We start from the raw sequence: 81,505 nt of genomic DNA on the forward strand, positions 1-81,505 counted from the left end.
TGAATGACGCGCTGCTGGAACTGGCCTACGACGACCCGCTGGACGCCTGGGAGGACACCCCGGTGCTGGAGCTGAGCGGACCGCTCGACGGCCGGCTGGCCACGGTCCTCGCCGCCCTGGAGCAGACCCGGCACGGCTAGGCCCCGCGGCGAAGTCGGGGCAAGCCCTCGCGGGGCCGGCCGCCGTAACGGTGCACCGGACGGCCGACCCCTTTGGCGGGCGGGGGCCTGCGCGGCCCCGGATGTTCCCTTGCTTCCGGCGCCGGTCAGCGCAGGGTGTCGATGTCGATGACGAACCGGTACCGCACGTCCGAGGCGAGCACCCGCTCGTACGCCTCGTTCACCGCGTCGGCGCTGATGATCTCGACGTCGGGCGCGATGCCGCGCTCGGCGCAGAAGTCGAGCATCTCCTGGGTCTCGGCGATGCTGCCGATGCTGGAGCCGGCGAACGAGCGGCGGTTGGCGAACAGCGTGAACACGGGCACCGGCAGCGGCTGCGGCGGGGCGCCCACGCTGACCAGGGTGCCGTCCAGGCGGAGCAGGCTCAGGTAGGCGGCCATGTCGATCGGCGCGCTGACGGTGTTGATGATCAGGTCGAAGCTGTTCCCCAGCGCCTCGAAGGTCGCCGGGTCGTTTGTGGCGTGGTAGTGCTCGGCGCCGAAGGCGAGGCCGTCGTCCTTCTTGCCCAGCGTCTGCGACAGCACGGTGACCTCGGCGCCCATCGCGGCGGCGATCTTGACGGCCAGGTGTCCCAGGCCGCCGAGGCCGACCACGGCGACCTTCTTGCCCGGACCGGCGTTCCAGTGCGCCAGCGGCGAGTACGTGGTGATGCCCGCGCACAGCAGCGGGGCGGCGGTCTCGTACGGGATGTTCTCCGGCACCCGCAGCACGAAGTCCTCGTCGACGACGACGTGCGTGGAGTACCCGCCCTGGGTGACGGTGCCGTCGCGGTCGACGCCGGCGTACGTCTGGGTGTTGCCCTTCAGGCAGTACTGCTCCTGCCCGGCGCGGCAGTTGTCGCACTCCCGGCAGGAGTTGACCATGCAGCCGACGCCGACCCGGTCGCCGACGGCGTGCCGGGTGACCTCGGCGCCGACCTGCACGACCCGCCCGACGATCTCGTGGCCGACGGTGAGCGGGTACGGCACGGCGCCCCACTCTCCGCGGACGGTGTGGATGTCGGAGTGGCAGATGCCGGCGTAGCGGATCTCGATGAGGACATCGCGCGGCCCGACGTCGCGCCGCTCGATCGTGGTGCGCACGAGCGGTTCGGTGGCCGAGGTCGCGGCGATGGCGTTGACGGGGCGGGTGTTGACGGTGGAAATGGTGTTCCTCCAGTTACATGGTGACGACCGGTCGGTCTTAGCTGATCACAGGTGCGGTGGTGCGGCGAGTTTCGGTCGGGACGTGCCCTGCCGGTGCCGTCACGGGCGCAGCAGCGTCTTGATGGCGCGGCGTTCGTCCATCGCCCGGTAGCCCTCGGCCGCCCGGTCCAGCGGCAGTTCCAGGTCGAAGACCTTCCCGGGGTCGATCGTGCGGTCGCCGATCAGTTCCATCAGGTGCGGCAGGAACCGACGTACGGGAGCCGGACCGCCGTGCAGGTGCACCAGCGAGAAGAACATCTCCATGCCGGGCAGGCTCACGTCGTGGGTGACACCGACGAACCCGACATGCCCGCCGGCGCGGGTGGCGCGGACAGCCTGCATCATCGACTCCTGGGTGCCGACCGCCTCGATCATCGAGTGGGCGCCGAGCCCGTCGGTGAGGTCCTTGATCCGGGCGACGCCCTCGTCGCCCCGCTCGGCGACGATGTCGGTCGCCCCGAACTCGACGGCGAGCTTCTGCCGGGGCTCGTGCCGGCTCATCGCGATGATCCGCTCCGCGCCGAGCTGCCGGGCCGCCATGATCGCGAGCAGGCCGACCGCGCCGTCACCGACGACCGCGACGGTCCTGCCGGGACCGGCCTCGGCGGCCACCGCGGCGAACCAGCCGGTGCCGAGGACGTCCGACGCGGCCAGGTAGCCGGGGATCAGATCTGCCGGGGGCACCTCGGGCGTGGGCACCAGCGTGCCGTCGGCCAGCGGCACCCGCAGGTATTCGGCCTGTGAGCCGAGCATGCCCATCGGTACCCGGTGCACGCAGGCACTCTGGTAGCCGGAGCGGCAGATCTCGCAGGTGTTGTCGGAGGCCCAGAACGAGCCGACGACGAACTGGCCCGGCGTGACGCCGGTGACGTCACTGCCCACCTCCTCGACGATGCCCACGTACTCGTGGCCCATCGCCGTCGGGCCCTCCACCTTCTGGACTCCGCGGTACGGCCACAGGTCGGACCCGCAGACGCACGTCGCCGACAGGCGGATGATCGCGTCCGTCGGCTGTTCGATGCGGGGGTCGTCGCGGTTCTCGACCCGGACGTCACCGGGAGCGTGCAAGACAGCACCGCGCATGGTGTTCTCCTTGATCCGTTCGCTGACCCACCGGGGCGCCGGTACGGCGTCGGGGCGGTGTCCTCGGGTTTCTTTCGCACCTACCCGGATCCCAGGAAACCGCGCCCGGCGTTCGGGCGGGAGTCCCTGTTGAGAGGTGTACCGGCAGTACATCCCAGTTCAGCGAGGCGCGTCGTACGGTCGGGGATGTGAACAACCGAGTCGAAGTGCACGAGTTCCTCACCTCGCGCCGGGCCAAGATCACCCCGGAGCGGGCCGGAATCCCGGACACCGGGCGGCGCCGCGTACCCGGGCTGCGCCGCGGCGAGGTCGCCGCGCTGGCCGGGGTGAGCGTGGAGTACTACGCCAAGCTCGAGCGCGGCTCGCTGGCCGGGGTCTCGGCCGGTGTGCTCGAGGCGATCGCCCGCGCCCTGCAACTCGACGACGCCGAACGCGCCCACCTGTCGCGCCTCGCGCAGGAGGCCAACGGCAGCAACGCGCTGCTACGGACGAGCCGACGCCCGAAGCGGCGGAGCGTGCGGCCCAGCCTGCAGTGGTCGCTGGACGCCATCACCACTCCGGCGATCGTGGTGAACAACCGGTCGGATCTGCTCGCCGCGAACCTGCTCGGCCGGGCCATGCACAGCGACTTCTACACCGACCCCACCGCGGCGCCGAACTTCGCCCGGTTCACGTTCCTCGACAGCACCGCCCGGCGCTTCTACCCCGACTGGGACCTGTTCGCCGACATGACGGTGGCCAACCTGCGCACGGCGGCCGGGATAGACCCCCATGACAAGGGTCTGCACGACCTGGTCGGCGAGCTGTCCACCCGCAGCGACGACTTCCGCCGCCGCTGGGGCGCGCACAACGTGCGCATCCACGGCACCGGCGTCAAACATTTCCACCATCACATCGTCGGCGACCTCGCGCTGGCGTACGAGAGCATGGAACTGCGTGCCGAACCGGACCTCACCATGACCATCTACGCCGCCGAACCCGACTCGTCGACCGCGCACGCGCTCACGCTTCTCGCCTCCTGGGCCGCCAGCGCCAGCGACGCCAGCCTCTCGGCGGCGGATCGCTAGGGGGTGGTTGGGCCGCCCGCCAGGTACGGCCCGACCGGACCCGCCGGAGGGTGTTGTTGATCCCGGGTTCCGGTTCCGTACACGTGGGGGTGCTAGCGTCCGGCCGGCGCGGGCAGGGCGCGGCATCCTGGCCGCCGGGGTCCACCCGGCGCCTGCGGTGTTCCCGGCCCGCGCTGTCGGCGTCGGTTCGGTCGACCGTGGGTTCACCGACCGGCTTTCCCTCGTAGCTCGGGTCTGGTGTCCAGTGAGTCGTACTCCCCGCGTGCCGCGTAACGACTGGTCGTCGGTGACCCCGCCCGGGTTGGACGGATGGCGGCCGGAGCTGACGGTGAGTGTGGTCATCCCCGCCTTCCAGTGCCAGCCCACGCTCGACCTGACACTGGCGTCGCTCAGCCGGCAGACCTACCCCGCCGACCTGCTCGAGGTCGTCGTCGTGGACGACGGGTCCGATTCACCGCTGGCCCTGCCCCCGATCCGGCCCGAGCGGACAATGCTGCTGCGGGCCGAGTCCGGCTGGGGGCGGGCGAACGCGCTGCGTCTCGGCGCGGCGCACAGCAGCGGGCAGATCCTCCACTGGCTCGACGCGGACATGGTGGTGTATCCGGAGCACGTCGCGGCCCAGGCCCGGTGGCAGCACGTGCTGCCGTACGCGGTGACACTCGGCTACAAGCGGTTCGTCGACCCGGACGTGGACGGGCCGTGGCCGTCGCCACAGGTGGTCGACGAGGCGGCGGGCCGGGGGGCGCTCGGGGACCTGTTCGGTGGCCGCACCGGCGAGCCCCACGTCTACGTCGAGCGTTACGTCGCGCAGACGGACCAGCTCCGGACCGCCGACCACCACGCGTTCAAGATCCATGTCGGGGCCACCGCCGCACTGCGCCGCGAGTTGTACGACGCCGCGGGCGGCCTCGACCCGCGGCTGCGTCTGGGCGAGGACACCGAACTCGGCTACCGGCTGGCCCAGGCCGGCGCGGTGTTCGTACCGGAACCACAGGCCCGCAGCTGGCATCTCGGGCGCACGCACGTCATGAAGGCCCGCGAGCAGGTCGCCCGCTACAACCGTCCGTTCCTGGCCGACCGCATCCCGTTCCCCCGCAACTGGCGCAAGGTCGGCGGACCGACCTGGACCGTTCCGCTGGTCGAGGTGGTGGTCGCGGTCGAGGACGAGCCGCTGGAGCGGGTACGGGCGGCCGTCGACTCCGTTCTGCGCGGCGCGGAGCACGACGTCCGGGTCAACCTCGTCGGCCCGTGGGACCGGCTCGACGACTCGCGGGTACGGGTGCTGGCCGACCCGTTGCTCGACCTGCGGCTGATCGCCGCCACCTACCACGGCGAACCCCGCGTCCGGCTGGTCACCGAACGGCCCACGTCGGCGTTCCCGGCGCCGTACCTCCTCGAACTGCCGGCGGCGTACGGCCTGACGCCGGACGCCCTACGGCACCTGGTCGATCTCGCCGACCGCCACCAGGTCGGTCTGGTCCGCGTCGGCCCGCCCGGGGGCGACGGGCCGGGGACGCCCGTCATGCTGTGGCGGACCGCCGCGCTCGGGCGGGCGCGGTGGGTACGGGCCGACGGTGAGTCGCTGTTCGACGCGGTCGACTCGGTGTACGGCCACCGGGACGTCACCGCCACGGAGGTCGGCGTCACCGACCTGTCCGGTCCCGAGCCCGGACAGCCCGGTGCCGGCGCGACCGCCGGCAGGCGGCCCGTTCTGGTGCCGTCGACCGTCGAGGTGGAGGGCGTGCGGTCGCTGGCCAGGGCAACCGTCGTGGTCGCCTGGCTGGCGGGGCGGCGGCTCAAGACCGTGCTGCGCGCCCCGGTCCGGGCCACCCGCCGACGCTCCGACGGCTGACCGGCTGACTTCCCAACGGCTAGGCCGCGGGGACGCCCTCGGCCATCTCGGGCCGGCCGGCGGGCGACCGGCCGCGCCGCTTGAGGATCAGGTCCCGCACGCTGCGCCGGAGCTGCGGCGGGATCAGCCAGACCTGAAGGAAGGTCACGTAGTCGAGCGGTCCGGGCCGCCCGTGCCGGCGGGCCTCCCGCAGCAGCGTCCGGAACACCCGCGGGCTGCGGGTGTGCGCCGCCATCGAGCTGACCACGCTCATCGTGATCGCCGCGTACGCCCGTGGCGTGAGCAGCGGCCGGCTGCGCCGCAGCCACTCCAGTTGCTCGTTCCACGGTGAACTCAGGCTGATCCGCGGCCGGTTCTCGTCCTGATGCCAGATGACCAGCGGCTCGTCGGCGAACACGAGGTCGACGTCGTCGTGGCCGAGCGCCCGCAGGGTCCAGTCGAGTTCCTGCATCCGGGGCACCGCGGGATCGAACGGCACCCGGCGCAGCAGTTCGGTCGGAGCCATGATCGTGGACGTCTGGATGAACCCGTCGCCGTGGAACAACCCGCGCCGCACCGTCAGGTACTCGCTCAACGGCTCACCGTCCGCCGGCAGCCGGCGGGGTATGACGAACTCCCCACGAGGTGTGCGGTTCACCAGCCGGCTCGCGACGATCGGCAGCGGAACCCGCGTCCGCCCGGCGAGGTCGAACTGCACGGCGAGCTTGTGCGCGAGCCACTCGTCGTCGTCGTCGAGCAGGGCGGTCCAGGGCGCCCGGGCCACCCGTACGCCCTCGTTGCGGGCGTTCGGCGCACCCCCCTGTGCGGCCAGTTCGACCACCCGGAGCCGGGCATCGGTGATCGCCGCGAGCGCGGCAGCGGTCTCCCCGTCGGGGCCGTCGACCACGACGATGACCTCGATGTTGACGAGGGTCTGCGCGAGTACACTGTGGACCGCGCGGGTCACCAGTGCCGGCCGGCCCCGGGTCGGGATGACCACGCTGACGTCAGGTGCAGAAGACATTTCGGACCCGCTATCAGTTCGAAAGACGAGGCGTGCAAGGTCGAGCCCGTCCGGCACTGTCGGGCGAGGCGCCGTCGCGGTCGGGCAGGGCGGACGCTATGCGCCCTGGGCGGCCACCGGGTGAAGCCGAGATGGGGAACGGTCGTACAACTGGTCAGCAACAATCAATGCCGCGCGGCGCCCGGCGGGCGCGGGCCGTCCGGCGCGGCCGCGATGGCGGGTGTCCACGGGCGGGACCGTCAGAGGACGGCGAGGGCCTTGCCGATGTTCCGCTCGGCCAGGTCCAGCATCCATCGCCGATCGGGAAAGTCGGTGTCCGCGATCCGCAGCGGCCCCTCGATCAGAGACAGCACCTGGGCATACCGGTAGAGCTCCAGCCGGTGCGGGTCGAGGTCGACCGGGCGCAGCAGTGGATAGGCGTCGCCGAAGCGCATCCGTAGCCAGGCATGCTCCCACTCGACGTCGAAGTACGTCAGGCCCTCGATATCGATCACGACAGGTTCGCCGGCGGGCGTGACGAGTACGTGGTCCGGCCCGAGTTCGCCATGGACCAGCCCGTACGTCGCACGTTCCGCGACCGCGCCACGGAGGTGACGCACGTGCCCGGCGATCCGGTCGTGCGCGTCGGCCAGCCGGGCGTCGCGGACGGCGGCGGCGTGCAGATGACTCAGCGCCCGGTCCACGACGATGTCCTCGGGGCGTCGGCGCTGGGACGCCACGCCGCTGGCGATGGCGGCGAGCTTCCCGTATCTCGGACCGAGGGTGCGGTGCATGCGGCGTAGGGCGTCACCGAGCGTGGCCAGCGGCGCGGCGGCGGCGGCCGGATCGCGGTCCAGCAACGATTCGAGCTTCACCGCGCCCACGTCCTCCAGTAGTGCGACATCCGCGTCGAGGTAGCGGCCGTCACGGTCGAGCATCAGCAGTTGGGGGATCCGCACGTCGACGGCGGCGAGGGCCGCGTGGTTGGTGGCGAACAGTTCCGCGCCGGACGCGTCGGTGAACGGGTCGTCGGGGACGGTCGGTGACGGCGGCCAGTAGTTCTCACCGGCCGCCCACACGTAGAGGATCACGGTCGTCCGGTCGTCCAGACGCAGCCGGTATACGCCCTTCTTGCTGCCACCCACCAGCCGGTCCAGCGCGACGACCCGGCGGCCGGCGCCGAACTGGTCCGCCACCAGGTCTCGCACGTCGTCCAACCGCGGGAACCACCGACGGGCGACCATCACCGGCGGCCCGCCACCGCGCGGTCCGTCATCGTCGCTCCGCTCCGCGCGCGTCGACTCCTGAGGTGGTCACCGAGTCCCGGGATGGCCATGGCGACCAGGCAGATTCCGCCATACACCGGGAGCCTGGTCCCGCCCAGGACGAACCGCGCGTGCCGCTCGGAGACCCGTGGCGGGACCGCCAGGTTTGCCGGCTTACGGCCGGGGAAGCCGCCGCCATGCGGATCGGATACAAGCTCGCGGCCGAGGGATTCGGTCCGAAGGAACTCGTCCGGCAGGCGATCCGTGCCGAACAGGCCGGTTTCGACTTCGTCGAGATCAGCGACCATTACCACCCCTGGCTGGACGTGCAGGGGCATTCGCCGTTCGCCTGGAACGTCCTCAGCGCGATCGCGCCCCAGACCACGACACTGGGGCTGGCGACCGGGGTCACCTGCCCCAGCATCCGGTATCACCCGGCCATCGTGGCCCAGGCGGCGGCCACCCTCCAGATCATCTCCGACAACCGGTTCACCCTCGGCATCGGCGCCGGTGAGCGGCTCAACGAGCACGTGGTCGGCACCGGCGTCCCCAGCGTGCACGGCCGGCACGAACGGCTCGGCGAGGCGCTGGACATCATCAACCTGCTCTGGAAGGGCGGCTACCGGTCGTACGAGGGCAAGCACCTGCGGCTGGAGGACGCTCGCATCTTCGACCTGCCCGAACAGCTGCCCGTCGTCGCGGTCGCCGCCGGCGGGAAGAACGCCGCGACGCTGGCCGCCACCCACGGCAGCGGGATGTTCGCCACCGAGCCGCGCGGCGACCTGGTGGGGACGTACACGGCCGCGGGTGGCGCCGGGCCGCGCTACGCCGAGGTGCCGATGGCGTGGGCGGCCACCGAGGACGAGGCCGTGCGGGAGGCGCTGCGGACCTCGCGGTGGGCGGTGCTCGGCTGGAAGGTGATGAGCGAGTTGCCCAATCCGGTCAACTTCGACGCGGCCTCGCGGCCGGTCACCGCCGACGACATCCGCGCGCAGTTCGCCGTCGGGCCGGCCCCGGAGCCGTACGTCGAGGCGGTGAAGAAGTTCACCGACGCGGGCTTCGACCACATCGTGTTGCAGAACGCCGGCCCGGATCCGGACGGCTTCCTCGACTTCTTCGCGCGTGAACTCCGGGGCCGCCTCACCTAGGCGGCCCGGCCCGGGTGCCGGCGAGGTTCGGGAACGTGATTCCGGGTAGCAGATCTCCGACGACAGCGACTCGGAGGTGCACCGGCATGAAGGCTCTGACCTGGCAGGGTAAGCGGGATGTCCGGGTGGAAGACGTCCCGGATCCGCGTATCGAGGAGCCCACCGACGCCGTCGTACGCGTGACGTCCACCGCGATCTGCGGCTCCGACCTGCACCTGTACGAGGTGCTCGGGGCGTATCTGAAGCCCGGCGACATCCTCGGGCACGAGGCGATGGGCATCGTGGAGGAGGTGGGGCCGGGGGTGGACCGGCTCCGGCCGGGCGACCGGGTCGTCGTACCGTTCAACATCGCGTGCGGATCGTGCTGGATGTGCGAGCGCCAACTGTTCGCCCAGTGCGAGACGACCCAGGTCCGGTCCGCGGGCAAGGGTGCCGCGCTGTTCGGCTACACCTCGTTGTACGGGTCGGTGCCCGGCGGGCAGGCCGAATACCTCCGGGTTCCGCAGGCACAGTTCGGTCCGGTGAAGGTGCCGCCCGGTGGCGCGGACGAGCGCTACCTGTACCTGTCCGACATCCTGCCGACGGCGTGGCAGGCGGTGCGGTACGCCGACGTTCCGCCCGGCGGCAGCCTCGCCGTCTTCGGTCTCGGGCCGGTCGGGCAGTTCTGCGCCCGGGTGGGTCGGCACCTCGGCGCCGGGCGGGTCATCGGGCTGGATCTGGTGCCGGAGCGGTTGGCGATGGCCCGCCGCCATGGTGTCGAGGTCGTCGACGTGACCGACCTCGACGACGTTCCCGGGGCGCTGATCGACATGGTCGACGGAAGGGGCCCGGACGCGGTGATCGACGCGGTCGGCATGGAGGCGCACGGTTCGCCGTGGGGCAAGGCCGCCCAGGCCGCGGTCGGGCTGCTGCCGGACCGGGTGGCGCAGTCGGTGACCGACCGGTTCGGGGTCGACCGGCTCAGCGTCCTGCACGCCGCGGTGAAGGCGGTCCGGCGGGGCGGCACGGTCTCGCTCTCCGGCGTCTACGGCGGTGAGGTCGACCCGATGCCGCTGATGGAGATGTTCGACCGGGGCGTCCAGGTGCGGATGGGGCAGGCCCACGTCCGCCGGTGGACCGATGAGATCCTGCCGGTCCTCGAGCGGGACGACGACCCGCTCGGGGTGGCGGACCTGCGGACCCACCGGCTGCCGCTGGAGCGCGCCGCCGAGGGCTACGAGATGTTCCAGAAGAAGGCGGACGGCTGTGTGAAGGTCGTGCTCGCGCCGTAGCTAGAGGATGGGCTTGCCGCCGGTCACCGGGATCATCGCCCCGGAGATGTAGCTGGCCTCGTCGGAGGCGAGCAGCACGTAGGCCGGGGCGACCTCCTTCGGCTGTCCGGGGCGGCCGAGCGGGCCGTTGCGGCCGAACTGTTCGACCTGCTCGGGCGGCATCGTGGACGGGATGAGCGGGGTCCAGATCGGGCCCGGGGCGACGCTGTTGACCCGGATGCCCCGCTCGCCGAGCATCTGGGCCAGCCCGGCGGTGAAGTTGGCAATCGCGCCCTTGGTCGTGGCGTACGGCAGCAGGGTGGGGCGGGGCATGTCCGAGTTGATCGAACTCGTGTTGATGATCGACGCGCCGGGGCCCAGGTGCGGAAGCGCGGCGTGGACCAGCCGGAACATCGCGGTGATGTTGACGTCGAAGGTGTGCTGCCACTCGTGGTCGGTGATTTCCTCGACGGTCTCGTGGGTCATCTGGTAGGCCGCGTTGTTGACCAGTACGTCGATGCCGCCCAGTTCCTCGACGGCCCGGGCGATGACGTTCCGGCAGTGTGCCGGGTCGGCGAGGTCGCCGGGTACCGGCACCGCCCGCCGGCCGGCCCGCTCGACGAGCTTCGCGGTGCTCTCGGCGTCGTCGTGTTCGTCGAGGTAGGAGATCAGCACGTCGGCGCCCTCGCGGGCGAAGGCGATCGCGACCGCGCGGCCGATGCCGCTGTCGCCGCCGGTCACGATCGCCCTCTTGTCCCGCAGGCGTCCCGAGCCCTGGTAGGAGTCCTCGCCGTGGTCGGGCTTGTGCCGCATGGCGGCCAGGGTGCCCGGTGGCTGTTGCCGGTCCTCGAACTGCTGTTGCCCGCTCATGTCACGGTTCCTTCCCGCCGTCCGGTGGGGCCGTGACGCACGCCGGGTGCCGGGCGGTCAGGCCTTCGCCGAGCTGAGTGCCAGAGGGTCGGCCGGCGCCTTCGACCTGGCGGCGGTCATCTGCTCGCCGAGTTCGACGAGGCGGTTACGACCGAGGTTCTTGCGGACCTCCGGAAACCACTCCTTCTCCTCTTCCTCCACGTGGTGCCGCACGTTCTCGATCAGCACGGTGACCTTGGCGTCGAAGGTCTCGTCACCCGGATCGAGGTCACGCAGTTCCGACAGCAGCCAGGCGACCACGTGGTGTTCCTCCACCGATTCCAGCACGTGCTCGGTCGTGTCGGGTGCCTCTTCGCGGACCGCCGGGTAGAAGATGGTCTCCTCGATGAACGCGTGTGTCGTCAACTCCTTGATCATGTTGTCGACCAGGGCACGCTTCGCCTTCGGCGTGGCATCCTTGTGCGTCTTCTCGAACTTCTTGAACAGGTCCTCGACCGTCTTGTGGTCCTCACGCAGCATCACGATGCCGTCCATGTCGATCCCCTTCTCCGGCGTCCATCCGGGCAGCGTCCGCTCACCCGGCTCTCACCTGGGCAGATGCCCGAGGCGGATCGACCGCAAACCGTTCCGCGCCGTCCTCGCCCCAGTTCGGACGCGGTGACGCGGCGCGGCGGCCGGTGCCGCTCCGGGTGGCCCGGGTTTGCCGGCCGGTGGTCGGGGAACGGCAGTCGGTATGGCTCTCGACGACACCCTCGCCCTGGCGTACGAGGGCTACGGCTGGCTGTCCAACCGGCGGCGCCGCGCCGGCGGCGGCCCGGTCCGGGGCAGGTTCCTGGGACAGCGGGTCGTCGGCCTGGTGGGGCACGGCGGCGGTGGAACTGCTCAACCTGCTGCGTCCCACCGTCGCGGTGAGCTGGTTCCTGACCTTCGCCGCGCACGCGCTGCACCGGTGGCCGCGACACTCGGCCCGGCTGCGGGACGATCCGGCCTACGCCGGGCCGTTGGTCCAGGAGGTCCGGCGCTTCTATCCGTTCGCGCCCTTCGTCGGCGGCCGGGCCGTACGCGACTTGAGCTGGGCCGGCCATGACATTCCCGCCGGAACGCTGGTGCTGCTCGACATCTACGGGCAGAACCACGACCCGGCGTTGTGGCCCGCCCCCTACCGGTTCGACCCGGAACGCTTCGTCGGACGCGAAGTCGACATGTTCGGACTGATCCCGCAGGGCGGCGGCGACGTCCGCACCGGGCACCGGTGCCCGGGCGAGGACCTGACCGTGACCCTGCTGCGCCGGCTCGTGTCGTGCCTGGTCGAGCTCGACTACCGGGTGCCGGACCAGGACCTCACGATCCCGCTGCACCGCATCCCGACCCGGCCCAGGAGCGGCTTCGTCCTCACCGCGACCTGACCGGCTCAGTCGTGCTCTATGCGGGAGACCGGGGCGACCACCAGGTCGTGCATACGCCAGTCGAAGTCGCGTACGAACGCCGACAGTTCCTCGAGGCGGTGCACCAGCCGGTCGGTGTCGGTCTGGGGGACCACGAGAAGTTCACCGACGAAGACGTGCCCCTCCTCACGGACCCGCAGCCAGGCGTCGTTGATCCAGTCGTGGTCGCGGACCGCGGCCAGCAACCGGTCCGGCAGCGGATGGGGGCAGCTACCGTCGACGACCGTGGGACGTTCGTCCATCAGGTCCCCCACCGCGCTGCGGGTCGTACGTATCCCGTCGCGGACGATGTCCCCGCCGATGACCAGGGCTGCGACGGCGTCGGCCCACCAGAGTCCGGCGCCGATGCCGAGCACGCCCAGGATCGCGGCACCGGCGGTGAGCCAGTCCGCCCGGTTCATCTCGGCATCGGCGTAGAGGACCTTGTCGTGCAGTTCGCGAGCGATCCGCTGCTTGATCCGACCGAGCACGATCGCCGGAACCATCGTGACGAGCAGGACCGCCACCATCAGCCAGCCCAGCCAGAACTGGAACCCGAACACCTCGACCAGACCGATCGGTGCCCGCTCGCGGGCGATCAGGCGGGTCAGCGAGTCGTAGACGACGTACCCGCCGAGCCCGAGCAGGGCGACGGAGCCGGCCAGGAAGGCGGCGCTGACCGACCGGTGGTAGCCGTACGGGAACCGCCGGTTGGGTCTGCGGTTGCGGTACCGGGCGGCGATCAGGAACACGATCGGCGGCACCAGCCCCAGCATGTCCTCGATCCACGCCGCCTTCATCGCCTGCGACTGCCCGAGCGTCACCGCGAGCAGCGACACCGCGACGACGAAGAACCCGATCGTCACCCACTCCAGCCGCACCGCGCGACGGTGCAGCTCGGCCCGGTCCGGGGGCATCTCGAACCGGTCGTAGACCCTCATGACCCGGCCCCCGGCCGCTCCGCCTCGACCAGCAGCCTGGTCACCTCGGCGTGCGACAGACCGAGCAGGAACCGCTCCACCTCGACCTGCCAGCCGTTCTCCCCCGGCGGGACCGCCCACACGTGGTCCTGCCCGCCCAGGTCGTGCCCGGATTCGTCCAGTCCGAGCGCGGCGACCCGCCACTCGCCGACGACGACCGGGATCGTCTCGGCGCCGGTCACCTCCGGAACCGGTACGACCACCGCCCCCTCGCCGGCCAGCGCCGCGACCTCGGCGGTGCCGGCCGGAACGGCCACCCGTACGTCGTCGAGATCGTCGGGTACTTCCACCCCGGGCCGGGCCGCCACGACCGTCCGCGTCGTCACGTAGGGGCGGGTGAACGAGGCGGATTCGGTCCACGGCGCCTTCGCGTCCAGCCCGCCGATGACCAGGTCGAGCACCCGGTCCTTGACGGCGGCCATCAGCGTCGACTCCGAACCCGGATACCACTCGACCCGCGCGCCGAGGCGCCCCGCCAACCGGCGTACCAGTCGGGCTTCGGCGCCGGCCACGACGCCGTCGTCGGCGACGGTCGTCCATGGCGGGTTCTCGGTCACGCCGACCCGCAACACGCCGTCCCGCACGTGTGCCAACGTGTCGCCGGCGTCGGCCGGCCAGCCCCGACATCCGGTGGCCAGCAGCAGGAGGGCCACCAGGACCGCAACGAGCCGTCGCATGCCGCCTCCCAACTCCGGCACCCCCGATGACCAGCTCCTACCCAATCCGGGGACCAACCACGCCGGCATCGCCCGACGGATGACCCGGTCGTTCGACCCGGTCCGCGGTCCCACCTCGCACGGCGTGGCGGCCGCCGGCGCCCGGCGCCGGCCGGTAGATGTCCGTCCACTCCGGACAGAGCGGCGGGTCGGTCCGGCGGGATGACGCCGGAAGGGAGCGGTGGGCCGATGCTGACTATCATCCGGTTCGAAGGTGATCGCATCCTTGCCGCGGATGGTTCAGATCTCTACCCTAACCTCCTAAAACCATAGGAGAAGTTGGTCATGCGGTGGCCGAATCCGCACATCGCCGCACCGGGCGCATCCTCCACCGGGACCCGGCTCCCCCGCCCTCCCGCCCGCTGACGAACGCACACGATCAAAGGAGCGAACCGTATGCCCGACAACCCGCCCGATCTCGCCGCCCGGGCCAGCGAACTGCGCCGGCAGGGCGTCGTCGGTGTCACGATCGTCTGGGCCGACAACAACGGCATCCCACGCTCGCGGACCGTACCCGTCGCCGCGCTGGAACAGGTCGCCGAGCGCGGTGTCGGCGTCACCACCCTCCTCTCGGTGTTCGACTCCCACGACACCATCACCTTCGGCCACGAAGGACTGTCCACACCGTCCGGCGACGTCCGGCTGATGCCGGTCATGGAACGGCTCGTCGCCCTGCGCGGCCAGCCGGCCTTCGCCTGGACGATCGGGCAGCACGTGGCCGCCGACGGCACGCCGTGGCCCTACGACCAGCGTTCGATCCTGGCGAGGCAGGTGGAGGCCGCGGCCCAGCGCGGACTCCGGTTCCAGGCCGGCTGGGAACTGGAGTTCGTCCTCTCCCCGGCGGACGGCCGGCCCCTGCCGACCGGTCCGGCCTACGGCCCGGTGGCGCTGCTGTCGGTCGACGAGTTCGCCGCCGACCTGCTGCAGGATCTGGAGGCGAACGGTCTGCGCATCGGACAACTGCACGCGGAGTACGGCCCGGCCCAGTTCGAGCTGAGCCTCGCGCCGGCCGACCCGCTGCGGGCCGCCGACGAACAGCTGCTGGCCCGCCAGACCGTCCATGCCGCCGCCCGCGCGCACGGACTACGCGCCAGCTTCGCGCCGCTGGTCACCACGACCGGCGTGGGTAACGGCTGGCACCTGCACACCTCGGTGTGGCGGGACGGCCGCAACCTTCTGCCCGGCACGGGCGACCACGGCCTCTCGCCCGAAGGTGAGGGATACCTGGCCGGCCTGCTCCGGGAACTGCCCGCGCTGACGGCGCTGACCGCACCCAGCGTGCCGTCGTCCGCCCGGCTGCGGCCCGGTTACTGGTCCAGCGCGTACGCGATCTGGGGTCTGCAGAACAGGGAGGCCGCGCTGCGCTACATCCCCGGCACCCCGCTGCTCGGCGCCGACCAGGCCAACGTCGAGCTCAAACCGTCGGATGCCTCCGCCAACCCCTACCTGGCGCTGGTCGCCGTGATCGCGGCGGGTCTCGCCGGAATCGAGGAGAAGCTCTCGGTGCCGGCACCGGTCCAGGACAACCCGGGCACCTGGTCGGAGGAGCAGCGGGCGGCCGCCGATGTCCACCGGCTTCCCGCCACCCCTGCCGAACAGGCGGCCGCGCTGGAGCGGAGCACCCTGCTCCAGGCGGCGCTGGGCCCGGCCGCCTACGGGGCGTTCCGCGCGGTGCGGGAAGCCGACCGGGCCTGGGCCGCGGAACGCTCGGCGGAAGAGGTCGTCGAGGCACATCTGTGGAAGTACTGATCGAACAGGTGGAGTGGTTCCCGGGCGTGGCCGGTGTTCTCGAACACCACGCCCGGGCGCTGCCCCAGCCCGACCAACTCTGCGGCCCGTTCTGGGCGGCACTCGCCACCGGCACCGACGTACGAACCTGCGCACTCGCCGCCGGCACCAGGATCTGGCCCCACGACCTGCCGGAGAGCCGGCCGGCCGGGGAGCCACCGGCGACGTCGGCCTGGCCCGGCCTGCCCCACGCGGGCTCGTTCGGCGACGCCGGCACCTCGGCACGTGGGGTCGGCGCCGCCGTCGTCGCGGCGTCCCGGGGCGCCCTGGCCGCGGTCCCGGTCACCGGGCAGTGGACGGTCCCCCGGCTCGTCGCCGTGCTGGCGATGTTGGCGAGCGGGCTGCCCGCGACACCCGTCGCCAACCTCGACACCGCCGAACTGACCGGGAGCACCGATGCGGCCGACCTTCAGCGGTACCTCGACACGGGAGACGACAGCGCACTGACCCCACACCCGTGGCGCACCGGGCACTTCGCGATGCCCGCGGGTCTGCTCCGTGGCCGGCACGGGACGCTGGTCGCCATCGCCGACACCTATCCCAGCCTCGGTCACCGGGGAATCCACCTGCAACCGGTGGAGCACCTGACCGGCGCCCTCGCCCGCCGGCAACCGGGAACCGGCGGAATCCTCCTGGCGGTCGGAGCCGGCCTGGCCGACGACACCGCCGCACGGATCCAGGACCTCGGACTTGAGGCGAGGTGGTGGGACAACGGCACGCCGTACCCGGCCGACCGCCCTTGAAGTACGACGGTGCGGCCGGGTCAGCCGGTGGTGACCGGCAGCGCGGCGAAGCCGCGTAGCACCAACCGGTCACGGCGCTCCACCGGGCCGGCCAGGCTCAGCCGGGGCAGCATCGCCAGCAGCAGCGGAAACGCGACCTGGGCCTCCAGCCGGGCGAGTGGCGCACCGAGGCAGTAGTGGGCGCCGCCACCGAACGAGACCGGTTGGATGTTCGGCCGGTCCGGGTCGAAGCGGTGCGGGTCGGGGTAGCGTGCCGGGTCCCGGTTGGCGGAACCGAGCAGCATGGTCAACTCCGCGCCGCTGTCGACCCGCAGCCCGTCGCCGAGATCCAGCGGGCTGGTCGTGAACCGGGAGGTCAGCTGCACCGGGGAGTCGTACCGGAGGATCTCCTCGACGAACGCGGGCGCGAGGTCCGGGTCGGCGCGCAACCGGTCGGCCTGCTCGGGATGCTCCAGCAGGATCCGGATGCCGGTGCCGAGCAGGTTGGTGGTGGTCTCGAAACCGGCGACCAGCAACAGCACCAGATTGGCGAGCAACTCCTCGCCGGTCAGCGCGGCACCGGCGGTGTCGTCGTCGCGCGCGGCGACGAGCGCACTGGTCAGATCCTCCCGTGGGACCCGGCGGCGCTCCCCGATCAGGCCGGTGAAGTATGCCTCGAGTTCGCGGCCGGCCACGTCGGCGAGCCGCATCTCCTCGTCGGTGCTGATCGGCTCCAGCACCACGGTCAGGTCGGCGGCCCGCTGCCGGAACCACGCCCGGTCCGCCTCCGGGACGCCGAGCAGCGCGCAGATCACGCCGACCGGCAGCGGGTACGCGAACGCGCTCATGAAGTCCGTGCTGCTCGGCATCGCCTTGATCAGATCCTCGGCCTGGCCGGCGATGACGTCGCGCATCGCGGCGACCCGGCGGGCGGTGAAGGTGGCCGCGGCCGCCCGGCGCATCCGGGTGTGGTCCGGTGGATTCGTCTGCAGCATGGACAGCACGATCGAGGCGACGCCGCGGTTCTGTCGCCAGTCCGGCCAGAAGGCGTCGTAGTCGGTGGCGTCCGCGACCCGCAGACTCGGTTCGCGCAGCAGGCGGCTGGTGAGCGCGTGGGTGGTGACGAACCAGCGGCCGTCGAACGCCTGGAAGACCGGCGCGTGCGCCCGGACGACGTCATAGGCCGGGTACGGGTCGAGGCGTCCCTCCGGCAGGAACAGCGACGCGAGCGCGGCCTGATGGTCCATCCTCTGCTCCCCCGGTAGACGAACGCGGTGCCCCCATCATGCCCCGGAGTTCCTGGGCTACGCCCGTTGGCAGGTGACGCAGTACCGGGCGTGCGGCAGGATCTCCAGGCGTCCCATCGGGATCTCCCCACCGCACCGGTCGCAACGGCCGTAGGTGCCTTCCGACATCCGGCGCAACGCTTCGGCGGTCCCGGCGAGCCCGTCCCGGGCGGTGGTCAGCAGCCCGTTGAGGGTGTCCGGGTCGTGTCCGCCACGGCCCGGCTGTCGACTGTGCACGGTCAGTTCGGTGAGCTGTTCGGTGTATTGCTGGAACTGTTCCTCGAGCCGGACCCGTAGGCGCTCGACGGGGTCCTGGACGGTGTCGGTCACGGCGTACTCCTTGGCTGGGACTGGTGGTCTCCGGCCTCGGTGGCCGGAGTCTCGGGTTGCCGGGTGGCCAGGTGGGTCAGCCGGCGGTCGGGTGGCGCATCGCGGCCATCGCCGCGAGGCTGGCGCCGGTGAGCGCCACGGTGTGCGGTGCCGCGGCAGGGTGCACCGAGGTACGTAGCCGGCTCACCAGTTGGGTGGTGAGGTCCGGCCGGGTCGCTCCGTCGCCGACGAGAACGAGGCCGCGGGTCAGCGCCCGTGGGGCGAAGCGGTGCGTGCCGGCCTGCTGGCATACGTCGCGTAGTGCGCGCACGGCGGTGTCGGCGAGCATGTCCACTCCGGCGCCCCGGGCCAGGTCGCGGGTGCCGAGGTCGGCCCGGCGGGCGGCGACGACGTGGCCGTCGTCCAGCATCGCGACCTCGGTCAGTTCCGCCCCGATGTCGGCGATGAGCAACCGGCCGGTCGCCGCGCCGGCGCCGATCGCCGCCGCACGCAGGGTGTCGATGAACAGCAGCCGCGACGGGGCGAACACCTGGGTGAGCACCTGGCGGGTCAACTGCTGGTCGGCCGGGGGCGCCAGCACCGGGCGGCAGGCCACGACGACCGCGCCGGCCGGTACCGGGTCGTGGTAGTCGAGCAGCAGGCGGGACAGCAGCGCGACGCTTCCGGGTCCGTCGATGATCCGGGCCCGGCGGATCAGGGGCGTCCGGCCCTCGTTCGTCGGCGCCGCGGTGACCCCCCGTTCTCCGGCCCAGAGCGTCAGGTACGCGCTACCGAGGTCGACCGCGACCGGGGTCGGCGACGTCATGACGGCCGATGCCGGGTCGTGCGGCGCGGATCGCCGGGCGGCGGCCGGGCGGCGGGCGCCGAGGTGTGTGGTCATGCCGATCCCCTCTCAACTTCGGGTACGACGGCGGTGGTGGAACGCGGGGCCACGGGCGGATACGCCCGCCGGGCCGTCGGCGCGAACCGGAACGGCTGGAATCAGTTGCCGGACACGACGGCGGGACGGACGCGCCGACGGTGACGCGGTCCCGGACCGGGCGGGCCGCCTGCCGCGCGCCCTATCGGGCGTCGGGCGCGGGACGGCCCCGGTCCGGGACCGCCGGCGGGGCGACCGGGGGCAGCGGGCCACGGCTTCGCCACACGGGTCGTCATCACCGCCTCCTGGCAGGGTCGCAACAGCACCTGGAGCCACCAGCGTGGCCGGCGGTCACCCCGGTCGACAGGGGTGGCCGCCGGCCAACAACCCGGTCCGCTCGTTGCCGGGGTCCGGCAACCATCGGTCGGGCCGACGCCCACCGCGCCGAGATCGGTAGGCAGGGTCCGGCAACCGGGCTATGGTGGCGCCATGCCTGGCCGGAAGCATCGGACAACCATCGACGAGCAGCGGATGCTGTCGATGTTGTGGGTGCTGTCCGTGCTCGTGTCGGCCGCCCCGGCCGGCCGCGCGCCGCGGTGTCGGGTCGGATCACCACGCCACCGGTGGACAGCCGGCCGCCGGCCGGTCTGGTCCGCCGACCGGGCTCCACCGGGGCACGCCCGCACCGGCTGACCGCGGTCGCCGGACCGGACCACGTCTTCCTCGGCCGGTTACCGGCCGCCTTCCCCACCCACCGATACGTGCCGCCCCGGCCGGATCGCGCCTGCGCGCGGTCTGGCCGGCCCACTCCCTGCCGGCGGTGACTCTCGTATTCGGTGCTGTCGTCGAACAACGGAGGCCGAAAAGTGCTCGCTCCCGGGGCGTACGCCCGCGCGCGGGGCCGCTGCCCGATCGCCATCGACCTGGGCACCCTCAACGTACGGATCTGGCTGGCCGGTCACGACCCGCTGGTCGCGCCGACCGTGGTCGCCCGGGCCTCCGCCGGCCGGTACCTGGCGGCCGGGCGGGACGCCCTGGACCTCGCCGAACGGACCGGTGCCCCGCTGGTGTGGCCGGTCCGCGACGGCGTCATCGCCGATCTGCCGGCCTGCGCGTATCTGCTGCGCACCATGCTCGGTGCCGGGCCGGATCGCAAGCCGTCCCCGGTTCTGGTCGGGGTGCCGGCCACCGCCACCCTGATGCAGCGCAACATGCTGATCGCGACGGCCGGGCGGGCCACCGGTGGGCGGGTGTCCTGGGTGGAGGAACCCCTGGCGGCCAGCCTCGCCTGCGGCCCGAGTCTCGACGCGGACGACGAACTGGTCACTGTCGACATCGGACACGGGCGGACCGAGGTGGTCCAGGTCCACGGTGGCGAGGTGCTGGCCGCCCTGCGGGTCGACACGGTCAACCACGTCGACCAGGTCCCGGCGATCGCCCGGGCCGTACGGGGTTTGGCCAGTCCGCCCGGGCGACGGGGACGCCGCCGGCTACTGATCACCGGGGGCGGCGCCGCGACCGTCGGGGTCGCCGGCCGGTTGGCGGCGTTGACCGGCCGGTCGGTGACCGTACCCGAGAATCCCTGGCTGGCCACGATCCGTGGGCTCGGCCTGCTGCTCACCGCCTGATCCGCGGCACCTTCCCTACCGATTGGAGTTCCCATGCACGTCGAACGGACCGAACTGCCCGGGATCGGGCTGCGTCAGGTCATCACGACCGCCGACGGCCGGCAGGTCGGTGTGGTCACCCACCTCGCCGGTGGCCGACGGGACCTGCTCTACGACGATCCGGGCGACCCGGACCGGATGTGGAGTCTCGCGTTGACCCGGGCCGAGGCGCTCACCCTCGCCGGGCTCCTGGGTCTGCTGGATGTCGTCGATCTGCCCGGCGAGGTCGCGTCGTGAGCAGGTGTCTCGACGGGGCGCCGCGAACTCAGGCACCGGCCGGCAGCGGCTGGTTCGGCCAGTCCAGCGCCCGGGCGCCGAGCACCGCCGCCTGGAGGGTGAACCGGTCGGTCGGGTCGGCGGCGTCGTAACCGCTCAGCGCCCTGATCCGGGCCAGCCGGTAGGTGACCGCGCGGACCGACACGTGCAGGCGGCGGGCCGCCACCGTGGCGGTGCCGCCACTGGCGAAGTACGCCTCCAGCGTCTCGAGCAGCGGGCCGGCGCCGCCGCGGGCCCGATTCAGCGGGACGAGTACGGCCTGGATGAGGTCGATGATCGCCGGTTGGTCGCGCAACAGCACGCGGTAGATCAACAGGTCGCGGGCGTCGACCACCGGTGTTTCCACCCGCAGCCGCCGGGCCATCGTGAGCGCGTCCCGGGCCTCCTCATAGGAGCGGGCGATGCCGTACACCCCGGGGTAGGACCGGCCGACCGCGATCTGCCACGGCCTTCCCCGGGGCAGCCGGTCGAGTTCGGCGAGCATCAGCCGCCCCAACCCGGTCCCCGGACCGGCGCCGGCGCTCTCGGCGGCCCCGCCCGGCGCCGGTGCCAGCACCACGAGCAGCCCTTCCTTGGTGGCCACCAGTACGTCCCGGTCCCCCAACCGGTCGAAGATGACCCCTTCGAGCGCGCTGATGGCCGTCTCGGTGTCCGGAAGCCGGCGGCTCGGCGCGGCCAGCGCCACCTGGTGCACCCGCGCCAGGTCCAGGCCGAACGGCTCGGCCCGCTGGACCAACCCGCCCAGGTCCGAGTCGCCGCGCAGCAGGTCGTCGACGAGTTCACGGCGTAGCGCCTCTTCCCGCCGGACCAGTTCCCGGCGGGCGACCGCATACCCCTCGGCCAGCGTCGCCACCGCGTCGTCGAGCACGTGCAGCACCGCCTCGGCGGCGGCGCGGACCGCGTCACTGTCACCGGAACGCGTCAGCCGGGGCAGGTCCTGCCACATCCGGCGGGCGGCCGACAGGTAGAGCTGCACCACCCGGCCGGCGGAGACGCCCTGTTCGGCGGCGCGCCTGCCGAGCAGGCCGACGGCCTCCAGTTCGGCTCGCCTGGGGCGTCGGCCGGTCACCGCCGCATCCACCAGCAGCCCGAGGTAGTCGCCGAGCAGTTCCACCGGCACGTCTCCGGCGTCCCGGGCGGCCGCCTGCGCGACCCGGTCGAGCCAGGCGACGTCCGCGTCGCCGGCTCGTCGCCCGCCACCCATGCCCGCTCCGTCCTCCCGGTGCCCACTCCGACGTGACGCGGTCGGATGGTCACCCGCGGGCGGGCGCCCGACCGGGTCAGGATACCGCCGCGGCCCCCGGACGGGTGTCGAGAGCGGCCATTGGCGGGTGGCGTGGCGGATCGCCGACGAAATTGGTCAGACCACTCCCCGAGGAGCGTGGTCGAGGCTTGGACCCTCGCGAGCCTGTCTTAACTTCATCCGGCATGACAAAGCTCCGTAAATAGGTCTAAGTTACCCTCCACACCTGCCCTCTATAACAGTCAGGTCACAGCTATTACGGGGACGGCCACCCCTGGACTAGGTTCCCAGCAGGCATGAGGTCAGACCTCATTCCTCATGCCTCTACCCTGACGAGGTGAGTTGACGAGTGCAGGAATCTGCCCCCCGCTATGCCGGATACCGGTCCTTCGATTACTTGACGCCGCACGCCGACTACAAGGTGTTCGAACTCGCGCCGCAACTCGGCCGGGTGCCCGAACACGACCTCGGCCTGAGCGACGACCAACGAACCCGGGTGGCCCGGCTGCTCCGTGAGCACATGGCCATCTCGCTGCACGAGCACCCGAAGATCCTGCCGGACGACGTGTCGCAACTGCGCGACTACAACCGCACCGGCCGCAACTCCTTCGGCTTCGAGGGCCTGGCCCGCTCCGGCATGACCGCGGTCTTCGACAACTTCATGAACGGCACCGGCTGCGTGACCAGCGAGCACGCCTGGAAGTGGGACGACGTCATCTACGACATCGGCCTGCGTTTCGCCGACGTCGCCAAGCAGGACCACGTGGTCGTGGCGACGACACTGGAGCAGATCTTCGAGGCCAAGCGCAACGGCCAGATCGCCCTGGTGGCCGGCCTGGAGGCGGCCACGATGATCGAGAACGAGCTGGACCGCATCGACATCCTCTACGGCTTCGGTGTCCGCCAGATGGGCATCGCGTACAGCCAGGCGAACATGCTCGGTTCCGGTCTCTCCGAAGACCGCGACGGTGGGCTGACCCACTTCGGCCGGCGCGCGGTGGACCGGATGAACAAGCTCGGCATCGCCATCGACATCTCGCACTCCGGCGACCAGACCTCGCTGGACGTGATCGAGGCCAGCCGGGTACCGGTGTTCATCACCCACGCCGGCGCCCGCTCGGTCTGGAACACCCCTCGGATGAAGCCGGACGAGGTGATCCGGGCCTGCGCCGACCGGGGTGGGGTGATCGGCATCGAGGCCGCTCCGCACACCACCCTCTCGGCGGACCACCCGCACCACTCGATCGAGTCGGTGATGGACCACTTCACCTACTGCGTGGAGCTGGTCGGCATCGACCACGTGGCGTTCGGTCCGGACACCAACTTCGGTGACCACGTCGGGCTGCACGACAGCTTTACCCAGCACCTGGCGATCGGGAAGGCCCACGGCGTGGTGGACCACCCACGGGTGCCCTACGTGAGCGGCATGGAGAACCCGGCGGAGTGCTTCAGCAACATCGTCGGGTGGCTTGTCACGCACGGTTACTCCGACGACGAGATCGCCAAGGTCATCGGCGGCAACATCATTCGGGTTCTTCAGGAGGTTTGGTGAAAAAGACAGTCAAGGGTCGGTGGCGGCTCGCTGTCGCACTCGGCGTGGCGGCCACGCTGGGTATCTCCGGCTGCGGCCTGAACGAGGACAACGGGTCCTCCAGCGGCTCGTCGTCGGACGCGGTGCTGCGGATCGGCACCACCACCGACGTGAGCAACTTCAACCCGCTCCAGTCGCTCAGCAAGACCGACTCGTGGATTCTCAACGCGATGTACCCGCACCTGCTGCGGATCGACGAGAACGCGAAGAAGGCGCCGGAACTGGCCAAGGAGTACCGCTACGAGGACGACGGCAGGACCGCCGTCTTCGACCTGCGGGACGACTTCAAGTGGACCGACGGCAAGCCGGTGGTCGCCGAGGACGTCAAGTTCAGCGCCGAGATGATCATGAAGTACAAGCTCGGCAACGTCGCGGCGAAGCTGACCTGGGTCGAGTCGATCGAGGCGCCGGACGCGACCACGGTCAAGTTCAAGCTCTCCCAGCCGTACGCGCCGTTCGCCGAGGGCGTCGGGTTCTGGATGTCGATCGTGCCGAAGCACATCTTCGAGAACGCCGGGGACCTGTCCAAGTTCCCGAACGACTCGAACTGGGTCGGTGCCGGTCCGTTCGTGCTGGACAGCATGACCAAGGGCCAGCGCTACGTGATGAAGCGCAACGACAACTACCCGCTGGCGCCGGAGGGCAAGGCGGCGGTCAGCCAGGTCGAGTACCGCGTCTACCCGGACGTGAACACGATGATGCTGGCGCTGCGCAACGGTGACATCGACATGATGGGCACCCCGGTGCCGGTCTCGGCGGCGAAGACCTTCGAGAACGACGAGAAGATCAAGCTCGAGAAGGTCGGCGCGCTCGGCTTCGCGCACCTTACCTACAACATGAAGAACGAGCGCCTCGCCGACCAGCAGGTCCGGCAGGCGCTGTCGATGGCGGTCGACACCAAGGCGATCATCTCGGCGGTGCTGCAGGGTGACGGCCAGCAGATGGCCGGTCCGATCTCGCCGATCTTCTCGGAGTACGACAACACCGAGATCCAGCCGTACGCGTTCGACCCGGCGGGCGCGAAGGCCAAGCTGACCGCGGCCGGCTACAAGGACGCCAACAACGACGGCTTCTTCGACGAGCTGAACTTCGGCGTGGCGTGCGACCAGTCCAACGCGAACATGACCCGCGTGGTGCAGCTCTTCCGCGAGAGCGCGGCCCAGGCCGGCATCAAGCTGGAGAACGAGTGCGTGGAGCGGAACACGTTCCTCACCCGCACCAAGAACGGCGAGTACGACATCGACGCCTCGCAGTGGGGCGTGTTCGACAACCCGATGGACCAGCTGCGCAGCACCTACCTGTCCAGCAACCCGGGTGGCATCAACTACAACCTGCTCGAGTCGGCGGAGATGGACGCGCTGATCAACGACGCGGCCGGCACCACCGACCCGGAGGCGTTCAAGACCAAGATCAAGAACATTGACAAGGTCGTGCACGAGCAGGCGTACCTGACCCCGCTGTACGTGGAGAACTTCCAGTTCGCCTACAACGCCAGCAAGTTCACCGGCTTCGTTCCGTCGCCGTCGGACCTGCTCGGCATGGTCACCGCGTACTCGCTGGCCCAGGTCACCCCGGTCAAGTAACCCGAACCAGAGGGAAAGGAGGGGTCCCCCATGGCGCGTTTCGTGCTCAGCCGGGCACTGAAGGCCGTCCTGACCATATGGATTGCAATCACTTCGACGTTCTTCCTGCTCCGGCTCCTGCCGGGGGACCCCACGACCCTCATGGTCGAGGGCGACATGACGCCGGAGATGCAGGCGGCACTGCTCAAGACGTACGGTCTCGACCGCCCGTTGTGGGAGCAGTACGTGTCGTACCTGCGCGAGTTGGTCCAGGGCAACCTGGGCATCTCGTTCCGGCAGATCCAGCCGGTCACCGACATCATCCTCGACCGGCTGCCCTGGACGTTGCTGCTGGCCGGCAGCGCGTTCGTCCTCACCGTCGCCGTCGGTATCCCGATCGGCGTCGCCGCCGCGGTCAACCGCGGCAAGTGGCTCGACCGCGCGTTGCAGGGCTTCGGGATCAGCGCGAACGCCCTGTTCGTGCCGAGCGTCGCCATCCTGCTGCTGGTCTTCCTCGGAGCCCAGCTCGGCTGGTTCCCGATCGGCGGGGCGATCGACCCCGACACCCGGGGCGCGGCCGCCTACCTGAGTCTGTTCCACCACCTGGCGCTACCGGTGCTGTCCCTGGTCCTGGTCCAGCTCGGCCCGTACGCGCTGACCCTGCGTACCAACATGATCGAGGTCCTCGGTGAGGACTACATCCGCGCGGCGCAGGCCCGTGGTCTCTCGGCCCGGCGTCGGGTCTGGAAGCACGGCCTGCGCAACGCGATCCTGCCGGCGCTGACCCTGATGGGTCTGCAACTGGGCACCCTGGTCGGCGGCGCGGTGCTGACCGAGACGGTCTTCGCCTATCCCGGGGTCGGCCGGCTGATCTACGAGGCGGTCGGGCAACAGGACTACCCGGTGATCCAGGGCGCGTTCATCATGCTCGCCGTCACCGTGGTGATCGCCAACGCGCTGACCGACATGCTCTACGCGGTCCTCAATCCCAGGATCCGCCTGTGAGCGCGAGGAGTGCGGCGGAGCGAAGCCCCGCAGTCGCGAACTCAGGAATCACCGCGAGCGCGAGGAGTGCGGCGGAGCGAAACCCCGCCTTCGTGAAGACAGAAGGGAGGGCGCCGTGAGTGCCCCCGTGCTGGCCGAGCAGGCACTGCCGCCGGTCCCGGCCGCGCCCAAGCGGTCCTCCTGGTCCAACTACCTGCGGCAGCCCACCGTGGCGTTGTCGCTGCTGGTGCTACTCGTGATGGCGCTGATGGCGATCTTCGCGCCGCTGATCGCCGACGAGCCCGCCGGTGCCGGCCCGGACGTGCTGCAACCGCCGTCCGGAGCGCACTGGTTCGGCACCGACGACCTCGGGCAGGACATCTTCGCCCAGGTGGTCTGGGGCACCCGGACCAGCATGGTGATCGGCCTGGCCGCCTCGCTGATCGCGATCGTGCTGGGCACCGCGATCGGACTTGCCGCGGCGTACTTCCGCCCGATCGACGCGGTCGCCACGGTGATCACCGACGTGATGCTGGCGCTGCCCACCCTGCCTTTGATGATCATGCTGGCCGCGGTGGTGAACCCGAGCGTATGGACGCTGACCCTGATCATCGGGTTCTTCGCCTGGCCCGAGGTGGCCCGGCTGATCCGGTCGCAGGGCCTGGTGATCAGCGCGATGCCCTACATCGACGGGGCCCGGGTGCTCGGCGCCACCGGCTGGCGGATCGTCACCCGCGAGATCCTTCCCGCGGTCGTCGCGCTGATGGTCGTCAGCGTGCTGCTCACCGCCTCCCGGGCGGTGATCTCCGAGGCCGGCCTGAGCTTCCTCGGCCTCGGCGACCCGGACGCCTGGTCCTGGGGACGCATCCTGCTCAACGCCCAGCGCAGCGGCACGATCGCGATCGCCTGGTGGCAGACGCTCTTCCCGTCGCTGGCGATTTTGTTCCTGGTGCTGGCGGCGACGCTGGCCGGCACGCGGTTCAACGACTCCCGTGACCCCCGCCGCAACGGAGGCTGACCCATGCGACTGCCCGAAAGTTTCTACACCAGCGTCCGGAGCCGACTCGGCGAGGCGCTCGACGAGCGCGGCCTGGACGGTTTCCTGGCCACGTCCCCGGCGGACGTCGCCTTCCTCAGCGGCTTCTTCTACATCGCCACCGAGCGACCGGTCTACCTCTGGATGCCGCGCGAGGGAGATCCGCTGCTGGTCATCCCCCGCCTCGACGAGGAATACGCCGCCCAGCAGGGCGTGACCATCCCGACGGTCAGCTACTTCGAGTTCCCGGGCGTGGTCACCGCCGAGCAGACCCTCGCCTCGGCACTGTCCCGTCCCGGCGGCCCGGTCCGCCGGATCGGGGTGGGTGCCGGGGTGTCGGTCGGCGCGTTCAAGGCGCTGTCGCGGGCCATCGCCGGGGCGACTCTGGAGACCACCGACGCGGTGGCGAAGTTGCGGCTGCGCAAGTTCCCCGAGGAGATCCCGTTCCACGAGGCCGCCGCCCGGATCTGCGACGAGATGCTCGGTGCCGGCCGGGCGCTGATCGAGGAGGCACTGGCCAGCGGCGGGCCACTCCCCCGCGAGGACGAGATCGCCCGACACGTGATCGGCTACGGCACCGACCGGATGTACGCCGAGTACGACATGGTCGTCTACACCACCAAGCTGGCCGGCGGGCTGGTCTACGCCGGCCCGAACTCGGCGCTGCCGCACGGCCTGCCGACGCGTCGGCGGATCCAGCCTGGCGACACGCTGATCCTCTCCCTCGGCGCCGCGGTGGCCAGCCGGTTCGTGGAGAGCGAACGCACCTTCATCATCGGTGAGCCCACCGCCGAGCAGGTGCGCTACTACGAGGCCGACCGGCAGGCGCAGGAGATCGGTACCCGGGCGATGACCGCCGGCCGTACCTGCGCCGAGGTGAACAAGATCTGCCTGGACGTGCTGCGGGAGCAGGGACTGGGCGACTACATCCGGCACCGGCAGGGGCACGGCATCGGGCTGCAGAACCACGAGGCGCCGTGGGTCGAGGACGGCGACGACACCGTGCTCGCCCCCGGGATGCTGCTCTCCAGCGAGCCCGGTGTCTACGTTCCCGGCCACGCCGGCTACCGCATTTCCGACACGGTCCTGGTGGAGGAGACCGGCCCGCGCCGGCTCACCGGCTACCCACGCGACCTGGCATCCAACGTCATCGAGGGGGTCCGATGAAAATCAACGGAGCGGAACTGGTCGTCGAGGCCTTCGGCCCGACCGACGCGCCGGCGATGATCGTGCACCACGGCGCGCCCGGCCTGGGCTCGCGCAGCGAGCCGAAGCGCTCCTTCGGTCCGTTCTCCGACCGGATGCGGGTCATCGTCTTCGACGCCCGCGGATCCGGCGAGTCCAGCGACGACGAGCCGTTCACCCACGAGCAGTGGGTGGCCGACGTGGACGCGATCCGGGAGCACTTCGGCTACGAGAAGATCGTCATGGCCGGCGGGTCGTACGGCGGGTTCATCGCCCTGGAGTACGCGATCGCCCACCCGGACCGGGTCTCCGCGCTGGTGCTGCGGGACACCGCGGCGGACACCGCACACGACCACCTCGCGGTCGAGCGGGCCCGCAACACCGACCGTTCGGTGATTCCGGAGTGGGTCATCGACCGGATCGGCACCGGCCGGTTCGAGAGCAACGAGCAGTTGCGGGACTACTGGCGGGCCATCCTGCCGCTGTACGACCACCAGCACGACCCGGCCAAGGACGAGGCGCGGCTGGCCGCCACCCGCTTCCACTACCGGACCCACAACGCGGCCTTCGGGCAGAACATGCCCAGGTACGACCTCAAGCCGAAGTTGCCGTCGATCACCTGCCCGACCCTGGTCACCGTGGGTCGGCACGACTGGCGTACCCCGGTCGAGGCCTCACAGGTGATCGCGGACCTGGTCCCCAACGGTGAGCTGGTGGTCTTCGAGAAGTCCGGCCACTCGCCGCAGTTGGAGGAGCCGGAGAAGTTCCAGCGGGTCGTGCGGGACTTCCTCGGCAGAGCCGGGGTGCTGCGATGACACTGCTGGAGATCGCCGACCTGCAGGTCGCGTTCCCCGGCCCGTCCGGGCCGGTGAACGCGGTCAACGGGGTGTCGCTCCAGGTCGACTCCGGGCAGACCCTGGCCATCCTCGGCGAGTCCGGCTCCGGCAAGAGCGTCACCGCGCAGGCGGTGATGGGCATCCTCGACGTCCCACCGGCGAAGATCACGGGTTCGGTTCAGCTACGCGGCCGGGAGCTGCTGACCCTGCCGCGTAAGCAGCGCGACCGGGTCAGCGGCGAAGAGATCGGCATGGTGTTCCAGGACGCGATGGCCGCGCTCAATCCGGTCTTCACCGTCGGGGACCAGATCACGGAGGTGCTCCGGGTCCGTCGGGGCATGTCCAAGGCCGACGCCCGCCGCCGCGCGATCGAACTCGTCGACCGGGTCCGGATCCCGGCCGCCAAGGACCGGATCCGCGACTACCCGCACCAGTTCTCCGGCGGTATGCGCCAGCGCATCATGATCGCGCTGGCGATCTCGCTGGAACCGGACCTGCTGATCGCCGACGAGCCCACCACCGCCCTGGACGTGACCGTGCAGGCCCAGGTGATGGAACTGCTCGCGGAGATCCAGCGGGACAGCGGGATGGGTCTGCTGCTGATCACCCACGACCTCGGGGTGGTGGCCGAGGTCGCCGACGACGTGGCGGTGATGTACGCCGGCCGGATCGTCGAGCGGGGCACGGTCGAGCAGATCTTCGCCGGTCCGGCGCACCCGTACACCGAAGGGCTGCTCGCCTCGATGCCCCGGGTGGACCGGCGCGACGAGCAGCTCTACGCGATCCCGGGCGCCCCGCCCAACCCGGCCCGGCTCCCCGCCGGCTGCCCGTTCCACCTGCGTTGTCCCCGGGCCACCGACGAATGCCTGGTGACCCTGCCGCCGCTGCGGGCCGTTCCGGCCAACCGGAGCAGCGCCTGCCACCATTACGAGGAGGTGCTCGGTGCCACCCAACGATGACGTGGTGCTACGGGTCGAGAACCTGGTCAAGCACTTCCCGCTCAAGGGACGGATCCCGTTCACCTCCGGTGGCGTGGTCAAGGCCGTCGACGGGGTCTCGTTCGACCTGCGCCGGGGCGAGACGCTCGGCGTGGTGGGCGAGTCGGGCTGCGGCAAGACCACCCTGGCCCGCATGCTGGTCGGCCTCGAACAACCGACCTCCGGCGCGGTGCGTTTCGGCGAGTCGGTGGTGCACCGGGCCAAGGGACGGGAACTGCGGGCGCTGCGCCGACGGATCCAGATCGTGTTGCAGGACCCGTACACCTCGCTGAACCCGCGCCGCACCATCCGGGAGATCCTGCTCCAGCCCTTCGAGATCCACCCGGACGTGCTGGACCGCAAGCGCCGAATCGAGCGGATCAAGGAACTGCTCGAACTGGTCGGCCTCGACCCCGGCCTGCACCTGGACCGCTACCCGCACCAGTTCTCCGGCGGGCAGCGTCAGCGCATCGGCATCGCCCGGGCGCTCGCGCTGAACCCCGACGTGATCGTCTGCGACGAGCCGGTCTCCGCGCTGGACGTTTCGGTCCAGGCGCAGGTGGTCAACCTGCTGGAGCGGCTCCAGGACGAGCTCGGCGTGGCGTACGTCTTCATCGCCCACGACCTGTCCGTGGTGCGGCACATCTCCGACCGCGTCGCCGTGATGTACCTCGGCAAGCTGGTGGAGACCGGCCCTGAGCAGAGCCTCTACGAGTCGCCGCGGCACCCGTACACGAGCGCGCTGCTGTCCGCCGTACCGGTGCCCGATCCGGCCGGCCGCCGGGAGCGCAAGCGGATCCTGCTCGCCGGTGACCCGCCCAGCCCGGTCAACCCGCCGTCGGGCTGCCGGTTCCGGACCCGCTGCTGGCAGGCGACCGATACCTGCGCCACGTCCGAACCGCCGCTGGCCGCCGGTGAACACCCGGTCGCCTGCCACTACCCGCTGGCCGCATAGCGCCCGGCGATCCGTCCCAAAAGGAGAAGGTGCCTTGCTGCAAGAACCCGCTGCCCGCTACAAGGGCCACCGGTCGTACTCGTACCTGGAGCCGCACTCGGACTACCGGGTGTTCGACCTGGCCAAGGAGGTCGGCCGGGTACCGGAGCACGACCTCGGCCTGACCGGCGACCAGCGTGCGCGGGTCACCCGGCTGCTCACCGAGCACACCGCGATCTCCCTGCACGAGCACCCGGTGATCCTGCCCGAGGACGTCCGCGAGCTGCGGACCTACAACCGCACCGCGCGCCAGCGCACCGGCTACGAAGGGCTCGCCCGCTCCGGCCTGACCGCGGTCTTCGACAACTTCATGGCCGGCGCCTCCTGTGTGACCAGTGAGAACGGCTGGAAGTGGAACGACCTCATCTACGCCCTCGGGATGCGGATGAGTGACCTCTACAAGCAGGACCACGTCTTCCTGGCCACGTCACTGGCCGACATCCGCGCCGCCAAGCAGGACGGCCGGCTGGCCCTGGTCGCCGGGCTGGAGTGCTGCAGCCCGATCGAGAACGAGCTGGACCGCATCGACATCCTCTACGGCTTCGGTGTCCGCCAGCTCGGGATCGCGTACAGCCAGGCGAACATGCTCGGCGGTGGTCTCTCCGAGCGGCACGACGGTGGGCTGACCCACTTCGGCCGGCGCGCGGTGGACCGGATGAACAAGCTCGGCATCGCCATCGACATCTCGCACTCCGGCGACCAGACCTCGCTGGACGTGATCGAGGCCAGCCGGGTACCGGTGTTCATCACCCACGCCGGCGCCCGCTCGGTCTGGAACACCTCCCGGATGAAGCCGGACGAGGTGATCCGCGCCTGCGCCGAACGCGGTGGCGTCATCGGCATCGAGGCCGCTCCGCACACCACCCTCTCCGAGACGCACAAGCACCACTCGATCGAGTCGGTGATGGACCACTTCCAGTACTGCGTCGACCTGGTCGGCATCGACCACGTCACGTTCGGTCCGGACACGATGTTCGGTGACCACGTCGGGGTGCACAACACGTACGCCGGCAACTACGCCCACGACGCCGGCAACCGGCCCGAGCACCCCCGGGTGGAGTACGTGTCCGGGCTGGAGAACCCGGGCGAGGCGTTCGGGAACATCGTCGGCTGGCTGGTCAAGCACGGCTACTCGGACGACGAGATCGCCAAGGTCATCGGCGGGAACACGATCCGGGTGCTCGAGCAGGTCTGGTAATGCCCTTCCGGCCGATCGGCCGATCGGGCACCGACGAACTACACTCCGTACGCCGCTGACGGCGGCGGAAGCGATGAGGTGAGGGCGGATGGCTCGGCGCGAAACCGCGCTACAGACCGCACACGGTCGGCTACGGCAACTGATCAGCAGCGAGTTCCGGTCGGGCGACAAGCTGCCCAACGAACGGGACCTGGCCGACCGGCTGGAGGTCAGCCGGGCCACCGTACGTGAGGCGCTGGGCCGGCTCGCCGTCGAGGGCGTGGTGACCCGCACCTGGGGCATCGGCACCTTCGTGCACGGCGGCGGCGAGCGGGTGCCGGTGTCGATCGGTGACGTCACCGCCCTGCGCGACCGGATCACCGCCTCCGGCCACCGGCCGACCCTCCAGGACGCGGCGGTCAGCCGGGCGAAATGCCCGGCTGACTGCGCCAAGGTGCTCGGGGTGGAACCCGACTCGCTGGTGTGGCGGGTCGACCGGCTCTTCGCCGTGGACGGCGTCGCGGCGGCCTGGATCCGCGACCACCTGCCGCTGCGCTTCGACGGCCGCGACCTCGACCCGTCCGGACTGGTCAGCATCGACCTGGACATGTTCGAGTTCCTGGCCAGCGCCACCGGCATGCCGGTGCGGCGGGCGGAGATCGAACTCGCCGCCGTGCTCGCCGACGAGGAGGCCACCACCCGGCTCGACGTGGCGGTCGGGCATCCGCTGGTCACCGCGACCCAGATCGGCTACGGCGCGAGCGGCGCGGCTCTCTTCCACGGGCACATCACGGTCCGCACCGACGTGCTGACCCTGAAGATCAGCCGGGGTGGGGAGCCCGAGCCGGTGCCGAACTGAGGCGGCGGCGCCGGTCTCGGCGCCGTCCGCTGTCGCCTCGCACGGCCGCGACGTTCCCGGACGAGCGGTGACACCCGCATGACCGCTACCGGAGCGGGCCGTACCCGTAGCCCTGGGCGGCCGCCCGCTCCCGCAGGAGACGCTTGCGGTGCGAGTTGCGGTAGGGAGCGACCGCCATGGCCAGGACAGCTCCGGCGACCACACCGAGGCAGGGCAACAGGTTCAGGGCACCGAGCCCGCGTTCCGCGGGTCGTCGGCCGGCCCGGGGCCGAAGCGGCGCCGGTACGCCGATGGGGCGAGCCCCGTCTCGCGGCGCAGCAGGGCACGTAGGTTGGCGGCGGTGCCCAGGCCGCTATGCCGCGCGACGATCTCGAAGCGTGACTCACCTCGCTCGATCAGTCGGGCTGCCAGCGAGAGGCGTTCGCGGGTCAGCCACGCCAGCGGCGTCGTGCCCAGTTGTGCCCGGAAGCGCCGGTGCAGGGTGGCCGGGCTCACCGAGGCGTAGGCCGCGAGGTCGGACACCGAAAGCGGCGCGTCGAGCCGCTCCTGCGCCCAGGCCAGAACGGGGGCGAGGGACTCGTTCGGGATGTCCGGCATGGGACGCTTGATGAACTGTCGTTGCCCACCGTCTCGATGTGCCGCGAAGACCAGCCGTCGGCTCACCGAGTTGGCGATCTCGGCACCGTGATCGCGGCGGACGATGTGCAGCCCGAGGTCGAGTGCGGCGGCGCTGCCGGCGGCGGTGAGGACGTCACCGTCGTCAACGAACAGCACATCCTCTTCGAGGTGGACGCCGGGAAAGCGGGCCCGGAACGAGTCCGCCCACTGCCAGTGGGCGGTGGCCCGGCGACCGTCGAGGATCCCGGCTTCGGCGAGAGTGAAAGCCCCGCTGCAGAAGCCGACAAGTCGCGCGCCGCGTGCGTGTGCCCGCCTCAGGGCGTCCAGCACGGCCGGGCGACGGGGCACGTCGACGTCCGGCCGGTTGGGAACGATCAAAGTGTCCGCGCGGTCGGCCGCTTCCAGACCGGTGACTCCCGTAAGGGTGAAGAAGGCGTCGCGCATCAGGGTGTTCGGCTCGGGCGAGCAGAGGCGGAAGTCGTACAGTTGGCGGCCGATCTCAGGCCGACGCAGGCCGAAGACCTCGGTCGCGCAGCCGAGTTCGAAGGGGTTCGAGTTCTCGTCCACGATCACGACGACGCGGTGCGGGTCCGCTGTAGGGACGACGTGCGAGGAATGTTGCGGCATCTGCAATTCCTAGCACTTACGTGGATGGCACCCAACCGGCGAGGATTCCTCCGTGAGCAACGAACCCATCGACCTGCGCAAGGCTCTGGCCTCCTTCGACGCGCTGTGGAGTCCCCGCATTGTCACCCGTGTCAATGACTACGACGTACGCATCGCCAAGGTCGAGGGCGAGCATCTCTGGCATGTTCACGACGACACCGACGAGTTCTTCCTGGTGCTCGAGGGCGAACTGCACATCTCCCTGCGCGAGCCGACCGGAGAGCGCACCGTCCGGCTCCCCCAGGGCTCGGTCTTCACCGTTGCGCGCGGCACGGAGCACAAGCCGTACGCTCCCGTCAGCACCGCGATCCTCCTGTTCGAGCCCGCCGGGACGCCGAGTGTCGGAGACCGCCACGACCGGATTCCCGATCACGTCGATGCGACGACCGGCCACGCACTCGAACCCTGACAAACTCGCGCCGTCGCCCTCGAGCGGTTCCTCGCCGTACGTTCGGTCGCGGTCGGTGCTTGCTGCCGGGCTCGCGGGCCGCGGTGGCCGGTGGCGAATGCGTCGTCCGATTACCGCCAGATCCTCCGGCGCTTGTCGAGCAGGCTTTCCGTCATGAACGACGTACTTGACGGCAAGGTGGCGCTGGTCACCGGTGGTGGTCGTGGCATTGGCGCCGCGGTGGCGATGCGTCTGGCTCAGGAGGGCGCCGATGTGGCGTTCACGTTCCAGCGGAACCAGCAGCGCGCCGACGACGTGGTGGAACAGATCAAGGCGACGGGGCGGCGGGCGGTCGCCGTACGGGCGGACAGTGCCGACCCGGTGGCGGTGGTTGCCGCGGTCGATCGGGCCGCCGGTGAGCTGGGCCGGCTGGACATCCTGGTCAACAACGCCGGGGCGTTCCTGCTCGGGCCACTCGAACAACTGAGCCTGGAAGAGTTCGAGCGGACTGTCGCGGTCAATGTCCGGGCCCCGTTCGTCGCCGCACAGGCAGCGGTGCGCCACATGAGGGCCGGTGGGCGGATCATCAATATCGGCAGCAACATGGCCGAGCGGGTGGTCTTCCCCGGCTTCTCGCTGTACGCGATGAGCAAGGCCGCGCTGATCGGCCTGACCAAGGCGCTCGGACGCGAACTCGGAGGCAGGGCGATCACCGTGAATCTGGTGAATCCCGGTGCCACCGACACCGAACTGAACCCGGCCGACGGCCCCAACGCCGATGCGATCAACGGCTTCACCGCCCTCGGCCACTACGCGAGGCCGGCCGACGTGGCCGCCACGGTGGCGTTCCTCGCCAGCCCGGACGGCCGTTACATCACCGGGGCGACCGTCAACGTCGATGGCGGCTTCAACATCTGACCGTCCTTCCGGTCCACCCTTTCGCCGGGCGGCCCGTCCCTGCCCGTCCTATGGGGACGGGCCGCAACTTATCGGAACAACCGGGTGTACCAGCGTGCCGCGAGGTGTGGTCAAGGTCGAGCCGGGTCGATGTTCCGGTCTCGCAGCAACGCGTCGAGTTTGGCCTCGATTCGTTCGTCGGACTCCCGCGACTGCGACGAGCCCCAGTAGTAGAAGATGGCGAGGCCGGCAGCCTGCCAGACCAGTTGCAGGAACTCGGACTGCCAGTTCTCGAAGGTGGATGCCAGGAACTGCGCCAGGAAGTCACCCCAGGCGAACGACTGGCCGTGCTGCTCCGCCTGGCTGGTCTCGGCCATCAACTGGAAGACGAACTGGCCGGCCCATGCGAACAGGAACATCGCCCCGGTGACGATTCCGAAGGCGTAGGCCTTCGACCAGCGGGGCTTGCGGAACGGCGGGCCGCCGTCCACCGGACCGCGACGGTGACCGCCGGAGCGTGGTCCACCTGGTAACACCGGCTCCTTCGCCGGCACCGAACGTGTCATGCTGCTCACCTTCTTCGTCCCGCCGTGACGTCACGGGCCGGACAGCAAGTCTCCTGGCGGCGGATATGCCCTGGTCAGAGCGCTGCGAAACACCGGTGAGGCCCGCGGAAGCGCTACGCAAGTCCGAGGGAGTGCCGGCCCTCGTACCGCTTTACGGGCATCTCCTGTCCCGTCCTGTCGGTCGTGCCCGATTCCGGCTCCTCACCGGGTGAATGCCTCCGGTGCGTTCGGGTAGACGCTGCCGTCGCCGCGGCGACGCCTGAACGTACTCGACATGGAGGAGTTTGGATGACGACGCGAAGTGGCTCGGGATCGCCGCCCGGTCCGGCGACCCAGAAATACCACCAGGCCCAGGACGAGGCCACCCAGGTCGGCCATGAGGCGGCACACACCGGGCGGGAGGTCGCCCAGCAGGCGGCGGGCCAGGGCGGGCAGGTTGTCGCCGAGACCCGACGGCAGACCCGCAACCTCGCCCGGGAAGCCACCGAACAGATGCGGGAGCAGGCGGAACAGCAGCAGAAGCGGGCCGCGGGAGGGCTCCGGGCGCTCGGGACGCAGCTCGAGTCGATGGCGAACAGCAGCGGGCAGGACGGCGTGGCCAGCGAGGTGGTGCGCCGGGGAGCCGACGCCGTCAACCAGGCTGCGGGTTGGCTGGAGGACCGTGAGCCCGGTGCCCTGGTCCAGGAGGTACGCGACTACGCGCGACGGCATCCCGGCGTCTTTCTCGCCGGCGCCACGGTAGCGGGGTTGATCGTCGGCCGGTTCGGTCGGGCACTCACCTCCGGTGACGACGGCGCCGGGCAGCAACCTTCCCCGGACCACCAACCGCCCGTCGGGCAGCGAACCGAGGGCCCGCACGCGCGACCGCGGGTGACCGGCGGCGCGGCGACGACCACCGGCGTCACCGGCGGGGAGGCGGGTTGATGAGCGACTCGGCTCGCCAGGGTTCCAGCCACACCGCCGAACGCTCCGAAGCATCGGTCGGCGAGCTGATCGGTGAGGTCAGCCGGGACTTCTCGATGTTGCTGCGGCAGGAGGCCGACCTGGCCAAGGCCGAGCTCCGCGAAGAGGTACGTTCCGCCGGCACGGTCGGTGCGATGTTCGGCGGCGCGGCATTGGCGGGACTGCTGACCCTGTTCTTCCTGTCCTGCGCGCTGTGGTGGGGCCTTTCCAACGTCATGGACCAGGGGTGGGCGGCGCTGATCGTCGCGGTGATCTGGGCGCTGATCGGAAGCGTCCTGTACAGCAGAGCCCGCGGCCGGATGAGGAAGATGCACACCCTGCCGCGCACGAAGCAGACCGCCCGGGAGATACCGGACGCGGTCAGGGGCCGCTGACCAGCAGAGAGGGATCGACATGTCCAATGATCCGGACCGTATTCGCCGGGACATCGAAACCACCAGGAACGAACTGAGCAGCGATGTCGACGCGCTCACCTACAAGGTGAACCCGAAACGGGTGGCGGCGGAACCGGTGCACCGCGCACGCGGCCGGCTCGCCATGATCAGGGAGAAGGTGATGGGCACCGCCGACCACGCCCAGGACTCTGCCGGTCACCGGGCCTCCGCGGCGACACAGCGCGCCTCGGGCGTGGCACAGGACGCCGCCCACCGGGTCTCCGGTGCGGCGCACCAGGCGTCGGGCATGGCGGGCGAGGCGGCGCACGACACGTCCGACTTCGCCTCCAACCTGGCCCACCAGGCGTCCCATGCCGCGTCCTCGGCCGCCGGCCAGGCTCGACGGGCCCCGGCGGAGGCTTTGCATCGCACGGAGGGCAGCCCGCTGGCCGCCGGCCTTATCGCCTTCGGCGTCGGGCTGCTCGTCTCGGCGCTCATCCCACCCAGCCACCAGGAACAGCATGTGGCCGGCCAGGCGAAGCGGAAGGCTTCGGAGCACGCGGACGAGGTCAAACAGCAGGTCGGCGGGATGGCGCACCAGATGCAGGAGAACCTGCGTCAGCCCGCGCAGCAGGCAGCCGACGCGGTCAAGGGCGCGGCGACACGCGGCGCCTCGACGGTACGCGACCAGAGCACGACGGCGGCCCACCATCTCCAGGACGAGGTGCGACAGAGCCGGACCGATCTCCAACACTAGGATCGGCCGGCACACCGCGCGGCCGGGCGCCTTTCCACGTCGCCAACACCGAATGCGCCTGGCGGCGGCCGTCGGCCATGGTTCACTCATCCTCGAGCAACGTGACGGGCAGTCGACACTTGTCATGTGCTCGGCGATCGCCCTGGCGCTTCGCCGTCGGGGAAGCGCCAGGGCGTCACGTGTCCGCTGGGTCAACAGGTGGAGTTGGTCTGGGTGAGCAGGCCCATGCGCCATGGCAGGGCGATGTAGTCGCCCCGGGCGTTGGGATCGATGCCCTGGTAGAGGAACTGGAGCCGGCAGGGGTTGATGGGCACGGTCTGGTCGTTTCCGGATCGCAGGAGTTCACCGTGGCTGAAGTCGCGTGACCAGGCGGTGCCGGCGAACGTCACGTTGTTGGAACGGGCGAACGGGGCCGACTCGGTGGCCAGGTGTGGTGTCCACTGGCCGGCGAGGTTGTTCGAGGTGAAGGACCGGTACCAGCGGCGCCCGTCCGAGCCGATGGCTTCCTGCAACAGCAGGTACTGGCTGCTGCCGCCGACCTTGTAGACGGCGGTGCCCTCGAACAGGTTGTTCCGGTTGGCGTCGCGGAGCGCGAACTGGGTGTTACCGAAGCCGTTCGGGAAGTTCGCCAGCGTCGTCTGCGACCGGTAGATGTTGCCGTTGTCGTCGCTGGAGAACAGATAGCAGTTGGCGGTGTCGCAGATCATCCAGAAGTCGAGCCACGCCCCGTTGCCCTTGTTCTGGGTCACGATCGCCGGCTCGCTGTTCATGAAGTTGCGCGGCGTCGTCCACGACCGCGGGTTGCTCGGATCGGTGCTGGTCGAGTAGGTGGGCACGCCGGTCTGGTAGACCATGTACCACAGGTTCTGCGGGGCGAAGTAGAAGATGTGCGGCGCCGCCCGGTAGCCGCGCCCGATCGGGGTCGCGGTGTCGAGGTAGGTGTGGACGGCAGCGGCCGCCTGCGGCCAGTCGGAGAAGGCGAAGTGCACGAGGTTCCAGCCCTGTGAGGGGCTCGCCGTTGTCGCGTACACCTGCCAGGCGTTGTTGTGCCGGACCACCGTGTAGTCCTTGATCGCCACCACGTCCGGATGGCTCGAGTCGGGTTTGGGTCCGGCGAGGATTCCGCTGGAACTCCATCTCAGCGACGACGGCAGGGCGCCGCCCGGTGGTGGGCTGGTCGGTGGAGCGCCCCCGTCGACGCGAACCAGTTGCCACTGCTGGTTGTTGCCACCCCAGTCGGCGTACTGGACGACGTTTCCGCCGTCCGCGGTCGAGGCGCCCTGCACCTCGATGACCTTGTTGCTGTGCCGGTTGACCAACCGGACATAGCCGCCGGCGGAGTCTGCCAGCCGGAACTGCTGGTTGGCACCGTTGCCGTCGCTCCACTGCACGATCGCCGCACCGTCGGCGGTCGACCAGTTGTAGACGTCCAGGACCTTGCCCGAGTGACGGGACCTCAACCGGTAGTACCCGCCACCGGCATCAACGAACTGCCACTGCTGCCACGCGCCGTCGTTACGCGCCCACTGGGTGATCCGGGCACCGTCGTTGGTCGCCAGGTTGTAGACGTCCAACGCCTTGCCGCTGTTACGGTTCACCAGCACGTACCACGCACCGGTGTCCACCGTGGCAGCGGACGCGACCGGCGCACCGGCCACCACCGCGACACCGCCGGTAGCCAACGCCGCCACAGCCGTCACGGCCAACCACCTCCGGCGACGAGGCGAAGACACGACCACACCGTCCTCGTTCATGTTTCTCCTTGGGTAAGGGGTGCGATACCGCCGGCGTCCGCTCCCGGTCGACTGGAGCGGCTTTGCATGCGCGGCGGACGGACGATGCCCGGATCGAGTCGCCAGCCGGCCCAGGGCAGGCAACCCCCGTGTGTCGATACCGATTCGGCCGATGATGTTAGCGATCACAGGTTTGTCGCAGACGGCGCCATCCACCCGCGGCGACCTTGACACCCGCCGACATCAGACATCGAAGCAAAGCGATATTACGTTAGCGCTCCCACCACATCAAGGGCTCCAGCAGCAGGAACGGGATCATCAACCATCGACCCCACGCGAACACGGGGGCACAATCTCACCCCTGAACAACTCGCCCGGACGCGCACCGCGCCGCCGACCCGATGTGAGCGCTCACTGGCCTCAGCGGCGGCACCGTACCCGGCCGATGACGGGTGGGCCAGGCGGTCGGGCGGCCAACCGTGGCCTGGCATCCTGCCCTCATGGGACTACGGTTCGGCACCCGCGCATCCGATTCCCCGTGGGTGGACACCGTGTGGACCTGTACGAGCGAGCGGGTCGCGGAGATGACCTCCGTTGCGACGGTGTGCTGGGGCCTGGTGTTCTGGGAGCACGAGGGCAGGGCGTACGCCGGCATTTCCGGCCCGCAGACCGGTGCCGGCGCCGCACCGGTGCCGGAGGGCGCGACGTTCGTCGGCATCGAGTTCGCGGTGGGCACGTCGCTGCGGGCCGTGCCCACGGCGGCCCTGGTCGACGGCGGCGTCGAACTTCCGGAGGTCACGCGCAGGACCTTTCGGCTCGACGGCGTCCGCTGGGAGACGCCCCACGCCGACGACGCCGAGACCTTGGTGGATCGTCTGGTCCGCTCCGGGGCGGTGGTTCGTGACCCACTCGTCGCCGAGGTCCGCCGGGCCCACCGCCCAGCGGTCTCGGGGCGCACGGTCGAACGCCGGTTCCGGGCGGCGACCGGGCTCACCCGGGGCGCCGTGCGACAGATCGAACGCGCACGCCGGGCGGCGGCGATCCTGGCCGCCGGCGTCCCGGTCGCCGATGTCGTCGTCAGGCTCGGATACTTCGACGAGCCCCACCTGGCCCGTGCGCTACGCCGGTACGTCGGGCGTACGGCCCGGCATCTGCGTACGGGCACCGGTGGTGCGATCGCCCTAAATCTGGATCATCCGACGACGTCGTAGATGAGCTTCGTGACGCCGTTGGGATAGGCGGCGGACGACCGAAGGGTCAGCAGCTGCTTGTCCCGGTCCGACCTGCTGAACAGGCTTTTGCCGGATCCGAGCAGCACGGGGAAGACGAGGAGGTGGTACCGGTCGATGAGGTTCGCCTCCGACAGTCGGCGGGCGAGTTCCGCGCTTCCGTGAATGAAGATCGCGCCGCCGTCGCTCCGCTTGAGTTCGGCGACGTCATCGAGCGAGCGCAGAATCGTCGTCCGGCCCCATCCCTCGACGAGGGCGTCCTCGGGCAGCGTGGTCGAAACCACGAACTTGGGCAGTTCCTTGTAGGCGAGGTGGTCGTCCGAGTCACGCCAGATCGGTGCGAACGCCTCGTAGCTTCGGCGGCCGAACATCAGTGCCGTGGTCTCCTCCAACTCCTCGCCCTTGAGCGAGAACGCCTCGGGCAGGAATTCGATGTCCTTCATCACCCAGCCTCCGCTGCGGTGTTCCTCGCCCGGCCCACCGCCCGGGGAGTCCACGACACCGTCGAGCGAGACGAACGCGGTATAGACCAGATCACGCATGGCTGTACTCCTCGCAACCGGCGACCGGGTCGCCGGGTAGATGGCGATCAACCACTGCCCCACACCGACCTGACGTGGTGCAGCACTGACGGTAGGTTAGGCGGCGCCCACCGTGGCGGTCTTGTACGGAAACGACGAAAGCCGGCGCGGTGGCGAGCGAACGCGGGTGCCGTGCCCGTCAATCCGCCGGGAACACGACGGGCAGTGCGGTGAGCCCCCGGAGGAACGTACGTCGCCATTTGAGTTCTTCCGGTCGGACGGCCAGGCGGATGGTGGTGTAGCGGCGCAGCAGTGAGCTGAGCACGATCTCGCCCTCCAGTCTGGCCAGCGGTGCGCCGAGGCAGAAGTGCCGGCCGTGACCGAACGCCAGATGTGCCTGGTCGGACCGGTCGGGGTGGAAGGCGTCCGCGTCGGCGAAGCGGGTCCGGTCCCGGTTGGCCGAGGCCAGACCGATACTGACGATGCTCCCCTCGGGTACGGCCACCCCGCCGATGGTCAGATCCTGGACGGCTGTCCGCAGCGTGCTGCGCTGGACCGGTCCGTCCAGTCGCAGCGACTCCTCGACTGCGGCGTGCAGCAGTGCCGGATCGTCACGGAGACGGTCCAGGCTGACCCGCTCCAGGAGCAGGCGCAGAATCGTGTTGCCGAGGAAGTTGGTGGTGCTTTCGAAGCCGGCGACCAGCAGCAGGTAGAGCATCGCGACGACCTCGCGCTCGGCGAGCAGGCCGTGCTCGTCCCGGGCGGTGATCAACGTCCGGAGAACGTCGGGACGGTCGTCGAAGGAGGCGTCGTCCACGGTCGCGTCGCGGCGGGTTCGCTCGACCAGTTCGGTGAGGTATTCGCGCAGTGCCGCGTCGCCCGCGGCCCTGGTCATCGGCCGGTTCTCGATGTACGACGGGGTCAGTGCCGCCTCCGCCCAGACCCGGAACCTGTCCCGGTCGGCCACCGGCACCCCGAGCAGTTCGCAGATGACCAGGACCGGCAGCGGGTGGGCCAGCGCTTCCACGAGATCGGCGCCGGCCCGGCCGGCGATGCCGTCGAGGAGATCGTCCGTGATCTGCTGGACGCGGGGGCGCAGCCGCTCGATGGCCGCGGGGGTGAAGGCGCGTTTCACCACGCCGCGCAGTCGCGTGTGGTCCGGCGGATCGCTGTGCAGCAGGTGTGCGGCGCCGAACTCGATCCGCTCCTCGGTCAGTTCGATACCGGCGGACTCGAGGGCCGGACGGGCGTGGCTCAGGTGATGGGCCAACCGGGGGTCGGTCAGCGCCGCCCGTGCCTCCTCGTACCGGCACACGAACCAGGTCTCCACCCCGTCGGGCTGGACGAGCCGGTGCACCGGTGCCCGCTGCCGCAGGTCGGCGTAATCGGGGAACGGGTCGGCGACGCCGTCGAGGCGGAAGATCTCGCTGTGCCGGGCGGGGGTACGGGGCTCGTTCACGGTAACTCCTCGACGGGCTGCCGTCAGCGCAGCGCCATCCTCGTCTGTGTCTGCATGACCCCGCCGTCGCGCTTGAGCGCCCGTAGCAGCCGGTCCAGCGCGGGCATGTCCCGCACCCGGACGCGCAGCAGGTAGTCGTAGGGACCGGTCACGTGGACGGCGTCCACCACGCTCGAGACACGTCTCACCCAGGTCAGGAACTCCTCGGAGTCCCGGTCCTGATGGAGCCGTACGTCGATGAACGCCTCCATCCCCGCTGCCGGATCCGGCTGCGCGTCGGCGAGCACGACCGTGAATCCAGCGATCACCCCCACCGTTCGCAGGCGGCGGACCCGGGCCGCGACGGCATTCGTGCTCAGCCCCACCTCGTGACCGATCGCGGTGAACGATGCGCGGCCGTCTGCCCGCAAGATACCGAGAATCTGCTCGTCCAGCGCATCCACACCACGAATCTAGCCGTCGCACCGCGAAAATCTCCGCCGATTTCGGCGGGATGGCCGATCGTTGCCGGGTATGGAGATCAGTAAGGCGTTCCTCAGCGGCGTCCTCGCCGGCCTCGCCGTCGCCGTCCCCCTGGGTGCCATCGGCGTCCTGCTGCTCAAGGAGGGCGTCCAGCACGGCGTCCGCCGGGCCTGGACCGCGGCCGCGGGGGTCGCCGCCGCCGACGTCGTCTACTGCACCGTCGCGGTCCTCTTCGGAGCGGTCACCGCCCCTGTCGTCACCAGGCTCGCGCCCTGGCCCGCTGTCGTGGGCGGCCTCGCCCTCGTCGGCATCGCCGCCCGTGGACTCGTTCGTGGCCTCTCCAGCACGGCAGCGCCCGCGGCGCCCGACCGTTCCCCGGGTCCGCGGCGGAGGTTCACGGCGTTCCTCGCCCTGACGATGATCAACCCGGCGACCCTCGTCTACTTCGCGGCGATCACCACCGGGCTCGGCACCGTGTCGCAGACGCGCGCGACGTCCACGGCGTTCATCGTCGGTGTCGGCCTCGCGTCCGTCGCCTGGCAGATCCTGCTCGTCGCCGTCGGAAGCACTCTCAAAACGCACGCCGGACAGGGCGCGCAGCGGGTCACCGTGCTGGCCGGGAATGCCGTCGTGGGTGTCCTCGGTCTGCTGATCGTCACCGGCGCGGTCCTCTGAGCATCCCCGCGCACCAGTGTGGGTTCTGGGACGAGGTGGCCGAGGCGAGCTGAGCCCGGCCGGTGACAGCCCCGCCACCCCGGCAAGGGTGGCGGGGCGTCCCGCCGACACGGAAGGCGTGGCGGCCTGCCGGCGTCAGCCGTTGTCGATCAGGCTGGCGATCTCGTTGTAGATCAGGTGCGCCTTCGCGCCCTGGTTCGACGGGCAACCGCCGAGGTGGTGCAGGGCGATGACCTGGTGGTTGGCGTTCAGCACCGGCGAGCCGGAGTTTCCGCCGGAGGTGTCACAGCTGTAGCTGATGTTCCAGGTGTTGTAGTTCGCGTTCCGCACGGTGCACGTCGGGCCGCCCTGGCTGTCCTCGTAGATCGACAGCCGCTTCGGGCTGCCGTCGCCGTGTCCAGGGATGTAGATCCGCGTGCCGGTGGTGGTGGCGGTCGTCGCCAGGTAGAGCGTGCCGAAGCTCTGGATGTTGGCGAAGTTGTTCACCGAGTACAGGGTGTAGTCCAGCTGGTTCGATCCGCCGCTGCTCACCTTGTAGAGGGTGGCGCCGCTCACCTTGGTGCCGGCGCCCGGGTTGGCGCCGCCGCAGGTGGCGCACTGGTAGTTGAACTGCATTTCGCTGCCGCTGACCTGGGCCTGCGTCGAGAAGCAGTGCTTGTTGGTCAGCATGCGGTTGGTGTTGCCGATCCGCCAGGTGGTGCACAGCCCGCCGCCGCTGATCAGCAGTCGCGCCACCGCCCTGCCGCGCGCGTATTCGGTGGGGTGGCTGCTCTGGTAGCAGACCGCGTCGCGGCGGGCGTCGGTGCTGCACACGGACTGCGTGGAGGGGTTGTGCCGGGCGATCTCCGCGCGGTCGTAGCCGCGCCAGAACCGGTCGACGGTCGCCACGTTGCCGCGGGAGGGGCGGCTGCTGTGCAGCGTCACCACCGCGGTGTCACCCTCTACCGACATCGCCCAGAAGCCCGGCTGCCCGTCGGTGGTGTAGTCGGAGCCGGTCGCCCGGTTCAGGTGGCGGTCGTACCGGTGGCTCTCCTTGCCGTCGGGGCTCGACACGGTGACGTAGTCGCCGTCAGCGAGTTGCAGAGAGCTGAAGTGCACCTTGATGTACGTCGCGCCGGGGTGCTGGATGACCTGTGTCCGGCTGTCCCCGGCGGCGGACAGCGAGCCGTCGACGATGCGTAGTTCACCGATCGTGGTGACACCCTCGGCCGAGAACTGGTCCGATTCGGGTGCCCGCTGTGACTGCGGCGCAAGAGGTGCGGCCGGGTACTCCTCGGCGGCGGCGGATACCGGCAGCAGACTCAGCCCGAGCGTGCAGGCGGCGAGCGCCACCGACGCCGTTCGCAGGCGGCGTAAGGCAAGGTTCATCGTCGCTCCTCTCCAGGAAACCAGCACCGAGACGTGCTTTCCGTCTTACTACACGAGGACCGGCAATATATGCAAGTCTATCAATATAGTCGTGCCTCCTGCGCCACTTCGTCGACGCCACCGCGCCAGGATCGGCACCGTCGACATCGGACCGCCGGCCGACACCCCGCTCCGGCGGCGGAAAATGTGTGGATCACGGTCCGTCCGAGCGCCACGATGTCTCCCGGACATCCCCGGGCCACGGCCCGACGATCGGAAAACGGGCGGTGACGGTCGATGACCTGGCGACGCATCATGATCGACCTGGCGCCGCTGCGGGAGGCACCGGCCTTCCGTCGGCTGTGGATCGGGTCGACGCTGTCGGCTTTCGGCGGCCAGATGACCAGCTTCACGGTCGCGTTCCAGGTCTGGACGCTCACCGAATCCTCGCTCGCGGTCGGTGCCGTCGGCCTCGCCGTCGCCGGGCCCGCGATCCTGTTCGGTCTTCTCGGCGGGGCGATCGCCGACAGCATGGACCGCCGGCGGCTGGCGCTCGTCGCCTGCGTGGCCCAGGCGGTCATCGCCGCCGGGCTCGTCGTGCAGGCGATCGCCGGTCTGGAGCAGCTCTGGTTGTTGTACCTGCTGGTGGCGGCCGGAGCGACGGTCAACGCGGTCGGCGGGCCGGTCCGGCGTACGTTCCTGGCCCGGCTGCTCGACTCCCGCCTGGTCCCCGCCGGTGCGGCCCTCAACATGCTCGCCATGCACGCCAGCCTCACCGCCGGCCCGATGGTCGCGGGCGCGCTGGTCGCCGGGTGGGGCATCACGGTCGCCTACCTCGTCCACCTGCTGACGTTCGTGGCCGCGTTCGACGGCCTGTTCCGGCTGCCGCCGATGCCGCCGGAGGGCAAGACCGGGCGACCGAACCTGCGCGCCATCGGGGAAGGGCTGACCTTCATCCGCCGCAGCCGGGTGATTGCCGGCGCGTTCCTCACCGACATCAACGCCACCCTGCTCGGCATGCCGTTCGCCCTGTTCCCGGCGATCAACGCCGCCCACTTCGGGGGCAGCCCGCAGACGCTCGGACTGCTCACCGCGGCGCCGGCGGTCGGTGGCGTCATCGGGGCGCTGCTGTCCGGGCCGGTCGGCCGGATCAGACGGCCGGGTCGGGGCATCCTCGTCGCCGCCGCGGTGTGGGGGGCGAGCCTGGCCTGCTTCGGGCTGACGACGTACCTGTGGCTGGCGCTCGCCCTGCTCGTCGTCGCCGGGGTGGCCGACGTACTCAGCGTGATCATGCAGACCGCGCTGGTCCAACTCGCCACCCCGGACAACTACCGCGGCCGGGTCGGCGCGGCCGAGTTCGTCGTCGGCGCCGGCGTGCCGCACCTGGGCAACTTCCGGGCCGGCGCGGTCGCCTCGCTCGTCTCCCCCGCCGCCAGTGCCTTCATCGGCGGATCGGCGGTCGTCGCCGGAACCGCCCTGATCGCGCTCGCGCTGCCCGAGTTCCGGCGCTGCACCACACCGCCGACGACCTCCCCCGACGCGGCGAAGCAGCCCCAGCCGGCCGGCTCGTCGTAACCCACGGGATCCCGCCCACGGTCCCGCCCTCTGGCGGTCCGGGGCGGGGTCGCCCCGTGGGGTGGAAGCCGTCGAACAGAGCGTTTCCGTCGGTGGTGGGTGATAGCTTCGCGGCGAATCGCTCGACCGCGTCCTGCGGTTCCCGTCGCGGGCCGAGCCGACCGTCCCACCGGATCGGCCGCACCTCCACGCACAGGGAAGGCATCATGACCGAGGCAAGCACCCACACCCTGGACGTGCCGGGGGCGACTCTGCACTACGACGTCCGCGCGGGCGGCGCGGGCACGGCACCGACGCTGCTGATGATCGGGTCCCCGATGGACGCCACCGGGTTCACCAGCCTCGCCGCCCACTTCCGGGACCGTACGGTGGTGACCGTCGACCCGCGCGGGGCCGGACGCAGCACCCGCGTCGAAGCCGGCGGCGAGTCCACACCCGAGCAGCACGCCGACGACCTGCACCGGGTGATCGAGGCCCTCGGCGGCGGCCCGGTCGACATCTTCGCCAGCAGCGGCGGCGCCGTCAACGCGCTCGTGCTGGTGGCCCGGCACCCGGAGCAGGTGCGCCTCCTGGTGGCACACGAGCCTCCCGCCGCCCAGGTGCTGCCGGATCGGGAGCCGGCGCTGGCCGCGATCGCCGACGTCCGTCGGGCCTACGAACAGGACGGCTTCGGTGCGGGAATGGCGAGGTTCATGGCACTCAGCGGCTTCCGGGGCGAGATCCCGGCCGACTACACCGGCCGGCCGGCGCCCGATCCGGCCGCGTTCGGCCTGCCCACCGACGACGACGGCTCCCGTGACGACGTGATGTTCCGGCAGAACCTTGTCACCTGCACGCACCACGAACACGACTTCGAGGCGCTGCGGGCGGCGTCGACCCGGATCGTGGTCGGCGTCGGGGCCGAGTCGGAGGGCGAGATGGCCCACCGCAGCGGGCTCGCCGTCGCCGACCGGCTCGGCACGAAGGCGGTGGTCTTCCCCAGCCACCACGGCGGTTTCCTCGGCGGGGAGTTCGGCTGGGCGGGCGACCCGGACGCGTTCGCCGTGACCCTGCGGCAGACGCTCGACGAAGACCGGTGAGGCTGGTGACCGGTCCGCGTCTGGGATGAGCCCGTAGGAAGCGGACCGGTCAGCCGGCGGCGGCTTTCGGGGTGGTGCTGATCGCGTCGCGCACCTCTTCGACCAGCTCGCGCATCGCGGTCTCGGCGCCCCAGGCGTCGCCGGCCGCAACGCAGTCCGCGACCCGGTCGTGCAGGTCGAGCGCCACCGGCCGGGGACATTTCGGCATCAGGCCGTGCTCGGTCCGTCCGGCGAGCACCTCGGCGATCACGCCGGTCAGCGCGGTGAACATCTCGTTGAGGCACGCCTGCAGCAGCAGCGCGTGGAACTCGACATCGGCGGCCAGGAACGCGTCGAGTTCGCCCGCCTCGCCGAGTTGCCGCATCCGTGTGGCCAACGTGCACAGCCGCTCGCGCACGTCGGCGGTGGCGTGCCGGGCGGCGCCCGCGGCGGCGAGCGGCTCGACGGCCACCCGCAGGTCGGTGAGGGTACGTAGCTGGTCGGCGCGGCCGGGGCCGTCGAGACGCCAGCGGATGACCCGTGGGTCGAGCACCCGCCACCGGTGCATCGGCTGCACCACCAGGCCGACGCGGCGGCGGGATGCGACCAGGTTCAGCGATTCGAGGATGCGCATCACCTCCCGCATCACGGTGCGCGAGACGCCGAAGCGCTGTTGCAGATGTTCCAGGGTGAGTGCCGTACCGGGGGCGTGCTGCCCGCCGGTGATTTCCAGCCCGAGGGCATCGAGCACAGCGCCGTGCATCACCGGCGCGGCGGCCCGCGCCGCGTCGTGACTCGCCTCGGCCATCAAGGGATCCCCGATCACTCCGTCCTGCGAAGAGGTTAGCGGGCGCCCGCCGCGGCCCGATCCGGCGACCGGCCCCAGCCTTCTCAAAGGTGTTACCTTTCTATTTACAAAGGTAACACCTTTGTGTGACGATCATGCCAACCACCAGGTGGACGACGCCCGACGACCCGACGCGACCGCGCACCGCGACGGGTCCGACGGCCATGGCCGCCCACGCCCACACCGAACGATGTGGACGGGCTCACCCGCGGCCGGGGCGAACCGTCACCTCGCCACGTCCACCACCGGTCCCCGGAGCGGCATCCCCCGAACGCTTCGGTCGACCAGCCGATGAAGGGAAGGCACATGCCCGTTACACACCCACAATCAGCGCCGGCACGCCGGCTCCGGCGAGGACTGACCGTGTCGCTCGCCGCCGGCCTGACGGCCGCCGCCGGCGCCCTCGCCGCCCCCGCCGCGACCGCGGCACCGGCCTCGAACCTCGGGCCGAAGGTCGTCAACACCAACCAGGCGCCGACCGGCAACTCGGTCACCTTCAGGTACCAGGCCCCGGCCGGCGTCGAGTCGGTCCAGATCTACGGCGAGTGGTGGTTCTCCAAGGCGGAGAGCGTCACGTGCCAGGGTTGCGGTGACGCCCGGCCCGGCGCCCAGTGGCAGCCGGGTGACATCGTGGCCGACCCGTGGCGCACCCTGCCGATGGAGAAGGGCGCGGACGGGGTGTGGACGTTCACCACGCCGCTGCCCTCCGGCACCTTCCGGTACGCGTTCACCCACGACTGCAGCAGCCCCACCGCCAGCGGCTGCACCCTGCACCCCGACCCGGCCAACCCGCTCGAGGTGCTGCCCCACGACGAGGCCACCGGCGCACTGCTCAGCCGCGTCTACGTCCCGAGCAGCAAGCGTTTCCCCAGCTACGACAACGACTACCAGGCTCCGGTCGCCGCCAACAAGGCGGGCAAGCTGGAGCAGCGCTGGTACGACTCCCCGCTGTCGACCAGCCCGGCGGGCAAGCACGACGTCGTCGTCTACCTGCCGCACGGCTACGACGCGAAGCGCTCGACCCCGTACCCGACGCTGTACCTCAGCCACGGCGGCGGCGGTAACGCCACCGACTGGACCGTCGAGGGCGTGGCCCACCAGATCCTGGAGAACGCCGTACGGGACGGCGCGGCCCAGCAGATGGTCATCGTCTCCACCGACTTCAACGGCCTGCCGAACGGCAACCAGGGCTACGTCGACGAGCTGCGTGACAACGTCATCCCCTTCATCGAGCAGAACTACAACGTCTCCACCCGCGCCGTCGACCGCGCCTTCGGTGGACTCTCGGCGGGCGGCGCCCGCGCCCTCACGCTCCTCTACGACAACACCGACCTGGTCGGCTACCACGCCGCCTGGGGTGCGGCCGGCGGCGCGGTGACGCCGACGCGGGAGCAGGTCGACCGGCTGAAGGCGGTGCCCGGCGGCATCCACGTCGGCACCGGCCTGCAGGACTGGCTGGCGAACATCGCCCCGAACTCGGTCGCCCGCACCGAGGCCTGGCGGGCGGCCGGCATCGAGGTCACCGAGCACAACGTCGACGGTGTGCACGTCTGGGACATCTGGCGGCAGATGCTCAACGACTACCTGCGTACCGTGGCGTTCCGTACCACCACCACGAGCCTGGACGTCGACAGCAACCCGGCCGGCAACTCGCACCGTACCAAGGTCACCGCGACCGCCGAGGTCGCCTCGGTGACGATCAGTGACCGCGCGCCGTCCGGCAAGGTCGACTTCTACGCCGGCGACACGTACCTCGGCTCCGCGCCGGTCCGTAACGGGGTCGCCCAGTTCAAGGGCACGGTCAGCGGCGGCCTCGACCAGCCGGTGACCGCCCGCTACCAGGGCGACAGCCTGTACAACGCGTCGGCAAGCACGGCGAACGCCGGCTGATCCGACGCCCGCACGCGGCCCGTGGCGGCACCCGACGAGGGGGCTGCCACGGGCCGTCGCCACATCTGCCCGCCGTGAAGACGCGGGGTGACACCCTGGGGTCACCTTGACATCGATCGATGTTAGCGACAACATCGGTCTATCGCGACCGGGGTGGGCGAAGTCTGGGCAGCTCACCGCACCTGTTTCGACAGCCGGAAACACGGCGACGACACGTCGCCCGAAGCGCCGACCCTGCCTGCCCGCGCCGCCACGGCGCGCGGAGCCGGGCCGGTCCGCGCTGCCCAGGATGAACGGAGACAGACTTGTGAGCCTCTCAGGCATGGTGTCGCGGTCGCGCGATCAGCGGGCGGCGTTGGCCGCGACGGTGGCGGTAGTGGTAGCCGCGGGTGTGCTGCTGGCGCCTCCGGCGCGGGCGGCGGTGGTGGACACCGGCGCCACCTACATGCTGGTGAACCGGCACAGCGGCAAGGCCATGGACGTCTTCGAGTGGTCCACCGCCGACGGGGCCCCGGTCAACCAGTGGACCCGCAACGACCTGACCGTCCAACAGTGGCAGTTCGTCGACGCCGGAAGCGGCTATCACAAGATCCGATCACGACACAGCGGCAAGGTCCTGGACCTGCCGGGGACGGCCGACGGCACCCGACTGGTCCAGAACACCGACACCGGGGCGACGACCCAACAGTTCCGGCTGCAGGACTCCGCGGGCGGATACGTACGCTTCGTCAACCGACACAGCGGCAAGGTCATCGACGTATGGCAGTGGTCCACGGCTGACGGCGGCATGCTGGCCGGATACCAGAACCTCGACGGGACGAACCAGCAATGGCAGCTGGTCCGCCTCGGAGGCGGCTCCCCCACCACCCCGCCCGGGTCCTATCCGCAGCCGGCAAGGGTGACCGGCGACATCGGGGTGCACGACCCGACCGTGGTCAAGCGCCCCGAGGGTGGCTACCTGCTCGCGCACACCGGGAACAACATCGCCCTGAAGACCTCCACCGACCGGGTCACATACCGCAACGCCGGCGCGGTCTTCCCCGGCGGCGCACCGTGGACCACCGCCTACACCGGCGGTTCCCGGAACCTGTGGGCGCCGGACCTGTCGTTCCACAATGGCCGCTACCACCTGTACTACTCGGCATCCACCTTCGGCTCGAACCGGTCGGCCATCTTCCTCGCCACCAGCACCACCGGAGCCTCGGGAAGCTGGACCAACGAGGGCCTGGTCATCGAGACCCGCACCTCGGACAACTTCAACGCGATCGATCCCAACCTCACCGTCGACGACCAGGGCCGGTGGTGGTTGAGTTTCGGGTCGTACTGGTCGGGGATCAAGCTGATCCCGCTCGACCCCGCCACCGGGCGGCGGCTCGGCACGACGATGTACAGCCTGGCGAACCACGGGCCCGGCATCGAGGCACCGGTCCTGGTCCGGCGGGGCGCCTGGTACTACCTGTATGTGTCGTTCGACCGTTGCTGCCAGGGCGCGAGCAGCACCTACCGGGTGATGGTCGGCCGCTCCGCCAACCTGACCGGACCGTTCCTCGACCGCACCGGACGCGACATGCTCGCCGGTGGCGGCACCCAGATCCTGGCCTCCCACGGCAGCGTCCACGGCCCCGGCCACCAGGCGGTGCTCGCCGACACCGACGGCGACCACCTCTTCTACCACTACTACGCCGACAACGGCGTGTCCCTGCTCGGTATCAACCGGATCGGCTACGACGCGGCCGGGTGGCCATACCTCCACTGATCGGCGCCGCCCGGTTGAACACGCTGGTCTCAGTCGGACGCCTTGCAGGTGATCGTGGGCAGGGCCACGCTACTGCCCGTACCGGTGTAGCCGAACTTGGAGATGGCATTGGATCCGAGTACGGGGGCGTGGGCGGGTGGGTCGATGGTGTGCTGGCCGCCGACCCCGTTGAACGTGGCGCCCCACCCGGTGATGGTCCCGGTCGGCGGCGCAACCTTGCCCCGCCACGTGATCCGGCCGGAGCTGATGTTCTTGATGGTGACGTCCACCTGGTAGCCGCCGTCCCACGCGACCGTCGAGGTCGTGACGAGGCACAACAATGGCGGCTCGTCCGCCGGCACGGCGCTCGCGGGCGTGGCACCGAGCACCAGCGCCATAACACCAAGTACGGCAAGGACCACGAGGCGCACCCGAAGAGCCATGGCGGAAATATACAACCCCATCCATGTCTTGCGATGACCGCGACGAGTGCCATCTGTCGGTGGCGTTAGAATTCTCCGGGTACGGCAAGTTCGTGAATGACGGCGTGTACTCACCGCCGTCGGAACTTGGGCCGCTGCCTCACGCTGGCGATCGACCTTCATCGCCGCGCAGATCGGCCGGTCAGCTCTCTGTGGACTCGTCCCCCGCTGGCGCCCGTCCGCCCCTCCCTGCCGCGAACGTCGCCCCTCCCGCAGGCATGCCGCCGCGCGGATCCCACCCACGAGATTGGAACCATCATGACCTCTCCCCAGAGCGGCCTGGTCGTCATCACCGGCGGTCCCGGAGCCGGCAAGACCACCCTGATCAGCCTGCTGCACGAGGCTGGTTTCGCCACCGCACCGGAGGCCGGGCGGGCGATCATCCAAGATCAGACCGTAATCGGCGGGCCGGCCCTGGCCGACCCGACGCTACGCGCCGAACTGAACCTGTGTTGGGATCTGCGCTCCTACCGCTGGGCGCTCAACCAGCCGGAGCCGGTGTTCTTCGACCACGCGCTGCCGAGCCTGGCGGCCCACTACCGGCTGACCGCAAGCCCGGTGCCCCCACACGTCGAGGCCGCGATCGCGGCCTTCCGGTACCGGCCGCAGGTCTTCCTCGCGCCATGGTGGCCCGAGATCTACCGCAACGATGCCGAGCGACGCCAGACCCTGGTGGAGGCGCGGCAGACCTCCGAGGCGATCGTCGAGGCCTACCGCCGGCGCGGCTACCAGCTGATCGAACTGCCTCGCGTCGACCCACGAGAACGACTGCGGTTCGTACTCGAATGCCTGAACCTTTCCGCTCCGGCAACGTCCGCGACGACCAGCGGGCGGTAACCGCCCACGCCCCCTTCCAGTCATCGCCGGATCCGTCCGCGAACCACCGTGCCCATTGTCGACGGCCGGCAGTTCGAACAGGTGGCCTCGACGGGACAGGCCTCACCGGAGCGGGGTGAAAGGCCGGGTCTCGGCGGGTTGCCCGCCGGTGGCGATCTGCTCGGCCAGCAGCTTGCCGGTGATCGGGCCGAGGGTGATGCCCCACATGCCGTGGCCGCCCGCCAGGTAGACCCGCGGTGACCTGGTCGGACCGATCAGGGGCATTCCGTCAGGGGTGCAGGGACGGGCGCCGACCCATTCGTCGGTGCGGGCGTTGAGGTCGGCGTTCCTCAGCAACGGGCGTGCCGCGTCGGCGATGGCCGCGATGCGCCGCGGATCGAGGGGCGCATCAGCCGAACGGAATTCCATCATCCCGGCTACCCGGAGGCGGTCTCCCAGCGGAGTGCACGCTACCCGTTGCGCGGGAAAGTAGACCGGGCCGGCCGGGAGATGTTCGATCCCGACGCTGAAGCTGTATCCACGACCGGCCTGCACGGTCGTCCGGACCCCGAAACGGCGTGCCAGCCTGCCGATCCACGCACCACCGGCCAGCACCACCGCGTCATATCTGCCAGCCGGGCCGGCCCCGGTCACGACCCGCACCCCCGGCCCCTCATCGCGAATCTCCACGACGTCCGTCTTCGGCATCAGCCAACCGCCCCGCGCGCGGACCGAGGCCGCGAGCGCGTGAACGTAGTGCCCCGGGTCGACGAATCGCTGACCGTGCAGACGGATGGCGGCGCCGATGTCATCGGACAGTGCCGGCTCCAACTCGCGCGCCCCGGCGCCGGTCAGGACGTCGAATTCGATTTCCTGACCGGCGGAGCGGATGTGTTCCAACTCGTCCAACAGGTTCGACCGTTCGGTCTCGGTCCGGTATGCGGCGATGAAGGACTTCGCCTCGTTGACCGTGGACGCGACCCCGCCGGCCTCCAGGGCGTCGAAGCCCTCGAACGCGCGTCGGTTGATCGGGATGTAGGCGCGCATCGCGGCTTTCCACCGGCCGGCGGTGCTGTGCCGCGCGAACCCGGCCAGGAAACGCAGCAGGTGCGGATCCGCACGGGGCGGAACGTAAACCGGCGATGCCGGGCTCAGCAGGGCGCGCAGACCGTAACGGAGCACCGCCGGTTCCGGTAGCGGAGTGGTGATGCCCGGTGTCAGCCAGCCGGCATTGCCCCACGAGGCGCCGGCGGCCACGTCGTCCCGATCGAGAACGGTGACCTCGATCCCCCGCTCCTGCAGGAACCATGCGGTGGCCAGGCCGACCATTCCCGCGCCGATGACGGCAACGTGTTGCGGTGCGGGAATGCCGGACGTGGTGGCGGGCATCTCATCTCCTTGTGCGAACGCTGGACCACCGGACGGCGGGTGTCCACCGCCTCCTGCCGGAGTCGGGAACAGCGCATGGAACCACCAGCGTGCGCCGGGAGCCACCCCGGTCGACAGGGGCGACTCCCGGTCAACAACCAGGTCCGCTCGTTGCCGGGCGTCGGCAACCATCGGCAGGCCGACGCCCGCAGATGGGAGATTGCGCACGGTGGCTGCCCCGCACCGGCACGGGACAACGTCACCGTGCGATCTTGGTTACAGTGCGTATTCATGCGTGACACCCGTCCCCTGTTCCACCGCGCCGGAGCCGCGATGCTGCTCCTCGCCGGCCTGGTCGCCGGAGCCGCGAGCGCCGCCTCGGCGGCCCCCGGCTCCCCGCCGGGCGCACCGGCCGACCCCACGCCGGGCGGGACCGCCGACACCGCGACGACGGACACCGCGCCCCCGGCTGGAACGGCCGGCACCGCGACCGCCGTGGCAAGCGGTTCGGCCGACCTGTCGGTCACCGCCCGCGGCCTTACGGTCACCACCCCCGTGAAACGCAAGATCGCCACTCTGAAGGTCACCAACCACGGCCCGGCCACCGCCACCGGCATCCGGCTGCGGCTGGTCGGCTGGGTCGACGGCGAATCCACCGACGCGGGCGAGATCACCTGGTGTGACCGGCCCGGGCCGGTGACGTCGCCGATGCCGACGATCCCGCCCGGCCACCGTCTGGTGCCCGTCGGCACGGAGTGCGACCTGCCGGACCTGGGGCCGGGCCGGTCGTTGACCCTCGACATGGCGTTCCCGATCTTCGGCGGGGGTGTGATCGGCACGTTCGGTGAGTTCACCACGTACGTCTGGCACGCGGGGACCGATCCGGTGCCGGCCAACAACAGCGTGTTGAGCCGGCTCACCGGCAGCGACGCGGTCGTCGGCGCGGATCTGTACGCGTTGGCCCGGGACGTACCAGCCGACGCTTCCGGGCGGGTCGGCACGGTCGTCCCGGGTGGGCGGGGTGACCTGCGGTTCGAGATCGGCAACCAGGGCAGGACAGTGGTCCGCGAGATCGAGTTGACAGTCCGGCTGCCCGAGCACGTCAGTTTCGAGGGCGACGTGTCCGGGTGCGACTACGGCGCCGGGCGCCGCGAGGCCACCTGCGTCTACCGTGGCCTGTCACTCATCCCGGCCAAGGACGACACCGACCCGAACGACGACCGGTATTCGGGGCTGCGGTTCCGGTTCCCGGTACGGGTGGCGAAGTCCGCGCCCGCCCCGGCGCACCTGGCAGGTGGACGGCTGGAGGTGCGGGCGCTGGTCGACGAGGAGATTCCCCGGAACGTCCCCGCCGAACTGCCTCAGCAGGCAAGCCCGGTGCGTGCTGACCCGGAGGCTGCGCCGGACCGGGATCCGAGCGACAACACCGACACGTTCACCGTGTTCACCGCGGTGGATTCCGGTGGCGGTGGCGGCCTACCGGTGACCGGCGGGAACACCGCCCTGCTGACCGGTGCCGGCGCCGGTGTGGTCCTGGTCGGCGCCACCCTGCTGGCGCTCACCCGCCGCCGTCGCCACGGCACCCGCACCACCCCGCTGGCGTAGGTTCCGACGGGGCCACGCAAAGCCTGCGTGGCCCCGCCCAGGCTGTTCGAGTCGTGGCCTTGGGCGCCATACGGCGAGGTCGCCGCCCGGCAGGCTGGCAGCGTGCCGGACTTGAACGCGACCGCCGACCCACCTCCGTGTCGAAGAGGACGAGACCGCCGGCGACGTCCTGCCGTTCGGGATCCAGTTCGACCTTGTCGGGCCGGTCCGCGGTCACCGGGTCAGTCTGCGACCCTCCCCCGGGCTGCGTCACGGACCAGTTCCGCGGGTCTGGCCACTGTGTCGTGTCAGGAACGTGGTCACCGCCCGACGGAAGTCGTGCGGCCCTTCGACCCACGGCAGGTGGCCGGCTCCGGCCAGACTCACCCGTTGGCTGTCGGTCAACGCCCGGTGCAGCGAGTCGACGGCCCAGCGGGGACGGATGTCCTCGGCGCCGTCGATGATCAGCACGGGCAGGTCGAGCGCTCGGCACCGTACGGCTGTCTCGGTGTTGTCGAGCTCTTGCTTGACCTCGGCGTTGAGGGCCTGGTTGCAGTCGTGGTTGATGCCCAGCCACGGGTCGGCCATGCGTTCGGCGTGGTGCAGTGCGGTGCCGTGGTCGGTGAAGTCGGCCGACCATTGCAGTACCGCCTGTTCCCGGTCCTCGGCGGGCGTACGGGCGCGGCCGCCGAGTTCCGCCCACCGGTCCAGATGATGCCCGAGCCGCAGCCTCAGGTTCCGCTCGTAGTGCGGGTGCCAGCCGCGGTCGGGGTCGATGCCGGTCCCGGACACGTAGATCAGATGGCTGACCCGTTCGGGGTGCTCGATGGTGTACCGCAACGCCAGGTACGCACCCCACGAGTGACCCAACAGGGCCATTCGTGGTCCGGCCAGTTGGTCGCGTACCGCGTCGAGGTCGGCGACGAACCGGGCGACGCTGTACGGTCCACACCGCTGTGAGCGTCCACAGCCGCGCTGGTCCCATCGGATGGTGCGGACACGATCTTCGAGCAGCCGGGCGACCGGGTCGAGATAGTCCCACAGGCCCGGACCGCCGTGGCAGAGCACCAGCGGCGGCCCGGTGCCGGCCTGTTCGACCCACAGCCGGCAGTTGTCGTCGGTGCGCACGGCCAGGCTCATGGACGACAGTATGGCGGCCTGTGCGGGACCGCTCTTCTGACGCCGACTCAGAAACGATCCCCGGCAGGGTGGGTGCGACGTCGTGGTCCGGCCGGCGACGCACCCACCCTGGGTTCAGGACGGAAGTCAGGGGAATGGATGCGGATAGGGGTTGATCTCTTCGGGGGGTAGTGGTGTGGATCGGTACCCCAGCCGTACCGGAAGCTCCCGCAGCCGGGGCAGGTCGACCCGCCGGTTCCGGTGCCCGAAGACCATCGGCAGCGTGCCCGGAATGATGACCTTGACGCAGGTGAGGTCGACGGCGGCCTGTTCCCGGGCCGTCTGGTCGACGACGACCACGTCCAGACCGCTGTCGAGATACCGGTCCACGATCCAACGCAGGTCCGCGAGCAGATCGGTGGCCGGCCGGTAACGCTTCGAGTACGGGAACGCGGTCTCCATCGAGACGATCTCGTCGCGTCGGTAGAGGAAGCCGAACCGGTCCCAACTGTCCGGGGAGGCGGCGACCAGCGCGTGGTCCTCCATCGACCGGACCAGGTCGGAGTCGGCGACCAATCCCGGTGCCGTGGTGTCGCCGGCCACCATCTCCTTCGTGGCGTCGGCGACACTGGCCAGTTCGACCAGCCCGGACCACAGCGCCCGCTCGGGGTCGAGGTGCGCACCCGCGCCACAGAACGCCTTGGGTTGACCCGGACGGCCTGTCTCGTCCACCAGCATCAACCAGAGCGCGGGAACCCCTTCCGGCATCGTGATGTCGAAGACGTGCAGCCGACTTCCGGTGGACCGTTCCAGCCAGCGCACCAGCAGCCGGGTCATCGGGTCCGCGGAGGTCAGCGGGTCGACCCGTGGGACCGGCAGCCGGGCGAACCAGGTGGCCAGGAAGGCGTCGCGTTCGGCCACCTCGAAGATGCCGTGCAGGATGGCCTCTTCCAGGTTTCCGCCGAGCGCGCAGCCGTTGGAGCTCTCCAGCCCGAAGGCCGTCGCGTGGGAGCCGTAGTAGGCCGAACTCTCCGGGACCAGGACCGGGCCGCCCCGGCGGAAGGAGTAGCCGTACACCCACTCCACCGGCAGGTTTGGGTGGTAGCGCACGGCGTGTTCGTGCGGCGGGGCGTCGGGTAGTCCCAGGGTCGGCGGTTCGACCGCACGTTCGGGGCCGAGTTCGGCGAACGAGGCGGTTACCCGGGTCCGGCGGGACCGGGGCAGGGTGCCGCCCAGCCGCTCCAGCGCCTCGGCGATGGCGACCGACACACTGGCGGGATAGCTGAACGTGCGCCCGTAGCCGGACAGGTCGGTGCAGCACGCCGGTCCGCCGATGGCCGCGGCCAGGATCATGGGGTGGTTGTGGTGGATGGTCATCGACGAGATCAGTCCGGTCTCGACGTCGACCATGGTTTCCAGCAGCCGCTCGTGCTCGGCGGCGAGACTGCGGGCGCGGTAGTCGTCGGGAGCCTGTTTCGGCCGGGACACCAGGGTGAAGCTGCCGGCCTCGGGACCGTCGTCGGGCAGGGTCGAACACATCGGACATTCGGGGTCGGCGATGAACCGGTGCCGGCTGACCGCGAGGGTGGCGGTGGTGACCTCAAGTAGCGCGTCGGCGCAGCGGGGTGTGGCACCGCGCGCCACGCGCGCCAGCTCATCGGTCACCAACGCGGCCACGGTGGTGAGCACCGGCGGGCCGAGAACGGGAGCCGGCGCGGTGACGGATCCCTCGTACAGGCCCTGCCAGAGAGCCGACCGCTGGGGTGTTCCGGTGACCCGCGCCCGGCCTTCGCGGACCCGTACGCAGTGGTGACATCCGGGTTGCCCGGCGACGGTGAACGGACCGATCCGGACGCCACGCGGGGTCGGGTAGACCGGCAGGAAGTCCCGCCCGCCCTGATAGGCCGCGCGGGCCGCGTCCAACACCTGGTCGGCCTGGTCGACGCCGTCGACGACGAACAGGTCGACGGCGCGGCCGTGGTCGGTCCGGAACCGGTCCGTCGCCGCCACCACGGCCTGGAACAGGACGCCGTCCCCGTGGACCTGAACGGCCGGTGTCGGCGCGGTCATCGTCTCGGTCATCCGATACTCCCGGGTCCGGGTGCCAGCATGGCTTCGACAAGGAACGGGAGCACGTGGATGTCGGGGAGATGGTCGACCGGCCGCAGGAGCAGCCGCTGCCCGGAGTCGGTCAACTCCTTCAGCAGTGGGGCGAGCCAGCTGTCCCAGTCTCCCGCGCCGAGATCCGGACCGACGTCCGCGCCGGCCGGGCTGCGACCGGTGAGGCCGGCGACCGCCGTCTGCATCGCCTGTTCGAGGGCGGTGTCGGTGTCCGAGGCGGTGGTGTGGGCGAGCCAGCCGGAGGCGGTTCCGACGAAGACCGTCGGGGTGCTGGACGCGTCGCGCCAGGCGTGCAGGTCGTGTCCGAGGACGCTCATGTCCGCCGCCATGGTCCGGACCGGTTCGGGCCAGTGGGCCGGGTCGAGTGTGGAGCCGACCGGAACCGCCGGGTCGGGTGTGGAGCCGGCCGGGTCGGGAGGGCCGGGCAGGTGGCCGGCGTCCGGTGCCGTCGCCGCCGAACGGCGTAGCCTGAGCAGCGCCCGGCCCTGGGCCTCCGCCCAGGTGAACCCGGCGGCCACCAGCGGTGCCGTGGGCTCCGCCGGGACGACCTCGCCGGTGGCCGGGTCCCACCAGTGGGGCAGGTCGGTGGTTCCGGCCGGCGCGGTGTCGGTCACCGTGGCCGCCCGCTCGGCGAGCGACTCCACCGCGGCCACCGCCGCACGGCTCAGAGCCTGCCGGCGACTGTTACCGATGGCGGTGACGGTCGTCGGTCCGGTCCCGGTGCCGGCCACGTCGGCGACGGTCGCCTCGATGCAGCTCACCGACATCTGTGACTGCCGGCCGGTGCCGATGTCGAGGATCGGCCCCAGCCGAGGATCGATCAGCGTGGCCACCCGGGTCGCGAACGTCTCGGCGTCGACCGGGGTCCGGCGGGCCATCACCGCGATCCGCTCGGCAAGCGGTTCCGCCGGTACGGAACCGCGGCAGGCGCGGCAGCGGGGATGGACGCCGAGCAGGTGTTCGCTGGTGACCGCCGATTCCAGGTCGATGTGGGTCATGCGGTTGGTGGCGGCGGTCTCGGCGCCGACGGCGTGCCGGAAGTAGCCGAATCCGAGCGCCGTTCCGATGAGTGCGCCCACCGGAGCGGTGAGGTATTCCGCGACGGCGTCCGGGTGGTCCGTTTCCAACGGTGCCTCGCCGGACGGGCTGGTGCCGTGCAGGCTCCGGACCGCGCATTCCCAGCAGCCGCCGACAGCTCCACCGCCGGTGGGGCCGACCCAGGCGCTGCCGGCGGTGGCGAGGGCGTGCAGCACCGGTACCCCGTGTGCGCGGGCCACCCGGTTCAGGGTCAGCGCCCGGCCGGCCATCAGCCGGTCGGTGCAGTGCAGTACGGCGTCGTATTCACCGACCACGGCGGCGAGCGCGGCGCCGTCGGCGAGTTCCGGGCGCAGACTCAGCTCGACGGTCGGGTCATCGGCCCGGCAGCGGTCGAGGATCCGCTGGCAGGCCGCCTGTTCGGTCGGCGACTCGGCGGTTTCGACCAGGGTGGCCGTCCGCAGTCCGAGGTCGAAGAGGGTCTGGACCAGTGCGGCCAGGCCCGGTCCGGCGCCGATGAGCAGGACCCGGCTGTTGCGGAAGGATTCGAAGCGGTGCAGCGGGGCGTCGGCGGTGTGTTCGGCGAAGGAGATCGCCTGCCGGTATCGGCTCAGTTCCCAGTCCTGTAGCCGGTGTGGCGGCTCCCGGTCCAGGTCACGGGCGATGCCACGGTGGACGAGCATGGCGACCAGGTCGGTGACCAGCCGCTGTTGGTTGGCGGGCAGGCTTTCGGTCAGTTCCGCGACGGTCCGGCTGCCGTCCAGGTGCGGGGCGATCCGTCGGATCAGTCCGTACGCGGCCCCGCCGCTGATCTCGGTGCTGGTGGTACCCGTCTCGAGGTAGACGCCGGCGTCGGTCGCCACGTACATCAGGTCGTCGCGCAGCTTGGCTCTCATGCCGTCACCGCCGCCCGGTCGAGCATGCCCATCCGGACGAGGACGGCGCGTCCGGTGTCCTGGAACGCCTGACGGCCGTGCAGGTACCGGGAGTTGTCGACGAGCAGGATGTCGCCCGCCTGCCAGGGCACGGTGACGGTGAGGTCCGCGGCCGCCGCGGCGGCGGTGGCGACGAGGTCGTCGTCGACCGGTGTCCCGGCCGGGGTCCGCACCCGCAGCCGCTGGTCCCGGTACTCGTCGTCGCGCGGCCGGCTGATGAACAGGGAGTTGCAGAAGGCGGGGACGGCGCCGAACCTGGTCGGCGGGGTGCAGCGGGTGCCGAAGCCGGTCGTCATCACCTCGTCGGTGAAGTCGACGTGGATCGACTCCCACGGCCGCAGGTACGGCTCCCACTGCCGCAGCGAGCGCCGCGCTACGGCCCGGTCGGTGGTGCCGAACATCTGCTGCCAGGCTGCGGTCGGCATCCGGCTCTCCCAAATGATTTCCATCTTTTCGAACTGCTCACGTACCGGCTCGGGCAGGGCGGCGAGCAGCGCGACCCCGTCGCAGAGCGTCGTGCCGCCGCCGTCGGCCGCCGGTCGTTCGCAGAGGAAGGTCAGCAGGTCGGGTGAGCCCGGGGCGTACGACGCCTCGCGGTGCAGCGGCATTCCCTGGGTGCCCCGGGTGACCGTGGTCGTGGTCGGGTCGTCACCGACGACGTCGCGCTCGTCGTGGAATGCGCCGTCGTACGGCAGTGGCGTCATCAACGCGTCGCCGAGCCGTACGAACGTCTCGCGCCGCCAGCCGCCGTCGCGCAGCAGTGCCGCCCCGTGTCGGGCCAGGGTCGCCAGGACCGTGTCCGGTGCCGGTTGGCCGGTCAGCACCGGTATCTGGTCGTCATCCATCCGAGGTTCCTTCCGTGAGTGCCACGGCCAGCAGTCCGGCACGCGGTTTCGGCGCACCGAGCAGGAGCTGCACCACGGGGGTGTGTCCGTGCGGCAGTCCGAGTTGTTCGGCGGCGTCGCGGGCCGAGAACCCGCCGATCGGGCGGGCCGCCGCGCCGACCGCCTGGCAGGCCAGGGCGGTCAGTTGTACGACGGCGCCGGTGAGCAGGTGGAGCTGGCGGAACGCCGTGGGTGTCAGGTCGGCCATCGGTGGGTTTCCCCCGGCGACGACGAAGACGGTGACGCCGGCGGTCGCCATCCGGCGGTCGACCACGTTGGTGGTCGGGGCCTGCGGCCCGGCGCCGGCCGATGGCCACAGCAGGTGCTGTCGCGGGTCGTACCGGTAGGCGCCGGGCGGCAGCCCGTCCACCTGGTTGACCAGGCACCACAGCGACGGGTGGAGCGGGTGCCGGGACAGGGTGTCCAGTGCGGTGGTGGTGGCCCGGTGGCCGCCGGCGTACGCGAGGACGTCGGCGAGTTGCCCGAGGCGCAGGCCGGGGGCGAGGTCGCTGGCCGAGACCCGGCCGGCGGCGGCGTCGACCAGGTTCAGGGGCGTGACCTCGGGCAGGCGGACCGGTGCCGTGGTGGGCGGCGGTGGTGGTGCCGCCGCCCCGGTGTCCGGCGGGTGGGGATCCGCGCGGACCGCCACGTCACCCCCGGCCGAGATGGCCCGGTGCAGGGCGACCGCGCTGGGATCGGCGTCGGCCAGGGCGAGCCGGTCGTTGGTCAGGCCGACCGGGTCCGGCGGCGGGGTCCGGGCCGGCGGGGTGCCGGTCTCGACCGTCGCGGTGGTGGGGAGTTCGATCACCGCGTAGACGCTCTCCACCAGGCCGTCGAGGCCCAGCAGGTCGTCGGCGGCCCGCGGATCGGGAGCCAGGTGGACGGTGCCGGCCGGTGTCGACGTGAGCAACTGTCCGAGAAGGACACCGATGTCGATGGTGCCCAGCTGGTAGCCGAACGCGCGGTATTTGCCGCTGTTCTTCCACGGCCGGCAGGCCAGCAGCAGGGCGCTGCGCCGTGATCGGTCCGCCGGGTTTGTCGTCGGGCCCAGCAGCCGGTCCAGTTCGGCGACCGGATTTCCCGCGCGGAGCAGTTCCAGGCAGTGATGTACGTGGTCGTAGTGGTAGACGCCGGCGGGCAGTTCACCGGACCCGGTCCAGGCGAGGTAGATCTCGCCGGGATAGTAGGCACCCCCGGACGGTACGGACCAGCGCAGGGTGAACCAGGCGGGCAGGACGCGGGCGAAGACCGGCCCGCTCGACGGGGTGCCGGTCAACGCCGACAGCCCGGCGGAGGTCAGCGTCTCCACCCGGCGGGGTCCGTAGCCCAGCAGCAGTGCGCTGATCCGGTCGAGGCCGGCACCGGTCAGCGGTGGTGCCCCCGGTCCCGGCCAGGGCAGCGGTGTACGCGGGCTGCCCGGATAGCGTTTGCTCCGCGGCGGTGGGTAGGAGGCGGGTGCGGCGGCGCTCTGGGCGCGCACCGCGTTCAGATAGCGACCGACGACGCCCTCGACACCCTCCGGCCCGGGCCGGCTCTGCGGTTGGGGTCCCATCTCAGTTTCCCGCGCTTTCGTAGCGACGCAGCCCGGCTTCGAAGACCCGCCAGGCGCCGAAGGCGCAGGCCAGCGCGACGACCGGGGTCAACGTTCCGACCGTGGCCGAGACACCTTTGCCCAGCAGTGCCGCGGCGGGGAAATAGCCGACGAAGGCGACCGGGACGACGGTCAGCAGCGACCGCACGCCGGTGCCGTAGACGGTCAGTGGGTACCGGGCCAGGTCGCCGAGCATGTGCACGCTGACCGCGATCGAGTTCGACGGGCTGAGCAGCCAGAACGCCACCGCGTTGGTGGCCAGGTTGACGGCGATCTTCACCAGCAGTCCGCTGGCCAGCAGGAGCCCGGCCCACAGCACGGTGGCCGGTGACCAGGCCACGTCGATCCGGCCGACCGCCGCGGCCAGCAGCAACGTGCCGAACACGACGTTGCCCAGGCCGTTGACGCCGACCGCCGCGCCGGTCACCTGGAGCACCACCGGGTACGGGCGGACCAACTGGTAGTCCAGGGCGCCGAGGTTCACCATGCCGCTGAGATGCCAGGCACCTTCGAAGAACAGCGAGCCGATCCCCTCGGCGAGCATCACCATCGCGCAGACGCAGAGGACCTCCCACTGCGTCCAGCCCTGTAGTACGGGCACCTGCCGGAAGATCGTGGCCACGAAGACCAGCCCGGCCAGTTGGCCCAGCACGGCGGCGCCGATGGTGAGCAACGCGTCGGCCCGGTACTCCAGGACGGCACGCAGGTGCGCCCCGAGCAGTCTGCGGTAGATCCGTACCGCCTCGATCGGCCCGCTCATGTCAGCCCCCGTGCACCACGAGCCGACGTACCGCGACGCGCCAGAGCAGTCGGGCGCCGATCCAGAGCACCGCGACCCACAGCAACTGGGTGCCGATCAGGCACATCGATTCGGCGCCCCGAACCTGGCCGAGGAAGATCAGCGCCGGCGTGGAGACGATGCCGGGAAACGGCGACCAGGCGCAGATCGTCTGCAGCCATCCGGGATACAGGGCGATCGGCACCAGCGCGCCGGACAGGATGTTGGTGATCGCGACCCGGGACAGGCTCAGGCCGTGGAAGTTGCCCGTCCAGAAACAGGCCAGCCCGACCAGATACACCAGCGCGAACTTCAGCGGCACCATCGCGGCCAGACTGAGCAGGAACACCCCGGCCTGGGCGGGGTCGGGAAGCGGCATCCCCCCGAACGCGACCAGGAGGACCGAGCCCATCACCGCGACCACGAACAGCTCACCGACGAGATAGCCGACCGACTCGGCGAACCGCGCCAACTGGTAGTCGATCGGCCGGACCAGGTCGAGGGCCACCGAACCGTCCAGCACCCGGACGGCGATCTGCCCGTCGGTGAAGCTGGACAGCAGGGTGCCGGTCAGAAAGGCGATGAACAGATACGCCTTCATCTGCTCCCAGGACAGTCCGGCCATCTCGCCCCCGGGTTCGGCGGCGAACAACGCCCGCCACACCGCGAACAGCGCCACGGTCTGCACCGCGACCCCGGCGAGCTGGAGCAGGAACTCACCCCGGTAGACCAGGACGGTCGACCAGGCCATCCGGGCCAGACTCCGGTACGGTCTCATGCCGGCGTCGCCGAGGTCGGCCGACCGAGTTCGCCCGCGTACGCCCGGCGTACCACGTCTTCGATCGACGGCTCGTCGATCCGCAGGTCGACGACCGGGACCCGGGCGGCCACCGCCGCCACGACCTCGCCCGCGCCGTAGGTCGCGTGGTCGAAGGCGATCGAGATGTGCCGGGGTGACGTCCCCGGGGACAGGTGGGTGCCCGGCAGGTCGGCGTCGAGGTTCCCGGTCCAGTCGGCGTCCAGCGTCAGGTGCAGCGTGCGCTGCCGGGCGACCTGCTCGCGTACGACGTCGATCGGCCCGTCGAAGATGATCCGGCCACCGTCGATGATGACCAGGCGCTGGCAGACCTGCTCGATGTCACCGATGTCGTGCGTGGTCAGCAGCACGGTCGTGCCGGCGCGGCACTGGGCCCGCAGGAAGTCCCGGACGGCCTGGCGGGCGATGATGTCCAATCCGATGGTGGGTTCGTCGAGGAACACCACGGACGGCGAGTGCAGCAGCGCGGCGGCCAGGTCGGCCCGCATCCGCTGGCCGAGGGAGAGCCGGCGGGCCACCACCGGCAGCAACTCCCCCAGGCCGAGCAACGCGTCGAACTCGGCGAGCCGTTCCTCGTACCGGCGGCGTGGAATGCGGTGGATGTCGCGCAGCAGCGACAGTGAGTCACGGACCTGGAGGTCCCACCAGAGCTGGCTGCGCTGGCCGAACAGGACCCCGATGTTGCGCGCGTTGGCGAACCGGTTGCGGTGCGGGACGATGCCGCAGACCTCGACCTGCCCTGCCGTCGGTTGGAGGATGCCGGTGAGCAGCTTGACGGTGGTCGACTTGCCGGCGCCGTTGGGTCCCACGTAGGCGACGGCTTCCCCGGCCGCGATGGTCAGGTCGATGCCGTCCACGGCGGTGTGCGAGCGGTGCCGGGGCCGGACGAGGTGGCTCAGCGATCCGGTCAGGCCCGGCCGTTTGTCGGGCATCCGGAAGGTCTTGGTCAGGCCGCGGGCCTCGATCACAGGGGTGTGCGTCATCAGCGTGGTCGGCCCGGGGTCACTCGGTCGCGGCGGCCGGCGGGAGGTGCGGGCGCAGACGCAGCACCGTACCCAGGCCGTCGACGTCGCTGACGGCGGTCTCGAACGCGGTCCGCAGGACACGGGTGAGGTAGCCGAAGGTCGACGCGTCCGGGTCGACCGCGCCGGAGAGTTCGGCTCCGGTGCTGACCAGGTGGACCTCCCCGGCGAGGGCGCCGGCGACGTTGATGAACTGGCAGAGGTCGTCCCACCGCAGGTAGCGCCAGAAGTCGACGCTGACCACGGCGTCGAGGCTGCCCGGGGCGATCGGCGGGCTCATGCCGATCAGGTGGTGGTTGGTGGGGCCGGCCGGGGCGGCGTAGTCGAAGGTCAGGGCCCCCTCGGGCAGGGTCGTCCGGTCACTGCCGGTGCCGATCCACAGCACCCGGTGGCCGGGCAGGTGCGGCTGAAGGAGGTCGACGGCGGGTCCGATCCGGCAGGCCGACCGGGCCAGGCAGTCGGCGATCGACGCGCGGTAGTGCACCACCCGCTCCGCCGAGTCGTAGACCTCCAGCATGCCGACGAACTCCCACTCGACGACGAGGTACTTCTCGGCGACCAGACCGCGGTTGTTCGCGAAGTCCTGCCAGTTCCGGTCGATGTTGCGGTGGTGCGGCAGGTGGTAGGCGGCCGCCGCGTCGTCGTAGGCGAAGTTGCGTTCGAGTAGCCCGAGATGCCTGTGCACCCGGTAGAACAGCTCGATGTCCTCCAGCCCCCAGCGCAGCCCGAACCGCTCGTCGAACCCGCCGACCTCGTCGAACAGCTTCCGGGAGACCGAGACGTTGTGGGTGAACGCGAACAGCCAGCCCGCCTGCAACCATTCCTCGCCGGCCGGGTGCCCGGCCGGAAACCGCAGGTCACCGCCGCCGTCGGCGCGCCGGTTCGGTACCGGGATGGTCGGCTCGCCGGCCAGCGCGGCGTTGACGTGTGACAGCCCCAGTTCGTCTCGCCGCCCGATCAGGACCGCGGGCCGGTCGGTGTCCAGGTGGTGGGCCAGGTGTCGTTCCAACAGTTCGGGTGTCGCGTACGAGTCGGAGTCGAGGAACAGGAGCAGGCCGGCCGAGGCGTGCCGTACCCCCGCGTTTCGTGCCGCCGCCCGGCCCTGGCGCTCGGCCAGTTCGACCAGCCGCAGGTTCAGTCCCTTGCCGGCGTCGGCGACGTCGGTGTAGTCGCCGCCGTCACCGCCGTCGCGTACGACGATCACCTCGAACCGCTCCGGTGCCAGGCTCTGCCGACGCAACGACCGCAGTGTCAGTTCCAGGCACTGGGCGTCCTCGTGCGTGGGAATCACCACGCTGAGTTCGACACCGCCGTTCACGTCGGAAGCCATACCTGAATCCCTCCCGGATCCTCGTGTGTGGTCAGGGGTTGGGGCGCCGGCGCCGACGCCCCAACCAGCCGCCGGCACACCGCGTCGCGGCATGCCGGCGGGGCGCTACCCGATCAGTGGCAGTTGATGCAGCACCACTGGATGGGCCGGCCGCCACAGCCGCCGCCGCAGCAGCTCTTGCCGTCGCTCGCGCCCTCGGTCACGGCAACGCTGCCAACCGGGGCCACCGTGTACAGGCCGGTCGACTGCTCGTCGCCGTCTGCCCACGAGATGTCGGCCGCGTCCAGATCGGACAGATCGAGTGCTCCACCCATCACGAACCTCCTTCAGGTGAGGTGATCATCGCGACGAGTGTAGGGAGCGCTCCCATCGAGCCTCCACAGAAGAATGGTCACGGGGAGGTAACTGGCGAAGAGTCGCATCGGCAGCCGGATCGACGCTCCAACCGGCGGCAACCGCTGCGATACGCCCTCCGGTCAACCGTCCGTGGCGGTGTCCCGGCCGGTGGGGCTGGCGTGTGCCGCGATCAGGCGCCATCCCTCGTCCTCGTCGAGGATCCAGGTGCGGGTGTAGCGGACCCGGGCGGCGAACGGTTCGCCGTCGAGGGCGCCTTCCAGCGTGCCGAGGAACCAGGTCACGCCGGTGTCGCCGGCCACGAGAACAGCCAGGTCCTCCTCGTCCACCCGGGTCATCGACTGCCGGCCGGATCGATGAACCCGCAGGTCGTCCTGCTTTGAATACAGATCGCCATCGGGTCCGGTGAACACGAGCCGATCATCGATCAACCGATCCAGCTCCGCGACATCGGAGGCCAGTTGGGCCCGCTGCAGACGCCGTTCGGCAACGCGCAGCGCCTCGACCAGGGCAGCATCCGCGCCACCCGTTCCCGCGCCGAGAACATCGTCCGCCGGCTGCCCCACTTCAGACATCGATTACCTCCTGATGAGCTGACCGGAACACGTTCGGCCATCGCGTCATTCGGAAAGCCGCTGGTTGAAACGCGCCGCAGCAAGGTGGGCCGCCTGGGCGAAGTCGGACCCGGACGAGGCGTAGAGGATCGCGCGGGAGGAGTTCGCGATGAGCCCGAACGATCCCTGCGCCTTGCCCACCCGCAGGCACTCATCGACATCCCCGCCCTGAGCGCCCAGGCCGAGCAGCAGAATAGGCATGTCACCGACGGCTTCCCTGATCCGGGCGAGCTTGGCCGGCTCGGTGGCGCCGGCGGTCACCGCGCAGTTGCCGAGATGGTTCCAGTTGCCTGCCACCCTGCGACACACGTACTCGTACAGCGGGATGCCCTCGGGGCCGACGGGCAGGTCCTGGAACTCCCCGACACCGGCGCAGGAGTTCGCCCCCATCACGATCACGCCTTTGTCCCGGCGTCGCAGGAACGGCTCCAGGGACTCGCGGCCCATGTACGGATGCACGGTGACCACATCGGCGCCCCAGGTGTCGAAGACGGCCTCGGCGTAGTAGAGGTTCGTGTTGTCGATGTCCCCGCGCTTGGCGTCGACGATGACGACACGGTCCGGATGTGCCTGCTTGAGATAGGTGATCGTGCGCTCCAGCGCCTGGACCCCCGGTACGCCCATCCGCTCGAAGAACGCGCTGTTGAGCTTGAACGCCGCGGCGAACTCCGCCGTCGCGTCAGCGATCTCCCGGCAGAAGACCGTCACCCGTCCCGCGTCATCGGCCCCCAAGCCCACCGGCAGCCTCGACAGATCCGGGTCCAGGCCGACACACACCAGCCGTCCCTGCGACCACTGCCGCCGCATCAGCTCGAAGATCCCGCCATCGGTCGCCACGCGTCACACCCTACGGGGGACCACCGCCGCCCGGTATTGACGGACCGCCGTGTGAAGGGGGGATCGACAATCCGAGGCTGCGGTCAGGAGCCGCTGGTAGAACAGAGGAACGGCAACCAGGAAGGAAGCAGCCATGATCGACCGAGCCGGGCTCGCCGAGTTCCTCCGCCGCCGCCGGGAGTCGTTGCAGCCCGAAGACGTCGGCCTTCCGCGCGGGCAGCGGCGCAGGACCACCGGCCTGCGCCGCGAAGAGGTCGCGACGCTCTGCCACATCTCCACCGACTACTACAGCCGGCTCGAACGGGAGCGCGGACCGCACCCCTCCGAGCAGATGATCGCCTCGATCGCGCAGGGCCTGCATCTGTCTCTCGACGAGCGCGACCACCTCTTCCGCCTCGCCGGACACAATCCTCCCACGAGGGGCGCGACCAGCGAGCACATCAGTCCCGGCCTGCTCCGCATCTTCGACCGGCTCACCGACACCCCGGCCGAGATCGTCACCGAACTCGGCGAGACACTGCGGCAGACCCCGCTCGGCGTCGCTCTCACCGGCGACCTCACCCGATACCAGGGCCCGGCCCGCAGCATCGGTTACCGATGGTTCACCGACCCGGCCACCCGGGCCCTGTACCACCCCGACGACCACGCGCTGCACTCCCGGGTATTCGCCTCCGGGCTCCGCAGGACGGTCACCCTCCGCGGACCTGACTCATGGGCGGCTCACCTTCAACGCCTCCTGCTCGACCGCAGCGAAGAGTTCCGCAGCGTATGGAGCGAACACGAGGTCGGTATCCGCTACAACGGCGTCAAACGCTTCATGCACCCCGAGATCGGTGCCCTCGAACTGACCTGCCAGATACTTCTCGACCCCGACCAGGCACACTCCCTTCTCGTCTACACCGCCGTCCCCGGCAGCGAAAGCTACGAGAAGATGCAGCTTCTGTCCGTCATCGGAACCCAACACATCGCCCTGTCCAGCTAGCCGCCCTGGTCGATCCGCTGCCGCAGCACCGCTGCCTGCGGGTGGCGCAGGCCCTCCAGGATCCGCATCGAACTGACCCAGTCCGCCCGGGCCGCTCCGTGGTCGCCCGCCGCCCACCGGTCGTCGGCCCGGTGAACCAGCACCTCCGCCTCGAAGAACCGGTCGCCTATCTCGCGGAACAACGCCAGGGCGTGCGCGTAGCACTGATCGGCCCGGCGGTGGTCGCCCAGTCGCGCGTAGGTGCAGCCGAGTGTGTCCCAGGTGCTGGCTTCGCCGTGGCGTTCCCCGAACCGCCGGAGCAGGAACAGCGCCGTCCGGGTCTGACGCAACGACTGGCGGAGGTCGCCCGCCAGCGCATGTGCTCTCGGTCTGGAACAACGGGCAGTCGACCCGATACCCCGGTGTCCGCTACTACTACAGCAACAACTACAACAACCCGGCCGGGTGCACGCGGCGCTGGAACCGGGGCAATCTGCAGGGGACGTACAAGCTGCGGTCACACCAGTGGACCACGGACAACTCCTGTGGCGGCTGACAGCCCTCGGAGACGGGTGCGGGCCGGAGGTGAACTCCGGCCCGCTCGTCCTGGGTCGGCCGCGCACCGGGGTGACGTACCGGCGCACCGAAGGCGCTCGATCCGCAAGCCCCGGCGCTGAGCTGCGGCGACGAGGAAAACGTTTCCAAACCCGCCCCCGGGGTTTGCCTGCGGGTCGCCGTACGGTCTGCTTCCCCCTGAAATCTCGTGCGGGCCAGCAATCGATGACAAAGGTGGCCCCCAGTTCCATGACCAGCCGATACCTCCTCAGCCGCCGTACGATCCTGCGGACCGCGGGCGTGGCCACCGCGACGATCGCGAGCGGCCTCACCGTTGCCCCGCGCGCCTTCGCCGGCGCCGTGCCGGACTTCGCGACGACTCCGTTCACCGTCGGCGTCGCCTCCGGTGACGCGATTCCCGGGGCGGTCGTCATCTGGACCCGCCTCGCGCCCGCGCCGACCGCCGTGGGCCAGGGCATGGACGGGGTCGGCAGCGTGCCGGTCGGGTGGCAGGTGGCGCGGACGCCGGCCGCCCTTCAGTCCGGCGACCTCGTCGCCGACGGCACCACGACGGCGGACCCGGAACACGGCTGGTCGGTGCACGTCGACGTCACCGACCTGCGTCCCGACACCGCCTACGCGTACCGGTTCGTCGTCGGCGACTGGGTCAGTCCCGTCGGGTTGACCCGCACCACGCCCGTACCGTCGGCCGACCGGACCGCCAGGTTCGCCGTGGTCAGCTGCGCGAACATGGCCCGACCCGGCGGCGGTCTGTTCTACTTCAACGGGGCCGCGGACCTCGGGCGGCGCGACGATCTCGACTTCGTCGTCTTCCTCGGCGACTACATCTACGAGTTCGGCCGCCCGGGCCACATCCCCAACCGGGCGGTGGTCTCGCTGGACGACTACCGGCGCCGGTACGGGCAGTACAAGTCCCGCGACGCGCTGCTGGCACTACACGCCCGCCACCCGGTGTACGTCGTTCCCGACGACCACGAGTTCTTCGACAACGTGGTCGGCGGGGATCCGGACATGACGGAGGCGGCACGCGAGCGGTTCAGCAACGCGTTGCAGGCGTACTGGGAGAACATGCCGCTGCGGGGCGGGCCGCCGGTCTACGACGCCGCGTCGGGCCGTAAGCACCTCCGCCTGCACCGACAGGTGCGGTGGGGGCGGAATCTCGACCTGCTGCTCGTGGACGACCGGCAATGGCGTACGCCGGCCGGCACGATCCTCGGCAAGGAGCAGATGTCCTGGTTGCTGGGCAAGGTCGCCAGCTCGCACGCGACCTGGACGGCGATCGGCTCCGGAGTCCCCGTCTCCTGGTTCCCCGGGTTCCCCGGCACGATGGACAAGTGGACCGGCTACGAGGCCGACCGCTCCGCGCTGACCGATGCGCTCGCCGCCCGTCTCGCCGCCCGCGGACGCCGCGCGTTCAACCCCGTCGTGGTCAGCGGCGACACCCACCGCGCGATCGTCACCTCGGTCCGGCAGCGGCAGACCGAGAACTCCGCGCTGGTGGCGACGGAGTTCGTCGGGCCCCCGATGACCAGCAACAGCGGTACCGACTTCGAGGCGTACCTCGACCCGGGCGCGTTCCGGGCGCAGTACGCCTACGGGGACCCGGGATCCCTCAGCTCGTACCGCGGCTATCTCGACTGTACGGCCGACTCGACCTCGTGGACGGCGGCGTTCGTGCTGGGCAACGCGGTCGAGCGGCCGGGCGGCACGGTGTCGGTGATGGACCGGTGGCGGGTCGACGCCGGTGCTGCGATCGGTTCGGTCTACCGCCTGTGAACCAGTGGCCGGGACGGCTCCGACACGCGGAGCCGTCCCGGCGCACCGAGGGCCGGCCCGGCGCCGCCGATCTCGACGCGCACCCGGCGGTGACCGGTGCGCGTCGAACGCGCGGCCGCTAGCTGGTGCTTCGGAAGCCGCGCAGGCGGAGGCTGTTCGCCACCACGAAGACCGAGGAGAAGGCCATCGCGGCACCGGCGATCATCGGGTTGAGCAGGCCGGCGGCGGCCAGCGGCAGGGCGGCGACGTTGTAGGCGAAGGCCCAGAACAGGTTGCTCTTGATGATGCGTAGCGTCCGGCGGGCGAGCCGTATGGCGTCCACGGCAGCGGTCAGGTCGTCGCGGACCAGGGTCAGGTCGGATGCCTCGATCGCCACGTCGGTCCCCGTACCCATGGCCAGCCCCAGGTCGGCCTGGGCGAGCGCGGCGGCGTCGTTGACTCCGTCTCCGACCATCGCGACGGCCTTGCCCTCGGCTTGGAGCCGCTTGACCACGTCGGCCTTTTCCGCCGGCAGCACCTCGGCGATCACCTGGTCGATGCCGACCTCGGCGGCGACGGCCGTGGCGACGGTGGTGTTGTCGCCGGTGAGCAGGACCGGAGTCAGGCCGAGTGCGCGCAGCCCGGTGACGGCCGCCCGGCTGGTCGGCTTGACCGTGTCGGCGACGGTGAGGACGCCGCGCGCCCGGCCGTCCCAGCCGGCCAGGACCGCGGTTCGGCCGGCGGCCTCGGCCGCGGTCGCGGCCTGTTCGACCTCCCGCGGTACGTCGAGTCCGCGCTCGCGCAGCAGCCGCAGCCGGCCGACCACCACCTCCCGGCCGTGCACGGTGCCGGTCACGCCGAGACCCTCGGCGTTCGCGAAGCCGGTCACCGGTGCCGGTGCGCCGGTTCGTGACGCCTCGGCGGCGATCGCCCGAGCGATGGGGTGTTCGCTGGCGGCCTCCAGCGCGCCGGCCAGCCGAAGCAGTTCATCACGGTCCTGACCGTCGGCGGGCAGCACGTCGACCAGGGCCATCTTTCCGGCGGTGACGGTGCCGGTCTTGTCCAGCAGTACGGTGTCGACCCTTTTCGTGCTCTCCAGCACCTCCGGGCCCTTGATCAGGATGCCGAGCTGGGCGCCGCGGCCGGTGCCGACCAGCAGGGCGGTCGGTGTGGCCAGGCCGAGGGCGCATGGGCAGGCGATGATGAGCACCGCCACGGCGGCGGTGAACGCGGCGGTCAGGCCGCTGTCGTTGCCGATCCAGAAGCCCAGGGTGGCGGCGGCGAGGGCGATCACGATCGGGACGAACACACCGGAGATCCGGTCGGCGAGGCGCTGCACGGCGGCTTTGCCGGCCTGGGCCTGCTCGACCAGCTTCGCCATCTGCGCCAGTTGGGTGTCGGCGCCGATCCGGGTGGCGGTGACCACGAGGCGGCCGCCGGCGTTCACGGTGGCGCCGACGACGGTGTCGCCCGCGCCGACCTCGACCGGAACGGACTCGCCGGTGAGCATGCTGGCGTCGACGGCCGAGGTGCCCTCGTCGACCACCCCGTCGGTGGCGATCTTCTCGCCCGGCCGGACCACGAACCGGTCGCCGACGGCAAGCTGTTCGACCGGGATCCGGGTCTCCACTCCGTCGCGGAGTACCGCGACGTCCTTGGCGCCGAGTTGGAGCAGGGCACGCAGGGCCGCGCCGGCGGTGCGCTTCGAGCGGGCCTCGAAGTAGCGCCCGGCGAGGATGAAGGTGGTCACCCCGGCGGCGGCCTCCAGGTAGATGTTGCCGGCGCCGCCCGTACGGCTGATGTCGAAGCTGAACGGGTGCGTCATGCCGGGCGTTCCGGCGTCGCCGAGGAACAGTGCCCACAGCGACCAGCCGAACGCGGCGAGGGTGCCGAGCGAGACGAGGGTGTCCATGGTGGCCGCGCCGTGGCGCAGGTTGATCCAGGCGGCCCGGTGGAACGGCAGGCCACCCCAGACCACGACCGGGGCGGCCAGGGTCAGCGACAGCCACTGCCAGTAGGTGAACTGCCAGGCGGGCACCATGGCCAGCAGGATCACCGGCACGGTCAGCACGACCGAGACCCACAGCCGGGTCCGCGTACCGCGCGTTTCGTCGACCGGCTCGGCGGCCGGTTGCGAGCCGGTCGGCGCGGGCGGGGGTGGCAGGACGGCGGTGTAGCCGGTCTTCTCGACGGTGGCGATCAGATCCTGCGGCGTGACGGTGTCGTCGTAGCGGACGGTGGCCTTCTCGGTGGCGTAGTTGACGGTGGCGGTGACGCCGTCGAGGCGGTTGAGTTTCTTCTCGATCCGGGCAGCGCAGGAGGCGCAGGTCATCCCGCCGATTTCGAGTTCGAGCTGGTTGCGTGCGACGCGCAGCGGTCTGGCGGGTGAGGTCATGACGTGCTCCGCTTTCAGTTGTGGGGGTGGCCGGGCTCGCCGTGCCCGCCAGTGGCTGATGGGCTCGGCGTCGCGGGACCGGCCGGGGCGGTGCCGCCGACCGTGGGGGCCTCGCCGGCGGTCAGGGTGAATTCGGCGGTGTGCACGGTGCCCTGGTGCTGGAAGTCGAGGAAGAGCCGATACGTGCCGGCCGAAGGGACCTCGGCGAAGAAGGTGACCCGCGGTCCCGGGCTGGTCCGTCCGTCTCCGGGCTCGCCTTCGGGGTGCACGTGCAGGTACGCCAGGTCGCCCTCGCGCAGGGCGACCAGGTGCCCGTAGGCGCCCAGGTAGGGCTGCAGGTCGGTCACCGGAGCACCGGCGCGGCTGACGGTCAGGCTCAGTTCGGCGGTGCGGCCGGGCTGGAGAGTGCCGTCGATCGTCACCGTGTATCCGTCGACCGAGCTGCTGGTCGCCGGTGTCGGCAACGGTCGTGGGGTGAACGGGCCGGGAACGGATACGTCCACGCCCAGGGTCAGCGGCGGGCCGCCGCTGGGGGTGAAGTCGGCGAAAGCCCGCCAGGTGCCGGGCTCACCGACCGGGGACGCGACCCGCCAGGTGCCGTCCGGCGCCATCTCCGGGTGTACGTGCCGGAAGCCGGAGAGGTCCCGGCGGGTCACGATGAGATGCATCCGCTTCTCGTGTGCCTCGTCGAAGGCGGTGACGGTGTGGGCGTCCGGGCCGGTGATCCGGAAGGCGAATTCGTCCACCGGTGCCGGGACCGGGACGAGGGTGTAGCCACGGTCGGAGACCAGCAGTCCGCCGGGAATCGGGTTGGCCGCTCCCGGGTCGCTGTCGTGGCCGCCGCCGTTGTCGTGGCCGCCGGCCTGGTGGCCGGTGGTGCTCTCGTGGCGGGTGTCGGCGGCCGGGGCGACGGGGTCGACGACGTGGCCGACCCCGTACGCCGCGCCGAACACCGCCGCGAGGCCGAGGGCGAATCCGCTCAGCTTCGTCGCCGTGTTCATGTGACTGGCACCTCGGTTCCTTCGGGGTGGTGGGAACTTCAGGCGGCGACGAGGTCGTAGCCGGCCTCGTCGACCGCGGCCCGCACGGTGGCCAGGTCCAGCGGCGCCTCACTGGTCACGGTCACCCGCCCGGCGGCGAGGTCGACCTGGACGTCGCTGACGCCCGCGATCGCACCGATCTCGGTGCTGACCGAGTTGACGCAGTGACCGCAGGTCATGCCCTTCACCTGGTACGTCGTGCTGGTCATGGAATGCTCCTCTCACATCTCACCTATACTCCCCGGGGGTATTCGCCGGGCGGACGCCCGCGACCGCCCATGTGACCTAATACCGGGGAGGGGTATCGCCACGTACGACCGTAGCATACCCGGGAGGGGTACGTTATCCTCGGTTTCCATGACCACACCGAACCCGACCCCGACCCGGGGCTACACCGCCACCAAGGACCAGCTGCTCGCGCGACTGCGGCGCGTCGAGGGGCAGGTCCGGGGCATCGAGAAGATGGTCGACGACGACCGCTACTGCATCGACGTGCTCACCCAGATCTCCGCGATCCAGGCCGCACTCGACAAGGTGGCCCTCGGCCTGCTCGACGGGCACGCCCGACACTGCATGCACGAGGGAGCCGCGGAGGGCCGGGCCGACGAGATGGCCACCGAGATGATGGCCGCCGTCGGCCGCCTCATGAAGCGTGGCTGACCTCGTTGGGCGTGCACCCATCGCAGATGTCGCCCGATCCGCTACCCCAGACGGTCGTACGACAGTCCCTGTTGGACATAGCCAGACGACCCTTGAGATGACGTGGGTGATCGACTAAATTCGATCATTAGGTACGCTCGGGAGCGGCTTCGTGATTCTAGGAGAGTGACCCCATCGCATACATCGATCTAGGGGTGGACGAGACGGAGCTGCCCGGCGTACGTGGGCCGCTGCGCTTCCGGCCGGAGACCGGCCAACCGCTACTTGAGCTGGTCGAGGTGCTGCTGCGCGGACCACACCCGCTCTCCCCCGGCGAACGGGAACTGATCGCCGCGTACGTCTCCGGCCGCAACGAGTGCACCTACTGCTGCTCGGCGCACTCCGCGTACGCGGCGGCGCAGCTCGACGAGGGAATGACCCTGGTCGACCAGGTGCGCTCCGACCTGGAAAACGCCCCGATCTCCGCGAAACTGCGCGCCCTGCTGCACATCGCCGGCGCCGTCCAGGTCAGTGGGCGCGAGGTCACCCCCGAACTGGTCAAGGCCGCCCGCGCCGAGGGCGCCACCGACCTGGAGATCCACGACACGGTGCTCATCGCGGCGGCGTTCTGCATGTTCAACCGGTACGTCGACGGCCTCGGCACCCAACCGGCAACCGGTCCCGAGTGGTACACGAAGGCGTCCGAACGCATCGTCAACACCGGCTACCGGCAGGTCGTCTGACGACCATCCGGCTCCACTTCCACCCCACGTCGCATCGCCGTCGCGGGACGCGGGTGGTGACCGCCAGTTCCGGCCGCGCTCACCGAGGCGTACCGCTTGGCGGCGCCACCTGATCGTGATCGCGACGGTGCCGACCCCGGGTACACGCCGCTCCCACACGATCCAACACCTCCCCCGCGATCCCGTCGCCTGACGTGGACCAGTCGGGGACAACTCGTGGACTGCCTGAGGACCGCCGGTCCGACTCTGGTGCACGAGCCACGACAGGTGGCGCGTGACGAGCAAGAGGAGGAGTCCCGTGAAGAAGCTGCTCTCGCTGGCGGCTGCCCTGATCCTGACCTCGGGGGCGTTCATGGCCAGCCCCGCCCGTGCTGCGGTTCCGCTCCCCCTCACCATCGACGGCAAGCCGGCCAGCCCCGACGGCATAACCAGGTACAACGGCCGGCCGCTCTACATGGCGGCGATGCTGGACCGTGGCGCGGCAGCGGAACTTGTCGCGTTCACCAGCCCGGCCGAGTTCGAACAGTTCGTACGCAAGAACGGCGGGCCGGCGAACGCGCTGGCCCAGCCCACAAAGGAGATGACGGAGGGCCCGAAAGGAGCGACCGGAGAAACATCCGCAGGGACGACCGGACCATCGATCAACTTCACCAACAGTACGGCGATCTATGAGCACTCACACTTCCGCGGGAACCTGCTGACGACCGCGAGCGGTTGGGGGTATCGCGATCTGAGCAGGGTGAGCATGTACTGCCATCTGTGGTGCATCGACTGGAACGACCAGGCGTCATCGGTAGCGGCCGACAACCACAACGGCCAGACGATCTGGGAGCACGCCGGGTGGACCGGATCGGCACTGTGGACTCCGGGTGGATGGGGACAGGTCAACCTCACCGATCTCGGTTGGAACGACCGCGCCTCGTCGTTCGCGTCCTGGTAGGCAAAGAACCCGCACGCGTGGCTGGTGGGGGGGGGGCGAAACAGTCGGACGGGGGCCGACGGGCAGACTCGCTCTCGACAGGGCCGCCGGATGGCCGCTCGTGGGGATCTGCCCGGCGCTGTCGCTCAGCTGCGACGCGCGCTGGCGTTGTGGCGCGGCACCGCCTTCACCGGTGTCACGGAACGGCTGATCGTATCCGCCGGGATCCAGCTCGACGAGCAGCGCCGAAACCTGTCGATGACGGTGGCCAGGTAGAACTTGCCCTCGTCGGTGCGGATCTCGGTCATGTCGCCGCACACACGACATCCGGCGCCGGCGCGGTGAACACCCTCTTGACCAGGTCTGGCGCGGCCGGACGTGTACCTGGGCGGGTCAGGTTCCGGGGGCGGCGCCTGATGCGGGCGGTCAGGCCGGACTCGGCCATGAGCTGCGCGACCGTGTTGTCGGAGACCCGCCAGCCCTGCTCGCGCAGCTCGATGCCGATGCGGGGGCTGCCGTAGGTGCCGCCCGAGTCGTCGAAGACCTTCTGGACCGCGGCCGTCAGCCGGGCACGTCGGTCATCACGGGATGTTGGCGGCCGGTCGCGCCACTTGTAGAACCACGACTCGGACACCCCCAGAGCCCGGCAGGTCAGCGCGTGCGGCACACCATGATCGGTCCTCTGGGAAGCGATGAAGGCGGCCACGCTCACCGGCTCGTCGCTTCCTTGACCCACAGGACCACGGATCGCTTGAGGACATCACGCTCCATCGCCAGCTCGGCGTTCTCCCGCCGCAGCCGGGCCAGTTCCGCCCGCTCGTCCTCGACCAACTGCCCGGCAGCTGCCTCACCGCGAGCCTCGTGGTCCCTCTTCACCCAGTTCGCCAGGGTCCCACTGTTGATGCCCAGGTCACGGGCGACCTGAGCGATCGACTTACCCGTCTCACGCACGATGCGTACTGCGCCCGCCCGGAACTCCGGATCGAACTGGCGTCTCGTCTCAGCCATGAACCTCCAGCTCAGATCGACCAGCCTCGCGTGTCGAGTTGTGCCCTTCGGTGAGCGGTTGCCGGTTGGGGCGCTTGGTGCAGCGCTCGCTCTCCTTCGGGGGCGAGCCCGTGCGGTCAGCGTCGCTCCGGGTGGGCGCGTCCGACTGCACCCGCCCTGCCCCACCGCCCGGGGATGTCGAGCAGTTCGATCCGGCCCATGCCCGGGGGCACGGCCGGTCTGGCCACCAGGTGCTCGCCGCGTGGCTCCATGCCGAGCATGGTCCGCAGCAGCAACAGGGGAGTTCCGGTGGACCACGCCTGTGGGCTGCACGCCGTGGGGTACAGCACGGGATATCTGGTCAGCGTCCGCTCGTATCCGCCGAACGCCTCGGGGAGCCGCCCGTCGAAGTGTTCCGCGGCGTCGATGATTCCCTCGGCGATGCGGCCGGCCTCCTGGTGGAATCCGTAGCGGCGTAGCCCCCAGGCGATGAAGGAGTTGTCGAACGGCCACACGGTGCCGACGTGGTAGCCGATCGGGTTGTAGCGTCCCTCGCCGGTGCCGAGCGTCCGCACCCCCCAGCCGGAGAACAGTTGGGGGCCGAGCAGGTGTTCGGCGATCTTCGGTGCCCGGGATTCGTCGACGATGCCGCTCCATAGCAGGTGGCCGAT

81 protein-coding genes and 1 pseudogene (1 of these 82 running past the window's edge) are annotated in these 81,505 nt (G+C 70.7%); 40 read left to right on the plus strand and 42 right to left on the minus strand.

Translation table 11 applies throughout. The annotated features are described in order from the left end of the window. Window positions 1–140, plus strand: partial view of an AAA family ATPase gene (locus tag AB0I42_RS21010; RefSeq protein ID WP_357539229.1) — the final stretch only. 409 nt of this gene lie to the left of the window's left edge; 140 of the gene's 549 nt are visible here — the last part of the coding sequence; its start codon lies beyond the left edge, outside the window; its stop codon occupies window positions 138–140. A gap of 125 nt (window positions 141–265) precedes the next feature. On the opposite strand, the gene AB0I42_RS21015 is transcribed toward AB0I42_RS21010, so the two are convergent. Together AB0I42_RS21015 and AB0I42_RS21020 are read right to left on the minus strand one after the other, a co-directional pair. Continuing rightward, entirely contained in the window at window positions 266–1,261 is a 996-nt protein-coding gene (locus AB0I42_RS21015) for an NAD(P)-dependent alcohol dehydrogenase (protein WP_357539230.1), read from the minus strand. A 162-nt stretch (window positions 1,262–1,423) separates the two neighbouring features. Next, window positions 1,424–2,446, minus strand: coding sequence for a zinc-dependent alcohol dehydrogenase family protein (locus AB0I42_RS21020; protein ID WP_357539231.1), 1,023 nt, complete (start codon window positions 2,444–2,446; stop codon window positions 1,424–1,426). Window positions 2,447–2,634: 188 nt separating this feature from the next. Here AB0I42_RS21020 and AB0I42_RS21025 point away from each other — a divergent pair, with 188 nt between their 5' ends. After that, entirely contained in the window at window positions 2,635–3,513 is an 879-nt protein-coding gene (locus AB0I42_RS21025; protein WP_357539232.1) for a helix-turn-helix transcriptional regulator, read from the plus strand. Window positions 3,514–3,775: 262 nt separating this feature from the next. After that, window positions 3,776–5,365 (plus strand): glycosyltransferase family 2 protein, encoded by a 1,590-nt coding sequence (locus AB0I42_RS21030; RefSeq protein WP_357539233.1) that lies wholly within the window; start codon window positions 3,776–3,778, stop codon window positions 5,363–5,365. 19 nt (window positions 5,366–5,384) lie between these two features. On the opposite strand, the gene AB0I42_RS21035 is transcribed toward AB0I42_RS21030, so the two are convergent. Both AB0I42_RS21035 and AB0I42_RS21040 read right to left on the minus strand, forming a co-directional pair. After that, on the minus strand, window positions 5,385–6,368 hold the full coding sequence (locus AB0I42_RS21035) for a glycosyltransferase family 2 protein (RefSeq protein ID WP_357539234.1): 984 nt from the start codon (window positions 6,366–6,368) through the stop codon (window positions 5,385–5,387). 239 nt (window positions 6,369–6,607) lie between these two features. After that, on the minus strand, window positions 6,608–7,591 hold the full coding sequence (locus tag AB0I42_RS21040) for a phosphotransferase (protein ID WP_357539309.1): 984 nt from the start codon (window positions 7,589–7,591) through the stop codon (window positions 6,608–6,610). Between the two features lie 218 nt (window positions 7,592–7,809). On the opposite strand from AB0I42_RS21040, the gene AB0I42_RS21045 reads away from it, so the two are divergent. Next, on the plus strand, window positions 7,810–8,760 hold the full coding sequence (locus tag AB0I42_RS21045; protein ID WP_357539235.1) for a TIGR03557 family F420-dependent LLM class oxidoreductase: 951 nt from the start codon (window positions 7,810–7,812) through the stop codon (window positions 8,758–8,760). Window positions 8,761–8,846: 86 nt separating this feature from the next. Further along, window positions 8,847–10,031: a zinc-dependent alcohol dehydrogenase gene (locus AB0I42_RS21050; protein WP_357539236.1), complete on the plus strand. Its 1,185-nt coding sequence runs from the start codon at window positions 8,847–8,849 to the stop codon at window positions 10,029–10,031. Here the strand turns inward: AB0I42_RS21050 and AB0I42_RS21055 are convergent, their stop codons facing one another. After that, window positions 10,032–10,880, minus strand: coding sequence for an SDR family oxidoreductase (locus tag AB0I42_RS21055; RefSeq protein ID WP_357539237.1), 849 nt, complete (start codon window positions 10,878–10,880; stop codon window positions 10,032–10,034). 57 nt (window positions 10,881–10,937) lie between these two features. Beyond that, window positions 10,938–11,414 (minus strand): hemerythrin domain-containing protein, encoded by a 477-nt coding sequence (locus AB0I42_RS21060; RefSeq protein ID WP_357539238.1) that lies wholly within the window; start codon window positions 11,412–11,414, stop codon window positions 10,938–10,940. 338 nt (window positions 11,415–11,752) lie between these two features. On the opposite strand from AB0I42_RS21060, the gene AB0I42_RS21065 reads away from it, so the two are divergent. Beyond that, window positions 11,753–12,286 (plus strand): cytochrome P450, encoded by a 534-nt coding sequence (locus AB0I42_RS21065; RefSeq protein WP_357539239.1) that lies wholly within the window; start codon window positions 11,753–11,755, stop codon window positions 12,284–12,286. Between the two features lie 5 nt (window positions 12,287–12,291). Here the strand turns inward: AB0I42_RS21065 and AB0I42_RS21070 are convergent, their stop codons facing one another. Beyond that, window positions 12,292–13,245 carry a cation diffusion facilitator family transporter gene (locus AB0I42_RS21070; RefSeq protein WP_357539240.1) on the minus strand — a complete coding sequence of 318 codons (954 nt, stop codon included), beginning with the start codon at window positions 13,243–13,245 and terminating at the stop codon, window positions 12,292–12,294. Next, entirely contained in the window at window positions 13,242–13,961 is a 720-nt protein-coding gene (locus AB0I42_RS21075; protein ID WP_357539241.1) for a transporter substrate-binding domain-containing protein, read from the minus strand. Before AB0I42_RS21075 ends, AB0I42_RS21070 begins: the two co-directional genes overlap by 4 nt. A 435-nt stretch (window positions 13,962–14,396) precedes the next feature. Here AB0I42_RS21075 and AB0I42_RS21080 point away from each other — a divergent pair, with 435 nt between their 5' ends. Continuing rightward, window positions 14,397–15,749, plus strand: coding sequence for a glutamine synthetase family protein (locus tag AB0I42_RS21080; protein ID WP_357539242.1), 1,353 nt, complete (start codon window positions 14,397–14,399; stop codon window positions 15,747–15,749). Beyond that, a complete protein-coding gene (locus AB0I42_RS21085; protein WP_357539243.1) occupies window positions 15,737–16,531 on the plus strand; it encodes a hypothetical protein in 795 nt (264 codons plus the stop codon). Before AB0I42_RS21080 ends, AB0I42_RS21085 begins: the two co-directional genes overlap by 13 nt. A gap of 20 nt (window positions 16,532–16,551) precedes the next feature. Here AB0I42_RS21085 and AB0I42_RS21090 read toward each other — a convergent pair whose 3' ends face one another. From AB0I42_RS21090 to AB0I42_RS21100, 3 genes are all read right to left on the minus strand, one after another. Further along, window positions 16,552–17,757: a cytochrome P450 gene (locus tag AB0I42_RS21090; protein ID WP_357539244.1), complete on the minus strand. Its 1,206-nt coding sequence runs from the start codon at window positions 17,755–17,757 to the stop codon at window positions 16,552–16,554. A 57-nt stretch (window positions 17,758–17,814) separates the two neighbouring features. Next, entirely contained in the window at window positions 17,815–18,126 is a 312-nt protein-coding gene (locus tag AB0I42_RS21095) for a TraR/DksA C4-type zinc finger protein (protein ID WP_357539245.1), read from the minus strand. Window positions 18,127–18,202: 76 nt separating this feature from the next. After that, window positions 18,203–19,006, minus strand: coding sequence for a cell shape-determining protein MreB (locus tag AB0I42_RS21100; protein ID WP_357539246.1), 804 nt, complete (start codon window positions 19,004–19,006; stop codon window positions 18,203–18,205). A gap of 845 nt (window positions 19,007–19,851) precedes the next feature. Between AB0I42_RS21100 and AB0I42_RS21105 the strand changes: the two genes are divergently transcribed. Both AB0I42_RS21105 and AB0I42_RS21110 read left to right on the plus strand, forming a co-directional pair. Beyond that, on the plus strand, window positions 19,852–20,613 hold the full coding sequence (locus AB0I42_RS21105; RefSeq protein ID WP_357539247.1) for a rod shape-determining protein: 762 nt from the start codon (window positions 19,852–19,854) through the stop codon (window positions 20,611–20,613). 33 nt (window positions 20,614–20,646) lie between these two features. Continuing rightward, window positions 20,647–20,889: a potassium transporter TrkA gene (locus AB0I42_RS21110; RefSeq protein WP_357539248.1), complete on the plus strand. Its 243-nt coding sequence runs from the start codon at window positions 20,647–20,649 to the stop codon at window positions 20,887–20,889. A 28-nt stretch (window positions 20,890–20,917) separates the two neighbouring features. Here the strand turns inward: AB0I42_RS21110 and AB0I42_RS21115 are convergent, their stop codons facing one another. Beyond that, window positions 20,918–22,132, minus strand: coding sequence for a helix-turn-helix domain-containing protein (locus AB0I42_RS21115; protein WP_357539249.1), 1,215 nt, complete (start codon window positions 22,130–22,132; stop codon window positions 20,918–20,920). A 436-nt stretch (window positions 22,133–22,568) separates the two neighbouring features. On the opposite strand from AB0I42_RS21115, the gene AB0I42_RS21120 reads away from it, so the two are divergent. From AB0I42_RS21120 to AB0I42_RS21165, 10 genes are all read left to right on the plus strand, one after another. After that, complete coding sequence (locus AB0I42_RS21120) at window positions 22,569–23,723, plus strand: membrane dipeptidase (protein WP_357539250.1); 1,155 nt, start codon at window positions 22,569–22,571, stop codon at window positions 23,721–23,723. Beyond that, complete coding sequence (locus AB0I42_RS21125; protein ID WP_357539251.1) at window positions 23,720–25,345, plus strand: ABC transporter substrate-binding protein; 1,626 nt, start codon at window positions 23,720–23,722, stop codon at window positions 25,343–25,345. The genes AB0I42_RS21120 and AB0I42_RS21125 overlap by 4 nt, the downstream gene beginning before the upstream one ends. A gap of 30 nt (window positions 25,346–25,375) precedes the next feature. Next, window positions 25,376–26,329 (plus strand): ABC transporter permease, encoded by a 954-nt coding sequence (locus AB0I42_RS21130; protein ID WP_357539252.1) that lies wholly within the window; start codon window positions 25,376–25,378, stop codon window positions 26,327–26,329. A 115-nt stretch (window positions 26,330–26,444) separates the two neighbouring features. Beyond that, window positions 26,445–27,326 (plus strand): ABC transporter permease, encoded by an 882-nt coding sequence (locus tag AB0I42_RS21135; protein ID WP_357539253.1) that lies wholly within the window; start codon window positions 26,445–26,447, stop codon window positions 27,324–27,326. A gap of 3 nt (window positions 27,327–27,329) precedes the next feature. After that, the gene (locus AB0I42_RS21140) at window positions 27,330–28,511 is read left to right on the plus strand and encodes a Xaa-Pro peptidase family protein (RefSeq protein ID WP_357539254.1); all 1,182 of its coding nucleotides are present in this window, start codon (window positions 27,330–27,332) and stop codon (window positions 28,509–28,511) included. Next, complete coding sequence (locus AB0I42_RS21145; protein WP_357539255.1) at window positions 28,508–29,344, plus strand: alpha/beta hydrolase; 837 nt, start codon at window positions 28,508–28,510, stop codon at window positions 29,342–29,344. The genes AB0I42_RS21140 and AB0I42_RS21145 overlap by 4 nt, the downstream gene beginning before the upstream one ends. Further along, the gene (locus AB0I42_RS21150) at window positions 29,341–30,324 is read left to right on the plus strand and encodes an ABC transporter ATP-binding protein (protein WP_357539256.1); all 984 of its coding nucleotides are present in this window, start codon (window positions 29,341–29,343) and stop codon (window positions 30,322–30,324) included. Before AB0I42_RS21145 ends, AB0I42_RS21150 begins: the two co-directional genes overlap by 4 nt. Then, entirely contained in the window at window positions 30,308–31,297 is a 990-nt protein-coding gene (locus AB0I42_RS21155; RefSeq protein WP_357539257.1) for a dipeptide ABC transporter ATP-binding protein, read from the plus strand. The genes AB0I42_RS21150 and AB0I42_RS21155 overlap by 17 nt, the downstream gene beginning before the upstream one ends. Window positions 31,298–31,331: 34 nt before the next feature. Beyond that, window positions 31,332–32,534: a membrane dipeptidase gene (locus AB0I42_RS21160; RefSeq protein ID WP_357539258.1), complete on the plus strand. Its 1,203-nt coding sequence runs from the start codon at window positions 31,332–31,334 to the stop codon at window positions 32,532–32,534. 88 nt (window positions 32,535–32,622) lie between these two features. Beyond that, window positions 32,623–33,372, plus strand: coding sequence for a GntR family transcriptional regulator (locus tag AB0I42_RS21165; RefSeq protein WP_357539259.1), 750 nt, complete (start codon window positions 32,623–32,625; stop codon window positions 33,370–33,372). Between the two features lie 85 nt (window positions 33,373–33,457). Here the strand turns inward: AB0I42_RS21165 and AB0I42_RS21170 are convergent, their stop codons facing one another. Then, window positions 33,458–33,589: a hypothetical protein gene (locus tag AB0I42_RS21170; protein WP_357539260.1), complete on the minus strand. Its 132-nt coding sequence runs from the start codon at window positions 33,587–33,589 to the stop codon at window positions 33,458–33,460. Window positions 33,590–33,594: 5 nt separating this feature from the next. Beyond that, a complete protein-coding gene (locus AB0I42_RS21175; protein WP_357539261.1) occupies window positions 33,595–34,617 on the minus strand; it encodes a helix-turn-helix domain-containing protein in 1,023 nt (340 codons plus the stop codon). A 52-nt stretch (window positions 34,618–34,669) separates the two neighbouring features. On the opposite strand from AB0I42_RS21175, the gene AB0I42_RS21180 reads away from it, so the two are divergent. Both AB0I42_RS21180 and AB0I42_RS21185 read left to right on the plus strand, forming a co-directional pair. Next, window positions 34,670–35,065: a cupin domain-containing protein gene (locus AB0I42_RS21180; protein WP_357539262.1), complete on the plus strand. Its 396-nt coding sequence runs from the start codon at window positions 34,670–34,672 to the stop codon at window positions 35,063–35,065. A gap of 153 nt (window positions 35,066–35,218) precedes the next feature. Beyond that, on the plus strand, window positions 35,219–35,962 hold the full coding sequence (locus tag AB0I42_RS21185) for an SDR family oxidoreductase (protein WP_357539310.1): 744 nt from the start codon (window positions 35,219–35,221) through the stop codon (window positions 35,960–35,962). A 110-nt stretch (window positions 35,963–36,072) separates the two neighbouring features. Here AB0I42_RS21185 and AB0I42_RS21190 read toward each other — a convergent pair whose 3' ends face one another. Further along, a complete protein-coding gene (locus tag AB0I42_RS21190; protein ID WP_357539263.1) occupies window positions 36,073–36,507 on the minus strand; it encodes a DUF6766 family protein in 435 nt (144 codons plus the stop codon). A gap of 288 nt (window positions 36,508–36,795) precedes the next feature. Between AB0I42_RS21190 and AB0I42_RS21195 the strand changes: the two genes are divergently transcribed. From AB0I42_RS21195 to AB0I42_RS21205, 3 genes are read left to right on the plus strand one after another with little or no spacing between them, the layout of a single operon-like run. Further along, complete coding sequence (locus AB0I42_RS21195; RefSeq protein WP_357539264.1) at window positions 36,796–37,431, plus strand: hypothetical protein; 636 nt, start codon at window positions 36,796–36,798, stop codon at window positions 37,429–37,431. Continuing rightward, window positions 37,431–37,844 carry a phage holin family protein gene (locus AB0I42_RS21200; protein ID WP_357539265.1) on the plus strand — a complete coding sequence of 138 codons (414 nt, stop codon included), beginning with the start codon at window positions 37,431–37,433 and terminating at the stop codon, window positions 37,842–37,844. Before AB0I42_RS21195 ends, AB0I42_RS21200 begins: the two co-directional genes overlap by 1 nt. A 19-nt stretch (window positions 37,845–37,863) precedes the next feature. After that, window positions 37,864–38,601: a DUF3618 domain-containing protein gene (locus AB0I42_RS21205; RefSeq protein ID WP_357539266.1), complete on the plus strand. Its 738-nt coding sequence runs from the start codon at window positions 37,864–37,866 to the stop codon at window positions 38,599–38,601. 191 nt (window positions 38,602–38,792) lie between these two features. On the opposite strand, the gene AB0I42_RS21210 is transcribed toward AB0I42_RS21205, so the two are convergent. Then, the gene (locus AB0I42_RS21210) at window positions 38,793–40,355 is read right to left on the minus strand and encodes a non-reducing end alpha-L-arabinofuranosidase family hydrolase (RefSeq protein WP_357539267.1); all 1,563 of its coding nucleotides are present in this window, start codon (window positions 40,353–40,355) and stop codon (window positions 38,793–38,795) included. 479 nt (window positions 40,356–40,834) lie between these two features. Between AB0I42_RS21210 and AB0I42_RS21215 the strand changes: the two genes are divergently transcribed. Further along, on the plus strand, window positions 40,835–41,545 hold the full coding sequence (locus AB0I42_RS21215) for a helix-turn-helix domain-containing protein (protein WP_357539268.1): 711 nt from the start codon (window positions 40,835–40,837) through the stop codon (window positions 41,543–41,545). Here AB0I42_RS21215 and AB0I42_RS21220 read toward each other — a convergent pair. The 3 genes from AB0I42_RS21220 to AB0I42_RS21230 all read right to left on the minus strand — a co-directional run bounded on the left by AB0I42_RS21220 (window position 41,527) and on the right by AB0I42_RS21230 (window position 43,986). Continuing rightward, entirely contained in the window at window positions 41,527–42,105 is a 579-nt protein-coding gene (locus AB0I42_RS21220) for a dihydrofolate reductase family protein (RefSeq protein WP_357539269.1), read from the minus strand. The two genes, AB0I42_RS21215 and AB0I42_RS21220, sit on opposite strands and share 19 nt — an antisense overlap. A 178-nt stretch (window positions 42,106–42,283) precedes the next feature. After that, window positions 42,284–43,543 (minus strand): cytochrome P450, encoded by a 1,260-nt coding sequence (locus tag AB0I42_RS21225; RefSeq protein ID WP_357539270.1) that lies wholly within the window; start codon window positions 43,541–43,543, stop codon window positions 42,284–42,286. 23 nt (window positions 43,544–43,566) lie between these two features. Further along, window positions 43,567–43,986, minus strand: a complete 420-nt coding sequence (locus AB0I42_RS21230; protein WP_357539271.1) for an Lrp/AsnC family transcriptional regulator — start codon at window positions 43,984–43,986, stop codon at window positions 43,567–43,569. Window positions 43,987–44,056: 70 nt separating this feature from the next. On the opposite strand from AB0I42_RS21230, the gene AB0I42_RS21235 reads away from it, so the two are divergent. Beyond that, window positions 44,057–44,680, plus strand: coding sequence for a LysE family transporter (locus AB0I42_RS21235; RefSeq protein ID WP_357539272.1), 624 nt, complete (start codon window positions 44,057–44,059; stop codon window positions 44,678–44,680). 135 nt (window positions 44,681–44,815) lie between these two features. Here the strand turns inward: AB0I42_RS21235 and AB0I42_RS21240 are convergent, their stop codons facing one another. Further along, window positions 44,816–46,048, minus strand: a complete 1,233-nt coding sequence (locus tag AB0I42_RS21240; protein ID WP_357539273.1) for a trypsin-like peptidase domain-containing protein — start codon at window positions 46,046–46,048, stop codon at window positions 44,816–44,818. 276 nt (window positions 46,049–46,324) lie between these two features. Here AB0I42_RS21240 and AB0I42_RS21245 point away from each other — a divergent pair, with 276 nt between their 5' ends. Together AB0I42_RS21245 and AB0I42_RS21250 are read left to right on the plus strand one after the other, a co-directional pair. Beyond that, complete coding sequence (locus AB0I42_RS21245; protein WP_357539274.1) at window positions 46,325–47,602, plus strand: MFS transporter; 1,278 nt, start codon at window positions 46,325–46,327, stop codon at window positions 47,600–47,602. Between the two features lie 206 nt (window positions 47,603–47,808). Further along, on the plus strand, window positions 47,809–48,681 hold the full coding sequence (locus AB0I42_RS21250) for an alpha/beta hydrolase (RefSeq protein WP_357539275.1): 873 nt from the start codon (window positions 47,809–47,811) through the stop codon (window positions 48,679–48,681). 49 nt (window positions 48,682–48,730) lie between these two features. On the opposite strand, the gene AB0I42_RS21255 is transcribed toward AB0I42_RS21250, so the two are convergent. Continuing rightward, on the minus strand, window positions 48,731–49,468 hold the full coding sequence (locus tag AB0I42_RS21255) for an FCD domain-containing protein (protein ID WP_357539276.1): 738 nt from the start codon (window positions 49,466–49,468) through the stop codon (window positions 48,731–48,733). 402 nt (window positions 49,469–49,870) lie between these two features. Here AB0I42_RS21255 and AB0I42_RS21260 point away from each other — a divergent pair, with 402 nt between their 5' ends. Together AB0I42_RS21260 and AB0I42_RS21265 are read left to right on the plus strand one after the other, a co-directional pair. Continuing rightward, window positions 49,871–51,397, plus strand: a complete 1,527-nt coding sequence (locus AB0I42_RS21260; protein WP_357539277.1) for an alpha/beta hydrolase-fold protein — start codon at window positions 49,871–49,873, stop codon at window positions 51,395–51,397. Window positions 51,398–51,773: 376 nt separating this feature from the next. Beyond that, complete coding sequence (locus AB0I42_RS21265; RefSeq protein WP_357539278.1) at window positions 51,774–53,153, plus strand: RICIN domain-containing protein; 1,380 nt, start codon at window positions 51,774–51,776, stop codon at window positions 53,151–53,153. Between the two features lie 29 nt (window positions 53,154–53,182). Here AB0I42_RS21265 and AB0I42_RS21270 read toward each other — a convergent pair whose 3' ends face one another. Beyond that, window positions 53,183–53,575, minus strand: coding sequence for a cellulose binding domain-containing protein (locus AB0I42_RS21270; RefSeq protein ID WP_357539279.1), 393 nt, complete (start codon window positions 53,573–53,575; stop codon window positions 53,183–53,185). A gap of 297 nt (window positions 53,576–53,872) precedes the next feature. Here AB0I42_RS21270 and AB0I42_RS21275 point away from each other — a divergent pair, with 297 nt between their 5' ends. Next, a complete protein-coding gene (locus AB0I42_RS21275; protein ID WP_357539280.1) occupies window positions 53,873–54,451 on the plus strand; it encodes an AAA family ATPase in 579 nt (192 codons plus the stop codon). 102 nt (window positions 54,452–54,553) lie between these two features. Here AB0I42_RS21275 and AB0I42_RS21280 read toward each other — a convergent pair whose 3' ends face one another. Further along, window positions 54,554–55,819: an FAD-dependent oxidoreductase gene (locus AB0I42_RS21280; protein WP_357539281.1), complete on the minus strand. Its 1,266-nt coding sequence runs from the start codon at window positions 55,817–55,819 to the stop codon at window positions 54,554–54,556. A 270-nt stretch (window positions 55,820–56,089) separates the two neighbouring features. Here AB0I42_RS21280 and AB0I42_RS21285 point away from each other — a divergent pair, with 270 nt between their 5' ends. After that, window positions 56,090–57,403 carry a hypothetical protein gene (locus AB0I42_RS21285; protein ID WP_357539282.1) on the plus strand — a complete coding sequence of 438 codons (1,314 nt, stop codon included), beginning with the start codon at window positions 56,090–56,092 and terminating at the stop codon, window positions 57,401–57,403. A 249-nt stretch (window positions 57,404–57,652) separates the two neighbouring features. Here the strand turns inward: AB0I42_RS21285 and AB0I42_RS21290 are convergent, their stop codons facing one another. The 12 genes from AB0I42_RS21290 to pyrF all read right to left on the minus strand — a co-directional run bounded on the left by AB0I42_RS21290 (window position 57,653) and on the right by pyrF (window position 70,789). Further along, window positions 57,653–58,522 carry an alpha/beta hydrolase gene (locus AB0I42_RS21290; RefSeq protein ID WP_357539283.1) on the minus strand — a complete coding sequence of 290 codons (870 nt, stop codon included), beginning with the start codon at window positions 58,520–58,522 and terminating at the stop codon, window positions 57,653–57,655. 126 nt (window positions 58,523–58,648) lie between these two features. Further along, window positions 58,649–60,583 (minus strand): TOMM precursor leader peptide-binding protein, encoded by a 1,935-nt coding sequence (locus tag AB0I42_RS21295; RefSeq protein ID WP_357539284.1) that lies wholly within the window; start codon window positions 60,581–60,583, stop codon window positions 58,649–58,651. Then, window positions 60,580–62,553, minus strand: coding sequence for a TOMM precursor leader peptide-binding protein (locus AB0I42_RS21300; RefSeq protein ID WP_357539285.1), 1,974 nt, complete (start codon window positions 62,551–62,553; stop codon window positions 60,580–60,582). The genes AB0I42_RS21295 and AB0I42_RS21300 overlap by 4 nt, the downstream gene beginning before the upstream one ends. Beyond that, the gene (locus AB0I42_RS21305; RefSeq protein ID WP_357539286.1) at window positions 62,550–63,437 is read right to left on the minus strand and encodes a TauD/TfdA family dioxygenase; all 888 of its coding nucleotides are present in this window, start codon (window positions 63,435–63,437) and stop codon (window positions 62,550–62,552) included. Before AB0I42_RS21305 ends, AB0I42_RS21300 begins: the two co-directional genes overlap by 4 nt. Beyond that, window positions 63,430–65,028, minus strand: coding sequence for a nitroreductase family protein (locus AB0I42_RS21310; protein ID WP_357539287.1), 1,599 nt, complete (start codon window positions 65,026–65,028; stop codon window positions 63,430–63,432). The genes AB0I42_RS21305 and AB0I42_RS21310 overlap by 8 nt, the downstream gene beginning before the upstream one ends. A gap of 1 nt (window position 65,029) precedes the next feature. Beyond that, window positions 65,030–65,827 (minus strand): ABC-2 family transporter protein, encoded by a 798-nt coding sequence (locus AB0I42_RS21315; protein WP_357539288.1) that lies wholly within the window; start codon window positions 65,825–65,827, stop codon window positions 65,030–65,032. A 1-nt stretch (window position 65,828) separates the two neighbouring features. After that, the gene (locus AB0I42_RS21320) at window positions 65,829–66,623 is read right to left on the minus strand and encodes an ABC-2 family transporter protein (protein WP_357539289.1); all 795 of its coding nucleotides are present in this window, start codon (window positions 66,621–66,623) and stop codon (window positions 65,829–65,831) included. After that, window positions 66,620–67,645, minus strand: coding sequence for an ATP-binding cassette domain-containing protein (locus AB0I42_RS21325; protein WP_357539290.1), 1,026 nt, complete (start codon window positions 67,643–67,645; stop codon window positions 66,620–66,622). Before AB0I42_RS21325 ends, AB0I42_RS21320 begins: the two co-directional genes overlap by 4 nt. A gap of 19 nt (window positions 67,646–67,664) precedes the next feature. Further along, entirely contained in the window at window positions 67,665–69,014 is a 1,350-nt protein-coding gene (locus tag AB0I42_RS21330; RefSeq protein ID WP_357539291.1) for a glycosyltransferase family 2 protein, read from the minus strand. 113 nt (window positions 69,015–69,127) lie between these two features. Beyond that, window positions 69,128–69,328 (minus strand): hypothetical protein, encoded by a 201-nt coding sequence (locus tag AB0I42_RS21335; protein WP_357539292.1) that lies wholly within the window; start codon window positions 69,326–69,328, stop codon window positions 69,128–69,130. Window positions 69,329–69,490: 162 nt separating this feature from the next. Continuing rightward, complete coding sequence (locus AB0I42_RS21340; protein ID WP_357539293.1) at window positions 69,491–69,943, minus strand: nuclear transport factor 2 family protein; 453 nt, start codon at window positions 69,941–69,943, stop codon at window positions 69,491–69,493. A gap of 45 nt (window positions 69,944–69,988) precedes the next feature. Beyond that, window positions 69,989–70,789, minus strand: a complete 801-nt coding sequence (pyrF, locus tag AB0I42_RS21345) for an orotidine-5'-phosphate decarboxylase (protein ID WP_357539294.1) — start codon at window positions 70,787–70,789, stop codon at window positions 69,989–69,991. Between the two features lie 163 nt (window positions 70,790–70,952). On the opposite strand from pyrF, the gene AB0I42_RS21350 reads away from it, so the two are divergent. Beyond that, window positions 70,953–71,801 (plus strand): helix-turn-helix transcriptional regulator, encoded by an 849-nt coding sequence (locus tag AB0I42_RS21350; RefSeq protein ID WP_357539295.1) that lies wholly within the window; start codon window positions 70,953–70,955, stop codon window positions 71,799–71,801. On the opposite strand, the gene AB0I42_RS21355 is transcribed toward AB0I42_RS21350, so the two are convergent. Continuing rightward, a complete protein-coding gene (locus AB0I42_RS21355; RefSeq protein WP_357539296.1) occupies window positions 71,798–72,130 on the minus strand; it encodes a tetratricopeptide repeat protein in 333 nt (110 codons plus the stop codon). The genes AB0I42_RS21350 and AB0I42_RS21355 overlap by 4 nt on opposite strands. 29 nt (window positions 72,131–72,159) lie before the next feature. On the opposite strand from AB0I42_RS21355, the gene AB0I42_RS21360 reads away from it, so the two are divergent. Both AB0I42_RS21360 and AB0I42_RS21365 read left to right on the plus strand, forming a co-directional pair. Further along, window positions 72,160–72,336: a hypothetical protein gene (locus AB0I42_RS21360; RefSeq protein ID WP_357539297.1), complete on the plus strand. Its 177-nt coding sequence runs from the start codon at window positions 72,160–72,162 to the stop codon at window positions 72,334–72,336. A 248-nt stretch (window positions 72,337–72,584) separates the two neighbouring features. Continuing rightward, complete coding sequence (locus tag AB0I42_RS21365) at window positions 72,585–74,132, plus strand: alkaline phosphatase D family protein (protein ID WP_357539298.1); 1,548 nt, start codon at window positions 72,585–72,587, stop codon at window positions 74,130–74,132. 118 nt (window positions 74,133–74,250) lie between these two features. On the opposite strand, the gene AB0I42_RS21370 is transcribed toward AB0I42_RS21365, so the two are convergent. Genes AB0I42_RS21370 through AB0I42_RS21380 form a run of 3 tightly spaced genes read right to left on the minus strand, consistent with a single transcriptional unit; the run spans window position 74,251 to window position 77,755 of the window. Continuing rightward, window positions 74,251–76,506, minus strand: a complete 2,256-nt coding sequence (locus AB0I42_RS21370; RefSeq protein ID WP_357539299.1) for a heavy metal translocating P-type ATPase — start codon at window positions 76,504–76,506, stop codon at window positions 74,251–74,253. Between the two features lie 14 nt (window positions 76,507–76,520). Continuing rightward, entirely contained in the window at window positions 76,521–77,507 is a 987-nt protein-coding gene (locus AB0I42_RS21375; RefSeq protein ID WP_357539300.1) for a hypothetical protein, read from the minus strand. Between the two features lie 38 nt (window positions 77,508–77,545). Next, complete coding sequence (locus AB0I42_RS21380; RefSeq protein ID WP_357539301.1) at window positions 77,546–77,755, minus strand: copper ion binding protein; 210 nt, start codon at window positions 77,753–77,755, stop codon at window positions 77,546–77,548. 148 nt (window positions 77,756–77,903) lie between these two features. Here AB0I42_RS21380 and AB0I42_RS21385 point away from each other — a divergent pair, with 148 nt between their 5' ends. The 4 genes from AB0I42_RS21385 (at window position 77,904) to AB0I42_RS21400 (ending at window position 80,123) form a co-directional block, all read left to right on the plus strand. Continuing rightward, the gene (locus AB0I42_RS21385; protein WP_357539302.1) at window positions 77,904–78,206 is read left to right on the plus strand and encodes a metal-sensitive transcriptional regulator; all 303 of its coding nucleotides are present in this window, start codon (window positions 77,904–77,906) and stop codon (window positions 78,204–78,206) included. Window positions 78,207–78,379: 173 nt separating this feature from the next. Further along, entirely contained in the window at window positions 78,380–78,928 is a 549-nt protein-coding gene (locus AB0I42_RS21390; RefSeq protein ID WP_357539311.1) for a carboxymuconolactone decarboxylase family protein, read from the plus strand. Window positions 78,929–79,226: 298 nt separating this feature from the next. Next, window positions 79,227–79,868, plus strand: coding sequence for a hypothetical protein (locus tag AB0I42_RS21395; protein ID WP_357539303.1), 642 nt, complete (start codon window positions 79,227–79,229; stop codon window positions 79,866–79,868). A gap of 90 nt (window positions 79,869–79,958) precedes the next feature. Continuing rightward, window positions 79,959–80,123 carry a BTAD domain-containing putative transcriptional regulator gene (locus tag AB0I42_RS21400; protein WP_357539304.1) on the plus strand — a complete coding sequence of 55 codons (165 nt, stop codon included), beginning with the start codon at window positions 79,959–79,961 and terminating at the stop codon, window positions 80,121–80,123. A gap of 28 nt (window positions 80,124–80,151) precedes the next feature. Here the strand turns inward: AB0I42_RS21400 and AB0I42_RS21405 are convergent, their stop codons facing one another. The 3 genes and pseudogenes from AB0I42_RS21405 to AB0I42_RS21415 form a co-directional block, all read right to left on the minus strand. Then, a complete protein-coding gene (locus tag AB0I42_RS21405) occupies window positions 80,152–80,514 on the minus strand; it encodes an IS3 family transposase (RefSeq protein ID WP_357539305.1) in 363 nt (120 codons plus the stop codon). Between the two features lie 41 nt (window positions 80,515–80,555). Then, the gene (locus AB0I42_RS21410; RefSeq protein ID WP_357539306.1) at window positions 80,556–80,855 is read right to left on the minus strand and encodes a transposase; all 300 of its coding nucleotides are present in this window, start codon (window positions 80,853–80,855) and stop codon (window positions 80,556–80,558) included. 116 nt (window positions 80,856–80,971) lie between these two features. After that, window positions 80,972–81,505: pseudogene (locus AB0I42_RS21415) on the minus strand (amylo-alpha-1,6-glucosidase); the annotation flags it as partial.

This window comes from Polymorphospora sp. NPDC050346 (genome assembly GCF_040655695.1).
GTDB classification, from domain to species: Bacteria; Actinomycetota; Actinomycetes; order Mycobacteriales; family Micromonosporaceae; genus Polymorphospora; species Polymorphospora lycopeni.

Bases quoted from the DNA above. Each gene is read 5' to 3' on its own strand.
- AB0I42_RS21020 (WP_357539231.1), bottom strand. From the start codon at position 2,446: ATGCGCGGTGCTGTCTTGCACGCTCCCGGTGACGTCCGGGTCGAGAAC.
- AB0I42_RS21035 (WP_357539234.1), bottom strand. From the start codon at position 6,368: ATGTCTTCTGCACCTGACGTCAGCGTGGTCATCCCGACCCGGGGCCGG.
- AB0I42_RS21040 (WP_357539309.1), bottom strand. From the start codon at position 7,591: ATGGTCGCCCGTCGGTGGTTCCCGCGGTTGGACGACGTGCGAGACCTG.
- AB0I42_RS21045 (WP_357539235.1), top strand. From the start codon at position 7,810: ATGCGGATCGGATACAAGCTCGCGGCCGAGGGATTCGGTCCGAAGGAA.
- AB0I42_RS21050 (WP_357539236.1), top strand. From the start codon at position 8,847: ATGAAGGCTCTGACCTGGCAGGGTAAGCGGGATGTCCGGGTGGAAGAC.
- AB0I42_RS21055 (WP_357539237.1), bottom strand. From the start codon at position 10,880: ATGAGCGGGCAACAGCAGTTCGAGGACCGGCAACAGCCACCGGGCACC.
- AB0I42_RS21060 (WP_357539238.1), bottom strand. From the start codon at position 11,414: ATGGACGGCATCGTGATGCTGCGTGAGGACCACAAGACGGTCGAGGAC.
- AB0I42_RS21070 (WP_357539240.1), bottom strand. From the start codon at position 13,245: ATGAGGGTCTACGACCGGTTCGAGATGCCCCCGGACCGGGCCGAGCTG.
- AB0I42_RS21075 (WP_357539241.1), bottom strand. From the start codon at position 13,961: ATGCGACGGCTCGTTGCGGTCCTGGTGGCCCTCCTGCTGCTGGCCACC.
- AB0I42_RS21080 (WP_357539242.1), top strand. From the start codon at position 14,397: ATGCCCGACAACCCGCCCGATCTCGCCGCCCGGGCCAGCGAACTGCGC.
- AB0I42_RS21090 (WP_357539244.1), bottom strand. From the start codon at position 17,757: ATGGACCATCAGGCCGCGCTCGCGTCGCTGTTCCTGCCGGAGGGACGC.
- AB0I42_RS21100 (WP_357539246.1), bottom strand. From the start codon at position 19,006: ATGACCACACACCTCGGCGCCCGCCGCCCGGCCGCCGCCCGGCGATCC.
- AB0I42_RS21110 (WP_357539248.1), top strand. From the start codon at position 20,647: ATGCACGTCGAACGGACCGAACTGCCCGGGATCGGGCTGCGTCAGGTC.
- AB0I42_RS21115 (WP_357539249.1), bottom strand. From the start codon at position 22,132: ATGGGTGGCGGGCGACGAGCCGGCGACGCGGACGTCGCCTGGCTCGAC.
- AB0I42_RS21130 (WP_357539252.1), top strand. From the start codon at position 25,376: ATGGCGCGTTTCGTGCTCAGCCGGGCACTGAAGGCCGTCCTGACCATA.
- AB0I42_RS21140 (WP_357539254.1), top strand. From the start codon at position 27,330: ATGCGACTGCCCGAAAGTTTCTACACCAGCGTCCGGAGCCGACTCGGC.
- AB0I42_RS21145 (WP_357539255.1), top strand. From the start codon at position 28,508: ATGAAAATCAACGGAGCGGAACTGGTCGTCGAGGCCTTCGGCCCGACC.
- AB0I42_RS21150 (WP_357539256.1), top strand. From the start codon at position 29,341: ATGACACTGCTGGAGATCGCCGACCTGCAGGTCGCGTTCCCCGGCCCG.
- AB0I42_RS21165 (WP_357539259.1), top strand. From the start codon at position 32,623: ATGGCTCGGCGCGAAACCGCGCTACAGACCGCACACGGTCGGCTACGG.
- AB0I42_RS21175 (WP_357539261.1), bottom strand. From the start codon at position 34,617: ATGCCGCAACATTCCTCGCACGTCGTCCCTACAGCGGACCCGCACCGC.
- AB0I42_RS21185 (WP_357539310.1), top strand. From the start codon at position 35,219: ATGAACGACGTACTTGACGGCAAGGTGGCGCTGGTCACCGGTGGTGGT.
- AB0I42_RS21190 (WP_357539263.1), bottom strand. From the start codon at position 36,507: ATGACACGTTCGGTGCCGGCGAAGGAGCCGGTGTTACCAGGTGGACCA.
- AB0I42_RS21195 (WP_357539264.1), top strand. From the start codon at position 36,796: ATGACGACGCGAAGTGGCTCGGGATCGCCGCCCGGTCCGGCGACCCAG.
- AB0I42_RS21200 (WP_357539265.1), top strand. From the start codon at position 37,431: ATGAGCGACTCGGCTCGCCAGGGTTCCAGCCACACCGCCGAACGCTCC.
- AB0I42_RS21205 (WP_357539266.1), top strand. From the start codon at position 37,864: ATGTCCAATGATCCGGACCGTATTCGCCGGGACATCGAAACCACCAGG.
- AB0I42_RS21210 (WP_357539267.1), bottom strand. From the start codon at position 40,355: ATGAACGAGGACGGTGTGGTCGTGTCTTCGCCTCGTCGCCGGAGGTGG.
- AB0I42_RS21215 (WP_357539268.1), top strand. From the start codon at position 40,835: ATGGGACTACGGTTCGGCACCCGCGCATCCGATTCCCCGTGGGTGGAC.
- AB0I42_RS21220 (WP_357539269.1), bottom strand. From the start codon at position 42,105: ATGCGTGATCTGGTCTATACCGCGTTCGTCTCGCTCGACGGTGTCGTG.
- AB0I42_RS21235 (WP_357539272.1), top strand. From the start codon at position 44,057: ATGGAGATCAGTAAGGCGTTCCTCAGCGGCGTCCTCGCCGGCCTCGCC.
- AB0I42_RS21240 (WP_357539273.1), bottom strand. From the start codon at position 46,048: ATGAACCTTGCCTTACGCCGCCTGCGAACGGCGTCGGTGGCGCTCGCC.
- AB0I42_RS21245 (WP_357539274.1), top strand. From the start codon at position 46,325: ATGACCTGGCGACGCATCATGATCGACCTGGCGCCGCTGCGGGAGGCA.
- AB0I42_RS21250 (WP_357539275.1), top strand. From the start codon at position 47,809: ATGACCGAGGCAAGCACCCACACCCTGGACGTGCCGGGGGCGACTCTG.
- AB0I42_RS21255 (WP_357539276.1), bottom strand. From the start codon at position 49,468: ATGGCCGAGGCGAGTCACGACGCGGCGCGGGCCGCCGCGCCGGTGATG.
- AB0I42_RS21270 (WP_357539279.1), bottom strand. From the start codon at position 53,575: ATGGCTCTTCGGGTGCGCCTCGTGGTCCTTGCCGTACTTGGTGTTATG.
- AB0I42_RS21275 (WP_357539280.1), top strand. From the start codon at position 53,873: ATGACCTCTCCCCAGAGCGGCCTGGTCGTCATCACCGGCGGTCCCGGA.
- AB0I42_RS21280 (WP_357539281.1), bottom strand. From the start codon at position 55,819: ATGCCCGCCACCACGTCCGGCATTCCCGCACCGCAACACGTTGCCGTC.
- AB0I42_RS21285 (WP_357539282.1), top strand. From the start codon at position 56,090: ATGCGTGACACCCGTCCCCTGTTCCACCGCGCCGGAGCCGCGATGCTG.
- AB0I42_RS21290 (WP_357539283.1), bottom strand. From the start codon at position 58,522: ATGAGCCTGGCCGTGCGCACCGACGACAACTGCCGGCTGTGGGTCGAA.
- AB0I42_RS21295 (WP_357539284.1), bottom strand. From the start codon at position 60,583: ATGACCGAGACGATGACCGCGCCGACACCGGCCGTTCAGGTCCACGGG.
- AB0I42_RS21300 (WP_357539285.1), bottom strand. From the start codon at position 62,553: ATGAGAGCCAAGCTGCGCGACGACCTGATGTACGTGGCGACCGACGCC.
- AB0I42_RS21305 (WP_357539286.1), bottom strand. From the start codon at position 63,437: ATGGATGACGACCAGATACCGGTGCTGACCGGCCAACCGGCACCGGAC.
- AB0I42_RS21310 (WP_357539287.1), bottom strand. From the start codon at position 65,028: ATGGGACCCCAACCGCAGAGCCGGCCCGGGCCGGAGGGTGTCGAGGGC.
- AB0I42_RS21315 (WP_357539288.1), bottom strand. From the start codon at position 65,827: ATGAGCGGGCCGATCGAGGCGGTACGGATCTACCGCAGACTGCTCGGG.
- AB0I42_RS21320 (WP_357539289.1), bottom strand. From the start codon at position 66,623: ATGAGACCGTACCGGAGTCTGGCCCGGATGGCCTGGTCGACCGTCCTG.
- AB0I42_RS21325 (WP_357539290.1), bottom strand. From the start codon at position 67,645: ATGACGCACACCCCTGTGATCGAGGCCCGCGGCCTGACCAAGACCTTC.
- AB0I42_RS21330 (WP_357539291.1), bottom strand. From the start codon at position 69,014: ATGGCTTCCGACGTGAACGGCGGTGTCGAACTCAGCGTGGTGATTCCC.
- AB0I42_RS21335 (WP_357539292.1), bottom strand. From the start codon at position 69,328: ATGGGTGGAGCACTCGATCTGTCCGATCTGGACGCGGCCGACATCTCG.
- AB0I42_RS21340 (WP_357539293.1), bottom strand. From the start codon at position 69,943: ATGTCTGAAGTGGGGCAGCCGGCGGACGATGTTCTCGGCGCGGGAACG.
- pyrF (WP_357539294.1), bottom strand. From the start codon at position 70,789: ATGCGGCGGCAGTGGTCGCAGGGACGGCTGGTGTGTGTCGGCCTGGAC.
- AB0I42_RS21350 (WP_357539295.1), top strand. From the start codon at position 70,953: ATGATCGACCGAGCCGGGCTCGCCGAGTTCCTCCGCCGCCGCCGGGAG.
- AB0I42_RS21365 (WP_357539298.1), top strand. From the start codon at position 72,585: ATGACCAGCCGATACCTCCTCAGCCGCCGTACGATCCTGCGGACCGCG.
- AB0I42_RS21370 (WP_357539299.1), bottom strand. From the start codon at position 76,506: ATGACCTCACCCGCCAGACCGCTGCGCGTCGCACGCAACCAGCTCGAA.
- AB0I42_RS21375 (WP_357539300.1), bottom strand. From the start codon at position 77,507: ATGAACACGGCGACGAAGCTGAGCGGATTCGCCCTCGGCCTCGCGGCG.
- AB0I42_RS21380 (WP_357539301.1), bottom strand. From the start codon at position 77,755: ATGACCAGCACGACGTACCAGGTGAAGGGCATGACCTGCGGTCACTGC.
- AB0I42_RS21385 (WP_357539302.1), top strand. From the start codon at position 77,904: ATGACCACACCGAACCCGACCCCGACCCGGGGCTACACCGCCACCAAG.
- AB0I42_RS21400 (WP_357539304.1), top strand. From the start codon at position 79,959: ATGGCCGCTCGTGGGGATCTGCCCGGCGCTGTCGCTCAGCTGCGACGC.
- AB0I42_RS21410 (WP_357539306.1), bottom strand. From the start codon at position 80,855: ATGGCTGAGACGAGACGCCAGTTCGATCCGGAGTTCCGGGCGGGCGCA.